The organism is Streptomyces sp. S.PB5, from assembly GCF_030403745.1.
GTDB lineage: Bacteria > Actinomycetota > Actinomycetes > Streptomycetales > Streptomycetaceae > Streptomyces.
In genome coordinates this window covers 1-115,343 of record NZ_JAQMWP010000023.1, presented here as the reverse complement: position 1 = coordinate 115,343, position 115,343 = coordinate 1, and the positions used below count along the sequence as shown (strand labels likewise).

The following is a 115,343-nucleotide window of genomic DNA, read 5'->3' as shown; positions in this document are numbered from 1 at the left end:
CTTCCCCGGGTTCTGACACACCTTGGCCAGTCGGGTGCCGAGGCCTCGGCACCCGACTGGCCTCGGCCGCCTCTGACTGTCCGGACCCTCGCCCGATTCCCTCCTGCCCCGCAGGAGTGAGGAAGGAATCTAGACCATGAACTCTCGTCGCGTGCTCATCACGGGAGCCTCGCGCGGCATCGGCCTGGCGGTGGCCGAACGCTTGGCCCGTCAGGGCCATCGGCCCATCGGTCTCGCACGGACCTCGATCGACGCCTTTCCCGGGGAGTTTCACGAGGTCGACCTGGCCGATCAGACAGCAACGGACACAGCCCTGCTGGCCGTCCTCGCCGATGGCCCCGTCGACGCCCTGGTCAACAACGTCGGTCTGGTCCGACCTGCATCCGTGCGTGAGGTCGAACTGGGTGATCTGCATGCGGTCTACGACCTGACCGTACGGGTCGCCGTCCAGGCCGTCCAAGCTGTGCTGCCCGCCATGACCGCACATACGTGGGGGCGCATCGTGAACATCACCAGCCTGGTGACCGTGGGCAAACCGGAGCGCACAGCCTATGGAGCGGCCAAAGCGGCACTGGACTTCTGCACCCGGGCCTGGGCAGGCGAACTGGCCACCACGGGAGTGACCGTGAACTCCGTTGCCCCAGGACCGACCGAGACGGAACTGTTCCGCGCCAACAACCCCGTCGGATCCCCCTCGGCACAGCGCTACCTCGCGGGCATACCGTCCGGGCGGCTGGGCCGGCCGGACGACATCGCCGCGGCCGTATGCTTCCTGCTCTCGCAGGACGCCGCACACATCACCGGCCAGATCCTGCGTGTCGACGGCGGCGCAAGCACCGGCTGACCCACCGACAGATGGGTCCCGCTGACGCCCGAACTCCAGGCCTGTCTACCCGGTCACGGCGTCACTTGCCTGGTCGCGCCTGCCCAGGCATCGCCCTTGCACATCCGTGCAACCCCGCAACACCGACGAGCACCTCAAAACGACATTCGATGACTTCCCTCTCCCTGGACGGCATCGTCATCTGTCGTCAAGACGTGTGCGGCAGCCGGCCAGGTGCCCACCATGCAGGGGCGCACGCTACAGCCGCATCGACCATTTCGTCCTTGGTGACTGCAGGGTCGCTGAGCCAGGCCCTGATGGCCCCGGCGAACCCGTGGGCCATGAACTGGGCGATCACCTGGCGGTTCGCGTCGGGGAGCTCCGTAGGACTGCGGTGCGCCATGAACGCCAGGGTGTAGTCGTGGAAGTGGCGCACCAGAGCTCCGAGGACACCGCTGTCGGCGGGGTCACCGAGAGAGAGTTCGTAGATCGACCGGAACCGCTCAACGTGGTCCGCGACCTCGGCCGTGGCCAGGCGAAGCAGCTCGACCGGCGAGTGGCCTTGCATCGCTCTCTGGTTCTCCAGGCGGTGACCGCGGTCGAGGTCGGCGTGGAGGACGTGGATCAGGAGTTCCAGCGGGGTGGTGTAGCGGTTGTAGAAGGTCGCCCGGGTGACCCCGGCGCGTTCGGCGAGTTGGGCAACGCTGATCTGGGAGACCGGTCGCGCCGAAGCGAGTTCGACGATGGCCTGCTCGAAGGCCCGGATCGTCCGGGTTATGCGGGGGTCGGTTTTGGCGTTCAGTGTTCTAGCCCTCCTGTCAGCGAGCGAACATCCCCCCGTTCCGGGCGCGCTCCGCCGGTCCTGCACTGCCTCCATGTTGCGCCACGACGCAATCGATGTTGTTATACAAGTGTCAAATATCTTAAGGGAAAGAGCATGCGAATGAGCTCCCACTCCGCAATCACGCTTCAGGAAGCCGCCGATCGGCTCGCCATCCGCGAGCTGGTCGACACCTATGCGCACTGCGCCGACCGGCGGGACGCGAAGGGGCAGATGGCCCTGTTCGCCGAGGATGCACGCTTCCTGGTGTTCATGGACGCCACCGCGGCAGAGCCCACCCAGGCACTGCAAGGGCGCAGTTCCCTCGCTCCTGTGTTCGACAACCTCAACAGCTATCAGACCACGACGCACTTCAACGGCCAGAGCACCATTTCCCTGGTGGGTGACCGGGCGAGCGGCGAGAGCTACTGCCTGGCCCACCACGTCTCGGTCACTGAGGAGGGGCAGCGCACACTCATGATCGCCTCCATCCGCTATCTCGACGAATTCGTCAAGGGCGCGGGCGGCGAGTGGCTGTTCGCCGAGCGCCGACTCATGGTCGACTGGACCGAGACGCGCCCCTCAACACCGTGACCTGATGCCGGTCAGCCTCACCCTGGACGGGCGGCGCCCTCTGAACGAGTGCCGCCACGCTCACTCTCCCGCCCTCACACGGCCCACCCCGGGACCTGTCGCCAGGGTGGACAGCGTCGGCCGCATTCGGCAGCGGGAGTGTGGGGCCCGAGATGCGGATGTGTTGACGGAGGAGCAGATGGGTCTCATGAGAGGAACCTCGACCATGTCCGCCCCCAGAAAAGTCCTCGCTGGACTCGCGTGAGCGAAGTGCCGAGGACCGCGGGCACGGGTCCGCCGTCCGCGCGGACCGCGCCAGCCGCGGGACGTTCGTGTCCGGCATGAAGAGGCCGAGCGGCATCAAGACCAGCACGTTCTGCGACGGCCAGACGCCGCCCCTGTTCGGCGGGGATGTGTGACGCTGCGGCGGGCCGCATTCAGCGTTGCCGGGTGGGCTCGTCGCAAGAACGCGGCCGGGCCGTCCTCGGAGTGTCGAACCGTGGGAAGTCGAAGTGTCACCGTGCCGAAGTCAGTCGGACGTCGGCGGCGCCTTCGGTGCGCGGAACAGACAGCCGATCGCTGCGGCCACGACGATGACGCTGACTGCGATCAGCGAGGCGGACAGGCCGTCCATGAAGGCGGACTTGACGCTCTCTGCCAGGGCCGTGCCCCGGGCGCCGAGTTGATCGGCGACATGGAGGCCCCCGGCGGCTGAGTCGCGTGCGGCTTCGGCGGCTTCGGAGGGAAGCTGGTCGAGGGAGCCCGGCAAGTTGGAGCGGTAGTGGCTGCCGTAGATCGAACCCATGAGGGCGATGCCGACGGCCGAGCCGACCTCGCGGGTGGTGTCGTTCATCGCGGAGGCGACGCCCTGCTGGCCGCGGCCGAGTGAGCCGGTGATGGCGGCGGTGCCCACGGATCCGGACAGGCCGATGCCGAGGCCCGCGAGGACGAGACCGCCGAGGAACGGCAGATAGCCGGAGTCGACATCGAGCAGGGAGATGACGAACAGGCCGGCGCTCAGCAGGAGCAGGCCGACGGTCATGGTGGCCTTCATGCCGACCCGGCGCACCAGATGAGGGGTGGTCTGGGACGTGGGCAGGACGACGACGGCGACGGGGACGAGGGCGGCGGCGGCTTTGAGCGGGCTGTAGCCGAGGATCAGCTGCAGGTACTGCAGGCCGACGAAGAAGAATCCGAAGACGGCCATGAACTGCACGAGGACGGTGATCGCGCCGGCCCGGAAGCCTCGGACCCCGAACAGCGCGGGGTCGAGCAGCGGGTGCTGATTGCGCAGGCCGAGCCAGGCGTACGCGGTGAAGGCCAGCACTGTGACGACTAGGGCGGCGATCACCGCGGGCTCCGTCCAGCCCTGCTCGTTGCCCTCGATGATGGCGAAGACGAGGGTGCCGATGCCGACGGCGGTGGACACGGCACCGGTCACGTCGGGTGGGGGCGGGCGCTCGTCCTTGGTGTCGGGCGCCAGGACGAGGGCGGCGACGGCGGCGAGGAGGGCGGCTGCGGCGCTGGTGACGAAGATAGCCCGCCATGAGTACCACTCCAGCAGAGCGCCCGCGGCGAGCATGCCGATGATGGCTCCGGCTGCGGCGAACCCGGACCAGGTGGCTACGCCCTTGGCGCGCTGCTCGGGAGGGAAGGCGGCGGTGATCGTGGACAGGGTGCCCGGCATGATCATCGCGGCTCCCAGGCCCATGACGACCCGCCAGGCGATGAGGGTGGTGGTGGAGTCCGCGAAGGAGGCGGCCAGGGAGGCGGCGCCGAAGACGACGGTGCCCGCGAGGAGGACGTTGCGGCGGCCGACGCGGTCACCGATGGCACCGAGGGGCAGGACGAGAGCGGCCAGGGCGACGGTGTAGCCGTCGGCGATCCAGGTAAGCGAGCTGTTGGTCGCCGACAGGTCGATGGCCAGGTCGGGCAGGGCGAGGTTGAGCGCGGAGACGGAGGCGACGACCAGAATCAGGGACAGGCACATGGCGAAGAGGACGCCGTGATGGCCGGCGCGGCCGGTCGCGACGGTCCCCTGTGTGACTTCGCTCTGATCGTCGGGCTTGCGGAGCGGGGTTGTGGACATGGGGACCTGTCTTTAGTCGGTGCCGGGCTGGAGGAGCTTGAAGACGAGGCGTGCGGCGGTGCGCTGGGCCGCCTGGCGCAGGCGCACCGGGGCCGGGAGGGCTGGCGACTGCGTTGGGGGAGTGGCGGGCAGACGGGGGAAGAGCGCTTCGGCGTTCGTGCGGTTGACAGCCATGAGCGTGCTCGGGTCGACGTTGCCGTCGAGGCCGTTGGCGAAGTACTGCGCGGCAGGGGTGGGGGCGAACGGCCAGTCGCTGCCGAAGAGGATGTGTCCGGGGCGGGCGAAGGCGAGCAGGGTCGGCAGGGCGGCGGGGCTGGAGGACAGGGCGGTGTCGAAGTAGAAGGAGCGGAAGTCGTCCAGTACGTCGAGCGGGCTGCGCGCGGTGTCGTTGGCGATGGTGACGGCCATGCGGTGCGAGGAGTAGGGGACAAAGCCGCCGGCGTGGCTGAGGATGAACCGGATGTCCGGGTACCGGCGTGGGATGCCGTTGCGGACCAGGAGGTAGGCCGCGCGGGTGGTGTCCAGCAGGAAGTCGGCGGCGAAGGCGGGAATGCCGTCGACCGGAGGAGCGGGGAGCTCCGCCGGGTGCACGAAGACCACCGCACCGCGGTCGTTCAGCGTGCGCCACAGCCTGTCCTGGCCGTCGGCGCCGAGGTAGCTGCCTTGGTTGTTGGCGAGCAGGGTGACGCCGTCGGCGTGCAGGTCGTCCAGTGTCCGCGCGGCCTCGGCGGCGGAGGCATCGGCGTCGGGCATGGGCAGCGTGGCGAAGAAGCCGAAGCGGCCGGGGTGGTCAGCGGTCAGGGCCGCAGAGTGGTCGTTGAGACGCCGGGCCAGGTCGGCGGCCTCCCCGGGGTCGGTGAGGAAGCCGGTGCCGGGCGTGGAAACGGAGACGATCGAGGTGCTGGTGCCGAGCAGGTCCATCAGTTCCAGTGCCGACTCGGGGCTCCATTCGGGCACGGCCCGGCCGCCGGCGTCGGCGATGCCGGCTTTGGCGAGCTCTGCCCGATAGAAGTCGGGCACCACATGCTGATGGACGTCGATGCGCTGTGTCGAAGGGGGCATGTGACGGGGCCTTTCATGCGGGTCTGCGCGCTACGGCGGGGAAGTCGTGTCGTTCCGGCCGCCGACCACGCACCTCCGACCGCGCGACGAGCAGGCTGTGGGCGTCGGCGCCCGGCGGCAGCCAAGGAGTGCGGCGTGGCGGTGACCGAGGGGCATGCGGGAAGCAGGGGGGTGAGGATCAGGGCCGGAAGTGGGGAGGCGGATCGGGAGCCTGGCCTTCGATGTCTAAGAGGGATGGCGGACGGTCGGTCAGACGAACGACACCGACACTGAGCCGAGGGCTGCGAAACGAGCCTCCGCCTTCTGTCCGGCGCCGACGAAGGGAGCGGTGGTCATGGCGCCGGGCAGGACCACGTGTCCGGGGTCCAGTCCGACATTGAAGGCGGCGAGAGTGTTGGCCAGCCAGGCGACTGCGCCGGCCGGGTGGCCCAGAACCTCCTTGCCGCTGCCGGAGGCCACGCGATCCCCATCCACGTGCAGGTCCACGGTGACCGCCGCGAGGTCGGGTGCGTACTCCATCGGTGTCCAGGAGCCGCAGACCAGCCCCGCGGAGCTGGCGTTGTCCGCCACTGTGTCGACCAGGGTGATCCGCCAGTCGCGGATGCGACTGTCGACGATCTCCAGTGCGGGAGCGACCGCCTCGGTGGCTGCCATTACGTCCTCGGTGGTCACACCGGGGCCGCGCAGCGGCCGGGCGAGGCGGAAGCAGATCTCGGGTTCGACGCGCGGGGCGCAGTATCGGGTGGTGCGTACGGTGCCACCGTCGCGGTGGACCATGTCGTCCAGCAGGTGCCCGAAATCCGGCTCGCGCACGCCGAGGAGCTGCTGCATCGCGGCGGAGGTCAGTCCGACCTTGTGGCCGATCACCGTCGCCCCGGCGGCTAGTCGGCGGGCGATGTTGTCCTGCTGGACCGCGTAGGCGTCGGCGAGATCGAGGCCGGGCAGCGTCGTGGAGAGCGGTTCGACCGGTGTCGTACGGCGTTCGGCCTCGCGCAGCAGCCGGGCTGCTTCTTCGCATCGAAGGCCTGGCGGGGTCATCCCTTGCTCCTTGCCGCCATGCGCGTCGCAGCCTCGTAGACCAGCTGGGCGTGCAGCTCGAACATCGCCACCAGGTCGACGGCGTCGCCGTTGATCTCCCGATGGACGAACAGTCCGTCAGCGCCCGCGACGGCGTAGGTCGCCAGTGTGTGGACCGCCTCTTCGTCGAGGCCGGGGAAAAGCGTTTCGGTCACCTCGGCGATCTTCGCCTGCGCGATGGCGCGGACCTGGAGGAACACTGTCCGGCCGCGGGGTTCGGCGGGGCGTCGTTCCAGCGCGAGCATCAGGCCCAGCCGGAGGAAGTCGGGGGCGTCGACCAGTGACTTCGCCACGTTGGCCGCCATGGCGGTGATCCGCTCCAGCGGGGTGCCCGTCTCCTCGCCCGGAAGCACGACCGCGGCCAGCCAGGTGTCGAAGCTGCGTTCGATGACCGCGGCGATCAGGTCGTCCTTGTCCTTGAAGTGCCAGTAGATCGAGCTGGCGGGCAGTCCGCACTTGGCGCTGACCGCCGCGATCGACGTGCCCTCGTACCCTCGCTCGCCCGCGATCTCCACGGCGGCGTCGAGGATGCGCTGCCGCGACTCCACCCCGTTCGCGCGCTTCTTGCGGGTCGTCTGCGGCCTCGTCATGGCAGGTGCTTCTCCTCTGTGCGGTTCACGCCGGCTCTTGACCGTCTCCGACGGCAAGCATACCGTAGCAGCCGTTCCAATTGTAGTAAGCGTTACAGCAAGAGCCGTGAACAAGAGCCGTGCAACATGAACGACAGTGAGGTGGCCTGGTGTGAGTGAGATCAGGGCCGGGACAGAGACCGGGCACAGTGGCTACGACGTGGCGGTGATCGGTTACGGCCCCACGGGCGTGACCGCCGCGAACCTGCTGGGCGCCATGGGCCTGCGCGTCGTCGTACTGGAACGCGATGCGGAGATCTTCAGCCGCGCCAGGGCCATCTCCACCGACGAGGAGGTCGTTCGCATCTGGCAGCGGGTCGGCCTGGCCGAGCGGCTCAAGCAGGACATGCTGACCGAACGGCCCGTCGACTTCGTCGACACGAACGGCCGAGCGTTCCTCAGCGCGCGCCCCGCCACGCGGGGCCACGGGCATCCGCCGCAGATGTTCATCTACCAGCCTGCGCTGGAACAGGTCCTGCGCGACGGCGTCGACCGATACCCCCAGGTGCGGGTGCTGCTGCGCCATGAGTGCCTGCGTCTGCGCCAGGATGCCGACGGGGTGGAACTGACCGTGGCCGGTACGGCCGACGACTCCGTCCACCGGCTGCGCGCTTCCTACGTGATCGCCGCCGACGGCGGCTCCAGCCTCACCCGTGCACAGCTGAACATCGGCTACGAGGGCAGGACGTACGAGGACCGCTGGGTGGTCATCGACACGAAGATGCTCAAGCCCTGGCCGGACCACGACAAGCTGCGCTTCCACTGCGACCCGGCCCGTCCCGCCGTGGACTGCCCGACCCCGCTCGGCCACCACCGGTGGGAGTTCCCGATCCTGCCCGGCGACGACGAGAAGCAGCTGACCACCGAGGAGGCCGTGTACCGGCTGGTCGCCCGGTACGGCATCTCCCGCGACAGCATCGAGGTCCTGCGCGCCACCGTCTACAGCCATCACGTCCGCTTCGCCAGCCGTTTCCGCATGGGCCGGGTCTTCCTCGCCGGCGACGCCGCCCACGCCATGCCTCCGTGGATCGGCCAGGGCATGGCCGCCGGCGTGCGCGACGTGGCCAACCTCTGCTGGAAACTCGACGCCGTCCTGCGCGGCGAACTGCCCGAGGCGGTGCTCGACAGCTACGAGGCCGAGCGCAAACCGCACGTCAAAGAAGTCACCAAGCGGGCGGTATTCGTCGGCCGCATTATCACCGAGCGCCGCCCGCCGGTCGCGCGCGTCCGCAACGGCGCCCTGCGCGTCCTGGACCGCATACCGGGCTTCGGCGACTGGCTGCAGGACTCCAACTGGATCCCCGTAGCCCGGTACGACACCGGCCTGCAGGCCCGCCCCCGCACCAGGGTGACCGGCCACCAGATCCCTCAGCCGTGGGTCACCGGCCCCGACGGCACCCGCGTCCGCCTCGACGACGCGCTCGGCGGCCGATGGCTCCTCCTGCACGCCGGCACGGCCACGCCCCAGCCGGCCTGGGACCTGCCGGGAGTCCCTTCCCTGACCGTCACACCCGTCGGCTCCCGGCCGGCCGAAGGCACCCTCGTCGACAGCGACGGCGTCCTGCTGCCCTGGATGGCCAGGCACGGCGCCGCCACGCTCGCCCTGCGCCCCGACGCCTACGTCTACGCAGCGGCTCCCGAGAACGCCCCGCTCCCGCCCCCACCCCGCGGCTTCGCCCCCTCCGCGACCTCCCGCCCGACCGCGTCCACCGCCCAGTGAGGACACCGGCATCATGACGACGACACCGACCGGCCTGCCGACGATGCAGGAGACGACGTACGACATCGGCGGACGGAAGATCTTCGCCGCCGAGACCGGTGACGGCCCACCGGTCCTGCTGCTGCACGGCGGCGGCCCCGGAGCCTCCGGCGTCTCCAACTACGCCCGCAACATCGCGGAGCTGGCCAAGGAGTACCGGGTCATCGTGCCCGACCTGCCCGGCTACGGACGCAGCACCAAGGGCGTCGACGGCGCCGACCCCTTCGGCTGCCTGGCTGACGGCATCCGAGGACTGCTCGACGGACTCGGCTTGGACAAAGCCCACTTGGTCGGCAACTCCTACGGCGGCGCCTGCGCCCTGCGCCTGGCCCTGGACACCCCCGACCGGGTCGAACGCATGGTCCTCATGGGCCCCGGCGGCATCGGCACCACCCGCGCCCTGCCCACCCCCGGCCTCAGCAACCTGCTGAACTACTACACCGGCGACGGGCCTTCGCGGGCGAAACTGGAGAAGTTCATCCGCAACTACCTCGTCTTCAACGCCACCGACGTCCCGGACGCCGCGATCGACGAGCGCTACCGGGCCAGCATCGATCCCGAGGTGATCGCCGCACCGCCGCTGCGACGGCCCTCGGGACCCAACGCCCTGCGGACCGTGTGGAAGATGGACTTCACCCGCGACCCCCGCCTGCCCCGGCTGCCCGTGCCCACGCTGGTGCTGTGGGGGGCGCAGGACAAGGTCAACAGGCCCTCCGGTGGCCGGATGCTCGCCGAGCGCATGCCCAACTGCGACCTGTACCTGGTCGCCAACACCGGGCACTGGGTGCAGTTCGAGCGCGCGCAGCTGTTCAACCGGCTGTGCGCCGACTTCCTGGCGGGCCGCCGATGAGCACCGCAGCGACCACCGCTCCCTCCGTCTTCGGCGCCGTCCACCTCGGCTACGTCGTCATCGAGACCAACCGCTTCGCCGACTGGCGGCGTTTTGGCGCCGACGCCATCGGTATGCATCACGACGTCCTCTCCCGCGACCTGATGCGCTTCCGCCTGGACGGCCAGGAGTGCCGGTTCCTGCTGCGGCGCGGCCCCGCCGAGGACGTCGTCGCCACCGGCTGGCACATCGACGACCACACCGCCTTCGAGCAGATCGAGTCCCGCATTCGCGCCCACGGCGTCCCCCTGACCGTCGGTACGGACGAAGAGGCCGCGCTGCGCGGCGTGGAACGCCTGCTGCGCTTCCCCGGCCCCAAGGGCATCACCCAGGAGATCTACACCACCCCGGTGACCTCGGCCGAGCCGCTGCGCATGCTCGCCTCCGGGTTCGTCACCGGTGACTTGGGCATGGGACACATCGCGCTGACCTCCACCAGGCCGACGCAGATCCGCGGCTACTTCAACACGGTCTTCGACGCCCGACTGACCGACTACATCGACGAGACCATCAGCGGTGTCAAGCTCAAGATCCGCTTCCTGCGCGTCAACGAACGCCATCACTCCGTCGCCGTCGTCGGTACCCGCGGCCTGTCCCTCGACCCGGTCCGCACTCGCGTCCAGCACCTCAACATCCAGGCCGCGAACCTCGACGACGTCGCTCAGAGCTACCAGCGCGTGCATGAACTCGGATTCGGCATGGCCCTGTCCGTCGGCCAGCACACCAACGACAAAGAGCTCTCCTACTACGCCCGGACCCCCTCGGGCTTCGAGTGGGAAGTGGGCTGGAACCCGATCGTCATCGACGAGACCACCTGGGAACCCACCACCCACCAGGGCATCAGCATCTGGGGGCACCTCCCCGTCGGCCAGACCATCGTCAACAAACTCAACCAGTTCCGCCTCGGCGCCCGCTCCCTGGCCCGCCCCGAGGACACCGTGCCCGCTCTCAGCGGCGCGGGCATCGCGGACGACTGACCCGGAAACGGTCACTTCGCCACCACTGGGGTGACCGTACCCGCCCATCTCCACGGCGGGGTGGTGGAACCGCACCGTCCGCCTCTCCCGCCCGGTCGAGCATTTGTCGCACCGCGGCTTCAGCGGCGCTCAGCCCTGCAGCCCGATCACGGGCAGGCCCTCGTGGCCGGTCTCGGGCGCCTTCGATCGTGAGTGCCCGCGCCTTCTCACGGTGCGCCGTTCGTCCCCCGGCACGCCCTCGGTCCTCCTGCCCCAAGGCACCAAGAAACGGTGATGCCGGAGACCACAGTGAGCGTCACCCATTTCGCGAGAGGACCAACTCATGTCCGTCCCTCCCCGTCGGTCCGGCAACGAGCCGACCGACGATCACCCCCTGGACGCCGACGCCGGGCCCCTGCACGTGCTCCACCGCACGCACACGGGTGCGCGTCGGCGGTTCCTGGCGCTCAACGGCGCAGTCGTCCTGGTCACCGCGTTGCTTTCCGGCACGGCGGGCGAGCTGTTCGCCGACGGTCCGGCGAACGGAATGCCCCTGGGCGCCGCGCTGGGCGCTCTGCAGCTGACCGTGCTGCTGCTGACCTCCTGGTGGTACGACCGCGCACTCCGGCGCGACGCCGATCCCCTCGCCGACCGGATACGACGCCGTGCCGAGCACGTTCCGCACTCCTCACAGCTGTACCCGGGCCTGGCAACAGGGAGACAGAGATGACCGAGCTGTCGCTTGCCACGCAGTTCACATCGGTCTCGGGCGGTTCCGGCGATCGGGCGGTGGTGTTGACCGCCTTCATGGTGTTCGTCGTCCTGGCCCTGCTGTTGTGCGTTCTGGCCGGCCCCGAGGGTGACACCACGGGCGACTTCTACACCGGCAGCCGGTCACTGACGCCGATGCAGAACGCGTTGGCGCTCACCGGGACTACATATCGGCCGCCACACTCCTGGGCGTCTCCGGCCTGGTGGCCGTGGCCGGATACGACGGCGTCTCCCTGGCGGTCAGCAGCTGTCTGGCCGTCGGCGTGTTCCTGGTGCTCGCCGGTCCGCTGCGCAACGCCGGCCGCTACACCCTGGGCGACGCCTTCGCGCTGCGCTCGCCGGGTTCCTCGTCCCGTATCGCCGCGGCCACGGCCACCCTGGCCGTCTGCCTGCCCTTCCTCGTCCTCCAACTGGCCGGAGCCGGCAGCGCCACGGCACTGCTGCTCGGCGTCACCAGCCAGGGGGCCCAGCAGGTCTGCACCGTCTTCGTGGGATCGGTGATGATCTGCTTCACGGTGCTCGGCGGCATGAGAGGGACGAGCCTGGTCCAGATCGTCAAGGTGGCCGTGGTCTTCACCACCCTGCTGCTGCTCGCCTTCCTGGTCCTGCGGCGCTACGACTTCGACCTGGACGCTCTGCTGACCGCGGCCGAGCAGGGGAGCGGGCTTCGCGACCGCTACTTCGAGCCCGGTCACGTCCTGGGTGACAGCGGCGCCGGACGCCTCGACTTCCTGAGTCTGCAACTGTCCGTCGTCCTGGGCGGCGCGTGCATGCCGCACGTCCTGATGAGGATCAACTCGGCCGCCGACGGGGCCGCCGCCCGGCGGGCCACCCGCTACGCCGTCGCCCTCATGGCCGTCTTCTGCCTCTGCGTCGTCATCGCGGGACTCGGTGCCGCCGGTGTCGTGGGAGCCCAGAAGATCCTTGCCGTGGACAGCAGCGGCCAGACGGCCCTTGTCCTCCTGGCCGGGGACCTGGAGGGTGGCACCTCGGGATTTCTGGGCAGCGCGCTGTACACCGCCGTCGCGTGCGCGGTTTTCGTCACCGTACTGGCGGTGGTCGCCGGCATCGTGCTGAGCGCCGCGGCCACGCTGGCCCACGACCTGCACGCGCACGTGGTGCGCCGGGGCCGTATGTCCGGGCACCGGGAAGTCCGTTCGGCCCGATGGGCGGTGGGTGGCGTGGGCGGACTCGGCATCCTCCTGGCGGCGGTGGCCCAGGGGCGCAACCTTGAGTCCCTGACCCATCTGGCGCTCACGCTCGCCGCCTCCACGGTCCTTCCTGCCTGTCTGTACGGATTGTTCTGGAGCCGGTACAACCGGACCGGTCTGCTGTGGACCGTGCACGGCGGCGTCCTTTGCACCACCGCTCTGTACGTATGCTCCCTCTCCGTCTCCGGCGCACCTGCCTCACTCCTGCCGGAACACGACTTCCATGTCATCGAGCTGCAGTCCACCGCCGTGCTGGCGATCCCGTTGGGATTCCTTCTCGGTTGGGCGGGCAGCGTTGCCGGACGGCGTGCACAGGGCGCCGAGGAAGGCGATGGGGATGCTCGTTGGCGTGAGCAGGTCCTCGCGGGAGCGGGACAGCAATGACGTGCGCCGCGGCCCGGCGGTTCGACCGGGCCGCGGCGCAGGCAGCGACTCACTCACAGCGGCAGATGGACAGGGGGCGGCCGTCTTCGCGCCGGACTCAGGCCGGACCGGCTCCGATCCTCGCGGCCAGCGCGGGGAACTGAGCCAGGGCGTTGGACCGCTCGACAGCCAGTCGTTCAGCAGGTGCGAACGTCTGGTCCAGCTGCGGTGCGGGGTCACCGGCCGCCGGGAACAAGGCGTTGGTGAAGGGCCAGTCGGTGGCGAAGAGGATGTGCTGGGTACCGGCCAGTTCCCGCACCGACTTCATGGCCTGGGGGGCCGGTGACAGGGCGGTGTCGTAGAAGAGTTTGCGGAAGTGCGGGCTGCTGGAGTCTGCACCGGCGGCCCCCACCTGCTGGGCGATCGCCGGGGTGAGCGTCAGCAGGCTGGTGCGGTAGGAGATGTAGGGCAGGGTGCCGCCTGCGTGGGCGGCGAGCCAGCGGATGCGCGGGTAGCGCTGGTACACGCCCTTGTAGAGCATGTTGACCAGCGCGCGGGTGGTGTCGAACGTGAACTCGTACAGGAACGGCGGCAGTCCGAGGTCCGGGTAGCTCTGCGGGGTCACCGGGTGGATGAACACCATGGCACCCAGATCGTCGAGCGCCTTCATCAGCGGCTCGAACACCGGGTCGCCCAGGTACGTTCCGCCATAGCTGCTGAAGATGCCGACACCGTCCAGCTTGAGGTCTCCTACGGCCCGCTCGGCCTCCGTGACAGCGCGGGCGACATCGCCCTCGTCGGCTATGTCGCCCAGAGGCAGGACGGCGAAGCCGCCAAAACGTCCCTTCAGGGGCGCGGACTTCGTGTGCACCAGATCCCGGCTCGTGTAGGTGTTCAGACGCCGTGCCATCGCCACCCGGTCCTCCTTGGAGGACAGATAGGTGACGCCCGGCTCGGAGACGGACACCACCTGGGTCTGGATGCCGTAGCGGTTCATGAAGTCGACCGCGAGTGCCGGGCTCCACGCCGGGACCGGCACACCCCCGATCGTGGTCACGCCGTGCGCCGCCAGGGACCGGCGGTAGAAGTCCGGGATCAGATGGCAGTGCACATCGATACGGTCCCGGCCGCGGGGTGCCGGAGCGTCCGCGGACGCGGCGCCGACCGCGCTCGCCGGCACTGCGCCGAGGGCTGTCGCGGCGACCCCCAGCGGCAACGCCGCCTTGAGCACGCCGCGTCGTCTCATGCCGCGCGGGTCGATCTGTCCGGTAACAGCCATGGAGCACCTCACCGAGGGAGCGAAGGGGGACCTGAAGCCGCTGGAAGAGCAAGACGTATGTCGGGCAGCTGCAGCATCCGGCAGCGGTGTGCGCGCCGACAGGCGGCCTTCCTGTAGTGTTCACTACAGCGGCTGGAGTGATCGCTACGGTAAGAGTGGCGGGAGCGGGCGTCAAGGAGCGCGGCAGGGGAGATTCATGGGTCGCCTGCCATGCGTGTACCTGTCTGTTCCGGTTCTTCCGTCGGGCACGGGCAGATCGTCCGTCGGAGGCTCAGGAAGCGCCGCCGCGTGCCGTGCCCCCGCTGCCCGTACGGGATCCCAGTAGTTCTCGCGGAGAAAACAACGCTAAGGGGCTGCGGCCCAGCTCAGGGGGCCTGCGTCACTGGCCGAGAGTGCTGACGCGGTTCGCGTACTCGCGGCGGGCCTTGCGCTGTGCCGGGACGCTCTGGGCGCCGTGGAGGGGCTGGCAGCGAGCAAGGAGTTGTTGGTGGACCGCCGGGGTGGTGCTGACGCGCAGTGTGTAGCCCTGGCCGCGTCGTACGGTCACGCCCTGGTCGAGCGCGGCCCGCTCGCCGGGGTCCAGCGCGGCCGCACGGAGGAAGTCGGCGACCTTGCCCGGCATGTCGAGGGCGACCGGCAGTTCCGGGGCCGGAGCGCCCTCGCGGTCGTCGATGGCGTGCTCGGGCAGTAGGTCGGCGACAGCGGTGCGGATGGCGCCGCGGCTGACGTCGTGCTCGCGGGCGAGGCTGGCGATGGACTGGCCGTTCAGGTACGCGGTGCGCACGGTGTCGGTCTTGTCTGTCGGGACGGCGGGGCGGCGGCCGCCCTTGTTGCCCTTGGCCTCGGCGGCCCGTAGTCCGTCGTAGGTGAGTTCGCGTTGGAGGTCGCGTTGGAGTTCGCCGGCGGCGGCGAGGGTCTGCACCATGAACTTCACGGTGGACAGCAGTTCTCCGGTGCGGGGGTGGCGGGCGGTGAGGTCCATCGCGGAGAACGCGCCGTCGTGGATGCGCAGGGCGAGGTGGTCGCGGTGCAGGATGTCGAGCACGTCGAGGATGTGCTGCGTACGAGGCGGAACATCTCGGAGATGTGCACGACATCGCCCGGCCGCGCGTAGGTGAGTAGTTCACTGAACTTCGGGCGCTCAAGTGGGTGGAGGCGGCTGGAGGTGCCCGGCTCCTCCTCGAAGACGACCGGGTCCTCGATCTGGGCCTCGTCCAGGACGAGGTTCTGGCGGTCGGTCATTGCTGGTCGGTCGAGACCCGCTTGTAGACGAGATTGGCCACGCTCTTCCTCGCTTCCGTCGCCGCATCGGACCTCGGCTGTCATCTAACCCTGTCGTCAGCCGCCATCGGATCTCATTGGATCAGAGTCGCTGCGAGGCCCCGAAATCTCTGGGTTCATTGGACGCCCGCCGGGCCTGTCGTCATTCGATCGAATGACGACAGTGGCGGGAGTGCCGGGCACCGCCTGCGTCCTGGGGGATTTCACCCAGACAGGCTGGGGGCCTGCCGGATTCCAGGAGGCCAACTCCGGGTGTGACGCTGCGTGTTATGACGCAGACGACCAGACACCGCATTCCCGACCTCGACGTCGTACGCGGCTTCGCGCTCGCCGGCCTCCCTCTGGTGAACCTCGCGCTCACCTTCGGCGAGGACCACTACCCGCGCCCCGACGCCATTTCGTCGTTCCTTCACGACAATCTCGTGCTCCACCGCTTCGTCCTCATCTTCACGCTCCTGTTCGGCGTGAGCTTCGCGCTGATCCTGCAATCGGCGTCCGAGAGGGCATCGCGGCCGCGGGGGGTCCTGGCGCGCCGCCTTGCGGCACTGTTCGCGATCGGCACGGTGCAGCTGTTCGCCCTCGACGAGAACCTCCAGCTCGTGGTGTATGCCGTGCTGGGCCTCGTGGTGCTGCTGCCGCTGTCCTACCTGCCGCGCCGCGCGGAACTCCTGGTGGGTCTGGGGGTGTTGGCCGGGTCGGTCGCGATCATTGAGCAGGACCCGCAGGCCGTCGGATACGGCCTGAAGATCGTCCTCACCTCGGTCGGCCTGCTCGCCCTCGGCTCCGCCGCTGTCCGGTACGGCATCCACACCGACCTGGCCAACCGCGCCAGGCAGCTGCACATCGCCTTCCTCGTCGCGGCGGCGCTCGCAGTCACCACCCTCGTGCTGCGACCTAACACGGCGAGCGTGCCCGGTTCCGTGCTCGCCGACATACGGCTGTTCTCCACCTCCGCGGTGTACGTGACCGGGCTGCTGCTCGCGCTGCGCACCGGCATCGGCGCACGGCTGACCACCGTGCTCGCCCCGCTCGGCCGAATGGCGCTGACCTGTTTCCTCACCCAGGCGGCCGCGGCGGTGGTGTTCGCCGCCCTGGTCGACGTACGCGGATGGAACTACGCCGCCCTGACGTTCGCAGGCACCGCGGTCCTGGTCGCCGCGCAGGCCACCGCGTGCGCACGGTGGCTGCGCCGCTTCCGGTACGGCCCGGCCGAATGGCTGTGGCGCTGCGCGACCTGGCTGAGGCTCGTCCCGATACGCCGGACTTCCGTCGCGGCCTGACGTGTCCTGATGCCATCGGCGCCTGCGCCCGACGGGCCATGGCCTGGGGGTTTTCCCCCAGAGGTCTCGGAGGACAGCCCCGTACCGGCGCCCGCCCCCGGTCCATAGCGTGGAACGTGTCACGCAAAACAGCCGCATTTCCGGCGCACGAACAGGAACCCCATGAACACCGTCCTTGAACTGGACCAGGTCAGCCGCAGCTACGGCCGCGGGCCAGACACCGTCCACGCTCTGCGTGATCTCGACGCCCGCCTGTACGCCGGCACGCTCACCGCGGTCGTGGGGCCCTCCGGCTCCGGCAAGTCGACCTTCCTGCAGTGCGCGGCCGGTCTGGACCGGCCCACTTCGGGCACGGTGCGCCTGGCCGGCCAGGAGATCAGCGCGATGCGGGAGCGCGAGTTGACCCGGCTGCGGCGCGGGCGCATCGGCTTCGTGTTCCAGTCCTTCAACCTGCTGCCCGCCCTGACTGTGCAGGAGAACGTGCTGCTTCCGCTGCGCCTCGACGGCAAGCCGCGCGATCCCGAGCGGGCGCGTCGCATGCTGGCCCGCGTCGGCCTCGACGGGCGCGAGGACCGGCGGCCCGGCGAGCTGTCCGGCGGACAGCAGCAGCGCGTGGCGATCGCCCGTGCGCTCATCACGGATCCGGCCATCGTCTTCGCGGACGAGCCCACGGGCGCGCTCGACCAGGAGACCGCGGCCGGGGTCCTCGGCCTGCTGCGGGAGTCGGTCAGTGAGCACGGAGCCACGGTCGTCGTCGTCACGCACGATCCGGCGGTTGCCGCCCAGGCGGATCGTGTGCTGCGGCTCTCGCAGGGCAGCCTGGTCCAGGACACCGCCCCGGCCCGGCCCGCCGCAGGGGTGCGCGCATGAGCCTGTTCAGGTCGACCGGTCTGGCCACCGCCTCGGTCAAGGCCCGTCCCTCCGCCTTCGCCGGGACGTTCGCCGCCCTAGTCTTCTCCGCTACGGTCACCACCGCGTGCGTGGCCTTGGCTGTGTCCGCCTCGCGCGTGCCCGTCTCCCCGAAGCAGGCCGAGCTCTACGACGTGGGCATCGCCTTCAGCATCCTCACCATCTACATGGCCGTCTTCGTCATCGGCCAGGTGATGTCCCTGGCCGTCGCCCAGCGCGGCCGCGAGAGCGCGCTGCTGCGGGCGATCGGCGCCGAGCCCAAGCAGATCCGCCGCATGGTGGCGACCGAGGCGCTGTGGACCTCGCTGCTCGCGCTGCCCGTCGGTTACGGGCTCGGCGCGCTGCTCGCCCACGTCTGGTTCGACGGCATGGCCGCGGGCGGCATGGTCCCGGACGGCATGACGATGAGCGTCGGCCTGATCCCCCTGTTCACCACGGCGAGTGTCCTGGTGGTCTGCTCCCAGCTGGGCGGGAAGATCGCCGCCTGGCGCGCGTCGCGGACCCGCCCGTCGGCGGCCCTGGCCGAATCGGCCGTACAGGGCAGCGGGCGGCCCGGCCGGGTCCGCGCCACCGCGTCCCTGGTCGTCCTCGCCGCGGCGTGCGCGCTCACGGTGGTCGCGGGCGTGAGCTCGGCCAAGGACGCGGCGTCCGAGATCCCCATGGTGCTGCTCGCCTACCTCGTCGCGATCGGCCTGGGCGGCCCCTGGATCGGGCGGCTGGCGACGGCTGTCGCCACGCCGCTGCTCCGCCGTTACGGAGGTGTTGCCGGTGAGCTGGCCGTCGCGGGGGCCCGTGCGCGCTCGCGCCGCCTCGCGGCGGCGATCACCCCGATCGCCATGATGACGGCCTTCGCGGTGGCCCAGTTCGTGACGCTGACCGGGGCCGCGGAGATGGACTGGATGGCGGTCTTCGGGACCCTCCTCTACGCGGGCTTCACCGGGGTCGTCGCCGCGAACACTCTGGTGATGCTGACCCTGGAGAGGCTGCGCGAGTTCTCCCTGCTGCGGACGGTGGGGGCCGAGAAGCGGCAGGTCAAGGCCATCGTGGTGGCCGAGAGCGCGATCACTGCTCTCGCGGGCCTGGGCGCCGGGACGCTGGCCGCACTCGCGGTGCTCGTCCCGCTGGGGCAGAAGGTCGGCACGCCGGTGTCGGAGCTGCCGGTGTGGGTCTGGTTGGCGATGCTGATCAGCGGGGCCGGTCTCGTCCTGGCCGCGTACTGCGCGCCACTGGCGCGGATGCTGCGCGTACGGCCCATCGAAGGCGTTACGCGGCGCAGCGCATGAGGAGTCGTGATGATCGAGGCCATGGGCCCGCGGTGTCGAGGACGGCGCGAGAGGATGGCGCGATGAGTGAACCGCGCGCCGCCCGCACCGTACCGGCCCTCCGGGCCGTACTGACGGCGCCGTTCTCCCGGCGGGCGTGGCAGGAGACGGCGTACTGCCTGCTGTCCTTCGTCCCCAACCTGGTGGGATTCACCCTCGTCGCCGTGACCGTCGTGGCGCTCGGCTGCGCGCTCACTCTCACTGTGTTCGGCGCAGTGCCCGGCCTGCTCTTCCTGGTGGCGGGGCTCGCGCTCGCCCGGGGCCTGGGCGCGCTGCAGCGCCGGCTCGCTCGGCGGCTGCTCGGCGAGCACGTCGCCGAGCCGCCCCGGCCTCGCGCCGGCCGCGGGCGCGTCGAGGGCGTCAAGGCGCGTCTTCAGGACGTCACCGCGTGGCGGGCGGTGGCCTACGTGCTGGTGAAGCTGCCGGTGTCGGCCCTCGGCCTGTGGGCGGTGGCGTGGTGGGTGATCGGCGCGCTGCATGTCATCGCGCCGCTGCGCTGGGCGGCCGGGCAACACGACTTCAGCCTCCTCTCGCCCATTCCTGGTCTCGGACTGAGCCCGCACTCGCTCGGCGCCGCCTTCGCGGCGGCTGCGTTCGGCTGCGCGATCCTGCTGGCCGCCCCGTGGGTCACGCGCGCCTTCGTCGCCCTGGACCGCCAGCTGCTGCGCGCGCTGCTCGCCCCCGGCGCGGTGGCCGACCGGGTGCGGGAGCTGGAGGAGACCCGCGCCCTGGCCGTCGACGACGCGGCCGAGCGGCTGCGCCGTCTCGAACGCGATCTGCACGACGGCGCGCAGGTCCGCCTCGCCGCCCTGGCGATGAGCCTGGACATGGTGCGCGAGCAGCTCGACGACCGCGACCGGCCCGAGCTGCACCGCCTGGTCGAGACCGCCCGCGACAACGCCGCCGAGACCCTGACCGAGCTGCGCGACCTCTCCCGCGGCCTGCACCCGCCGGCCCTCGACGCCGGCCTGCCGGACGCCCTGACCACCCTCGCCGCACGCACCGCACTGCCGGTCGACGTATCGGTGGACGTGCCGGAGCGGGCGACCCCGGCCATCGAGAGCCTGGCCTACTACTGCGCCTCCGAACTGCTCGCCAACGTCATCAAGCACAGCGGGGCGCGCGGCTGCCGCATCGAGGCGTCCACCGGCGACGGCACGCTGTGGCTGCGCGTCATCGACGACGGCCGCGGCGGTGCGCACATCGCCGAGGGCGGCGGCCTGGCCGGACTCGTCCAGCGGGCCCGCACGGTCGACGGCGAGCTGACGGTCCACAGCCCCGACGGGGGCCCCACGACGGTGCGGGTGAGGTTGCCCCTCCATGCCTGACTCCGCTGACGCGATGTGTGCGAGGCTGCATCCATGCACGTAGTGATCGCCGAGGACGCCGCCGTACTGCGCGAGCTGCTCGCCCAGATGCTGACCATGCGCGGCCACGAGGTCGCCGCGTCGGTCGCGGACGCCGACGCCCTGCGCGCGGCCGTCGCCGAGCACCGGCCCGACATCGCGGTCGTGGACATCCGGATGCCACCGACCCACACTGACGACGGGCTGCGCGCGGCGATCGACATCCGCGAGCGGCACCCCGCAACCGGTGTCCTGCTCTTCTCCCAGTACGTCGAGACCAAGTACGCGACCCGGCTGCTCGCGCAGGGTTCCGCGGGCGTGGGCTACCTGCTCAAGGAACGGGTAGCGAACGTCGCCGAGTTCACCGACGCGCTGGAACGCGTCGCGGCCGGCGGCACCGCCCTCGACCCGGAGGTCGTCACCCAGCTGGCCAGTGCGAACCGCCGCACCGAGAAGCTGGAGGCGCTCACCGACCGGGAGCGGGACGTGATGGCCCTGATGGCCGAGGGCCGCTCGAACACGGCCATCGCCCAGCAGCTGCACGTGTCGGCGGGCACCGTCGAGAAGCACGTGGCGGCGATCTTCGGAAAGCTGGACCTGCCGGTGTCGGAAGACCACAACCGCCGGGTCCTCGCCGTCATCCGCATGCTCCGCCAGGACCCGAGGGACTGAGCCGCAGCCCCCTCCGGCGACGGCACAGCGCTTGGTGCCTGCCTGTCTACTGTCCGGCTGCCGGGTCGTCGGGGATCACGGGACGCAGCGGTCGGTGGCCCTGATCGTCGAGCTGGGCGAGTTCGCGGTCGTAGTCGACAGTGATCGAGCCGTAGTAGTTCACCGCCGAGCTGCGGGCCGGGGAGATGTGAGAGAGGACCTCGGGATCCACCTCACGACCGGCACCGCGCAGTTCGTCGACAGCCAGGCCCATGTACTCGGTGTGCCAGCAGACCACGGCGTTCGTCACCACCGTCAGGCACCACGCCTGCTCGTTTTGCTGCTCGGGCTGGCGCCGAGTGACCTTGCCCTCCCGCGCGTAGTGCAGCTGACGGCGCAGGGAGTGCAGGGACTCGCCCTTGTTCAGCTGCCTGGCGATCTTGCGGCGGTAGGCCGGATCGGACAAGTACTTCGCCGCGTAGATCGTCCTGCGAATAGCGCCGTACTCCTTCAGCGCGGCGGCCAGGGCGTTCTGCCGGGAGGACGCGGAGAGCTTTCCGACGATCAGGGAAGCGGTGGCGTGCCCGTACTTCAACGACCCGGCCAGCCTCAGCAGGTCGTCCCAGTGCGCGGCGACCAAGTCGAGGTTGGCCTTCTTCGTCAGCAGCGGCCCGGCGGTGGGGAACTTCTCCTCGTAGTTGGCCTTCCCGCCCATCCGGTACAGAGTGATCTTGCCCAAGTCACGGATGCGCGGCGAGAGCTGCTTGCCCACGAGATCGAAGAGCCCGAAGTTGACCAGAGTCACCCCGTGCGTATCCGTGGCGTGCTCGGTGATCGGCAGGTCGGTGGCGTTGCCCAGGATCTCGTCCAGGACATAGTGGGCCTCGCGGTGGGTGGCCACGATGACCTTCGTGCCGAAGGTGGAGTGCTGGTCGGAGACATGGGTGTAGGTGGAGATGCCTTCGTTGACGAAGTACTTGTTCAGATGCCGGGCGGTGATCGACTTGCCGCGGGTGGGGAACCGCTGCCCGTCCGAGGACGACAGGGTCCCGGAGCCGAACATCGCGGTCATCGGCAGCTGGTGGTGGTAGTTGACCAAGCAGATGTTCGCCTCGCGCAGAGTTTCCTCGCGGATGTACCACTCCGCCGTCCACGCCAGCACGTCATACGGGATACCGCACGAGGAGGCCATCCCGTGCAGCCCCATGTTCGTGGACAGCCCGATCAGACAGGCGATCAGATTCCTCTTCAGCTGCGGCGAGCGTGCCTGCTTGCCGCCGGCATGCGTGAAGCAGTCCAGGAAGCCGGTGTGGCGGTCCATCTCCACCAGCAGCGAAGCGATCGGCACGTTCGGCAGCATCCGCTCCAGCTCACCGTGCAGCTCCTCGGCCTCGGACGGAATGTCCTCCGCCGTCAGCGGGGAGATCACGAGCTCGCCCGCGTCATTGAGGCGGACCGGCCCGTCCCCGCTCTTGAGGGTGTCCTCCAGATCGGTCAGGGCCTCATCCAGCTCATCCATCACCAGCGGCAACGCCTCGGAGGCGTCCGGGCTCTTGCCGACCAGGCGGCAGAACTCGACCCGGTGCGTGGCCCACTGGGCGGGCTTGAAGAGGTACGTCTCAGGGTTGTCGTAGCGGCGCGAGCCCGGCACGTACACATCCCCCGAGCGCAGACCGTCGCGCAGCGCGAGCAGCGTGCACAGCTCCCAGTAGTGCCGGTAGGCGGTCGCATCCCCCTTGGCCGCGGCCTCATCGAGGTAGCCCTGCCAGCGGGCGGGCACGAAGGAGGTCGGCGCCTTGTCGGGGACGTTGCGGGCGCCGGTGGCGTTCAGCTCCCGCAGGATCTCCAACGCCTCGATCAGCGGCTGTGCCTCCGTGCCGCCCTTGAACCGCACGGTCCTGAGCACCTTCGGGGCGAACTGCCGGATATAGGTGTAGGAGCCCTCCAGCAGCCGCAGATGCCCGTGATCTTTCGGGAGCCGCACCGTGGCCCCGGCGTGGGCGGCGATCAGACGGGACATGCCGATCTTGCCGCGCAGTAGCGTGCCCACCGCCTCGTCCGGGATACCGGCATCGGCCAGCACCGGCAGGATCTCGTCCAGCAGGCTCAGCCGGTCCTCCGACAGCTTCGCCCGCTCGGCGAGCTCGTCGCGCAGCTTGATCCGCGCCCTCGACTCCGAGCCCGACAGCGTCTGGTCGAAGAGCTGGACGACCGAGTCGAGGACGTCGACGGCGGACTGCGCCAGCAGCGTGAGCAGGATCGGGTGGCGTCGGTTCGCCTCCCGGCGTTCCAGGGCCTGCGCGGTCAGACGCCTGCCGATCTGGGCGAGGTGGCGGCGTCGTTCGGCGGGCAGCGCGGACAAGTCGAGGGCGTGCGCGTCCAGGCCGCGCAGGAACACCAGCTTCTCCACCTCTCCGCCCACGCTAGTGGGCGACGCCTGCACCGGCCCGGTCCCCAGCCAGTGCAGCCGCGTGGACCGCAACGCCGGATCGACGACCAGCAGGTTGTCCAGGCCACGGGCGCGCTCGCCGGTCAGCAGGTGGGCCACCGGCCGTGGGTCTCCTGCTCGGCAGCGGTACGGGCACTGGCGACCTTCTCCAGCAGCAGCACTACCCCGGGCCGGATCACCTTCGCCGAGCGCAGGTACTCGCAGCCCAGGCGGAACAGCAGCGACGGGGAGTCGTGCTCCATGGCACGGGCCAACAGGAACTCATCCAGCTCCTTGTGCTCGATGGCCTTCGGCTGCTTCCACCCCAGATACTCAGCGACCTGGCGCAGATGGTCGGTGCGGGTCTGCTCCCGCTCGCCGTAGCCCGCCAGATCACCGGCGGCGAGCCCCAGCTGGCGGGCCAGGCGGCCGACCGCAGCCGCCGGCGCGGCGGGCACATCGTCGGGGACGAAGCCCAGCCAGGGCAGGGCGGAGAGCTGCACCGCCGCGCCGAGTACGTTCTGGGACCGGCGGAACTTCGCCAGGAACGCCCGGTCGGCCGGGGTGAGGGTGAAGTAGCGGATCAGCTCGTCCTTACCGACCGCCGGGAACGACCGCAGGGCCTCCAGTTCCTCATCGGAGAACACCCGCGTCGCCATCTACCCCGCCCCTCCCGTCGACACCATCACCCGTTCAGCCCAACGAGCCTGCACCGGACCGGCAACGGGATAAGTGATCTGCAGAACATCAGCGCAGGTCAGACGCTCGGAAGCGGCTTAGCGGTGTTTTCTCCGCGAGAACTACTGGGACCCCCGTACGCAGCACACGGGACAGTCCCAGAGCGGCTGTCCGCACGGCGGGCGCCAGCTGGGCAGGGTGGAACCGGGCGCGCGGCACGGCGACCGACAGAGCGCCCACCGCCGTCGGTCCGTCGAAGACGGGCGAGGCGATGCAGCTGACACCCAGGGCTGCTTCCTGCTCCTCGTAGGCAAGGCCGGACACCTGGATCTGCTCGATGGCGGTGCGCAGCCGCGCCGCGTCGGTGACCGAGTGGGGGGTGAGGCGGGGCAGGGGCGCGGCCAGTACCTCGTCCACCAACTCGGGACCGGAGAAGGCCAGGAGTGCCTTGCCGACACCGGTGCAGGTCAGGGGGAGCCGCCCGCCGATGCGGGAGGGCAGCGCCAGGGCCTGGTGGCCGTGGATCCGCTCGACGTAGACCACCTCGTGTCCTTCCCGTACGCCGAGGTGCACGGTCTCGTGGGTGGCTTCGAAAAGGTCCTGGAGGAACGGCAGTGCCGCCTCCCGCAGATCGAGTCGGCGCGGCACCAGAGAGCCCAGCTCGAAGAGCTTGCCGCCGAGCCGGTAGGTCTCTCCCTCGCGTTCGAGCAGGCCGAGGCGTACCAGGTCGGCGCAGAGGCGGAATGCGGTCGTCTTGGCCAGCCCGGTACGGGTCGCGATTTCTGTGAGACGGAACGCACCGCCGTCCGGGCGGTAGCAGTCGAGGACGGCAGCTGCCTTGGCGAGCATGTTCCCCTGCGCACTGTTCCGTGTCATGGAACGTATTTTGCCGCTGCTCGCACCGCACGCCTATACCTGTCGTGGATCGACGGCCGGCCATTGCCGCCTCTCCGACAGCCCCACGTCTCCCCGCCCCGGAGGTAACCCGCATGTTCGCTCCGCACCGCAGAACCAGTCCGCACCGGGGGCGATCATGAGCGGCCGCGAGGCCGCCGATGCCGTGACCAAGGCGGCGGCCGTCCTGGAGGAGGCCGCCCGCACCGGCGTCGCGTGCGCCCCGGTGCGCTCGCTCCTGCCGGAGGCGGACGTCGAGGCCGCGTACGCCGTGCAGCGCCTGCAGGTGGAGCGCGGTGTCACCGCCGGTCGCCGGCTCGTGGGCCGCAAGATCGGCCTGACCTCGCCCGCCGTGCAGCGGCAACTCGGCGTCGGCCAGCCGGACTTCGGCGCCCTGTTCGCCGACATGGCGGTGCCCGAGGGACAGCCGATCGCCCCCGGACGGCTGCTCCAGCCGAAAGTCGAGGCCGAGGTCGCCCTGGTGCTGGGCGCGGACCTGTCGCACCGCGCCCCGACCGTCGCCGACCTCCTGCGTGCCACCGCGTTCGCGCTGCCCGCGCTGGAGATCGTGGACAGCCGGATCGAGGACTGGGACATCACCATCGTCGACACCGTCGCCGACAACGCCTCCTGCGGCCTGTACGTCCTCGGCGGCACGCCCGTGCCCCTGGACCGGGTCGACCTGCGCGCTGTGACGATGACCCTGACGAAGAACGGCGAGACCGTCTCGCAGGGCACCGGCGCCGACTGCCTGGGCGGCCCACTCACCGCCGCCCTCTGGCTCGCCGCCACCCTCGCCGGCCTGGGCGACCCGCTGCAGGCCGGCGACATCGTCCTGACCGGCGCGCTCGGCCCGATGGCCGTCGCCGCCGAGGGCGACGAATTCACCGCGCACACCGAAGGGCTCGGCACGGTCACGACCGCGTTCGCGTCCGCCCTCACGGAAGGAGCCGGAGCATGACCGCGAAGGTCGCCGTCATCGGGTCGGGCAACATCGGCACCGATCTGATGATCAAGATTCTCCGGCTCTCCGAGTCCTTGGAGGTCGCCGCGATGGTCGGGATCGACCCGGACTCGGACGGCCTGGCGCGTGCCCGCCGCCTGAAGGTCGCCACCACCCACGAGGGGCTGGACGGTCTGGTGAAGCTGGACGCGTTCGCGGACGTGGAGATCGTCTTCGACGCCACCTCCGCCGGTGCGCACCGCCGCCACGACGAGGTGCTGCGCCCGCTGGGGCGCAGGGTGGTGGATCTGACGCCCGCCGCGCTGGGCCCGTACGTCGTCCCGCCCGTCAATGGCGACGCCCACCTCGACGCGCCGAACGTCAACATGGTCACCTGCGGCGGCCAGGCCACCATCCCGATCGTGGCCGCCGTCGCCGCCGTGACCCCGGTGCACTACGGCGAGATCGTCGCCTCGATCTCCTCGCGTTCGGCCGGACCCGGTACCCGGGCCAACATCGACGAGTTCACCGAAACCACCGCTGCGGCCATCGAAAAGGTCGGCGGTGCGGCCCGGGGCAAGGCGATCATCATCCTGAACCCGGCCGAACCCCCGCTGATCATGCGGGACACCGTGCACTGCCTGGTCGACGAGTGCGACGAGGCCGCGGTGACCGCCTCGGTGGAGGAGATGGCCGCCCGCGTCCAGACGTACGTGCCCGGCTACCGCCTCAAGCAGAAGGTGCAGTTCGACCGCGTCGCCGGCGACGATCCCCTGCGCTCGCTGCTGCCCGCCGACGTGCGGTCCGCAGACGCCGCGAAGGTCTCGGTCTTCCTGGAGGTCGAGGGCGCCGCCCACTACCTCCCGGCCTACGCCGGCAACCTCGACATCATGACCTCGGCCGCCCTGCGCACCGCCGAACGCATGGCCGCACACCACTCCACGAAGGTGGTCGCCCGATGACCGCGCACCAGCCGCCCGCCCTGTACGTGCAGGACGTGACCCTGCGGGACGGCATGCACGCCGTACGCCACCGCTACACGGTCGAGCAGGCCCGTACCATCGCCACCGCCCTGGACACAGCCGGGGTCGCCGCGATCGAGATCGCCCACGGCGATGGTCTGGCGGGCTCCAGCATCACCTACGGCGTCGGCGCCCACACCGACTGGGAGTGGATCGAGGCCGTCTGCGACAGCGTCCGGCACGCGGTGCCCACCACTCTTCTGCTGCCCGGCATCGGCACCCTGCACGACCTGCGGCGGGCCCACGCGCTCGGCATCCGTTCGGTCCGCGTCGCCACCCACTGCACCGAGGCCGACATCTCCGCCCAGCACGTCGCGGCTGCCCGCGACCTGGGCATGGACGTCGCGGGCTTCCTGATGATGTCCCACATGGCCGACCCCGCCGAACTGGCCCGCCAGGCCAAGCTGATGGAGTCCTACGGCGCCCACTGCGTGTACGTCACCGACTCCGGCGGCCGGCTCACCATGGACGGCGTCCGCGACCGTGTCCGCGCCTACCGCGATGTCCTCGACTCCGCAACGGAGTTGGGCATCCACGCCCACCACAACCTCGGACTCGGCGTCGCCAACACCGTCGTCGCCGTCGAGAACGGCGTCACGCGCGTCGACGCCTCGCTGGCCGGCCAGGGCGCCGGGGCGGGCAACTGCCCGTTGGAGGCGCTCGTCGCGGTCGCCGACCTGATGGGCTGGCAGCACGGTTGCGACCTGTTCCCCCTGATGGACGCCGCTGACGACGTCGTACGCCCCCTACAGGACCGCGAGGTGCGAGTTGACCGCGAGACGCTCACCCTCGGCTACGCGGGCGTGTACTCCAGCTTCCTCCGACACGCCGAGGCCGCCGCGGGCCGTCATGGCCTCGACACCCGGGCGATCCTCGTCGAAGTCGGCCGGCGCAAGATGGTCGGCGGCCAGGAGGACATGATCACGGACATCGCGCTCGACCTCGCAGCAGCCGGTCCCGCCGGCTGACCGGGAGGATCGGTGCGGCACCTGGGGCCGCTCGGTGGAGCCGGTGTCACCGCTGCCGGGGGGCGGACGGAACCTGCGCAGCGAGTCGGCTTCGTCGCGAGTCATCGGCTCTCCGCGCTCCTTCCGTTCGCGGTGGTGCGGTGCTTGCCCGGCCGCCGACGCGGGCATGGCTCGGGCGCCGGGAACAGCGAGGGTGCTGAGACCTCGGCGACCGCGTTGCCCGAGGCGGGGGCAGGACACAGGCATGGCGGCGGATGTGTCCGCGCCCTCCTCCGCCGGGCCCGGCATGGCCATATGGCGCAACGTCCGGCTCGACGTCACCAAAGGCGGGTTCGGGTTCGGTACGGCTGTGCGTTCGTCCGCCACGGCGGGCTGCGCGGCGGTGGGGCCGATCCCGATGGCGCCGCCGCATACGTGCACCGGTTGTCGCGTCCCGAGCAGGTGGGTGCGCGCAGGTGCACCGGTGCACCCGGCCGACCGCCCCGGCGGCCTTTCGGTAACACTCCCTGAAGGATGGTCATGACCCCGTACCACCACGGCGACGGCCATGGGCGTCGGCCCGGCTCCGGCGTCGACACCGTGTCAGTCGACGCGTCGCCCCGAGTGCTGCGCAGAGCCGTCACAGCCCTCGCATCCCTGGCCATGGTGGGGGCGACATTCGTCATCGTCGACCGCGTCGCCACAGGCCAAACGGAGAGTCGCACGGCCGAAGCCTTCCAGCAAGGAATGGGCACGCCGCAACGCCCGTCGGTCGACGTCCGCGGGTTCCCCGTCCTGACGCAACTGGCCTCCGGCACCTTGCGGCACGTGGACATCACTGCCGAAGACATACCCGCCCACGGCACCAGTGTTCCGGATCACCCAGGACACCGAGCCGGGGCGGGTCAAGGCGCGCGTCGCCCTCCCCGTCAGCGGTGAGGTGACAGTGAGCACGGCTGTCTCGGTCCGCTCCGACAACCGCATCGCATTCACCGATGTCCGCGTCGTCCAGGGACACCTGCCCACTCCCGCACGAGCTTTGCTCGACAAGGTGCTGGAAGAGCCGGTTCGTTTGCAGCGTCCCTGAAGGGCTTCACCTGCGCTCGGTCGCCGCCACCACGACCGGACTCAACGCGCGCTTCACCGGTGACGAGGTCACCTTCCGGCCGGACACTTCTTCTGCGTGACCTCGTTACGCAACTTGCGTAACGAGGTCACGCAGAAGAACGACGCATGCGACGCACATCCGGATGCAGGCGTCCGAGTTATTCGCCCTCGGGCACGACAATGCCGCCGTCGCTGGGCAGTTACGTGTCAGCGTGCGATCGGTACAGCGGTGGCGCCAGGCGTGGGAGCACGGCGGAACACCGGCTCTGGAGTCGAAGGGGCCGGCGTCCAACGCTGTCGGCCATCGCGCAGATGCTGCACCGGCACGGCTTCAGCCACCAGGTCCCGGCCCGGCGTGCGACCGAGCGCGACGAGGCGGCCGTCACCGGCTGGGTGAAGGAGACCTGGCCCCAGGTGGGAACGCCGTGGCGGCGCTCGGGGCCTGGCTCTGCTTCGAAGACGAAGCCGGTTTCTCGATGACGCCGCCCACCGTCCGCACGTGGGCCCGACGTGGGCACACGCCCGTCATCCGGGTGCGGGGACGCTCCCAGCGCCGCATCTCTGTTGCAGCTTTGGCCTGCTACAAGGAGGGCGAACGCTCACGTCTGATCTATCGGCCCAAGCGGCACGTCGACCACAAACGGGGCGGCAGACGCAGTTTCACCTGGACCGATTACCGCGACCTGCTGACGGCCGCCCATCAGCAGCTCGGCACACCGATTGTGCTCATCTGGGACAACTTGAACGTGCACAAAGACCGTCGGCTGCGGGAGTTCATCGACACCCATGACTGGATCACCTGTTACTTCCTGCCGGCCTACGCACCCGACCTCAACCCCGTCGAGGGCATCTGGTCACTACTTCGACGCAGCAGCCAGGCCAACACCGCTTTCACCGACCCCGACCACCTCATGAGCACGCTTCGGCACGGTCTCCGCCAGATCCAGTACCGCAGCAACCTCATCGACGGATGCCTCGCCGAAACCGGCCTCACCTTGACGACATCACGCCAACAAGGTCAGTAACGGGCGATCTGCCATGTCTCCCACGGGAAAGACCGGCCCCCGGCTCCCGAAACGGTGACGGCCCCGGCCGTGTTCCCCCGGCCGGGGCCGTGCGATGGTGCTCAGGGGGTGCGGGAGTCAGGGGCTCAGGGTCCTGCCGAGCCATCCGGCGCTACGGGAGACGATCTCGGGAAAGTGGTTCGAGAGGATCTCGTAGTGCTGGCCCTCGTACTCGATGAGTTCCTTGGGCTCGGGAATCCTTTCGAACATCTCGCGGGCCTCCTCGGCCGGCGCCACGGTGTCCTTCGAAGCGAGGATCATCAGCAGCGGAGCGGTGATGCGCTCGGCGTAGGCGCGCACCTCCATCTCGAACAGGTAGTCCAGGGTGGAGACGGTGATCTCGTTGCTGAAGCTGGGCAGGCCGTGAATCATGTTCTCCACGAACTCCAGGCCTTCCTCGTCGCTGAACATCACCGGCTTGCCCGGCTCGGGCTTGCCGTGCAGGCGGATGGTGGCTGCGGGTTCACCACGCAGTTGTGCCTGGCGGTCGTCCGGGATGAGGGCGTCCAGTTCGGCCATTGTGTCGGCGGGCTGGAGCTTGCGGGCGCTCCAGCCGCTGACCGGCGGGATGAGGCTGACCACGGCTGCGACCCGGCGGTCCATGGCGGCGGTGAACAGGGAGTTTGCGCCGCCGATGCTGATGCCCCACAGGCCGATGCGCTCGGCGTCGATGTCGTCGCGCAGCGTCAGGTGGGTGATGACATGGCGCAGGTCGCGGCACTGCTGCCAGGGGTCGAAGAGCTGACGGGGTTCACCGTCGCTGTACCCGGTGCAGCGGTGGTCGTAGATCAGACAGGCCAGTCCGGCATCGGTGAAGCCCGCGGCCATGGGGAACACGGACTCGGCGGGACCGCCGAGACCGCCCTGCAGGACGACGACCGGGAGGGAGGTGCCGGCGCTGCCTTCGGGTCGGAAGAGCTTGCCCCTCAGGGTCGCTCCGGGCACGGTGAACTCGACGTCTTCCTCGGCGGACATGATGAATCTCCTCGGAGTGGGGATGTGCGCTGGAGCCGCGGTCAGTCGCGGCTGGGGACGGCGAGTTCGTCCGGCAGGAAGTCGCTGTCGAAGGCGCGGGGGTCGGCAGAAGCGCGCAGGATGGGAAACACCTCGGCCCGCATCTCCGCCTCGTACTCCGCGATCGCCTTGAGCAGGGAGATCTCGCCGTGCACCGCCGCCGCGAGTGCCCGGGTCAGGGCGGCGGCGTCCCGCAATGCATTGTTGGCGCCGGCGCCGAAGGTGGGCGGCATGGCGTGGATGGCGTCGCCGAGGAGCGTGACCCTGCCGGTGGTCCAGGGGTCCGCCGGCTTCAGGTGCCGTACGGCCACCGGGAAGAGAGTCGAGGCGTCGACGCGTGCGACGGCCTCGGCCAGTGCCGGATCCCAGCCCCGGACAGCCCGGCGCATCACCTCGTGACGCTCTTCGGCGGACGCCTTCCACAGGTCCGGGACCTCGCGGCTGAACGGACTTCCGGGCATGACGCCGAGGTTGACCATGATGTATGGGTCGACCGGGTCGATGCGGGCGCTCGGCGCCAGTTCGGCGGCCGCCTCGGCGACGGGGCGGCGGGGTTGGTAGACGCCGTAGACGATCAGCGCTCCGTCCGGGCCGGAGGCGGCGGCGAAGCCGTCGAAGAGGGCTTCCGGCAGGGTGGCGGCCAGGTCGTCGGTGAGCGGTGCGGTCGCGTACATGCCCAGAATGTGGGTGTCCACGACGGGAACCTCGGGCAGGAGCTGCCGCCGGATCACCGAGTTGATGCCGTCGGCGGCCACGAGGATGTCGCCGGTGGCCGAGGAGCCGTCGTCCAGGTGGACCCGCACCTGGTCGCCGTCGTGCTCGAAGTCGGTGACGGTACGGCCGAAGTGGATCACGTCCTCCAGGCCGACGGCCATGATCTGCCGCAGGGTGCGCCGGTTCACCGCGGTGTGGGGCCGTACCGGGTCGTTGGGCGGGCCGATGTGCTGGCGAGCGCCCAACTCATTGCCCTGGTGGTCGAGTTGAACGAAGACTTCCCGGCGTGGCGTGACGCGGGAGGTCTGCATGTACAGCTCGTAGAGGTTCTCGGGCAGGCACTCCTTCAGTGCCCGCCCGCCCGCGCCGTTCATGTGCAGCCGGTAGCCGGAGGGCACGATGTCCTCGGCCGCCTCAAACAGGGCGCAGTCGATGCCGACCTTGCGCAGGCCTTGCGCCAGACACAGCCCGCCGATGCCTCCTCCGGCGATCAGTACGCGAAACGACGGCATGGAAGATCCTTTGGGTGGACGGGGGAACCTGCACGTCCTTCAGGTCCTCGATGAGCCCGTACCGTCACTCTCGTCCGCCTCGCAGGTATCGGGGAAGCCGAAGTTGCCTATGCTGAGCATTGGAATAACCGATACCGTGCGGAGGTTGGCCGATGAGCCTGGACCTGAACCTCCTCGTGTCACTCGACGCCCTGCTACAGGAACGCAGCGTGACGCGAGCGGCCCAGCGGCTCGGCCTGAGCCAGCCCACTCTGAGTACGGCTCTGGCCCGACTGCGGCGCCATTTCGGCGACGAGCTCCTGACCCGGGTGGGCAACGCCTACGAGCTGACACCCCTGGCCGAGCGCCTCTGCGAGAACACGACGGAGGCCCTCAACTGGACGGACCGGGTCTTCCAGACGCGGGCGGACTTCGATCCCGCCACCGCTGAGCACGAATTCACCCTGGTGCTGACCGACTGTCAACTGCCCACCTTCGGGAGGACCCTGGCGGACCTCGTGAGTGAGGCGGCGCCCGGGGTGCGCTTGCGGTTCCGGCACAGCACCGAAGCCTTCGTCCAGCGCGCCCACGACAATCTGCGCACGGTCGACGCCATCGTGCTCCCGCAGGGTCTCCTGGCACAGCTGCCGTCGCTTGACTTGTTCCAGGACCGCTGGGTCTGCGTCGCCTCGGCCGACACCTCATCCGGTGGCGTCACGAGCATGACGGAACTCGCCGATCGACCCTGGGTATTGCCGTTCTACCACCCCACGGTGATCTTCCCCTCGCTGCGCCGCCTGCGAGATCACGGCATCGAGCCGCGAGTGGAGATCACCACCGAGGGTTTCCTCGCTGTACCCCATCTCATCGCAGGCACCGACCGGTTGAGCCTGGTGCCCGAACGGATCACCCACCAGTTCGACGAAACAAGGGGCATGGTCGTATTGGATCTCGCCATCGAACTGGGCGTATTGGTCGAGACCCTGTGGTGGCATCCCCTGCACGAACGGGACCCCGCCCACATCTGGCTGCGCCAGATCGCGGCGCTGGCAGGCCGGCTGCTCGCCACCGACGTCGCGAGGACGCGCCGCCCGCGCTGAGCATGTCCCGGGGGCGCTCTGCCCATTGCTTTCACCAGGGCTACCTCGGCGTCCATCCCGACGGAGAAGGCTCCCACGCAATGCACGGCCAGGAAGATCAGTACGGCGTCTCCTGGCGCTCATCGTGGATCCCCAGCCCGGCGCGTTGGACTCGCGCAGGCGATACGCCCCGAAAGACTCGGATGTGGGGGCAGGTGCCCTCAGGCCGAAGCGCGCAGGGTGATCGCGGCCTTCCGGGGCATGCCGTCGCCCAGTGTTCCATGTCGCGGAACGGAAGTTGCCGCTCGGTGAGGGCCCTGCCTATATCGAAGCCAACCCGCCGCTTCACCCGCCCCGGAGGTAATCCGTGCCGACCGCACCCGACAGTGTCCACTCGGACGCCGGACCACCGGCCGTGGTCAAGGCCGCCGACCCGCAGTCCGTCACGACGGGGTGTTGGCTGTTGCGCCTCCGCTCGGACATACCTCGCAGTGCGGCGAGCCGCTACTGGGCCTTGGAGCATGGCGACATCGCATCCCGGATCCCGCACGTCCTGGAAACGGTCGAACGTCACTTCTCTCGCTCAGTGCGAGGCTTCTGGCCGAGAAGCCCCCTGTGCGCGACGGGCATACCCGAGGAGTGGAGCTTCGACGGTATGCCGGAACTTCGCCTGACGCTCGGCGGCGCCTTGCGGGCCTTGCGTTCCCCCGCTGCCCGTCAGATCCACTACGACGAACAGAACGTCTTCTCCACCAGCCTCGGGCACCTCGGTTTGCCCGGGTCATCGCGTTGGTGGACAGGCGGTTTCGGCGACCAGACACTCGACACCGCTGTCGTCCTGATCCGGCGTCGCGCCGGTATGACTCGCGTCGGCTTCGCCTCCTTCGTGCATGACGTTCTGGCTCGTGCGTTGTTCGAGGCGGGTGCGGCCGAACTACGCTCACACGTCTTCGCCCCGTGGTTCCCGGCTCTGCACAACACACCGGGCGTCTCCCACGACAATCCTCCCCACCTGCGTTATCACGGAGCACTGGTCATCGGCGCGAAACCCACGGAGGGAATGTCGTCGCTGCTTGAGTCGATGCCCGTGACCCAGGCAGTCCTGAGTCAAGATCGTTACTGTACCGCCCTGCACGCGTACAAAGTTGAGCAGTCGGTTCCGATCGTGATCGACGGTCGGCCCGTGGCAGCGAAGGACCGAGGCTTTCGGGATCTCGCCTCGGACGGTGACAGCGGGGCGCGCCAGGGAGCGCGGGGCGCCGGTCGCCGGTGACGAGCGAGTGATTGGCCTCCTGCGCGGTCAGGCGGAGCCGCTGCCCACCACGGCCGCCCGACAGCCGACCGCAGGATCAACCCGAGATCAGTGTCCGCGCAGCGGCGACTCGGCGAACACCGGACTTCGGGGCGTTGCTTGGCCGCATCGCGGCGGTTCACCTGGGTGACAGCGAGTCGCCCCTGCGGGTGCTGCTGCCTTCTCGGTGCTGGCGGCGACGGTGTCGGTGATGAACGAGGGGCCGGCGTCCTGGTCGGCGGGGCAGGGGACCTGTCCAGCGGTCCAGGGGCTCGTAGTCGAGCCAGCCGAAGCGGACGGTGCCCGCCGCGGCGTACATGCCGATGACGCGGCTGGCGAAGCCGTCGGCAACTTCGCTCGACAGGCAGCGGCCGTCGAGCTCCGCGAGCACGGTGAAGGTGCCGTCGGGGTCCTCGATGCCGAGGGAGACCACGTCGGGTCCGGTGCACGGTCTCTGTGCTGGGGTGCGGCTGGCTCGTCGTGACGCAGAGGACCACCGGCCTGTCGGACGCGGGCCGCGTCGCGACGATGGTGCGCAGGGAGCCGACGCGCGCGATCACCCGCGGTTGGGACGCCGATGCGTTGATCTCATAATGGCGTCGTTCGTCCAGCCGTACGGCGAGGCCGCCGCGTCCGCCGGCGGGGTCGACCATGGTGCACGCCCGGCGCGACAGATGCTGCTGGCGTCGGCTGGTGAACACGACGTCGGGCTCGCCCAGGGAGTCGCCCCGCGCGCGAAGCGTCAGCCGGCCCAGGCGCTCCTTGGTCGTGCAGTGCAGTACAGAGATCCAGGACGGCCGCAGTTCGCTCGACTCGAAGTCGTCGCGCCGTTCCTCGGCAGGGCCGGGGACGAGCGGCCACGGCAGTGCGGGCGGTTCCAGGGCGACCTCACCGACGACCGGCCAGCCGTCCACCCAGGTCACCGGAGTCAGAAAGGTCTCCCGGCGCAGACCGTAACCACCTGAACCGCCAGTCGGCGGTTCACCCGTCGAACAGACACCGGCTTCCACGCCGTCCTCCGGCGGGATCTACGCCCCCACCCTGCGCCACCACGACGGCCCCTTCCGACTGATCGTCACCCAAGTTACGGTCTGCGCAGTACCGCGCCGCCGCCGGGCGGCACCTCGTGTGCGAGCGTGCCGGTCAGCAGGTCGTGGGCGGGGTCCGGCAGGGGCACAGCGGCGGCGCGGTGGTTGATCAGGACGTGCCAGCGCCGGCCGTCGGGTGCGTGCCGGGTGACGGTTTCGACGCCGGCCGGCAGACCGGGCAGGTCCGGCTGGACGCCGGCTTCCTTCAGCAGGCGGCCGACCAGCGCGCCGTAGTCGGCGTCGTCCAGGCGGGTGGACAGGTACCAGCCCTGCCCGTTGCCGTGGCGGTGGCGGGTGAGTGCCGGGCTGTCCGTGAGCATGCCGTGGGTGTAGGCGGCGAGCGTCTGCGCGCCTTCCGACCTCAGGGACTCGCTCCAGACGGTTCCGTGCGAGCCGTCCGACAGGGGGATCCGCTCGTTCTGCCGCAGCGGCCGGTACTCCTCGACCCGGATGCCCAGCGCCTCGCGCAGCGGTGAGGCGGGATAGCCGCCCAGCCGGGCGTGCATGCGTTCGTCGACGTATCCGCTTGCGTGCTGGACGAGGAGGGTCCCGCCGTCGGCGACATAGCGGTGCAGGCTTTCCGCGCCCGCGTCGGTGAGAAGGAAGAGGGCCGGGGCGATGACAAGCCGGTAGCGGCTCAACTCGTGCTGGGGGTGGGCGAAGTCGACGGTGACGCCCGTCTCCCACAGCGCCCGGTGAGCCTGCAGGAGTGCCCCGTGGTAGTCGAGGCCGGCGGAGGGCAGACCGTCCACGCCGAGTGCCCACCAGGCATCGGGGTCGTGCAGCACGGCCACCGGCGCGATGACCGTTGACCCCGCCAGTTCGGCGAGGCGAGCGACTGCCTCACCGGTCTGCGTGACCTCGCGGAAGATCCTGCTGTCGGGCCCGGCGTGCGGGACCATCGCCGAGTGCCAGGTTTCCGCGCCGGCCCGGGACTGCCGCCACTGGAAGAACAGGGCGCCCTCCGAACCGCGCGCGATGTGCCCGAGGGTGTGCCGCAGGATCTCCCCGGGCTCCTTGCCGAGCACGCGGTCGCCGTCGTAGACGGTGTTGGTGCCCTGTTCCATCAGCAGCCAGGGGCGGCCGTCGGCCAGGGAGCGGGCGCGGTCGGCGTGGAAGGCGGCGTCGGCCGCGGCGTCCAGGCCGGGTGCGCTCGGATATTGGTCGGAGGTGACGACGTCGAGCTCGCGGGCGAAGGCCCACAGGTCCACGTTCTGGTAAGCGGGCAGCATCAGGTTGGTGGTCACCGGCCGGTCGCTGTGCCTGCGGATCGCGTCGCGCTGCTCGCGGAAGGCGGAGATGATCTCGTCGGACCAGAACCGTCGGAAGTCCAGGGCCTGGCCCGGATTCCTGTGCCATTGCGTCGCGCGGGGCGGCAGTACTTGCTCCCAGGAGGTGTAGCGCTGGCTCCAGAAGGCCGTGCCCCACGCCTGGTTGAGGGCTTCTAGAGAGCCGTGCCGGGCGCGCAGCCACACCCGGAAGGCCGCGGCCGTGTGGTCGCACCAGCACAGCGTGCCGTACTCGTTGTGCACGTGCCACAGGGCCAGGGCGGCGTGGTCGCCGTACCGCTCGGCCAGGGCGGCGGCCATCCGGCGGGCCGCGCTGCGGTAGGCGGGCGCGGTGAGGCAGTAGGTGTCGCGGCTGCCATGGGTGAGGCGGGTGCCGTCAGGCCTGACGGCCAGTGCATCGGGGTGGGCCAAGGTGAACCAGGGGGGTGGTGAGGCGGTGGGGGTGGCGAGGTCGACGGCGACGCCGCCTGCGTGCAGGCGGTCGATGTGTGCGTCGAGCCAGGCGAAGTCGTAGCGCCCTTCCTCGGGTTCGAGCAGGGCCCAGGAGAAGACGCCCACGGTGGCCAGGTTGACCCTGGCCTGGCGCATGAGCGTGTCGTCCTCCTCCCAGACCGTCTCGTCCCACTGCTCGGGGTTGTAGTCCCCGCCGAAGGCGAGACCGCCCAGGCGGTTGGTGATGCTGCGCGTTGTCATGAGGGTCCCTCAAACAGGGGGAGTCGGATGCTTCGGGCAGGACCTGACGCACCGTCAAGGTTGGAACTGGAAGGGTCAGCTCGTCAGCGTGGGAGCGTGCTGTTCGGCGACCGGATCGGAGCACAGGGCCACCACCGACGCGTCCTCGGGTACGGGGGGCATCGAAGCGCTTCACTAAGCTGGCGAAGATAATGATGTGTTTCGCGTAAAGCAAGGGTCTGAACATAGAGATTTCCTGCTCCGGCGACTGTCGGCAGTCCGCCGGAGCAGTGTGGCAGCGTCGAAGCGCTTCAACAACGAGGTTTGAGGCGAGAACAACACTCCATGACGTCCGTGTCAGCTGCCGAGGGCCGGCAAGGTCGCCGCTGCTCGGGCCGGCATCGCGGTCGTCGTCCTCGGCGACAACCGCTCGTCAACGGCCGCGGATTGACCTGGTGATCGTGAGCAGCTACGCCCACGCGGTCTTCGCGGCCGATCCCGCCCATTCCGGCCATCTCGCCCTTCCGTTCCGCGGCCCTGTCCGGCGCCAATCGCTTGCAGGTCGAGGTGGCGTGCGCGCGCCGGGCCGGGTCGGGTGCGTACCTGGGAGGGTGCAGGCCGGTCCCGGCGTTGCGCCGAGCGCGCCACGGGTGCACGGTCTCCTGCTGGTAGGCGACCGCGACCGCTCGCCGGGTCTGCAGACGCGTCCTGCTGCGGCGGTCGCTGACCGAGGGCAGGAAATCCCGCATGACCGTGGCCGCCCCCGGGCCGGCCACCTTCCGCCGTGCACCAGCAGGTGCCGGTGTCGCACCCGGCGACGCCGGGCGCCGATCCGAAGCCCTCACGCCGACCATTGTTCCGTCATCGGCGGCGGCTGCCTCGGCCGGGGGCCACTCGGCGTTCTCCGGCACTTTTTCGATCGCGGGCCGGAGCCGGTACCGCCCGTACCGATCCTCGTGGCTGTGACGTGCCGCTCGGAGCACGCGGGCCGTATGGACCAACAGTTCGGCAGAAGGATAGGGTCTCTGTTTGTAAACCGAGGTGACAAACATCGCGCCGACGAACGGGACGACTCGAATGACCGATGACATCCTGCCCTCTCCTCATAGCGCCGACGCCGCCGACGGGATCCGGGTGCTGACCACGGTGAGGCCCAGCGCACGACAGGTGGCGTGGCAGTCGCTGGAGTTCTACGCCTTCATCCACTTCGGCATGAACACGATGACGGATCGCGAGTGGGGTCTGGGCGGCGAGGACCCGGCCTTGTTCGACCCGTCCGACCTCGACGTCGATCAGTGGATGTCGGTGATCGCCGCGGCCGGGATGACAGGTGCCATTCTCACGGCCAAGCACCACGACGGCTTCTGTCTCTGGCCCTCCCAGGTGACCACGCACTCGGTCGCCGCTGCCAGATGGCGGGCGGGAAAGGGCGATCTCGTGCGGCTCGCAGCCGACTCGGCACGGCGCCACGGTCTGAAGTTCGGGATCTACCTGTCGCCGTGGGACCGCACGGAGGCGTCGTACGGCTCGGGGAAGGCGTACGACGACTTCTTCGTGCGTCAGCTGGAGGAACTGCTGTCCGGGTACGGCGAGGTCTTCTCGGTCTGGTTCGACGGCGCCAACGGCGAGGGTCCCGACGGTGCATACCAGGAGTACGACTGGGAGCGCTACTACGCGGTCGTACGGCGTCTGCAACCCGGTGCCGTGATCTCGGTCTGCGGCCCGGACGTTCGGTGGTGCGGAAACGAGGCCGGGCACACCCGGCCTGACGAATGGAGCGTCGTGCCCGCCGCGCTGCGCGACGTCGAACGGGTCGCCGATCGCTCGCAGCATGCCGACGACGGGGTGTTTTCACGGCTCGTCCGAAGCGACGAAGAGGATCTGGGCAGCCGCGAGGCTCTCGCGGGCCGCCTCGACGACCTCGTGTGGTACCCGGCCGAGGTGAACACGTCCATCCGGCCGGGGTGGTTCCATCACCGGAACGAGGACAACTCCGTTCGTTCCGCCGACGAACTCTTCGACCTGTGGTGCGACGCGGTCGGCGGCAACGCGTGCCTGCTGCTCAACGTGCCGCCCGATGCCCGCGGGCGTGTGGCCGCTCCTGACGTCGCCGCCCTGACGGGGCTGGGCGAACGCATCCGGGCGTGGCGAAAGGGAGTGCTGGACGCGGACATCGAGCTGTCGTCCGGGGCGCCGCGCACGCCGGCGGGTGAGCCCGTGGCTGACCGGTCGGTCCTCACGCGCCTGGCGGCAGATGCGGCAGCGCCGTGTGTGTGGCGCCCGGAGGCGTTCGATGCCGTGCCGACCGCCTCGCTCGTCCTCGGCCGTCCCACCGAGGTGGGCGCCGTGGTCATCCGCGAGGACATCACCCAGGGCCAGCGCCTCGAGCGTGTGGTGGTGATCGGGGTGTCCGACGGGAGCGCTCGGGTGTTGGCCGAGGCGAATTCGGTCGGCTACCAGCGGATTCTGCGCTTTCCCCCGTGCGTCGTCGACAAGGTCGAGGTCAGAATCGAGGCGTCCCGCGGCCGCCCGGCGGTCCGTACGCTCGCGGTGATCGATGCCGACGGTGCTTGGCCTCGAAGGTGAGTCCTGTGTCGCGTGACCGTGCCATGGCGCGCGGATGCCGAGAGTGTGTTGGATGGATTCATGACAAGCGCACCTGACGACCCCACTCCGCCTTCCGGGGCCGACCCCGGATGGCCACGGCTGCATCCGACGACGCAGTCGGCGTACAACCGCATCCTGTGGAACGGTGGGCTCTCCAAGAGCGAGGTGGCGAAAGAGCTCGGCCTGTCCCGCACCCGGATGACGGGGATCGCACGCGATCTCGAGGCCGCGGGTCTCATCGTCGAAGGCGGCAGGGAACAGAGGGCCAGCACGGGACGGCCCGCCGACATGCTCTTCGCCAAGACCGACCTCTTCCACTTCCTCGGCGTACATGTCCGTGCGGGCGAACTGGTCGCCGCGGTGATCGATCTGACCAACAAGGTGGTCTGGGAACGGCGCCAGCACGTCGCCGAACTGGACCCGTCCGTCGTCGGCGCGCAATGCCGCACCTGGCTGGCCGAAGCGAAGGCCGAGGGCCTGCGCGTGGCCGCGCTCGCCGTGTGCGGATCAGTGGAGCGGATCGACGGAGCCGCGGAAGGGATCGGCCTCCAGGCCGTGGCGCCCGAGGCGACCCGGTCGGATTGGGAGAAGGAGTTCGGTATACCGGTATGGGCCGAGGACGACATCATCGCGCTCACGGCGTTCGAGCAATGGCCGCGCCTGGCCGAGGGACAGGACAGCATGGCCCTCATCTCCCTCGGGCGGGACATCGGATTCGGACTGGTCGCCGACCGCAAGATCATCCTGGGCGCGCACGGCAGGGCGGGCAGGTTCTCCCACGTCCAGGTCGCGACTGATGGCGCGCGGTGCCCCCTGGGACATCGCGGCTGCCTGTGGGCGGAAAGCTCCACGACGTCGATCGTGAACGATGTCGTCGGCGCGCAGACGCTCGGCGACGTCATCGATCGAGCCGCGGAGGGGGAGCGGGCGGCGTGCGAGCGGCTGGCGCGCGCTGCACGTGGGATCGGCGTGGCGGCCGGACACATCCTGAATCTGCTTGATCCCGACAAAGTGATCCTCACGGGGGACAGCCCGTCGCTCCTCGATTCCCGTACCGAGGACTTCGACGAGGGGATGCGCTCCGTGTACACCGTGCCTGACTCGCCGGTCATCGAGGTCACGGTGTTCGACTTCCTTGAATGGGCGCGCGCGGCCGCCGGGCTGGCGCTGTACCGCCGGCTCGCCGAGTACGACCACTGAGTGGACCCCATTCGCCTCGGCCGGGCGAGGGGTTGGTGCTGAAGTGCGGGTGAAGCCTCCGGCAGAGGGTTGTCGACCACGCAAACGGCCCACGCCGGTGGCTTCGCACGCTGGCCTGGCCGTCGGGCATCGATGCGCGCATCCAGTGTTCGACGCCGCCTGCCCGTTCCGTCCCCGGGGAAAGTCGCTCCGGTCTCTGCGCCCGGTGCGGCCTTACCGGCGCCGACTGTCATGCTCTGCTGGCACCGGCTGCCTGTGCGCCGCCGGACTGGCCGGCGTCCCGGCTCACCGCACAGGCCGCGCCAGGCGTCACCGCGACCCGCAGGCGGCCGCCCGCTGAGCCGACCGGGGCCGCTCGGACGCCGCTTGTTACGGCGGCCACTGCCGTGCGTGGTGGCGCAGACGGCTACTTCGCAGCAGTGCCGGCCTTCCCTTGCGCACAGGCGCACTTTGGACCGGCCGCCATCAGCCCGTCGCCGGTCCCGGTGCCGGGCGATTCCTGCGCCGACCGCGGTGTCCCACCACCGCTGAGCACCGGTCGCTCCGGCGTCGTCTGTACCCCGAAGTCCGCGTCGCGCTGGCTGAAAACCTTTGCCGTGCGGACGAGCGCACTGGGTTTGTCACCTCCATTGACAAACTCTGGTGACGCGAGTGATGCTCATCGCCGCGAGAGACCGAGTCCGCTCCGAGTCAAGGGAGACTCATGCGTACCAGCAACTTCCGCAAGAGCGTGGCTGCTGTGGCCGCTGCAGCCGCTACCGCACTCCTCGCCTCCGCCTGTTCCGGTGCGGGCACCTCCACCTCCTCTGACGGGAAGGTCACCTTGCAGTACTGGGCGTGGGCGCCCGGAAGTGCACAGGAAGTCAAGGAGTTCAACCGCACGCATCCGGACATCAAGGTGGTCCACACCGACGCCGGCGGTGGCGAGCAGTCGTCCGCCAAGCTGCTCGCCGCGATCCGCGCGGGCAACGCACCCGATCTCTCGCTCGTGGAGAACACAGCGCTGCCTCGCATGATCGTCGCCGGCGCCCCGCTGGACATCACCGACTACGTCTCCGACGTCCGGAAGAACTACTCGAGCGGCTCGTGGGCGCAGACGACCTTCAGCGGCCGGACGTACGGACTGCCGCAGGACGTCGGCCCCATGGCGCTGCTCTACCGCAAGGACGTCTTCGACGAGTACGGCATCAAGACGCCTGTGACGTGGGAGGACTACCGCAAGGCGGCCGCCAGGATCAAGGCCCGGAACCCCAAGCTAACGATGGCTTCCCTGAGCACCGACGGATGGGGCTGGTACGCCGCCGTGGCGGCGCAGGCCGGCGACGACTGGTGGTCGGTCCACGGGGACAAGTGGACCGTCAACATCGACGGCGCGAACTCCCGCAAGGTGATGGATTTCTTCCAGGGAATGTTCAAGGACGGCCTGATCACGGCCGATCCGATCCTCACACCGACGTACAACCAGGAACTGAACAACGGCACGATGCTGTCCTGGCCCTCGGCCGCCTGGGCACCCGGTGTCATCTACGGCGTGGCGCCGAAGACCGCCGGCAAGTGGGCCCTCGCACCCTTGCCGCGGTGGAACGCGAACGACCCGACCGTCTCGTTCCAGGGCGGCTCCTCGGTCATCGTCACCTCCAAGTCCAAGCACCCCAAGGAAGCCGCCGAGTTCGCGAAGTGGCTCAACGCCAGTGACAAGGGCGCGGAGATGATCCTCAACGTGCAGAACGGCTATCCCGCCGCACTGTCGGGACAGAAGGCCGCAACTGCGCAGAAGCCCCCGGCCCTCATGCCACAGCAGACCGACTACTACAAAGTCGTCGCCGAGATCGCCAAGCACACCCGCCCGGTGACCTGGGGCCCGAACACGGATGTCGCAGCGACCGCATTCACGGACGCGATGAACGCGGCCGTGCACAACGGCACTTCATGGGCGGACGTTCTGACCGTCACGCAGAAAGCCGTCGTGAAGGACCTGAAGAAGCAGGGGTTCAAGGTGAGCGAGGGATAGGGCGGTGGACTGAAGGAAAGCGCAGAGCGTCAGAGAGGGCATCCGCATGACCAACACAGCCGTTGCCGACAAGGACACCAGGTCAGTGACGGCGGCCGCTCCGCCGCCGACTCGTCGCCGTCGTCGGCGCAGCATCGCGCCGTACCTGTTCAGCGCACCCGCCATGGTGCTGTACACCGTGTTCACGGTGATCCCCGTGGTGTACGCGCTCGGCTCCAGCTTCTACGCCCAGCGGCGGACCGGCGGTGGCGCCCTTGGCACCCGCTCCACGGTGTTCGTCTGGTTCGACAACTACGTCTCGGTCTTCCACGACTCCCAACTGATCGCCGGGCTCCGACATCTGGCGATCTACGGGGTCATCGCCGTGCCGTTGACCCTGGGCCTTGCGCTGCTGTTCGCTCTGCTGCTGGACGCGCCAGGGGTGAAACTGCGGCGTTTCGGGCGCACGGCGATCTTCATTCCCTATGCCGTGCCCGGCGTCGTGGCCGCGCTGATGTGGGGGTTCATGTACCTGGCGGGGACGAGCCCGTTCTCGTACGTCACTCGGTCCCTCGGCTGGGGGGACATTCCCTTCCTCGGAGCGAGCGGAATCTACGGCTCGCTCGCCAACATCTCCGTCTGGGGCGGGACGGGATTCAACATGCTCGTGATCTACACGGCGTTGCGCAGTATCCCCCACGAGCTGATCGAGGCGGCGCGCCTGGACGGGGCCAACGAGATCCAGATCGCGCTCCGCGTCAAGGTGCCGCTGGTCGGACCCGCGCTGCTGCTGACCGCGATCTTCGCACTGCTGGGCACCCTCCAGCTCTACGGCGAGCCACTGATGCTCAAACCCCTGACGAACACCATCTCCAACACGTGGGTGCCGCTCATGTCCATCTACCAGGACGCCTTCGCGCTCGACGACCTCCATGACGCGGCGGCGGCGTCGATCGTCCTTGCTCTCGGTACCGCACTGGTATCGATCGCAGTCCTGGCGTTGGTCCGTATCTCGACGAGGCGGGGTATGCGATGAGCGCGATCAACGAGAGGGGGCGCGAACGAACCAAAATCGTTCCCACGCTCATCATGGTGGCGGGTGCGCTCTACTGCCTCCTCCCCGTGGCCTGGGTGTTCGTCGCCGCCAGCAAAGCCCCCGGCGAGCTGTTCGACTCCTTCACCTTCGCCCCCGGAACCGGTCTGCTCGACAATCTCGGCGACCTTTTCTCCTACGACGGCGGCGCCTACGGACTGTGGGCGCTCAACTCGCTCCTGTACGCGGGCGTGGGCGGCGTCCTGTCGACGCTCGTGTCGGCTTCCGCGGGCTATGCCCTGGCGAAGTTCGACTTCAGAGGTGGCCGGATCTTCTTCGCCGCCATCCTCGCGGGGCTGCTCATCCCCGGCATCACCCTCGCCGTGCCGCAGTACCTCTTGCTGTCCGACCTGCGCCTGGCCGGGACCCAGTGGTCGGTGCTCCTCCCGAGCATCCTCAGCCCCTTCGGCATCTATCTGTGCCGGGTGTACGCCGCGAGCGCCATCCCGGCGCAGATGCTCGAAGCCGCCCGGATCGACGGCGCCGGCGAGTGGCGGATCTTCCGCAGCGTCGTGCTCCCCCTCATGGCGCCGGGAATGGTGACGGTGTTCCTGCTGCAGTTCGTCGGCATCTGGAACAACTTCCTGCTGCCGTACATCATGCTCTCCGACACCCGGACCTTCCCCCTCACGGTCGGGTTGAACTCCCTGCTCGAGCGCGGCTCCGGCTCGCCGTCGCTGTACACGCTCGCCATCATCGGGGCCGCGCTCGCGATCGTCCCCCTCATTGCCCTGGTGCTGTTCCTGCAACGGTTCTGGCGCCTCGACCTCATCGCTGGAGGAGTCAAAGGATGACCTGGTCCCACGCCGACAACGTCTGGCCCACACGCGGGCTGAGCTATGGAGCCGACTACAACCCCGAACAGTGGGACAGGGACGTATGGAAGGAAGACGTCCGCCTGATGACCCAGGCGGGGGTCAACATCGTCTCGCTCGGCATCTTCTCCTGGGGCCTCATCGAAGTCGCGGACGGAGAGTACGACTGGGAGTGGATGGACGAGATCGTCGGCCTTCTGGCGAGCAACGGCATCGCCATCGACCTCGCCACACCGACGGCCGCGCCCCCGGGCTGGCTGCTGGCGGCACACCCCGAGATCCGCCCCGTCGATCACGACATGCAGCCGCACTGGCCCGGCGCCCGGCTCGGCTGGTGCCCGAGCAGTCCTGTCTTCCGCACCTACGCACTCCGCATGGTCCGAGCGCTCGCGGACCGCTACGGCCACCGCGACCACGTCGTCATGTGGCACGTCAGCAACGAACTGGGCGGAGGCAACGGCCGCTGCTACTGCGACACGTCGGCGGCGGCGTTCCGCGACTGGCTTCGAGACAAGTACGGAACCCTCGACGCGCTGAACAAGGCATGGGGAACCGCCTTCTGGGGCCACACCTACCGCGACTTCGCGCACATCCTGCCGCCCCGCGGCAATGACGCGAAAAATCCGTCCCTCGTCCTGGACTTCGACCGCTTCTCCTCGGACGAGCTCCTGGCGCACTACCTCGCAGAGCGCGACGTGCTCAAGAGCGTCACCCCCGACCTGCCCGTCACGACGAACTTCATGGCGGGCGCAGAGCCCGACGTCGTCGACTACCCCCGGTGGGCACGCCACATGGACATCGTCGCCAACGACCACTACACGCGCTCACCCGACCCGCTGCCCGAACAGGACGTCGCCTTCTCCGGCGACCGCATGCGGGCGATGACGACACAGCGCCGTCCATGGATGCTGATGGAGCACTCGACCAGCGCCGTCAGCTGGCAGCCGCGCAACCGCGCCAAGGCGCCGGGGGAGATGATCCGCAACAGTCTGAGCCATGTGGGTCACGGTTCCGACGGCATCCTGTTCTTCCAGTGGCGTGCCTCCCGGGCCGGCGCGGAGCAGTTCCACTCGGCGATGGTTCCCCACGCCGGCGAGGACACCGATCTCTACCGCGACGTGTGCAAGCTGGGGGAGTACCTGCGGCGTCTCGCCCCGGTCATGGGCTCACGCACGCCGCAGGCCCGCGTCGGCATCCTCTTCGACGACGAGGCGGGCTGGGCGATGACGAAGGGAGTCAAGCCGAACAACCACCTCGCCTACGGACGCATCGTCCGGGACTGGCACCACGCGTTCTGGCGGCTGAACGAGCGCATCGAAGTCCTCTCGCCATGGTCCGACTTCACCGGGTACGAGGTGCTCGTGGTGCCCGGACTCTTCCTCACCGACGACGACACCGCGGCGCGCGTGAGTGTTTTCGCCGAGGCCGGCGGCACGGTCGTGATCGGCTTCCTCTCGGGGATCGTGGACGAGCACGACCAGGTGAGGCTGGGCGGATATCCCGGCGCGTTCCGTGAACTCCTGGGCGCCTGGTGCGAGGAGTTCCGGCCCCTGCAAGAGGGCGAGACGTTCACCCTCGACAACGGTTGGTCCGGCACCGAGTGGACCGAACTCGTCCGCGTACGCGACGCCGACGTGATCGCCCGCTACAGCGGAGGCCAGCTCAGCGGCCATCCAGCGATCACGTCGCGTGCGCTCGGGACCGGCGGCCGCGCGGTCTACGTCTCGGCCGGACTCGACAGCGATGCGCTGCTCGACGTGGCCCGTTCTTTGATACGCCCCACCGACCTGGCGGACATGCCGAAAGGGCTCGAAGTGCTTGTGCGCCGCAACGACGAAGAAGCCTTCACCTTCTTCGTCAATCACGCGGACAACGAGGCGGTCATTACGGCGCGGGGCCGGGAGATGCTCACAGACGAGTCCGTCGGTGGAGAATTGCGCATACCGGCCGGAGAGGTGCGGGTCGTGAGGTCGGGCACCCCGGACTAAGCCGGGCAATCGAACGCCCCCTGGTCAGCTCCCGCGCAGGCCTTCTTTCCCCAGACGTCGGTGAACCCCGGAAACCGTGCCTCGGCCGCTTTCGCGGTCGGGACGGTGCAGGCGGGTCTGAGGGCCTTCGCGAGTTTGTCCCAGTCATGGCGGGCCGTGTAACGAAACAAGATGCGCAGAAAATTGACGACTCCTGGTAGCAGCCCTCCAAGTCACCGCGGATCTTCACCTTGGTCTTGTCGATCCGCTCGCCGCGTGTGGCGTGTGCCGCGAAGAACACCCGAGCAGGTGATCGAGGGCTGCCGGCACTTCGGGTATCGACCGGCGGAAGGCGGGACCGACGCCGACATGGCAAAGGCCAATCCGGACCCGATGTTCGCCAACTCGCCGGGCCTCCTGCAGAGCTCGACCCTCAAGGACGACGAGTGCGGCGAACCACTGCACATCCAGCAGCGCAGCAGATCGAGGCCGACTGTGAGGCGTGGCGCGCCGCGGGCCATGAACGCGAGCCCCGAGTGTCTGCCACCGCAGCATCTTCGCGCTCGTCTGCGACCAGGACCGCGCCTACTTCGGCCGGGAACGCGATTCCCAGGACCACGTGGGGTACATCGACGCCGACACCCGCGCGGTCTTCGATGCCGCGTCCGCGGTCACCGCGTTCCACCCGCCCCCGTCAGGCGTCGTGTCAACTCCAGCCACATCTGCGGGTCATGGCCTGGAATCAGCTCGTATCCCTTGTCGGCTGCGATGCCTTTGAGGCGCCGGATGGGTTCGACCGTCGCCTCGGGCGGCACTCCGATCGACGTGCCGACCGGGCGCTCTTCGGCGATGTTCTGCGTGAGGTCGGCCGCGTCACAGGCGAACACGTAGCCGCCTCCCTCGGCGAGGTCCACGACGAAGCTCTGGTGGCCCGGCGTGTGCCCGGCGGTCAGGACGGCCGTGACGCCCGGCGCGATCTCCTGGTCGCCGTCCGCGAGGCGCCAGTCGATGCGAGGATCGTCGAAGTCCACCCGGAAGACGGTGTTGCGTTCCACTTCCGGCCGCCCTGACATCCCGAACTCCAGCTCCGCTCGCTGGATGTGCACGGGCACCCGCCCGGCGAAGTGCTTCAGACCTCCGGCATGATCGGCGTGCAGGTGGCTGATGGCGACCGCCGAGATGTCGTCCAGGCCGACGCCGACCTCGGCGAGCGCCTCCTCCAACGGCTCCCCGGGGCCGGGTAGCTGCGGCTGGTAGGAGGGGGATGGATAGAAGCGCCGCCGCAGGGCGGCATCGCGCAGCAGGGCGGCGTTGAACCCGGTGTCCAGCAACAGCCACCCGTCCTGGCACTCCAGCAGGACGCCCGGCACGGGTTCCCGCACGCGTTCGGCACGGGAGGCGCCGTGCACCGACACGGCCCGGGGCAGTTCCTCCCAGCCCAGCAGGAGCGGCAGCACGCGTCGAACGCCGTGTCGGGTCATGTCGCTCCTCTGCGGGCGATGGTGGGCCGAACCTGGGGTCACAGGTCCAGTTCGAGGACGGGTGAGGCCGCGCGGCTCACGCAGATCATCATGGTGGTGGCGGTCGCGCGCTCTTCCGGGCCGATCACCGTGTCGCGGTGGTCGGGCGTCCCGGCCACCACCGGCGTCTCGCAACTGCCGCAGTAGCCCTCCTCGCACGAGGAGGGCACCTCGGGCACGTGTGCGCGTACGACCTCCAGCAGGGACTGGTCGGCCGGCACCGCCAGCCGCAGTCCCGACCTGCGCAGGACGACGTCGAACTGCCCCTGGTGGACCGGTGTTCCGGGGCCGGCCGGTCCGAAGCGTTCGAGGCGCAGCGGGCGGGACGGCACGGCCGAACGGCACAGCTCGCTCACCGCGTCCAGCATCGCCGCCGGGCCGCAGGCGTACACGGCGTGGTCGGCCGGTGTGGCGGCGAGCTCGGCGGCCAGGTCGGGCAGGCCCGCCTCGTCCTGTGGTACCAGGCAGACCCGGTCGCCGCCTAGGGCGGTGAGCTCTTCGGCGTAGGCCATCCGCGAACGGTCCCGGGCGCCCAGGACGAGCCGCCACGGCAGGCCCCGGGCCGCCGCGGCCCGGGCCATCGGCAGCAGCGGGGTGACGCCGATGCCGCCGGCCAGCATCAGGTAGCCGGGGGCAGGTTCCAGCGGGAAGCGGTTGACCGGCCCGTCCACCGTCAACTCCCGCCCGACGAGCGCGGTTTGGTGCACCTCGCGGGATCCGCCCCGGCTGTCCGGCGCGCGGTGCACGGCGACCGTCCAGGCCCCGCGGTCGTGCGGATCGCCGCACAGCGAGTACGGCCGCCGCAGCCCCGACGGCAGGGTCAGTTCCACGTGGGCACCGGGCTGCCAGTCCGGCAGCGCAGCACCGTCTCGGCGGGCGAGCTGCAGTTCCAGGACGTCCTCGGCGATCCAGCGTGCCTGCCGGACCAGCAGCCGCAGGGAGGGCGAGGGGCTTGCTTCAGAAGACACGGAAGTACTCCCGTTGTTCCCAGTCGGTGACCGATTGGTCGAAGCGGGCGATCTCGGCGCGTTTGATGCCGGCGTAATAGGCCACGAAGTCCTTGCCCAGACGGTCCGTGAGTGCCTGGTCGGCCTCCAGCGCGTCGAGCGCCTCGCCCAGGGAGCGCGGCAGCGGCTCCGCCCGGGCCGCGTACGGTTCGTCGGCGGCCGGACCGGGGTCGAGGTCGTGTGCCACACCGTCCAGGCCGGCCGCGAGCTGGGAGGCCAGGTAGAGGTAGGGGTTGGCGGCCGGCTCGCCGATGCGGTTCTCCAGCCGGGTGGAGGAGGGTTCGTCGCCCAGGACGCGGACCATCGCGCCGCGGTTGTCGCGTCCCCACACCGCGCGGTCGGGTGCCAGGGACAGGGAGCGGAAGCGCTTGAAACCGTTGAGCGTAGGAGTGGAGAACGCGCTGGTGGCCCGGGCGTGGCGGAGCAGTCCGCCGAGGAACGCGCTGCCGTAGGGCGACAGTCCCGGCCCGTCGGCGCACGGGGCGCCCGGCCGCGGGGCGAAGACCGCCTCGCCGCCGCGCAGCATGCTCTGGTGCAGGTGCCAGCCGCTGGAGAAGACACCGGGCAGATGGGGGCGGCACATGAACGTCGCGTGGTGGCCGTGCCGGGCGGCGACCTGCTTGACCGCGCTGCGTAGCAGCACCATCGCGTCGGCCGTGCCCAGCCCGTCCGCGGGACGCAGCGTGATCTCGACCTGGCTCGGCCCGAACTCGACCTCCAGGCTGCGCAGTGGCAGGCCGAGGGCCTCGATGTGGGCGCGGAGCACGTCGAGCAGCGGGTCGAGTTCGTCGTAGCGCAGTTCGCTCAGGTACTGGTAGCCGTGGTTGAGCATGCCGACCTCGGGCGCGGCCCCGGGCTGGCCGAGGTCGGCCGGGCCCAGGCGTGCGTCGTCGAGCCGAAACAGGTGGAACTCCACCTCCAGTCCGGTGCGATAGGCCAAGCCGCCGGTCTGGCCGAGGACCGAGCGCAGCAGGCCGCGTGTGCACAGGGGGACCGGTGCGCCGGAGGTGAAGCGCAAGTCGCACAGCAGCCAGCCGGTGCCCGGTGACCACGGCAGCATCCGGAAGGTGAGCGGGTCGGGGACCATCACCATGTCGGCGGCGCCGCGCAGTTCCGGAAGCCCGAGCGGGGTCTCCTTGGTGAACAGCGGGAAGACGGTCCGGCCGGAGGTGTCCTTGGCGAGCAGGGAGGAGGCGATGCCGGTACCGTCGCGCAGCACGGTGGGCACCTCGGAGGCGGTCACGGTCTTGCCGCGCAGCAGTCCGTGCTGGTCGGCGAAGACCAGCCGCACGACGTTCAGTCCGTCACCCTCGGCGCGGTCCCGGATCTCCTGGGCGGCGGCCGTCTGTTCGGCCGTCCACCCGGCGTGGCGTTCCACGAATCCCATGCCGCTCAGCCGTCCGTCGCCGCGGGTTGCGCCCAACTGCTGTCGGCGCGCTGCTTCGCGGTCACGGCCGCCCAGTACTGCGCCGAGCCCTTGGTGGGGCCGATGCCGTCGAGGGTGACGGGGCCGCGTATCCCGGCCGCACGTTCGGCGGGCAGGACCAACGGCGGGTCCTCGCCGCGCTGGACGGCGGACATGGCCTCGCCCAGCATGCGCCGGTACATGACGATGGCCTTGTCGGAGCGGCCCAGGTGTTCGCGGGTACGGTCCTGGACGGCGCCCTGGCCCTCCACCGCCCACTGGTCGTGCACGTTGATGTCGGTGCCCAGGCCGGTGTAGGTGGTGGTGAGCTGCTCGACCGGGTCGTAGCCGTAGCCGTTGGCGCGGTTGAAGCGGGGCCGGTAGTCGGGCAGGGTGACCGCGTCCACCCGCTGGCGGCGCATCGCCTCCTGGTCGACCGGCCGGCCGACGCTGGTGAACTGGGCGTACCAGTAGCAGGAGGTGTCGTCGATCGGTACGTGCCACTGGGTGATGGCGGTCTCCGCGTCGAGCGGGATGTGGAAGCCGTGCGGGAAGACCTGGTGGGTGACGCGGACGTGGGTGCGGCTGCCGTCCATGGCGCGGCCCTCGGTGTCGGTGCCGTCCAGGGTGCGCAGGGCCGTGATGCGCAGGCCGTACGGGGTGCGGGCGGCATCGATGTCGGGGCGGCCGTACTCGCGGAGGATCTTCGTCATGGGCAGGGCGGTGCCTTGGGAGGTGGCGCGGAACTGCTTGCCGTAGCTGTCGGAGGGGTCCTCGTCCTCGAAGAAGCGGTGCAGGTAGGAGGCGTGGGCGGGGTCGATGCCGACCTCCAGGGCCTGCAGCCAGTTGCACTCCAGCAGGCCCTTCCAGGCGAAGGCGTGGTCGGCCGGGGCCTCGAAGCAGTCCAGAGCCGGCAGCGCGGGTGGCTCGCCGGGTCCGAGGTAGCCCCAGATCACCCCGTTGATCTCGCGGACGGGGTAGCTGCCCAGGCGGACCCGCGTGGCCAGGGCGCTGTCGGCCGGCTCGGCCGGGGTGTCGAGGCAGGCGCCGTCGCGGGCGAACAGCCAGCCGTGGAAGCAGCAGCGCAGCCCGCCGTCCTCCAGCCGGCCCAACGCCAGGTCGGCGCCCCGGTGCGGGCAGCCCCGGTCGACCAGGCCGAGTTCACCGTGCTCGTCGCGGAACAGGACCAGGTCCTGCCCGAGCACCTTGGGAGCCACCAGGGGTCGTACGCCGTCGAGTTCCTCACTGAGGGCGACGGGCTGCCAGTACCGGCGCATCAGGTCGCCGCCGGGTGTGCCCGGTCCGGTCCTGGTGAGCCGTTCGTTCTCTTCCTCGCGCATCTGACGCCTTTCTGTCCCGGTCACGGTGACGGTAGCGAAGGGAGGATCCAGTCATCCATGGATTGGATCCAATATTTACGTCGGTGTAACAGCCCTTTCTGACGGGCCCGTTGAACAGGCGCGCGACCATGGCCGCGTCCACGACAGCCATCAGCAGGCCCGCCGCCCCTCGACCGCTGCTCACCATCAGGGCAGCCAGCGGCAGCGCGGCGAGATGCGCCCCCAGGAAGGGCCCGTGGCGGGCGGCCAGGGGAAGACACAGCAGCAAGCCGGCCGTCACCCAGGTGAACGACCGCGCGAGCTCTGCTCCCGGACCCGCCAGGGTGTGCAGTGGCGGCAGGTGCCAGGCGTACGCCGACACGGTCCACACCACCGCCCCGAGGCCGGCTCCGCGGTCCTCCGGCCGGGCCGGGGCGGCCGTCGCGCGGATGGCGGATGCGAGCGCCAAGGGGCCGAGGACCGCGAGGAGTTCGAAGCGGGCCATCGCCCACACATGGCCGTCCACGGCGGCTGGCGCCCGCGTCAGGGCGAGTGGCGCACCGAGCGTGCAGGCGGCGGCCGCCGCGGCGAGCACCGCGCGGCCGGTCAGCCTGCGCCGCTCCGGCGCCCAGGCGACGCCCAGCGCCGGCCAGGCGAACGCCAGCGTGCAGGCGATCACCGCGGACGCGACGCCGACGGCGGCCGGAGTCTGCGCCGTGTGCTCGCCGTGTCCAGCGCCGCCGCCCGTGCGTGCGGCGGCGGCCGTCACGACCAGGGCGGCGAGCCCGGCCAGCAGCCGCCCCGTCGGCGGCGAGCCGCGCAGGCCCGTCATCGGGGTTCTCCTTCGTGGATACCCCAGCCTTCAGGCCGGGGAGGAAACGAGGTTCCTGCGGAGCAGGGCAGGGGAGGGCGGTTCGCCGCCAGGGCGGACCGGCGTGTGCCGTCCACCTGCCGACACCCGCCGCTCTGAGGGAAGTTGATAACGCGTGAGGCGTGACACGGCAGGTCAAACGGACGTTCAAGTACCGCTTCTACCCCATGGACGAGCAGGCGGCTGAGCTGTCGCGCACGTTCGGCTGTGTCCGCCTCGTCTACAACAAGGCGCTGGAGGAGCGCACGCGGGCCTGGTACGGCGAGCAGCGCCGCATCTCCTACGTGCAGTCCTCCGCCGCGCTCACGGAGTGGAAGAAGACCGAGGAACTGGCCTTCCTGACGCAGGTGTCCTCGGTCCTGCTCCAGCAGGCGCTGCGCCATCTGCAGACGGCGTTCGCCAACTTCTTCGCCAAGCGGGCGAAGTACCCGCGGTTCAAGTCGCGGAAGAAGCCCCGCGCGTCGGCCGAGTACACCCGCAGCGCCTTCACCTGGCGTGAGGGGAAGCTGACGCTGGCGAAGATGGCGCAGCCTTTGGACATCCGCTGGTCGCGTCCGCTGCCTGAGGGCACGGAGCCGAGCACGGCGACCGTGTCCCGGGACGCGGCGGGCCGCTGGTTCGTGTCCCTGCTGTGCCCGGACACCCCCGCCCCCGCGCCCGCCACGAACGCGGCGGTTGGCCTGGACGCCGGGATCACCTCCCTGGTGACCCTGTCCACCGGGGAGAAGGTCGCCAACCCCCGGCACGAGCGCCAAGACCGCGCCCGCCTTGCCCGCGCGCAGCGGGAGCTGTCGCGGAAGGCGAAGGGCTCGGCGAACCGGGCCAAGGCCCGCCGTCGCGTCGCCAAGGTCCACGCGCGGATCGCCGACCGGCGCCGGGACGTCCTGCACAAGCTGTCGACTCGTCTCGTCCGTGAGAACCAAACGGTCGTGATCGAGGATCTGACCGTCCGCAACCTGCTGAAGAACGGCAAGCTGGCGCGCGCCATTTCGGATGCGGCCTGGACGCACCTGCGGTCCATGCTGGAGTACAAGTGCGCCTGGTACGGGCGTGAACTCGTCGTGATCGACCGCTGGTTCCCGTCCAGCAAGCTGTGCGGGAACTGCGGCACGGTCGCATCGAAACTGCCGCTGAACGTCCGCGTGTGGACGTGCGCCTGCGGCACCATGCATGACCGCGACATCAACGCGGCACGCAACATCCTGACCGCCGGGCTGGCGGCGACAGCCTGTGGAGACGGTGTAAGACCTCAACGGGAGTCCTCCCGGACGGGGCGGTCGTCGGTGAAACAGGAACCCCAGCGGGCGACCGCTGGAATCCCCCGCCTTTAAGCGGGAGAGGAAGTCAACCGCAGCAGTGCCCGGCGTCGTCGCCGTCCGCGTCGGCGGCCGGCGCGTGGCAGGAGACGGGGGCGGCCACGTCCAGCGCGGGATTGCGGTCGAAGAAGCCGTCCGGCTCCAGCCGCAGCCGGGCCCGGGCCACCGGCATCACCGGCCACTCCTCGGGACGAGGGAAGTGGTGCGAGCCGACCGTCGCCCACAGCACCAGTTCCGTGCCGTCCAGTGAGCGGTCCTCCTGCTGCCAGCGGTGCACTCCGTCCGCGCCCGGCTCGGCCTGGTTGGGGTACTCGCCGGCGACGAAGCGCCGGGCCGGGTCGTACTCGGTGGCCCACAGTTGCCGGGCGACGAAGGGCGCCCGCCGCGCGCACACGCTGTCGGCGCGCACCGGCAGCACCGCCGTGTTGTCCACGTGCACCCGGTACGCGGTCGGCTCGCCCATCCGGTTGCGGGCCTCGGTGTTCTCCACCCGCCAATGCAGGGCCCGGGAGGCGTCCACGCTGCGCCCGCCCTCCCGCTCGCTGAGGATCGGCCGCAGTACGGTCCGTGCCGCGTTGCCGTACGGGTCGAGCGCGGGGTCGGGTTCGTGCTCGGCGGTGACCTCGACCAGGCGGTTGGAGGTTCCGTCCACGGCCATGTCCAGCCGTACGGCGAAGAAGTGCTGGTGGTTGGTGACCGCCACGTTCGGGGCGACCCGCCGGGCGTACGGGGTCTCCTCGTCCTGTGCGACGCCGGTGGCGGACAGGATGCCGGTCATCTTGATCTCCAGCATGACCGAGCCGTCCTGGTACAGGGACCAGTAGAAGCCGTAGTCGTAGTTGGCGACCGTGGCGAACGCCGAGATGATCAGCCGGCGGGAGCGGCGCACCTCGGTGCGGCCGGTGCGGCCGTCGTGGTGCTTCCACAGGATGCCGTCGTCCTCCTCGTGCATGCAGATGGCGTTAGGGATGACCCGTGGCACGCCGTCGCCGCCGAGGACGGCCGCGTCGAAGTAGTGGATGACGCCCAGGCAGTCACAGCCCAGGGCGAGGGAGTTGGTCAGCGGACCGGCGCCGTACTCGCCCCAGTCGAAGAAGTTCTTGCGGTACTGGGTGGAGGCGGTGTCGAAGTAGGGCACGTACATCTCGTTGACCGAGGCCCGGCGCAGCACCTGGCGCGGGCCCTTGCCGCCCGCGTCGAAGGTCAGGTCGTGCAGGACCAGGCCCTCGCGGTGGGTGAAGCCCACCCGCACCGACCAGCCCTGCCAGTCGACGCGCTGCCCGGTCACCGTGAAACTCGGTCCCTCGGGCTGGATCACCTCAAGGGGGCGCAGCCCGGCCCGCTCGGGCACGGTGCCCGCGGCGAACACGCCCGGCTCTGCGGACAGCGGCACCACGCCGTGGTCCTCGACGTGGAGCACCTCCATCGACTCCATGTCGATGATCGGCACCACGCCCTGTACGGGCCGGGCGTAGCCGTTGTCGTCCTCGGACGTACGGTGCCACACGCTGCCCCAGGTCAGCCGGCGCCCCGCGTACTGCGGGGGTTCGAAGCCGCCGATCGACTCGGGGTCGACCATCACCAGCGACACGTCGTGGATGCCGCGCAGGGCCAGCGCCTCGCGGAAGCGCGCATCGGCCCGGCACGCGGCGGCGGCCTGCCGGGCCTCCTCCGAGGAGCAGCCGGGGCTGCGCACGTCCAGCTCCCGCCAGGCCGTGGTCTGCGGCTTCTCGCCCAGTTCCAGGTTGACCTCGTAGGCGAGTCGGACCGAGGGGCAGATCACCACGGCGCGGGCCCGCCGGGCCTGGCCCGGGGTCGCGGTGCGCGCGTGGTGCTCGTCGAGGGCGACTCCCCAGAAGCGGGCGTCCTCGGTGATCCGGGGGTCGGACCTGAGCACCTTGACGGCGGCGGCCAGTTCGGCCGCGGTCAGCGGATCCAGCGGGTGGGGTCGCGCGGCCGACGTGGGCGCGGGGGCGAGGGTGCTCATACGGTGGTTCCTTCCACGGTGGTGCGGGGGGTGGCCGGGGCGCGGTGCAGTACGCCGCCGTCGGCTCGGGGGTCGGAGGCAGCGTCCAGGCGGCCGTCGCGGGCCAGCCTGACCACCTGCAGATGGCCGGCCAGGTCGGTGGGTGCCTCGGCGACCACCACCGGCACGCCGGGCGAGACGGACGGTGTCGAGGCCGGCACCGAGACCGGCTCGGCGAGCAGGGTCTGCTCCTCGAAGCCGATGTCGCGGGCGCCGAGCACCCAGCGCGGGCGCCCGAGCACGTCGACCGGGTCGGCGTCGGGCGCGGCAAGGGCGGGCAGGGTCTGGGCGAGGATCTGCGGCTGGGCCCGGCCGCCCTGGCAGCCGGCCGCCAGGAGCAGGACGTCGGAGCGGCCGATCACCGGGCACAGCGTGTGCGGCGGTCGTACGCCCGGCCGCAGTTCGCCTGGATGGCCCGCGACGAGACTGAACGCCGAGCCGCGGTTGTGCAGGACGATCCCGGTGTCCGGCTCGCACAGTCCCGAGCCGAAGGTCTGGTAGACGCTCTGGATGAGTGACACCGCCAGCCCCGAGGGGTCCACCGCGGTCACCGCGACGGTGTCGCCGGAGGGCCGGAACGACGGCTTGGGGGGCAGGGCTCCGGCCAGGGGCGCCGGATCGAGCAGCCCCTGCATGTCCAGCAGTTGTCCGCACGGGTCGCCGAGCAGCCGGTCGCGGGCCGCCGAGGCGTCCTGGCAGCGGGCGGTGAGCAGCCGGGTGCGTTCGGGCTCGGTCAGGTCCGCTGCGGCCGCCGCCGTCAGCAGCGCGGGCAGGACGGTGCCCTGGCTGGGCGGGGGAGCGGCCCACCAGCGCATCCCTGCCGCTTCGACGGTCAACGGCTCGGCCCAGCGGGCGCGATGGGCGGCCAGGTCGGCGGCGGTGAGCGGGCTGCCGAGGCGGCGCAGGCCGACGGCGAGCGTCCCGGCGACGGCCCCCTGGTAGAACGACGCGGGGTCGTCGGCCAGTTCGTCGAGGACCGTCGCCAGCCGGGGCTGGAGAAGCGCGTCCCCCTCCTCCACCGCACGGCCGTCGGAACCGCTCAGCAGCGCTGACAGTCCCGGATCGGCGGCGATCCGCCGCGCGTTGGCCCGCACGGCGCGCGCCAGCCCGGCGGAGACCGTCGCCCCCTGGCGGGCGAGATCGGCGGCGTCGCGCAGCGCGGCGGGCAGCGCGCCCGGGGTGCCGAACGCCGCGGCGAGCGCCGCCCAGCCGGCCACCACGCCGGGCACGGTCACGGTCTGCGGGCCCTGCGCGGGCATCCGCGTGTCCGCGGCGCGCAGGGCCGGGACGTCGACGTGCTGTGCCGCCGCCCCGACCGACAGCATGGCGCGCACCGTGCCGTCGGGCGTGTGCACCAGGGCGATCAGGTCGCCGCCCAGGGAGCACTGGTGGGGGTAGACGACGGTCAGCGCGGCGGCGGCGGCCAGTGCGGCGTCCACGGCGTTGCCGCCGCGCCCGGCCGCCCGGGCCGCGGCGTCGAGGGCGGACGGGTGGGGTGCGGCCAGCACCGGTTCGTGGCCGGGGCTCACGTTCGGTCCCGGGGCAGCAGCAGGGTGCGCGAGGGCGCGGCCTCGGCGCCCTGCAGGGGCACGGGCAGCGACAGCATGTCGTAGACACCGGCCGGGGTGTGCAGCAGATCGACCACTTCAAGGATCAACACATCCGCCGCGCACAGCAGTTGGTGCGTCTCCCAGTGGGTGGTGTAGGCGACGGCCTCGATGCTGAGGTAGTCGATGCCGGCCGTGCGCACGCCCGCCTCGATCAGCCGCTCGGCGCCGTCCGGGGCCAGCCCCACCCAGTGCCGGGCCTTCCACGGGCTGCGCAGCACACCGTCGGAGTTGCTGGTGCGCAGCAGCACCCGCTCCTCGGTGCCCAGGCCCGCGGCATCCAGGTCGGCGGCGGTGATCTGCTCCTTGACATGGGTGAGGTCGAGGACGCGGGCGGTGCCGTTGAGCGCCGTCAGGTCCAGCCGGTCGACGGTCTTGCCGCCGTCGACGAAATGGGCCGGGGCGTCGATGTGCGTCCCCGTGTGGGCGCCGATGCGCCAGCGGCTGACGTTGGACGGGTCGCCCGCGGTGCGCGACTCGACGACCTCCACTTCCGGGCGGCGGCCCCAGTGCAGCATTCCGGGGTGGATGGGCACGGAGACGTCTATTGCCTTGGTCACGTCAAGTTGCATGACACACTCCTATTGGATGCGGATACTGTGTGAGTGGATCCAAAACCGGTGGACGATGAGCCGCTGCGGCGTGGCAGACTGCTCCACCACCGCGCGGCCCCGTCAGCCCCCGAGAAGGGTGAGACCCACTCCGATGACGTCCCAGACCGACGAAGGCGCCCTCGTCGACGACATCGCTGCCCGTATCCGCACGCGGATCATGAACGGGGAGCTCCCGATCGGCAAACCGCTGCGCCAGGCCGCGCTGGCCGCCGAGTTCGGGGTGAGCCGCACTCCGGTGCGCGAGGCGCTGCGCCAGTTGCAGAACGGCGGGCTGATCGAGATGCAGCCGCACCGCGGTGCGGTGGTGCGGGTGCCGGCGCCGTGGGAGGTGCGCCAGGCGTACGAGGTCCGCGCGGAGCTGGAGGCCCTGGCCGCGCGGCGCGCCGCCGACCGGATCACCGACAGCCAGCTCGCCGAACTGCGCCGCCACAACGACGTGCTGCGCGCGGCGGTGGAGGGCCTGGGTGGCGGTGCGGCCGACACGACGCGGGCCAACGACTGCTTCCACACCGTGGTCTGCCAGGCGGCCGACAACCCCTGGCTCAGCCGCATGATCGACCGGATCAACGAGAGCTTCCCGCGCAACGTGTCCTCGCTGGCGCTGGCCGGGGACGAACGCCACCGGCAGCTGAACGTTCGTCAGCACGACGAGTTGATGGCCGCCTTGGCGGACCGGGACGCGGACCGGGCGCAGGAGGCGATGCGTGAGCACGTCATCAGCGCCGGCGAGCACCTGACGGCCTGGTACGAGAGGCGCTCGCAGACCGTCTTCCACGGCTGAGCGGCGTCCCGGCTCCCCGGCGGTCCTCATCGGGCACCGCCGGGGATCAGCCGGGCGGGCGAGAGGAAATCCAGGTCCGGGCGCGGACGTTCGCACACCAGGTCGGCCAGGGCCGCGCCGATCGCCGGACCGAACTTGAAACCGTGCCCGGAACACGCCGAGGCCATCAGCACCCCCGGTGCGCCGGGCACCTCGCCGACGAGGAAGCGCCGGTCCGCGGTCATCGTGTACAGGCACGTCAGGCTCTCGGTCACCGCACCCGCGCCGGGCAGGACCCGTGCCACCGCCCGGGTGAGCAGGGTGAGTTCGTCGGCGGTGGCGGCGGGCCGGGCGGCCTCGGGGTCCCATGGCGGGCCCGCGTCGAGCCCTGCCTTCAGCCCCCGGCCATCGTCGGCCGGGAAGCCGTACAGCAGTCCTTCCGGCAGGTCGACCGAGAAACTGCCCAGCCCGGAGGGGCCCAGTGGGCCGCGCGGATCGGCGGCGAAGTAGGCGTTCACGATCCGGGTGACCGTCAGATGGCCCGCCAGCGAGGGCACCAGAGACGGCGTCCAGGGCCCGGCGCACAGCACCAGCCGTCGGGCGCGTACCGGCCCCGAGGCCGTGCGGACGAGGACGTGGTCGCCGTCGGGCTGCCAGTCGGTGACCGGTGTGCGGTCGGCGATCCGGGCGCCCGCCCGTTCGGCGAGGGTGAGCTGGACGCGCAGGGCCTGGCAGGCGTTGATGATCCCCGCGGCCGGGTCGTGGACCGCGGTGAACCCCTCGGGCAGCCGCAGGCCGGGGAAGATGCGGGCCGCCTCGTCGGCGTCGACCGAGCGGCAGCCCGGACCGCGCAACGCGTCGGGCCGGCCGGCGGGCGCGGCGTACAGACCGCCGGTGACGTCGACCAGTCGGCTCTTGGCGGCTTCCTCCAGCTCCGCCCAGGCCCGGTAGGCGGTGTCGACCAGGCCGTCCCAGTCGGGGTGGGGGTAGGCGCGGCGGATCATCCGGGTGGCACCGTGCGAGGAACCGAGGTCGTGGCCCAGTGCGAACCGCTCCAGACCCAGCACGTCGAGGCCGCGCTCGGCCAACTGCCGCAGCGCCGCGCTGCCGTGCACACCGAGGCCGACGACCACCGCATCGTACAGGTGCCCGGTCGCTTGCCATGCGGGACGGGCGCCGGGCAGGGCGGCGGGGAAGGGGCCGGACGCCGAAGCCGAAGGGGTGTCTGTCGCGGGAACTGGCGTCGATGCCGAAGGGGAGTCCGGAGGAGGAACTGATGTCGGTGCCGAAGCCGAAGGGGAGGCCGTTGCCCGTACGGCAGCCGGGGCCGGAGCCGTTGTCGCCTCGGAGGCAGTGGCCGTGACGTCTGACGGCGTGCGGGCCGTGCGGCGCGCGGCGGCCGCGATCTGCGCGACGGCCTCGACCAGGGCGTCCAGATCGTCGTCGTCGGTGTAGACGTGCACCGAGGCCCGTACCACCTTTGCCAGTCCCCGCGGGTCCATGTCCCAGCGGCCGTGGGCGGCCGGTACGGCGACCAAGTAGACGCGCCGAAGGGCGAGTTGACGCTGCACCTCGCCGGCGTCGAGTCCGTCGACCACGAAGGTGACGATCGCGCCCCCCGCCGCGGAAGGATCGGCCAGCCGCACCCCGGGCACGGCGCCGAGCCGCTCGCGCAGCCTCGCCGCGAGGGCGGTCAGGTGAGCGAAGACGGCCCGGGGGCCGAGCCTGTGCAGGTCGGCCAGCGCCGAGCCCAGACCCAGGCGCAGGGCGTGGGCGGCCTCCCACAGCTCGAACCGCCGTGCGTCCGGCGCCAGTTCCCAGCTGCGTTCACCCGTCCAGAGCGCCCCGCGCACATCCGGCGCCTGCGGGGCGAGCCGCTCCAGCAGGGGCCGGCGCACGGCGAGCAGACCGGTACCGCGCGGGGCGCGCAGGAACTTGCGGCCGGTGCCGATCAGCAGGTCGCAGCCGAGGGCCTCCATGTCGGTGGGCAACTGGCCCAGCGACTGGGTGGCGTCGAGCAGGAACGGCACCCCGTGCGCCGCCGCCGAGGCGCCTATCGCGGCGGCCGGTTCGACCAGCCCGGACGAGGTCGGCACATGCGCCGCGGTCACCAGCGCGGCCGGTCCCGCGCGCAGGGCACGCTCCAGCATCTCCAAGTCAGTGGCTCCGTCAGGCCCGTTGGGCAGCACCTCCACCCGGATGCCGGCGTCCCGCTCGGCGGCCAGCAGATGCAAGGCGCTGCTGACATAGCTGGAGCGGGCGGCGAGCACGCGGTCTCCGGGCCGCAGCCGCAGCGAGGAGACGATCCGCTGCCAGCCCGCGGTGGCGCTCTCGACCAGAGCGACCTCGTCCGCGTGGACGCCGAGCAGGGCGGCGGTGCGGTCGTAGACAGCGGCCAGCTCGTCGGCGGCGAGCTTGGCCGCCTCATAACCGCCGTGCAGGCTCTCTGCGCGCAGGTGGTCGATGACCGCCTCGACGGTGGAGGAGGCGAGAAGGGCCGCGCCGGCCGAGTTGAAGTGGTGGCCGGTGGAGCATCCCGGCGTGCGCATTCGTTCGGCGGCGACGTCCAGGGTCGTGGGGGTCGGCGACGTGGCCGTCACGGGGGCGCTCACAGCGCGATCGTGATGCTCTTGAGCTCGGTGAACCCGTTGACGGCCGCGTCGCCGAGGTCCCTGCCCAGACCGGACTGCTTGGTACCGCCGAAGGCCACGGCGGGGTCGAACTCGTTGTAGGTGTTCACCCAGACGGTGCCCGTCTGGAGTGCCGACGCCGCGCGGTGGGCGCGGCCGAGGTCGGTGGTCCACACGCCGGCCGCGAGACCGTAGTCGCTGTCGTTGGCCAGCGCGATCGCCTCGTCCTCTGTGTCGAAGGGCAGCACGGTGGCGACCGGCCCGAAGATCTCCTCGCGGGCGATCCGCATGTCCGGGGTGACCTCCGTGAACACCGTGGGCCGCACGAACCAGCCGGGTCCCGGCAGCGGCTCTCCGCCGGTGACGGGCCGGGCGCCCTCGGCGCGGCCGAGGTCGAGGTAGCCGGTGACCCGGTCGAACTGCTCCTGGGAGACCAGCGGACCGATGTTGATCCCGCCGGACAGACCGGGGCCGATGCGCAGGGCGTCCACCGCCGGCAGCATCCGGTCGAGGAACTCCTTGAGCACCGAGCGCTGCACCAGCAGTCTGCTGCCGGCCGTGCACATCTGACCGGAGTGCCCGAACACCGCGCGGACTGCGGCCGGGGCGGCGGCGTCCAGGTCGGCGTCGGCGAAGACGATGTTGGCGGACTTGCCGCCCAGCTCGAGGGTGAGCCGTTTGACCGACGGCGCCACCGCGGCCATGATCAGCCGTCCTACGTCGGTGGACCCGGTGAAGGAGACCTTGGCGACATCGGGATGGGCGACCAACTCGGCCCCGGTGCGGCCGTCTCCGGTCACCACGTTGACGACGCCTTCCGGAATGCCCGCCTCCAGGCACAGGGCGGCCAGCCGCAGCGCGGTCAGTGGGGTCTGCTCGGCGGGCTTGACCACCACCGTGCAGCCGGCCGCCAGGGCGGGGGCGACCTTCCAGGCGGCGATCATGAAGGGGAAGTTCCAGGGGAGCACGGCTGCCACGACACCGACCGGCTCGCGCACGCTGTACACGTGACGGCCGGGCGGGGAGGCGTGCACCGTGCCGGTCAGCCGGGTCGGCGTGCCCGCGAAGTGCCGGATGGCCTGCAGGCCGAGTTCCACGTCGCCGCGAGCCCGTTCGATCGCCTTGCCGTTGTCCAGGGTGTCCAGGACCGCCAGCGCCTCGGCGTCCCGCTCCACCAGGTCCGCGAGCCGCAGCAGCACGTCCTGGCGGCGGCGGGGAGGCAGAGTGCGCCAGCGTCCATCGCGGTGCGCTGCCGCGGCGGCGGCCACCGCCCGTTCCACATCGCTGCCGTCGGCCTGCGCGACGGTGGTCAGGCGCTCACCGGTGGCGGGGTCGAGGACCGGGATCCACCGGGTCGCGGTTCCCGTGGTCCAGTCGCCGCCGATGAGCATCGGCTCGCGCTCCGGCAACCGCGGGAGGGTGATGCTGGGGTCCAAGGTGTTCTCCTTGTGGTTCGAGGCCGCGGGCCGCATTGGCCGACGTGGCGGATGCCGGGTTCGCGGCGGGGCGGCGGGCCCATTGCGCGACGGGGCGGACGGAAGTCCGGGCGCCGCAGCGGTCGTTCGCTCCCGTGGGCTCGGGCGGGCGGGCTTCAGGCGGGCCGGTGCGTGGCGCTGGGCCAGGGCTCGCGCACGGCGGCCGAGACGGCGCGGGCGGTGGTGAGCACGCAGCGGTCGAACTCCGCCTGTCCGTGGGCGGCGTTCGCCTCGGTCACGTCCCTGCCCCACACGCCGGTCTCGCTGACCTGGTCCATGCGGTAGTCCCAGAAGGAGTCGACGTCGACGTGCGAGGTGGCCCGCTCCATCCGCACCAGTTCGGGTGCCAGGTGCAGCATCACGGAGGTCTCGAAATAGTTGGCGTGCATCAGGGCACGGCCGTAGGTGACATGGCCATCGACCTCCGGCCCCGGGTACATCGTCACGTACCCCAACGCCCGCACGCGTGCGTCCCGGTGACGCACCCTCAGCTTCTCGGCGGAGACGTCGAGGGCGCCGTTGTTCCAGATGTGGCCGTTGAGCAGGACGAACTGCCGGACTCCGCAGGCGTACAGGGAGTCGATCATGTCCTCGACGACGGCGATCAGCGTCTCGGGGCGCAGCGCCACCGTGCCGGCGAAGCCGCCGTGCGAGGCGGACACGCCGAAGCTCAGCGGCGGCAGCACCGGCACCCCCGTCAGCGCAGAGACGCCCAGGGCGACCGCTTCGCAGATCCGCGTGTCCACGGCCAGGGGCAGATGCGGACCGTGCTGTTCGGTGGCGCCCACCGGGATGATCACGGCGTCGTGGCCGGCGACCGTGGTCTCGGCCTCCTGCCAGGTCAGCTCCTCCCAGTGCAGCGGCGTACCGGTACCGCCGAGCTGTTCGGCGAGTGCGGGGACGTCCAGTGCGGTGGGCACGCGCAGCGCGCTCGGACCGGTGATGACGGACGGCATGGCTCTCCTTTCCTCAAGGGCTTGGTGCGGGCGGGCCGGGCTCACCAGCGGCGCCGGCTCTTCTGCGGCAGCAGGTCCAGGGCGCGGAACGCGGCGGGCCGGTCGTCGTCGACGGTGGTGATCCACACGGTGGCGTCCGGGCAGTAGTCGCTGATGAGTTCCCGGCACACTCCGCACGGCGCGATGATCCGGAACTGCCCGGCGGGCTTGATCTGCACCGACACCACCGACGTCACCGCCAGGGGCGCGCCGGGCGCGAGGGCACCGCGCGCGGTGCCCAGGGCGACGCCCTCGGCGCAGATCGAACTGCGCCGGCAGGAACCCTCGACGTGGACGCCGGTGTGGATGCGGCCGTCGGCGGTGCGCAGCGCGGTGGCGACCTCGTGGCGGTCTTGCTGCCACACCCGGGCCAGCAACTCCTGCGCGATGTTCAGGAGTTCGGCGTCCAGGTCGCTCATCTGAGCCGGGACGGCGACCGGTGCGGCGCTCATGCGTCCAGTCCCAGCAGGCGGGCCATGTTGCCGCCCTCGATCAGCGCCCGGTCCTTCTCGTCCTCGACGGCCTTGGCGATCTTCATGCGTTCGAGGTCGAAGTCGGAGCCCGGCCACTCGCTGCCCATCAGGATCTGCCGCGGCCCGAGCCGCGCGTAGGCCCGCTTGACGTCACTCATCAGCGTCGCGGACGTCTCCAGGTAGACGTGCGGCTGCCGTTCGGCGACGATGATCGCCTCAGGCACGTTCCACACGGCCCCCATGTGCGCGATGATCGTCGGCACCTCCGGGTGGTCGCGCGCGATCTCCTCGATGGCCAGCGGCGCGCAGAACGCGTCGTCGAGGGCGTTGATCAGTACCAGGAGCCCGCGCCGGGCACAGGCTTCGAACACCGGGTCCAGCAGCCCGTGGTCGGCCACGTGGTAGCCGTGCAGGCTGGGATGGAGTTTCAGTCCGACCAGGCCCGCGTCGGCGATCCGGTCGATCTCCTCGATGGCGTCGTCGGCCTGCGGCAGCACCTGCCCGAAGCCGAAGAACCGGTCGGGGTGGGCGGACACCAGCGAGGCGATGAAGTCGTTCTCGATCCGCTGGGCGAGCGAGCACACCATCGCCATGTCCACCCCGGCGGCGTCCATCCGGTCGAGGATGCGCCGCGGCTCGAACGGCGTGTACGGCGGCGGGGCCTGGCCCTTGCGCGCCCCGGTGAGGTAGTCGGAGCGGCCGCGGACGTCCTGCGTGGTGTTGTAGGCATCGATGATCAATGCGGGTCCTCATTCGCGGTGTCGAGGGGCAGGTGGCAGCGGACGCTGCGTCCGGGGGCGATCTCGCGCAGGTCCGGGTGCCGGGTGCGGCAGACGTCGGTCACCAGCGGGCAGCGGGTCTGGAACAGGCAACCCCGGGGCAGGTTGGCCGGGTCGGGCAACTCGCCCTCCAGCGGCTGCCGTTCGGTGGGCGGGCCGGGCCGCAGCACGGGCACGCTGGCCAGCAGGGCGCTGCTGTAGGGGTGGGCCGGGCCGGTGAAGAAGGCGTCGCGGGAGGCGGTCTCGATGATCTCCCCGAGATACATCACGGCGACCCGGTCGGCGATGTGCCGTACGACACCGAGGTCGTGGGAGATGAACAGCATCGTCAGGCCGCGGTCGCGCACCAGGTCCGACAGCAGGTTCAGCACCTGCGCCTGGATCGACACGTCCAGCGCCGACACGGCCTCGTCGGCCACCACGAACCGCGGTGCGGACGCCAGCGCCCGGGCGATGCCGATGCGCTGGCGCTGCCCGCCGGAGAACTCGTGCGGTTTGCGCCCGCCGGCGTCCGCCCCGAGGCCGACCAGGTCCAGCAGGTCGGCCACGGCGCGCCGGGCCTCGGACCGCTCGGCGCCGCGGGCGCGCAGCAGTGGTTCGGCAACGGTGTCGGCGACCGTGCGGCGCGGGTTGAGCGAGCCGAAGGGGTCCTGGAAGACCATCTGCAGCTCGGCCCGGATCTTCTTCAGGCGCCTGCCGCGCAGCCGGGCCAGGTCGGCGCCGAGGAAGTCGATCCGGCCGGCCGAGGGAGCCACGATGCGCAGCAGCGCGCGGCCGAGCGTCGACTTGCCGCACCCCGACTCGCCGACCAGGCCCAGTGTCTCGCCCTGGGCGATGTCGAGGTCGACATCCCGCAGCGCCAGGACCCGGCCGCCGGCCCGGCCGGGGTACTCCACCCGCAGCCCACGGGCGCTCATCAGCACCTCGCTCATACGGCGGCCCCCGTCGCGCGGGCCCGTGCCCGGGCCTTTCCGGGCAGCACACAGGCGTCCAGATGTCCCGTGCCGCCGTGCCGGCGCCGCAGCTCCGGCCGGGTGCCGCAGCCGTCGTCGGCGAAGGGGCAGCGGGGCGCGAAGCCACAGCCGGCGGGCCGCTCGACCCCGGCGGGTGGGTTTCCCGGAATCGCTGGCAGCCGCGCGGGCACCGGGCCCGCCAGCGGGGGCACCGAGCCCAGCAGGCCCATGGTGTAAGGGTGCTGCGGGTCGAAGAGGACCTCGTCGCGCGTGCCCTGTTCCACGATCCGTCCCGCGTACATCACCGCCACCCGGTCGGCGACCTCGGCGACCACCCCGAGATCGTGGGTGATCAGCAGGACGGAGGTGCCGTGCTCGCGCTGCACCCGCTTCAGCAGCGTCAGCACCTGCGCCTGGATGGTGACGTCCAGCGCGGTGGTCGGCTCGTCGGCGATCAGCACGGCCGGGTCGTTGGCCAGCCCCATGGCGATCATCACGCGCTGCCGCATGCCGCCGGAGAGCTGGTGCGGATAGGCACGCGCGGCGCGGGCGGGGCCAGCGATGCCGACCTCGCCGAGCAGGTGGACGGCGCGGGCGGCGGCGGTGGCGCGCGGTACGTCGGCGTGGGCGCGGATGGTCTCCGCGATCTGCGCGCCCGCCCGGTGCAGCGGGTTGAGCGCGGCCAGCGCGTCCTGGAAGACGACCGTCACGTCCTTGCCGCGTACCCGGCGCAGCTCCCGGTCGGACGCCCCCACCAGTTCCCGGCCGCGGAAGGAGACCGACCCGCTGATGTGGGTGCGCGGGCCGCGGTTGAGGCCGACCAGGCTCATCGACAGCGCCGACTTGCCCGACCCCGACTCGCCGACCAGCGCCAGGATCTCGCCCCTGCGCAGAGTGAGGTCGACGCCGTCCACGGCGGGCAGCCGGCCCGCGGGCACGTCGAACTGCACACGCAGATCCCGCACCCGCAGCACTGCCTCCGGCGCGGTCATACGACCCCGCCCACGGCCAGCGCGGCCCGGTGGACGAGGTCGGCGACCCGTTCGGGCCACACCAGGGTGGTGTAGTGGCTGCCCGGCACATGCTCGACCGTGGCCTGCATCCGCTCGGCCATGAAGTTCTGTATCTCCGGGCGCAGGGTGCGGTCGTCGTCGGCGACGAGGTACCAGCTGGGCAGAGACCGCCAGGCCGGCTCTCCGGTGGCCTGGGTGAAGACGAGGTTGTCGGCCTTGCGTGCCTCGGCCTCCACGACGGCTCGCTGCTCGGCCGACAGGTCCGGGCCGATCTCTGCCCAGAACTCGGGGCCGGGCTCGGACTTCCACTCGCCGTTGGGGCCGCGCCGCATGTACTTGGAGATCTCGGCGGGCTCGTAGCGCTCGACGATCTCGTTGACGGTTTCGCCCTCGTCGGGTGCGAACGCGGCGATGTAGACCAGCCCCTTGATGCGCGGGTCGCGTCCGACGTTGGTGATGACGGCGCCGCCGTAGGAGTGCCCGGCCAGCAGCACGGGGCCGCTCGTCGCTTCCAGCGCGGCCGTGGTCTGGGCGATGTCGTCCGCCAGGGAGGTCATGGGGTTGGTGACCGTGAACAGGCGGTGTCCGCGGGCGGTGAGCAGCGGCTGCACCGCCGACCAGGTGGTGGGCCGGCCGCCGGCACCGTGGACCAGCACGATGTCCATCAGGATCATCCTTTGCGTAGGCGTGGGTCGAGGACCGTGTACAGCAGGTCGACCGCGTGGTTGACGAGGGTGAACAGCAGGGCGATGGCGAGGGCGGCGCCTTGTACGACCGGGTAGTCGCGTTGCAGCACGCCCTGGACGAGGAGGTGACCGACGCCTGGGTAGGAGAAGACGGTCTCGGTGATGACGGAGCCGCCCAGCAGGGAGCCGAATTGCAGGCCCAGGACGATGACGATGGGCAGCCAGGCGTTGCGCAGGACGTGGCGGCGTACCACCGCGTGTTCGCTGAGGCCCTTCATGCGGGCGGTGCGCACGAAGTCGTCGCCGAGCACGTCCAGGACGGAGGCGCGCACGATCCGGGTGATGAACCCGGCCATCGACAGCGCGAGGGTCACCGCGGGCAGGATGAGGTGCTGCAGCCACGGCCAGACGAGTTCGGGCCGGTTCTGCAGGATCGCGTCCAGCAGCACGAAGCCCGTCGTCGGCTGGTAGTCCAGGGTGCTGGGGAGTCGCCCCAGCACAGGCAGCCAGCGCAGCCATACGCCGAACACGACGATGGACAGCACGCCGAGGGCGAACCAGGGCAGGGAGAAGCTGACGGTGGCCACGGCCCGGGTGGAGGTGTCGAGCCAGCTGCCCCGGCGCAGGGCCGCGACGACGCCGGTGACGACGCCGAGCAGTACGGCGACGGCCATGGCGGCGAGGGTGAGTTCCACGGTCGCGGGCAGGGCGTCGCCGAGCAGGCCGAGGACGCTGTTGGAGCCGTAGAAGGAGGTGCCAAGCCGCAGGTGGAGGAGGTCGTCGAGGAAGTGTCCGTACTGCGCCAGCAGCGGCTGGTCGAGGCCGAGTGCCTTGGTCACGCGTTCTTCGTTGGCGTTGAACTGTTCGGCGGAGGCGGTGTTCCCGCCTGCGGCGAGGGAGGTCGCAGGGGAGCCCGGCAGCAGCCGTATCGCCACGAACACCAGGGACGACAGGGCGAACAGCACGAGGGGGATGACGGCCAGCCGGCGCAGGAACGTGCCCGTGGCGCCGGACAGCCAGGAGGGCCGTGGCAGTCGGGGCGGACGCGGCCGGGCCAGGGTGCCGGCGCTCATGCCGTCCCCCTGGGGTCGAGGGCGTCGCGCAGGTCGTCGCCGACGAAGTTGCAGGCCACGACGTACAGCAGGGTGAGCGTGGCGGGCAGCACCACCAGCCGCGGGGTGGTGTAGAGGAACTCCTGTCCGGCCTGGACCATGTACCCCCAGTCCGGCTGCGGCGGCTGGATGCCCAGCCCCAGGTAGGACAGTCCGGCTGCGAACCCGGCCGCGACGGACAGCGTCATGACGATCTGCGCGAGCAGCGGTCCGCCGATGTTGGGCAGTACCTCGCGCAGCAGGATGCGCGGCACGCTCGTGCCGCCGATCCGGCAGGCGACGACGTAGTCCTTAGCGGCCTCGCGGGCGGTGAGGGTGCGTGCCAGGCGGGCGAGGCCGGGGGCCAGGGAGGCGCCGATGCCGAGGATCAGACTGACCGTGCCGGGTCCGGCGGCCGCCACCAGCAGGATGACCAGCAGGATGGAGGGGAAGGCCAGAGCGAGGTCGACCAGCCGCATCAGCACCTGTTCCAGGACGCCGCCCGCGTATCCGGCGACGAGCCCGACCAGGGTGCCGACGACGGCCGCCAGGGCGGTCGCCGTGAAGGACACCAGCAGCAGCGGCCGGGCGCCGTGCACGAGTCGGGCCAGTTCGTCACGGCCCAGGTCGTCGGTGCCCAGGGGGTGCCCCGGGGAGCCGGGGGCCAGCAGTGCCGAGGAGGTCTGCCGCAGCGGGTCGCCCTGCACCAGCAGCGGTCCGAGCAGGGCGGTGAGCACCACCGCGGCCAGCAGCAGCCAGGCGAGCAGGGCGGGCCAGGAGCGGGCCACCGGGCGGTGGCGTAGCGCTTCGAGAAGTCGGCGGTGGAGCGGGCGAGTGGGGGGCGGGGGCGGGGAGGCCGGGGGAGTGGGTGCCGCGGCCCGCGCCGGTACGGCGTCGACCGCGGCGCCGGTCTCAGACACCGGCCTTCTCCATGTAGCAGCGGTGGTTGGCCAGCGCGTCGGTGTTCATGCCCTTCACGTTCGAGCCGCTGACGACCAGGTTGCTGAAGCAGGCCAGCATCGACAGGACCATGAACTCCTCCGCCCAGCGGCGCTGGATCCTGGTGTAGGCGGCGGTGCGCTTCTTGGTGTCGGTGAGGTTCTTGGCCGTGTACAGGTCGGCGGCGAGGGAGGAGGCGCCCTTGAGAGTGTCCATGCCGGAGAGCTTGGAGCCGTAGAGGCTGGTGGGGCTGGCCAGCGAGCCGACCATGTCGTCGGGGTCGGGTACGTAGGTGTTGCGCTCCCAGATCATCAGGTCGTGGTAGTCGTCGTCGGCGTCGAGGAGCCGGCTGAAGTAGGTCGCTGGGTCCACCGAGGTGGTGGCGACCTTGAAGCCGACGTCGGTGAGGTTCTGGGCGATGATCTGGGCCGCCTTCGGGTGCCAGGAGTCGCTGGCCGCCATCAGGCGCAGGGTGCGCCCCTTCGCGCCGGCCTCCTCGACCAGCCGCTTCGCCTGTGCGGTGTCCTGGGTGCTGATGTCGGCCAGGGCGGTGTCGTAGCCGGTCTGGGCGGGCGGGATGGCGTAGCCCCTGGGTTCGGCACCGATGCCGTAGAACGCCTGCTGGAGGATCGCCTTGCGGTTGATGGCGAGGTTGATGGCCTTGCGGACCTTCAGCTCCGGGACCCGGCGGGCGTCGATCATCATGATCGCGTTGGCGTTGTGCGGGGTGTCGTACACCTTCACCGCGCTGTCCTTGCGCAGTTGCGAGACGGACGAGTAGGGGGCGAACTGCGTGGCGGAGACGTCGCCGCTGAGCAGGGAGCTGACGATGGTGGAGGGGTCCTGGACCTGGCGCAGCACCAGCCGGTCGATAGGGGGCTTGCCGAGTCGGAAGCCGTCGAACGCCTTGAGCGTGATGGACTGCCCCGAGGTGGCGGCGGAGAAGGCGAAGGGGCCGGTGCCCACGAGGTGCTTGCCGATGTCGGCGCCGTACTTGTCCAGCGCGGCCTTGGAGATGATGCGGCCGCCGATGTCGGAGAGCTTGCCGAGCACGGTGCGGTCGGGCCTTTTCAGCACCATCTTGACGGTCATGTCGTCGGGTGCGGTGAGCGAGGCGACGTTGGTGCCCATGCTGGCGAGCGGCCGGGTGGCGCCCTTGGGCAGGGTCTTGTCGTCGGGGTCGAACTGCCGGCCGAGGCTGGCGAGGACGTCGGCCGATGTCAGGGTGGTTCCGTCGTGGAACTTGACGCCTTCGCGCAGGGTGAAGGTGTACGTCAGTTTGTCATCGGATATGGTCCACTTCTTCGCCAGATCCGGTGTGGGCTCGTTCGTCTCGAAGGAGATGAATGTCAGGCCGCGGCAGATGCAGTCGACGGCCATCCAGTCGCCCAGGGACGTGTAGAAGGCGGGGTCGTTGACGGCGCTGGTGGCGTCGATGGCCAGGGTGAGGGTGCCGCCCTTGCCGCCCGCGCTCGCGTCGTCGGCCGCGGCGCCGCAGGCGCTGAGCAGGGCGGGCAGCCCGAACCCCACGCCCACCCCGAGCAGGCCGGCGCCCCGGAGCATCGTCCGGCGCGAGACTTCGTGCGGGGCGCTTGCCGATACCGGCGACGAGGCGGCAGAGGTCGAGGGCGATCCAGGTGTGTGGTCCGGCATGGGGCCTCCTAGGGCACCGATCCTGAGATGGATGAAATCTGCGTCGGATTGGATCCAAAAACATGCTCAGTGGCTCCCGATTCCCCCTCGTGTCCCGCGAGTTAAAGGCGTGTGAAGGGATGCCTGTGCGGTCACCGTGTCCGGAACGGGTCCGTGGCCACCACCTCGCCCGTCACCGCGTCGGTGCAGCAGATCCTCGACTCCGCAGTCCGGCGAACCATCGCTTCGCGGAACTGCTGTCGTGCTGGCCGTACCGATACGACGAACTCGAAGTCGAGTCGAAGCGGGGCGGACTCCGGACGGAAATGAGCACGTTCAACCCCTGAGAGGCCGAGAACTACATGGTGGTGGCGAGCAAGGTAGACAACGGGCGCGCAGTCCCTGGCTGGACCGCACGGTTGCTCGCAGGAGGCTTGCGTCTCATCGCCAGATCCGGTGAACGGCTCGCAGCCGTGGACGACGACTCGGTGCACCCCCGGTCAGGCTGTCGGCCCGCGAGCAGGATGAGCTCGGTGAAGTACTGCTGTGGCGGCTGTTTCGGACCGCCCGCCCGGAGTAGTCGACGGATCTTGTGCTGGAGCGCGAGCAGGGCGGGGCCGGGCTGGTGATGGTGCAGTGGGTCGTGCGCGAGCGGTGCCCCGCAAGGGGCGCCGGGCCAGCTGGTCGGGATGTCCTGAACCGTGGAAGAACGGCAGTGGGCAGGGTGGACTCCGGACGCGGCGGGACGGGGAAACAGCTGGGCTCTGCTGCTTCAGTTAACCGGTTTGTGGCAGTGAGGGCAGAGGCGTTCTAGGAACACCTCGTGGAGCAGGCAGGCGAAGCCGACCGTTAAACAGGCGGTCCTCGACCAGGCCAGCGTTGTGCTGGAAGCGGCGGGTAGCCCGGTTCTGCACCCAGTACCCCTCCAGCGTGCGCACCATAAGCGTCCCAGCCCTCCCCGCGCAGCCCGCCATCAGACACCGCGTGAGCGGAGGGCCCAGGGGATTGCCGCAGCCGTCGCACATCCGCACCGCCGCCGTGCCCGGTGCAGGCTGGAACCGGTACGCCGTGCGCACCAGCTCCTTGACATACGGCTCACTCTTCGGCGTCGCCGCAGGCATCGCCCGTACCCGCTTGAGCACGTCCAGATTGCTCAGGACCGGGTGGTGGACCAGCAGCCGCAGGTCCACATACGCGGCCTGGATTTCCTCCTGAGTGCGGCCGTTGGCCTGCGCGGTGGCCATCAGCAGGGAGCCCCCAGTCCTCATCGACCAATTCATCCAGCAGGTGCGGGGACGTGCCGGCGACTTCTTCGAGTGCGGCGCGGACCGCCTCGGTGATCAACTCCAGACGGGTCAGGTCACGCACCGCGGCCAGGATATGGGTGGAGTCGGTGCGCTGCGTGGTGCGCTCGCGCACCAGTCCAGCCTCCTTGAGCCGGGCCAGTGCGAGGTCCAGGAGGCGGTCGGCACGGCCGTCTTCGGCGAGACGGATGCGGAAGTCTGCCAGCACACTGTGGTGGAAGCCGGGATCGTCCAGCTCCATGGCCATCGCGTACTTGAAGTCGATGCGGCAGCGGACCGCTTCAGCGGCCTGCCGGTCGGACAGGCCGAGCAGGAATTGCAGTACGCAGATGGTGGCCAGCTGAGCGGGCGAAAGCCCCGGACGTCCGTCCCTGGGGTACCAGTCGGCGAAGTCCTCGTCGCACCACAGCCCGTCCAGCCGGTCACGTACCCATATCGCCGTCGTACCAGCAGGGTTGCTCGCCCGCGCGACCCGCGCAGTCAGAGGCGGAACATGCGCACCGGAACGGGGACGCAGGGACAACGGGCACCTCGATAACTGCATCGATCGGCGGAACCACCCGAGCATGCCCGTCGATCCTGCTGCCGCACCGGGAAACTCCAAGATCCCAGACAGAGTCAAGCTGAGAGTCCTCCGGGCTACCCGGGAAACTGCTTCGGTCGGTTGCGCGGATGTATGGCGGCCTCTGGCTGCCCGCGCACGCCACGCCGCCAGGGGCCGTCATGGCTGGTTGTTCAGTAGCCGACGGTGAAGCGTCGGTTGAGGTGGCGGGGGTTCTCGATCTCGTCGACGAGTGCGGCGGCGTAGTCTTCGTAGGAGATGCGGGCCTGGCCGTCGTCGCCGACGACAGGGTGGTCGAGGCCGGTGCGGTAGTGGCCGGTGCGCGTGCCGGGGGCGAAGTGGACCGGGGGCGGGGACAGGTAGGTCCAGGTCACGTCGTCGCCGAGGGTGAGGTAGGCGTCGAGTGCGCGGATCTGGCCGATGGCGTAGGGCTTGAACTCCTCCGGGAAGCCGGGGGTGTCGAAGAAGCGCACGCCCTCGCTGTTGAGAAGGCTCGCGCCGCCGCCCATGTGGATGATGCGCGGGCCAGCCGGGCCCAGGTCGCGGACGGCCGATGCGGCGGCGGAGACGGCGTTCGTGTAGAGGGCGGCGTCCGGGCCGCCGACGGTCAGCACGATCGCATCGGCGTCCTTGGCGTGGGCGGCGACGGACTCGAGGTCGGTGACGTCGCCCGCGGCGGCCTGCACGCCATCGGGGAGGACCGACAGTGCGTCGAGATCGCGGACGACGGCGGTGACCTGGTGGCCGCGGGCGGCGGCCTCGGCGACGACGCGGGAGCCGGCCTTCCCGGCGGCGCCGAACACGATGATCCTGCTCATGAGGTGATCCCTTTCGCTGGAGGGCTGAAGAAAAGTCAGGCGTTATCGGTGCCGAAGAGGTACTGGTTGCCGATGTCGATCAGGAACGCGCCGCCGAAGCCGGGATGGCGCGCCGTGATGGCCCGCTTGTACGCCTCGCCGTCGTCGCCGAGCAGCTCTGCCGCGTCGGTGAGGTAGCGGCGCAGCTGGTCGAAGACCTCGGGGCCGGCGGGCAGGCCGTGGCCGGGCAGGACGGTGTCGTAGGCGGGGTCGGCGGCGAGCTGTTCGACGGCCTTGGTCCACCCGGGAATGTCGTTGTTGCCGAGGAAGAGATGGGTGGCGTGGTAGACGAGGTCCTGGGCTACCAGGACGCCCTGCTCGGGAAGTTTGATCGCCAGCTGGTCCGGGGCCTCGCCGCCGTAGTGGGCCTCGAAGACGAATAGGATGCCGTCGATGACCTCAGTGCCCGGTGCCACGTCTATGGCCGGCGTCATGTCGGCGACCGGGATCACGGCACCGGTGGGGTCCTGGCCGTCGCCCTGGGCGGCGATCTGCTCGCGTACCGCGGCCAGCGCGTGCACGGGGGCGCCGAAGCAGGCGGCGCCGTGGAAGTGGTCCGGGTGGGCGTGGGTGATGATCACCCGGTCCAGTGGCTTGCCGAGGCCGCGCGCGTAGGCGACGACCTCGTCGGCGTAGGCCAGGGCGTACTGGGCGTCCACGGCGATCAGTCGCGCCGGGGTCTCGATCAGCTGAGTGGTGACGTTCAGGCTGTCATCGGGGGCCATGTAGCTGTGGATGCGCACCGCGCCCCTGTCGATGACCGTCATGGTGCCGTTCATGGTCTGCGTCCTTCTGGTGGGTCGAGGTCCTTGCCCGCGCTCGCCTCCCACTGTCCGGGAAAAGCCACAGGCCAGCGAGGTACCGTGGAGACATGTCATGGTCAGAATCGGACTGGCCCGGCAGTAATCGAAGCCACGTCCGCGAGCCTGCAGGCGGGGAGGAGATCCCCGGGTTCAGCTTCAACCCGCCCAGCGCCCCGGTTCCCGGAATCGAGATCACTGACCTGTCCGCGCTGCACCGCAGGGTCGCCGGCGGCAGCCTGCAACGGGTCCACCGCGCCGACTTCCACTCCCTCACCCTGATCACCCAGGGCAGTGCCGAGCACACCGTCGACTTCGTCGCCTACTCGTGCCGGCCCGGCACCCTGCTGTGGGTCCGCCCCGGCCAGGTGCAGCGCTTTGCCGAGCCCGGCCGGATGAACGGCACGCACCTGCTGTTCAACCCCGGCTTCCTCGAGGCGACGGCGGCTGCCAGCCGCCTCGCCGACGCCTGGTCCGCTCCCAGTTGCTGGCAACTGGGCACCAGCAGCGACTACGCCACCATCTCCGCCCTGCTCGCCCGACTCCACGCCGAATACCGTCGCCCTGCCGGCGCGTCCCGCGAGATCCTGCGCCTGCTGCTGGCCGCGCTGCTACTGCACATCGACCGCCTTCCCCGCCACGGCGCGCCTGCCGACCCGCACGCCGGCGGCGAGGTTTACGCCCGCTTCCACGCCGAACTGGAACGCTCCTACGCCACCACCCGGCGCGCCGAGGACTACGCCGACCGCCTCGGCTACACCGTCAAGACCCTCACCCGCGCCTGCCAGGCAGCCACCGGACGATCCGTCAAGCACGTCATCGACACCCGCGTCACGCTCCAGGCGCAGCGGCTTCTCGCGCACACCGACGAACCCGTCGCCACCATCGCACGCCGCCTCGGTTTCTCCGAAGCCACCAACTTCGGCAAGTTCTTCACCCGCCACACCGGCGCCAGCCCTGGCGATTTCCGCCGCGCCCAGCAAGCCATCGCCGCACCTCCGGGCGAACCTCCGGGCGAAGACAACTGACCCGCTGCGCACGATCTATCCGGACCGTGACCAAGCCCCGTCCCCGCCGCAGCACTGAGGGGTTCTCCGGCCATCGACTGCCTGTTGTCGAACAATCCTTTGACAACAGGAGGGTGACGCGGCCAATGAGCCCGTGCAGTCCGGGGGTTCGTGGCGACCTGAATCCGTCCGCATCCGATGGTGATCGCAGGCAGGGCTTGCCGACAGCCAGGGCCCGATCCTCCCTACGGAAGAGCCCCTTGGTGGCGAACTTGGTCTACAAGTGAGTCTCGGCCAACCAGCAGTCCACTGCGCGGCTCAACCTTGTCCTGGACGAGGCCGGAATCGAGAACTGAACTGCACCCCGTTTCGTGGAGTCCCTGATGCCAGGGTTACGAACCTGGCGAAGGAGATCCACCAGCACCATGGCAGCACCGCGTAAATACCCCGACGAGCTCCGCGAGCGCGCAATCCGTGAGGTCCGGGCCACCGGCCGGCCCGTCGCGCATGTCGCGCGAGATCTCGGCATCCATCCCGAAGCCCTGCGCGGCTGGGTCCGCCAGGCCGAGGCCGACAGCGGCGAGCGGGACGACCAGCAGTAGCGCCTGTGGATGGAGGTGTATGAAGCTGTGCCAGGAACCTTGATCGGGCCGGTGGCGGCGCGGTGGGCGGGCACCGTTGTGTCCCGCCCTTCGGGCGCGCTTCAAGTCCCAGCGGTCTGTGCGGAGTTGCTTGCGCTCTTCTACGGTGTTCCCGGCGGCCCGTGCGCTGCCGGGACCTGCTGGGGGAATCGGGGGGACTGTGGTGAAGGACTTCGTCGCGGGCAGTGTCGCTCAGCTCGTGCAGCACATGCGGGACGATTCGTCCTGGCCGTCCCTCCGTGACGCCCTCGTCGCGTTTCTCGTGGACCACGAAAGCGGTAGCCGGGCTCGCCCGAACCAGGTCAAGCGAGAAGTGGACCGGGCGCGCAGTGACCTCCTGTCTGCCCACGCGCGAGCGGAGGACGATACCGCGGCTGACGTGGAAGCCGAACTGCGCATGCGTCTGCGCCGCGTCCTTAGCGGCAGCCCGGATGCCAGCGGCGCGCTGCGCCGTCTCCTGAGTGCCTTCCCGCCGGGCACCACCGATTCGGGGCCGCAGAGGACGCCCCGCCGCCCGGCCACAGCCCCTGTGCATGCGTCTCAGCAGGCGGCTGCATCGATCGCTCAGCATGCCGGTGCCCGGAAGCGTTCCGGGCGACGCCGTAAAGAGATCGTCGCGGTGCTGCTGTTCAGCGGCGGCCCCATCTTCGAGAGTTCCATACCGCTGTCGGTGTTCGGGATTGACCGTCAGGACGCCGGCGTGCCGCGCTACCGTGCGCTGGCAGTGGCCGGCGAGGAAGGACCGCTGCGCACAACGGCGGGCCTGGAACTCGTTGCGCCGCATGGCCTGGAGGCGCTCTCGCGGGCGGGCACGGTCGTCGTGCCAGCCTGGCGGTCGATCACCTCGCCACCGCCGGAGGAGGCCCTCGGGGCTTTGCGCCAGGCGCACGAAGAGGGCGCCCGTATCGTTGGATTGAGCACGGGCGCCTTCGTGCTGGCGGCGGCGGGTCTGCTGGACGGCCGTCCTGCGACCACGCACTGGATGTACGCGCCGACGCTGGCCAAGCGTTATCCCTCGGTGCGCGTGGATCCGCGGGAACTGTTTGTCGATGACGGCGACGTGCTGACCTCAGCGGGTACGGCGGCCGGGATCGATCTCTGCCTCCACATCGTGCGGACGGACCACGGCAACGAGGCGGCCGGGGCACTGGCCCGCCGTCTCGTCGTCCCGCCGCGCCGGTCGGGCGGCCAGGAGCGCTACCTCGATCGGTCTTTACCGGAGGAGATTGGCGCCGACCCGCTCGCCGAGGTCGTCGCCTGGGCGCTGGAGCACCTCCACGAACAGTTCGATGTGGAGACGCTGGCGGCGCGAGCCCACATGGGCCGTCGTACGTTCGACCGCCGCTTCCGCTCGCTGACGGGTTCGGCACCGCTGCAGTGGCTGATCACCCAGCGGGTGCTCCAGGCGCAGCGGCTGCTGGAGACATCGGACTACTCGCTCGATGAGGTCGCGGGCCGCTGCGGCTTCCGCAGCGCCGCAGCTCTTGGTGGTCACTTCCGTCGTCAACTGGGCTCCTCGCCGGCTGACTATCGCGCCGCCTACCGTGCCGGGCGCCCCGGCGGCACGATGCACACCTCGCCCGGGCCCTCGCCTGCCCCAGACGATGATGAATGGCCCGCCCCGCCTATTCAGCCCATTCCGCAGACGGTTCGCCAAGCTGGCGCCCGGGCGTACCCGCAGAGCGGGACCTTCGCCGCCGAGCAGCGCGCAGAGACATCCGCTGAGCGGAGCACGGGCACCTGATGGGAGATATCGCCAAGGGGGCGCTGGGAGGCGCCTGGAGTCTGCTGGTCGGGTGGGTGCTGCCGACCGCGATCAACCTCGCCGTGCTCGCCACGACGCTGCTGCCGGGCCTGCGCAGAGTTCCGCCGTTCGCGCACGTAGTCGGCCTGGCCGATGGACGGGGCGCGCTGACCTTCCTGACCGCGTCGCTGATGCTGGGCCTGGTCCTCAACGCCCTGCAAAATCCCCTCTACCGCATCCTTGAGGGCTACTTGCTATGGCCCTCCCGCGCGTACGAATACGGCTGCCGCCGGCATCAGGCCATCAGGCGTTGCCTGACCGACCGGCTCTTGCTCATGCGCCTGGAACGCCGTGCCGCCGCCACCAACTTGTCCGCCGTCGACGTCGCAGACCTCACGCTGCTTCGCCACAGCGCTCACCTGGCCCGCTACCGGAGCCTGGACCAGCGCAGCACCGTTACCCGCCGGGCTCTCCTCCAAGAACGCCTTGCGCGCTACCCGGTCGGCGACGGCCACCTTGCGCCGACCCGACTCGGCAATGCCATCCGCCGTTTCGAGGTCTACGCCTACGACCGGTATCAGCTGGACTCACAGCTGCTGTGGAACGAGCTGAGCGCAACGGCTCCAGAACAGGCCCGTCGCCAGGTCGACACCGCGCGCACCAGCGTCGACTTCTTCGTCTGCCTGCTCTACGGCCACGTCGCCGTGCTGCTCGCCGCGGTAGCGATCCTCACGTCGAGTGCCACCGGAGCGCCAGCTGCAGTGTCTACCGCTGTCGTCCTCGCCGCTCTCATTCCCGTGTGGTACCGCTGCGCCGTCAGCGCCACCGATGAATGGGCGGCCGCCGTACGGGCCCTGGTCAACGTCGGACGTCACCCTCTGGCCGCATCGCTTGGTTTGGACATTCCCAAGGAACTCGCCGCCGAGCGCACGATGTGGTCTCTGGTCTCTCGGATTCCACGCATTCCCTACCACGAGCACGCGGCAGCCCTGGACCAATATCGCCGCTCGCCCACTCCCACAGCCGATGACACGGCCTGAACGCCTTTCATCCCTTCCACTGTCGGATCTGCTCGCCCTCTGGGAGCTCGTGGGGAGCATGCGCTGTCACCGCCCGTCTCACCGGCTTCTGGGCCAGTACGGTGCGAGGCAGGACCAAAGGGGGATGAGCTGGTGCGCCCAGTGCTGTTGGTGGATGTGGACGGACCGCTGAACCCGTATGCCGCGAAGCCGTACCGTCGGCCCGAGGGCTATCAGACGCACCGCCTGCTGACGCCTCGGTGGGAGGCCGCCGAGCGGCGCTGGCTGACTGAGTGGGGCTGGCGAACAAGCCGGTGAAGCCGCTGCGGGTGCGGCTGAACCCGGATCACGGCCCGGCGCTGGAGGCGCTTCCCTTCGATCTGGTGTGGGCGACTACGTGAGAGGAAGAAGCCAACGCTTTCGTCGCGCCAGTCCTGGGATTGCCCGAGCTGCCCTTCATCCCCTGGACCTCGCTGCGGCCCGAACCCAGGAGCGGTGTGTTCTGGAAGACGCCTGAGATCGTCGCCTGGGCGAAAGGCCGTGCGTTCGCCTGGGCCGACGACGAAATCACAGAGGCGGATCGGACCTGGGTGAAGGACCATCACGACGGTCCCGCCCTACTGCACCGGATCGACCCGCGACGCGGCCTCGCCCTCGACGACTTCGCTGCGCTGACCGCATGGGCGACCGGCCTTGACTGACTCCGCAGCCGGCTGGCAAAGGGTCTGTACGGTCTTCGGGTCTTCCAAGATTTCCGTAGGCGTTGATCGGTGCTGCTGACGGTCAGTTGAGCAGGATGAGCTGGCGCAGGAGCGGGTGGCCGGCCCGGCCGTACCGTTGGCGCTTGAGCAGTTTGATCTTGCAGTTGGTGCCCTCGGTGCGGCCGTTGTGGTGGGGCAGGGTGACGGCGGCATCGATGGCGGCGCGGTCGCGTTCCAGGCCGGTGGCGAAGGAGTGCAGGAAGGGCAGGTCGGCAGCGCGGGTGGTAGCGATCCAGGCGGTCAGCCGCTCGGCGTTGCCCACGGAGGGCACGAGGAGCGCGGCGAAGGCACGGATCTGATCGGCGAGCACCGTCATTTCGGGGCAGGCGCCGGCGAGCTGATCACGCAGCGCGCTGTGCTTGTCGTTGAGGCGGTCGGGGTGGCGGGTGAGCAGGCCGGTGACCTTGCGGGGGGACAGGGCCGCGTGGTCGGCCTCGACGCGGCCCTGGTTGATGTAGCGGACCAGGAGGTTGGCGCTGCCGGTGTAGCCCTGCTCGCGGATCTCCGCGAGCAGGTGGGTGACCGGGACGGCCGGGTCCTCGGCGCGCCGCCGGCGCAGATGGCCGCGGTAGGGATCGACGAGGCAGGCGCGGTAGATGGGGGCGCGGACCATGCGGTCCGGCTCGCAGGCGCGGGCGTAGCGCTTGACGGTATTGAGCGAGACGCCCAGGCGGCGGGCGCAGGCGAGCAGGCCGACGCCCTGGTCGAGGAGGTCGTGGACCTGTCGCCAGCGTTCCCGGGTGGTGGCGGCGCGCTTGCCCTCCGGCAGGGGCGGGCCGAACTTTCCCCAGCACGAGGCGTGCGCTCCGACCTCCTTCAGGACCGTCCCGGCTAGGCCGTGCCACAGATGCCAGCGGTCGCTGACCTGGAGAATTGCGGGGTCGGCGTCCGTGGCGGCCTGGGCGAAGCCACCGGAGCCGTCCCGACACAGCACCTCAATGCCGGGGTGCTCGCGCAACCAGGCCGTGACCGTAGTCATGCTGCGGTCGGGCAGTACCTCGATGCGCTGTCCACTGTCGGCATCGATGATGATCGTTGCGTAGTGGTGCCCCTTGAGCAGGGCGAACTCGTCGATTCCGGCCACCCGAGGGGTCGGCCGCCGCGGCGGCGAGATCCGCATCAGACAGGTGAGCACCGTCGCGGAGGACAGCGTCTGATGCAGCAGCGTCGTCAGCAGCCGGGCCACGGCCGAGCCCGCCAAGACCACCGCAAGCGCCTCGATGAGCCGTCGCAGCGCCGGGGTTCTGCGCTGGTAGCGCTCGGTCAGTCCGGCAACCTGCTCGACGAAGGTGGTCTTCGCGCAGCCGGATTTCTCGCAGTACAGGCGCCGCACCGAGACGTCGATCACCACGGGCCTCCCGCCGATCGCCTCGTCGGCCACGTGCCGGACGTATCGGCTGTGGACCCAGCTCGAGGGCTGCCCGCAGCCGGGGCAGTCCACTGGCCTTGCGTCCGGGGTCCGCACCGTGATCCTGACCAAGGAGCGGCCCAACTCCACCGTCTCCACCAGCACCGACGACAAGTGCGGCAGCAGGTCCGTCAGTTCGACATCACACGTCACAAGCCTGCCGGACCACAACACGCGACCGGGCCGAAACCGAACAGTCGATCAACGCCTACGAAAATCTTGGAAGACCCGTTGGCCTGGACAGACCCGATCGCGCGGTGGTTGTGGTGTGTTCGAGACCGGCGGCGGTGCGGTCTGCCGCCGCCACCTCCTCGGGTGGGTCTCCGCCTTGCTTGCCGGGCTCCGGGCCGTCGGCAGCCGGACGATTGTGGTGCCCACCGTGAACGGTCACGGGTCGGCTGGGATCCGGGCCCTCGCCCGCAGGTCCGCATCGCTATGAACGCGGCTCGGGTCCTTGGGTCTTGGCTGTTGGGGCAGGTAGGGCTTGGTGTCGCCGTGGTGGGCCGTGTCGTGGTCGGTGACCGGATGGCGGCCTGTCAGGAGGTGGCGGGACGGCGGTGCGCGGACATTCCCGATCGGCGGGGGCTGGGCTGCGGTGGACGAGGCGTGATCCGCGCGTGCGTGGCGGGGGACGGAGTCAGGGCTGGAGGGCCATCGACCGGCAGTTGGAGGTGGCGGCCTTGCCGGAGAGGCGGTCGGTTAGCCAGGAGATGGCGTCGCCCTGGTCGGTGATGAGAGGCGCGAGGTGGTTGGTGAGGATCTTGTTGCCGAGGTTGGGCAGCACGATGGCGTGATAGGTGAGGTTGGCGCCCTTGCCGCACCAGTCGACGGCGAGGTTCCGGGCCTGGGCGTGGGGGACGATGTCGTCGCGGACGCCGGTGGCCAGGCGTACTGGTCCTGCCGGCTTGAGCGTGCCGATGCGCTGCTTGTCCAGGACGGCCTTCGCGCGGGGTTCGACGGCGATGATGTCGCCGAAGGACTTGCCGCTGGAGGTCCATTTGCCGCTCTTGGTGAAGCCGAGGCCAAGGAGTGCGTCGCCGACGCACATGGTCGAGGCGTCCGCGAGAGCCGCCCTCCCGGCGGCGTTGATGTTCGCGTCGACGGCTGCGCGCATGTCGGGGTCGGCCTGGGCGAAACCGCTGACCGACCAGGCCAGCGCACCGGCGAGCGCGCTGCCGTCGATGCCCTTCATGACTGCGGCGAGATCCGCCGGGGGTGCACCGGCGTAGGTTCCGGCGAGCGGGACATCGGGTGCGTAGGAGGGCTGGAGTTCGGCGGCCGCGGCGCTGGCGCCGCCGCCCTGGCTGTAGCCGTACAGGCCGGTGCGGGAAGCGGCAGTGACCGACGCTCCGGGAACGGCGCGGGCGGCGCGGGCCGCGTCCAGCAGGGCGTGCCCCTGGTCGAGACGGTTGGCGTAGGTGTGCAGGCGGTCGGTGGCGCCGAGGCCGACGTAGTCGGTGACGACGACCGCCGCTCCGGTGGCCAGGATCCGGTAGATCGCCAGGGCCTCGTAGCCCACGGACAGGGTCTCGCCGTTGAGGGTGAGCGGGTTTTGCAGGGCGAAGGACGGTGCGCACTGGTCGCCCTGGCCCATGGTGCCCGACGCCACCGCGACCAGGGGGCGCGGTCCGGTGCCCTTCCAGGCGGCCGAGGGTTCGATGTAGGCGCCGGTCACGGCGACGGGCAGACCGGCCGAGTCCGTCGACTTGTACATCAGGCGGGTCGCGGTGCCAGGCATCGGACGGCCGTCGAGGCCGGGGATGCTCAGCCCGAGCGGCAGGGCCTCGGTGCGGACCAATGCGCCGTTGGCGGAGGGCAGTCGGGTGGGCGGCGTATAGAACGCCGGGATGGTGACTCCGCGGGAGGCTACGGGTTCCCCGGAGGCGGTGGAGGCCGGTAACACCGACGGGGAGGCGTAGACGGCGCCTGCTGCGACGACGCCCGCCACGACGGTGCCCGCCAGCAGGAGCGGTCCGGCCTTGCTGCGACGGCCGGTCGCCAACGCGGGGGTTGGGGCGGAACGGGAACGGCTTCGCTTGCGGCTCATTGTGTCTCCTCGTCCATGTCGTTCATGGCTCAGATGATCGTGTCGATGTCGTGGGCGGTGATGGCGTCCATCGCCCGTTCGGCCACGGCGGCGATGGTCATCGACGGGTTGCAGGCGCCGGTCGTGCCGGGGATCAGCGCACCGTCGAGGACGTACAGGCCGCGTTGGCCCTCGACGCGGCCCTCCAGGTCGCACACCGTTCCCATCGGCGCACCGCCCAGTGGATGCCAGGTGCTGTTGACCAGGGAGTTCGTGTCTGTCAGGACGCCGAGCCCCGCGGAGACCCTCGCGATGCGGCGCTGGATGCCGCCGTGGCAGGCGGCGTCGCCGCCCTGAGGCCAGCGCAGCGATACGGAGTCGTTGGCAGCGTCGTAGCGGAACCGGCCGCGGTCGGCGCTCACCCCGAAGCCGACCAGCATGGTCGTCCGTGTGTTGGTGCCCAGCGGCGGGAGCGACGCCTGGATGATCGTGTTCGCGGACTGCGGGTCGTCCCACTCCTTGCTGCCGTAGACGACCGGGCCGCCCTGCTCGGCCCCGAAGTCCTCCTGGAGGTTGGTCCAGGTGTAGATGCGGTCGCCGTTGGTCCCCCAGCCCTCGCCGAGACCGTCGGGCAGATCGGGGACGGCTCCGGTGGCTCCCGCGCGGACGAGGAGCTTGCTGGTGTTCATGCTGCCGGCCGCCATGACGAGGGCACGGGCGGAGAGGATCTTCTGCTCCACGACGAGGCCCGTGTCGTCGGTGCGGTCGGCATGCACTTCCCAGCGGCCGTCCGCGGCTCGCGCAACGGACGTGACGTTGTGGTGAGTTGCGACGTCGACCTTCCCGGTCGCCTCCGCCTGCCGGATGTAGGTCACGTCGACGGAGTGCTTGCCGCCGTTGTTGACGCCGAGCGCGCAGTCGCCGTTGGTGTAGGACGGCTTCATCTCGCCGCGCAGCTCGGCCAGGGCATAGCGCCAGTCGACCGGCATCGGAATCTTCTCCAGACCGTACCCGGCCCTGCGGATCCGCTCGGCGAAGACCCGTGCCGCGTAGTAGGTGGACGAGCCGACCAGTTCGTCCGGCGCCGTCGCCACCCGGAGCGTGTTCGCGACGCGCGGGTAGTGGATCTCGTTCATGCGCCGGTAGTCGAGTCCCTGCGGCAGCCAGGTGTCGAAGACCGCCTCGGAGGGCTGAAGGGTCATGCCCTGGTAGACGAGAGAGCCGCCGCCGACCCCGGCTGCGCAGACGCCCAGGATGTTCTGTCCGAGAACCGGCTCCAGGAGCCCCACATAGGGCGCGAAGTTCAGCGGAGTGCCGATCAGCTGGGCGAGCGGCCGGACGGCCGCGGGGAGAGTGCCGTACCAGAGCGCTCTTTTGTCGAGACCGGACACGTGGGGGAAGGTCTCCGCGTTCGGGCCCGTCGGCCAGCGCCGGCCACGCTCCAGAACGGTCACCGGCACACCGGCCTGCGCGAGCCGCAGCGCGGCCACGCCGCCGCCGAAGCCTGAGCCGATGATGACGACCCGGTGCTCCTCCCGGGTCAGTCTCACCCGGGCGGGCGCGGCCGCCGCCCCTGCCACGGGCACGGGAAGAACGCTCGCGGCGGTGAGTCCGGCAGCGCCGGTGAGCACGGCGCGCCTGCTGGGAGTGGGCATAGCGGCTCCTTGGGCGGAGTGGGACACCGTCCGATCGGTGTGGCCGTCCGAACTGCTCAGGCGGGGTGATCACTCGGGGCCACGCCGGTATCGCCTGACCTCGGTGGGCGGGTCCGCACGCCAAATGCCGTGCGACACAACGTAGTTACTCGCCGGTCAGTTACGGCAGAGTAGGCCAGTGTGTCACTGAGCGACAAGATGTCTGCGTGTGACATTTCTTAAGGGCTCGTTATGCTGCGACAACACGGAGAAACAGCGGGGGGCGAGTGTGCGCGAAGCGCCAACAGCAGGTCGAGGCAGAACAGTTCGGACGGATGCCGGGCTGTCGCTCGCCGAGCGGCGCAAGGCGGAACTCCGCTTCGCGATCGCCGGCGAGGCGGTCCGCCTGTTCGCCTCGCAGGGCGTCACCGCCACGACGGGCGAGCAGATCGCCCAGGCCGTGGGCGTGTCCTCCCGCACCCTGTGGCGTCATTTCCCCAGCAAGGAGAGCTGTGTGCTGCCGCTGCTCTCCGTCGGGCTCGAGTTCACCGTGGACCGACTGCGCCAATGGCCGACGGACGTCAGCCTGCTGGACTTCGTCACGAGATCCCTGCGGGTCGGCGAACTGCCCGCCGAGACACCCGTCATCCTCGACCTGATCCGTATGACCTCCACCGACCCCGCGCTGCACGCCGTCTGGCTCCAGGCCCACGACGACGCCCTGCCGGTGCTTGGACAACTTCTCGCCCAGCGGTCCGGCGGCAGCCCCGACGACCTCCGTATCAAGGTGCACGCGGCCACCCTCAATGGGGCACTGCGCGCGGCGTCGGAAGACTTCGCCCGCCGGTACGCGGACGATCCCGAGGCATCGGGAAGCGAAATCCTCGCATGCCTCCTCGCCGCCCTGCGGGCAGCCTGTGAGGGCCTGCCCTACTAGTGTCCTGCGCCGGTAGTGAGCCCTTTCCAACCTGACGCTGCAGGTCACGGGCGCCGATTGCGAGTGTGGACGTGCTGATCTACCAGCGCGCGAGGATCGCTTCCGGCACGCTGAAGTGTTCGCCGCAGTGGACGCAGTCGGCGTACCCGAACACGTAGGGGAGTTTGCCTGCGACCTCTGGCTGGCCATCGGTGAGTGCGCGGGCATGAAGCCTGGGAAGCAACCCCGTGGCGGTGGCTGGATCCTGGGGCTGGAGCGGGATCGCGTCGGTCGGAGGCCGTTTGAAGTACATGTCGTCTGCGGTGGAAAAGTGTCCGAGTTCTCCGAAAACGACGAAGTTCTCCGAGGAGCAGGCCGGACAGGACACCTCGTACTCGTCCCCGCTCACCTCGTCGAGGTGCACGCCCCAGCCGTCGACTCCCTCGAAGCTGAGCAGGGTAGACAGGAGCTGAACGTAGTTCAGGGAGTCACCGGCGAGAGCGGGGTCACCGAATGCCTCCTCTGTCAGAGCCAGGAGTTCTGTGATCTCGGCAGCGTGGGTGGTGAACGGATCCGTAACATCGTCTCGAATATCGCGACTGGCCACGATCTGACTGGCCAGGTAGAGCGGCATGCGTCGGTCGGCGAGCGACCACTGGCGGGCCTTCTCCGTCAGTCTTGTTAGGGCTGCATAGCTGGCCGAGTACACGCCGCCCTGGTGGTACAGGCGGGAGGCCAGGGCGTCCCAGCCCGGATCACGCGGGTTCGGGCCGACCGCTTCGAGCAAGCCCGGAATATCTTCCGCGGTTCCGCAGGCGTGGTGGAGCTGAGACCAGTCCGTCATACAGAGATCCAATCAGACAGATCCGCAGGCAGAACAGGCAGAGTCCGACCAAGCCAGCGGACCTCGGGGAGCTGAGGGTTGGCCCACTTCAGTTCGGGCAGTTCAAGTGCAGTGTGAGGATGGCCTGGACGAGGCTGGTGATGCGGGTGGTGGAGCACCGGAGCTTGCGTAGCAGCCGCCAGGACTTGAGGGTGGCCATGGCCTGTTCGACGAGGGCGCGGATCTTCGCGTGTGAGCGGTTGGCAGCCCGCTGGCCTGCGGAAAGGGTCTCCCAGCGACCCCAGTACGGCACCCGGACCGAGCCGCCGGCGCCCCGATAGCCCTTATCCGCCCAGCACTCCACGCCGGCCTCGGTCAGGGCATCGAGGATGCCGTGGGTGCGGGCGGCCTTGATGTCGTGGATCGCTCCGGGCAGGCGGGCGATGCCCACAGTAGTCGGCCCGCGGGGTCGGTCAGGACCTGCACATTCATGCCGTGCCTCTTGTGTTTCCCGGAGTAGAAGGGCCGGTCGGCGGCGATCCGGTCGATCGGCAGCAGGGTGCCGTCAAGGATCACGAAAGCCTTGGTGGCGGCGGTCCTCATCGCCTCGGCCAAGGTCGGGGCGAGGTCGGCGAGCACGTCGACGGCCTCGGTGATGTAGCGGTAGGCGGTGGTGGTGCCGATGCCGAACCCGGCGGCCAGCTGTGCGTAGGTGTGGCCGCAGCGCAGATGGGCCAGCGCCAGCAGGGCCTGGCGGCCGGCGGTCAGCCGTCGCCAGCGGGTGCCGCGTTGTCGGCGATGGGCCCGCAGCCGGGCGGACAACAAACGCAGGGCGGAGCTGGACACGTCGATCCCGGACGGGTAGACAAGCATGCGAAGTCTCTGGTGGAGACGGATTCTTGGTCGAAAACCCATCTACCAGGGGCTTCACCACGCTGTCAGCCCAAGGCCCCATCACCTGAACGATGTTGGAAAAGGCTCAGTGTGGGCGACGGCCGCAATTTCCTCGGCGGACCATCGTGAGAGATCGGTGCCCTTCGGAAAGTACTGGCGAAGGAGCCCGTTGACGCTTCTATGTCAAGCGGCGAGCTGGTGTTGGGTGATGTGGTGCTGCCAGGTAGCTCGGTCTTGGGTCATGGCGCGGTGGATGACGTCGATCAGGTGACGTTTGAGGATGCGCCGGGCTCCGCCAGGTGACGTTTGAGGATGCGCCGGGCTCCGCGGGCTCCTTTGGTCGGCTCGTGGCGGGCCAGGAGTGCTCGTGCGCCCGGGTGGAATCGCTGCTGGACGATGGACGTCGTGTAGAGCACGCTGTTCAGCCGCCGGTTGCCGCCTCGGTGCAGCCGGTAGCGTTCCTTGTCGGAGGAGTAGACCGGGATCGGTGCGGTCCCGGTGTAGCGGGCGAGCTTCGCTGAGCTGGTGAAACGGGTGATGTCACCGATTTCGGCGAGGAGGACTGCTGCGGAGACGGGGCTGATCCCTGTGATCTCCAGGAGCGCGGGTGCCAGTGGGGTGACCAGTTCCCGGATCGTGGTTTGGAGTCCGCGGACACGTTTGTTCAGCCCGTCTATCTCCGTGATCATCTCGATCAGCACCCGGCGGACGTGATCGCTCATGTCCGCGGTGTCCACCAGCGCCGTCAGCGAGGTCATGCCGGGCCGGCGGGTGAGGTCGTCCGGAGTGTGGTCGAGCCAGAGGTGCGTGTATGCCTTGATCTGGTTGATCACCATGGTGCGGCGCCGGACGAGGTCGGCCCGTGAGTCGACCAGAACGCGCAGCTCGCGCACACGGTCATCGATGCGGTGACGGTCCAGTCCGGGGGTGGCGATCGCGGCGTGTGCGACCGCGGCCGCGTCGACGGGGTCAGACTTCGAACCGGTGGCGGCGTGCAGTTTGCGGTGAGCGGACATCAGCCGGGTGGGGACCCAGACCACCTCGTGGCCGGTCAGCAGCAGGCCGTCGGCCAGGCGGCGGGCGAAGCCGCGGCCGTCCTCGATGGCCCAGGTGACCGGGGTGCCGTCGGCGATCGTGCGGATCCACTTGAGCAGGACGCCGATCAAGTTCGCGTCGTTCTTGACGGCCAACGGCCTGGTCAGCCGCCTGCCGTCGGCATCGACGGCCACTGCGACGTGGACGTGCTTGTGCGGGTCGATCCCCACTGTCACCATCGAGTTGTCCTCTTGTCTGCTGTCGCGGATGACGGGACAGACGCGAGGGCCCTGGTCAGGGGACAGACCTATTGCGAGTTGACGGCTCAGCAGGCTTCTATCAAGTCACTCCCGGGCCAGGGCCCTCGCCCTGTGGACCGCCGTGGACATCTCAACGGAAAGCCTTTCGGCACGTGTTCTCCGAGTCACCCGACGATCCCGCCGAACCTCTCCCGTCGAAGAAGTCCGGCCCGCCAAGGCTGCACCAATAGGTGTTCTCGTTCGTGCCACGCTGCCATGGACTGTGAGGATCGGCGAAGAATACGGGAATACCGGTCTCGACTTTGAATTGCGCGTGCGCCGACATCTCCTTGCCTCGATCCCATGTCAGCGACCGTGCCAGCTGCTCGGGCAGCGTCGACATCGTATTGGCGAGTGCGTTCTTCATCGTGATCGCCCCGTAACCAGCCAGTGCAGGACCGTTCTTGACCGTGTGTTTGTGCCGGTAGCCTTCCTCACGCGGCAGGTGAACCAGCATCGTGAATCGAGTTGACCGCTCGACGACCGTGCCGATCGCGGAACGCTCCAGCCCGATGATCAAGTCCCCTTCCCAGTGGCCGGGAACGGCACGGTCCTCGACCTCGGCGGGCCGCTCGCTGAGCAACGCTTCGGGCGTCACGTGCGCCCAGGCCTTTCGACGCGAACGAGCACGCGGGGCGCGCAGCGCGCGGCCCGTGCGAAGGCACAGGATCAGTTCCCGCTTGAGCGCCCCGCGACCCTGGATGTAGAGCGCCTGGTAGATCGCCTCGTGGCTGATGCGCATGGACTCATCATCCGGGAAATCAAGCTTGATCCGGTTCGCGATCTGCTCCGGGCCCCAGGCCTGCACCCATGCGCGGTCCTTGCGGTGCGGCTTGTTCCGCCCCGTCCACTCACCCGTCGCCGGCCCTGCGATCGCCGTGCCATCGGGCGCGCTGATCTGTCCCGACAGCCGCTCCTGAACGTATGCGTGCAGCCCCGGATTGGCGACCAGCTTTGCTGTTTTCGGGCGGCGTGCGGCCATGTCCGATTTCCACTGGGCGACCGATGCCCGGTAATCGAGCTTCCCGCCTCTGGTAGCCGCGTTGCGCCGCAGCTCACGGGAAATCGTCCCCGGATCACGGCCGACGCAGCGAGCGATTTCGCGTACGCCCTTGCCCTGGGCTTTCAGGAGGGCGATCTCCTCCCGCTCGGAGAACGACAGGTACCTGCCCGAATGAGGCTTCGGATCGAACGGTCGCATGCCGCCACACTGTCGATACCAGCGCGTGGCCACCGCCGACGCCACGCCGATAACCCCGGCCGCTTCCTCGGGGAGAAGACCCTTGGCGATTTCGCCCCAGAACGCCGCTTCGACGTGACGCTGATACTTCGGATGCCCCGGGGACCTCAACTTCGGGCGCACCGCTCGATCGGCTGCCTGCTGACGACGAACCATCCAACACCTCGCTGGTCACGAGGTGTTGCGACGACCAGTTGAATCCGCCCTGCGACCCGGCATCGGAGTGGTGTATCAACTCGCTTTTCTCGTAAGGGTGTTGGGCTCGGTCGCGCTGCCACAAGGCCATCTCGAGTGGGTCCAGGACGAGCCGGGTCTCCTTCGATGTGGCTGCCGACCAGCCGACGATGCGGCGGGAGAAGGTGTCCACGACGAAGGCTATGTAGACGACGCCGGTGAACGTGGAGGCGTGGGTGAAGTCGACGACCCAGCATCGGTTCGGGGCGGGGCGACGAAGTCGCGGTCCACAAGGTCGGGGGCCCGTTCCGCGCTCGCGTCGGGGACGGTGGTGATCATCTTCTTGCCGCGGACCGCTCCGGTGATGCCCAGTTCACGCATGAGGCGTTCGACGGTGCAGCGGGCCACCGCAACCTCCCGGCGGTTGAGGTGGCGCCAGATCTTCCGGGCTCCGTAGACACGGTAGTTGGCCTCGTACGCCTCGGTGATGAGGGTCTTGAGTTCGGCGTCACGGACGGTGCGGGCCGCGGGTGCGGCCTGGCGTTTGCGGTGGGCGTCATAGGTGGACGGTGCGATCTTGCAGTCGTGGTCGGTGAGGACCCGGCAGATCGGCTCGACGCCGCCGAAGCGGTCCTTGTGCTCGTCGATGAACGCTACGAGCGTGTGTGTGGCCGGTCGAGCTCGGCCGCGAAGAAAGACGCCGCGGCCTTGAGGATGTCGTTGGCCCGTTTCAGCTCGGCGTTCTCCTTCTTCAGCCGCTTCAGCTCGGCCGACTCCTCGCTCGTCGTGCCAGGACGGGTCCCGGCGTCGATCTGGTCCTGCCGCACCCACTTGCACAGCGTCTCGGTCGTGCCGATGCCCAGCTTCTGGGCGACCGCTTTCATCGCGGCCCACTCGGTGTCGTACTCCGGCCGCACCTCGGCGACCATGCGCACCGCACGACGGCGCAGCTCAAGCGGGTACTGGGAAGGACGTGCCATAACTCGACCCTCTCAAACGATCGAGTCCCTACCGAACCCGGAACGATTCATCGTGACGCTTGAACGACGGGTCGTTGAGTGGAGCCGGATATGTCAGGGCCAACTGGCAGGATCCGCCATATGACTGCCTCGATACCTGAGTCTTGGGCCCGCATCGAGACGTGGCTCGCGGACAACGCACCACGCACGTTCGCCGAGCTGGCGCCTCCCGCCGAGCGCGCGGCGATCGCGATGGCAGAAGAGGCCATCGGCCTCGCCTTTCCTCGCCCGCTGACAGAGTCGCTCCTTCGGCATGACGGCACAGCGGACAGTGTCCTGTTACCACCGTTTTGGATGATGCTGAGCACCCAGCACATCGTCGATACCTGGAAGAGTCTGACCAGCATCCATGGTCCGGAACGGCCGGACGCCGAGATGGGCGATCCCGAGCGCGAGTACGGACCGTGGTGGCACCGGCAATGGATCCCCTTCGCTGCAGACGGCGCCGGCGACCATCTGGTGATCGATCTACGCGCGACGCGACGGCACGGACGGATCGGAACTGCTGACCACGAAGTCGGCTGCCACTTCAGAACGCACCCGATGTGGACCTCTCTGCCAGAGCTGCTCGACATGACGGCCACGGCAATCGAGACAGGTGGTCTCCTGGACTGTTACGAACGAGCCGTCGTCAATGAGCGAGAGCTGATTTGGGAATTTTGACCGGACGCTAAGCAAGGTCAAGGACGTTCACTTCGAAACAGGCTCTGCCGGCATGAAGCGCCGCGCTGACGTGGGTGGTTGACGACCGCGTGACCGCGCTGGATTCTGCGCGTTGGGCAAGGTGACACGCGTGCAGTCGATCTTGTTTGCCGTGTTCAGCTGGGCAAGCAGGATCCGATGCAGATCGTCGAAACACCCCGGCGTTGATCCACCGCTTGATCCGCCGCCGGCACGTCATGCCTGATCTGAAGCCGCGTTCCTGCGGAAGGTCTTCCCAGCCGATCCCGGTATGCAGCACGTACAAGATGCCCTGCAGGCACTGCCGATCCGGCACCGGCCGCGGGCCGGGCGTCTTCATCGGGCCACGGCGGAAGCAACGGCTTGAGAAGCTCCCACAAATGATCATTTGGCAGAGCGCGTGAGCAGCTCTTTAACGTTCGTCTCAGGTTTGCTCGGTAGGAAGTAGGCATGCGGATAAGCGATGCAATCCGTGTGCAGGGGCTAGTGAGGGCAGTCGACGCAGCACCATCAGGGAAAGCGCAGCCCGGCCGGTTGCGCTTCGAGGCGGCCACCAGGGCGCTGGCGGCATACGTTCGCTGTCGCCGCATGCGGGGTCTCACACGCCGACAACGGTGTGGGGCCGCCGCGGCTGGCCCGCACAGCGCGCACGCGGGCGGTCGTCAGCTCCACCACAACCACTGCGCACCGGCGAGCGGTTCCTCGACCGGAGCGCTGCCGTGGTGCGCGAGCAGGATGCGAAGACCCCCGGAAGCATCTCGCAGACGAATGCCGTACGGATACCTCACCGCACAAACGCCTGAAGAGAGGGACTGACATGAAGCCCATGGGACGCCGCGGCTTTCTCACCGCCAGCGCGGCACTTGGCATTGGTGCCGGCTTGTCCACGCACGCCATTGTCTCGGAAGTGAGCGAGAACGAGACGTCGGACAAGACTTCGGATATTTCACGGCGGGACCAGGACCTGCCCTTCATCGGCACGGAGGAGACCTATTCGAATCCCACGTTGTTGAAGCTGAACTCCATCAATCAGGATCATATAGCGTTCCTTGAGGAAATTGGTCTTTCGGATCTAGGTCAACGCCGCATCGGCGATATGGATGCGGGGGGACTCAACGTTCAGATCCTCTCTGCTCATACGCCCTCCGTGCAAAATGTCCCTGGGCAAGGGGGAATCGACCTTGCCTATCGTCTTAACCGGGAACTTGTAGACGGGCCAATCGCCAAATATCCGGGCCGCTTCAAGGCTTTCGCCACCTTGCCCTTGCAGAGCCCGGAGGCGGCAGCGGATGAACTGGAACGCTCGGTTCGGGAAGATGGCTTCTTGGGCGCACTGACCAACGGGCACATCGCGAAGAAGTATCTCGATCACCCCGATTTCGAGCCTGTGCTGGCACGTGCCGTTGCTCTCGATGTGCCGATCTACCTGCATCCCGGCTATCCAGCTGACGAGGTCTTCAAGATCTACTACAGCACCACACGGTCTAAATACACGGAAGAGTACCAAGACTACATTTTCAGTGGGTCTGGATATGGTTGGCACCAGGAGGTGCTGACCCAATGTATTCGGATGATCGCGTACGGGGTTTTCGACAGATTCCCCAAACTGAAAATCGTCATCGGCCACATGGGTGAAGGTCTTCCCTTCTACTACGAGCGGATCGTCAATGACATGGGCGAGCCGACTAAAGACTCGCTCGAGAAGCCCATCGGGCAATACTTTCAGGACAACTTCTGGGTCACAACCAGCGCATTCCCTCAGACCGAACTGCTCGATCTCCTGCTGAAGTACATAAGCGTGGATCGAGTGATGTTCGCAACCGACTACCCGTTCGCGGACATAAAGGAGCAGACCGACTGGTTCCGCGGAGTCGATTTGCCACGCGAAGACAAGGAAAAGATTGCGTTCCGAAATGCGGAGAAACTGTTCAGAATGGAAGTGTCGGTGAAGTGATACGCCGGCGGCACCCCATACCCCACAGCAAGAGCGACGGCTCTGCCCCGGTCACGGACGTTTACCTGCTCTTCGCGCACGAGCCGTACTACCCGCACGCCGACACCCAGGAGATCAACACCACCGTGGTCTGCGCCGACTCCCTGCTCCACCCCCGGGTGCTGCAGCCCGACGGCGCCCGCATCCATGACCGCCGCACCCGGGCACTCAGCCTCGGCCTGCCCTAGCTCGGGTGCGCCCTGGTCTGTGCCGGACCGGACACCCAGGTGCGCGCTTTCGACTCCGTCGCCGGCCAGGACATCACCTACGGGCCGCACGAGCGCGCCGCTGTCCTGGCCGAGATCGGCATCTTCCTCACCGGTCTCGTCGCCAAACAGAAATTCTGGCCGGCTGACTGTTCCCGCCGTTCTGCCGCCAGGCGTAAGCCCCTCACCACCGGCTTGGCGCGGGGACGGCCGGCGGCTGCGCGGCCCGTTGTGGGCAACAGCCAAAGGCACACCGCGCGGAGGTACCCATGGCTGGCCGACGGCGGGCGGGCCACCCGGTCCCGGGCCCGGGACATGGGCCGTGAGGAGACGCAGGTCGCCGGCCCCGCCTTCGCACTCCTACCAAGTGCCGTCCCACACCGTCGTGAGGACATGACGAAGGTTCCGGCAGCCGGGCATGACAGTAATGAGCCGGTCCGAGGGAGCTGTCAGCTCTTCGACCAGGGAGAAGACATGCACACTATCCGCCGGATCCTCGGCGTGGGAACGGCCGCGTTCGTACCGGGGGCAGGGCTCTTGGCCGGTTCTTCCGGTGCGGCTCAGGCGGCGGCCTCTGACTGCACGGGAGGCGCCAACGGTTTCACCGACATCTCCGACAGTCTCAGCGGCCAGGGTGTGGCGGGGGCGGGAGCGCTGTTGATCAGCCCCACGCCGTCGCCTCGTGGGCGATGCAGGCCGGCAACGTCGGCGGCAGACAGATGGGGTGGGGCGTCTTGAGTACCGGAGGAGCCGGCCACTGGGGACCCGGTGTCAGGGCCGCCGTCTGGATGTATGTCACCAATGACAACAAAGTGACGTCGATCACGTGCGGCCGGTTCGAGGTGAAGTCGGCCGGCACCAGAATCACGACCCCGGCCTACCCGAGCAGCAGCTCGGCGAGCCGGGCCTTCCAGGTCTGCGCGATGCTGTACACGAACGAAGACAACATCGACACCAGCTGCTCCCCCTGGTGGTAGGCCGTCGCCAGGAAACCCCATGTCTGTCAGCGCTCGTCAGCAATGCGGTTACCGCTGGGGGTGGATGCGGCAGCGGGGGCATGCGAGGTAGCCGCGGCGGCCGTAGCGGTGGATCGGGGCTGCGCACAGCTGACGGGGGCCCACTTCCCAGGGAAGGCAACCCAGCTCCCGGGCAATCGCTGCGCGTTGCTGGTCGCTGAGTCGTAGCTGGATGGGGCGGGCCGGGTTGCGGTGGGGGACTGGGGGTGCGGTGCCGAGGGTGTGGTGCCGGTGGCTGCGCTGAGATCGCGGCGGGGGCGCCGGGGGCTGGTATGGGGCTGGAGGTCGCCGTAGCGGCAGGTGGGATCGAGAGCGTCCTCGGTGAACGTCAGTGGCTCATCCCCGAGGCAGTCGTCGGGGTCGTGCGGTGCAGGGGGACCTGTGAATTCCTCCCACAGGTCGATGTCGCGTGTCAGGGCCCACAGGTGAGATGCGCGACGCGGACGGTCGGGGTCGGGCACGTGGCGCACCCAACGCGTCCCGTCCACGGCGTCACGTCAGCACAAGCACCGATAGGACAGCTGAACCGCTCCGGGATCACTGGAGGCTCCGGTCTGCCCCGAGTTGGATAGAGGCGGCGGACTGCCCCGAGTTGGGTGGAGTCGAGGTGCTCGGTTTCACGCTACCGGTGGGGTGCGGAGTTCGTACTCCACCGGGCTGAGCATGCCCAGCGCGGAGTGCCTGCGCTGGCTGGAGCCGGACCTGTTCGGCGGGCGTCATCCCCTCGGGCGCCACATCGACCGTCCCGCGGTGCGGCTGGAGTCCTTCGGCGGCGGCCAGCAGGCTGTAGCGGCCGGGCGGGAGTACGGCGGAGGAAGTAGCCGTAGGGGTCGGCCGTCCCCCGTGCCGCGACGCGATAGGTGTCCAGAGCGGTGACAGTGACGTCCGCGCCCGCCATGGGCGAGCCCATCGGGTCGACGATCTCACGCGCCACGGCGCCCGCGCCGGAGAGGAGGGGGACGGAGAGGCCCGCCGCCTCGGCAAAGGGCAGCCTTGGACCGCCTGCGCCGGAGGAGTGCGAGGGCCACGATGATCACCCTTCTTCAGGGGATTGCTGGTGAGGGACTCACGGTTGCCGTCCCTCAAGGCGGCCCGCAGGAGATCCTGCACGCCATCCGCCGTCACCGGACGCGGGTTGGCGTACGGCTGCCCCGCCACCTGTGCGACCGCCCGGGAGACCACGGTCGACGAGGCGATGGCGGAGATCGAGAAGTATCGAGGCTTCGTCAGAGCCTGATTCTGAACCTCGGTCTGTGGTCACGAGGTGAAAGGTGGTCACCCCCGGTACCAGCAGTGCGTGTTCCTGCCCGCCTAAGAACTACTGGCCGTCAGGGCGCGATCCTATTGTTGCCGTCGAGTAGACGCCCTTGGCGTTAGGCCCGTCTTCCTGGAGCATCGCGCGGATGCACTCATTCAGCGGTTCGCACATCGCGGCAGGGTTGCCGCCTGTGACCACAGCTACCCACTGGCCGGACAGTGGGCGCTGGTGCACCGTCCAGGTGACCTTCCATCGGTTGTCTTGAAGAACTTCGGCCGGTGGCGAGACGAGCCACTGTTCCCCTGCTGCTCCAGCGCTGGTCGAAGTTGCTGAGGTCGGCGACTTGATAACGACGTGGATCTCAGCAATATCGGGCAGGTTGGTCACGGTGCCGGTGAAGACGTATGTCGTGGCTGAGCGCGCCGACGACGTCTCTGTCCAGGAAGCGATGCTGATCTTTGGATCTGCCGGGGTGTGCGTGGCGGTTTCCGGAAAGGTTCCCGGAGAGGATGCGCCGGCGTCTGGGGTGATCAGGGCGGGGATGACGGAAGCTACCAGCGCCACCAGGGCCGCGAGGAGGGTCTGCCAGTTCACTAACGCCTTGAGGCGCCTCATGGCCCTGGATTGGGACTGGGGCTCCGGCGGTGACGGTTCGGCATCCGGTGCCGGGTCTGCCACAGTCAGCCTCCCTCCTGATCTTTCTCTGCCTGCGGTGCGCTCATCATGGCGGAACCCGCGTGCCCGGGGTGAGGCGATCTCGTAGAAAGGGGCGGCCACACCCGGGAAGCAACGAGGTCCTGGACAAGAATCAGGGGCCGCTGACCGTGCTGTTGCCCCGGCTGAAGTGAACGATCCGCAGGGTGATGACGCCTGGGATGACGAGTAGGAGCGGGCCGTTCAAGCTGCTTTCTGGGCGCTGCCCGGGCGTGGACGGGCGGCGGCAGGGTAGATGGTCTGGCGGGTGAGGCGGCGGGTCATCAGCCGGATCGCCGCGAGGTTGATCATTGCTTCGGAGCTTTCGGGCAGCCGTTCGTGGTCGCGGACCGGGCGCCGGGCGTGCATCACCCACGCCCAAGATCGTTCCACCACCCAGCGACGAGGCAGAACAACGAAGCCGCTGGCGTCTTGGGCCTGTTCACGGTTTTGATCGTGAGTTTCAGCTCGGACTTGGCCCACTCTGCGAACGGGCCGCGGTAGGCGGAGTCGGCCCAGACGATGGCGAGTTCGGGATGCCGGCGGCGGGCGCGGATGAGCAGGTCCTTGGCCGGCTTGCTGTCGTGCAGACCGGCCGAGGTCACCATGACGTCCAGCGGGAGGCCGTGCGTCTCTGTCAGGAGGTGTCTTTTCCTTCCATTTACGAGTTTTCCGCCGTCCCACCCGCGACTGTCCTTGCCGACCGTCTCGGACGCCTTGACCGACTGAGCGTCGAGCACGGTGGCCACCGCGTGCGGGGAGATGCCCATCTTGCAGCGGACTTCGCGCCGGAGACGGTCACGGACCGTGCTCCAGACCCCGGACCTGGTCCAGCGGCGGAAGAAACCGTAGACCGTCTGGTGCGGAGGGAAATCCGCGGGCAGAGCACGCCAGCGGCAGCCCTCGGAGCAGACATACCGAATGCCGTCCACGATCTCCCGGCGCGGGTGCTTCTCGGGTCGGCCGCCGCGCCGCGTCGTCCATGCGGGCGGCAGCAGAGGCTCGAGCACCGCCCATTCGGCGTCGGTGATATCCGAAGGGTAACGTCGCTGCCGCATCGCTACCGCCTCCTCACGCGATCAGGTCGAGCGTCGACTCGTCCGAGTTCAGCTGGGTGATCATGTGCCGGACCCGCTTGTCGTCCGGGGCCAGCCGGGCGTGCGGGCCGACCGTCGCGATGATCAGCCGCCGCACCTCGGTCAGCTTCTCGTGGATCTTCGCGACCTCGTACTGCTCCAGCTCATCGGGGTCGGCGGTGAACATGTAGCCGTCCGCCCGACTGTGCACCAAGGGCGGCCAGCCCATCTCGTCGATGATGTCCCGCAGCAACGCCAGCCCGGAACGGGTCTGGGCAGGGGTGAGTTCACACGCGATCCGCAGCTGCGGGAAGTGCAGCCCGGCAGGGCGGGCCTCCATCAGAATGCGGCAGATGCACCGGGTGTGCTCCCGGGCCGCATCGCCCTTGCGGTGTGAGCGGGGCACCGCCACTCGCCCCGCAGCAGCTTCGCCAGCTCCTCGTCCATGTCGGTCTCACCCGTCGACACCGCGTGTTCCACCCAGTCACACGCGGCACGCACCCGGGCGAGGTTCTGCCCGATGATCTCCTGGGCGTCCGAGGCCAGCGTCCGGTCCCGCATCAGCGGCACCAGCCGGTTGGTGGAGGCCACGAACTTGTGGCAGGCACCCACCAGGTCCAAGAACTCCAGCGTCCGGTCGATCGCCCTGATCGCCGGGGCCACCGGGCTCTCCTCCTGCGGGGCGAGCGGTTCCGCGGCGGCCTCCTCGGCCTGCCGCCACCGGTCGGACTGCGCCTTGTTGAACAGGTGCCGGGCCGTCCTGTCGCCGGCCGCGCGGAAGGCGACCCCGGGACGGCGCAGGAAGTCGGTCGCCACCCGCGCGGCCACCTGCTCGTCCGCCGCCAGGTCGTGGATCGCCTCCACCTTCTCCTGCACCGACACCGGCGTGTCCACCTGACAGCCCACCTGCCGCTTCGCGGCATCCCCCGTCCACTGGAGCCTCCCATTGCGGGGTGCTTCGGCGGGCTGGCGATCCGCTCGAAGCGTTCCTCCAGCTTCTCCAGGATGCGATGGATCTCGAACGGGACGCCCTCCGCCCGGTGTTCACGCGGCCACCGGCCAGCCGTGTACCGGTAGGTCCGCACCTGGTTGTAAGAGACGCCGATGTCGTCAGCGAACATCTCCAGCGTCTCCCGCACCCCGAACAGGTCCTCGTTCGCCGCGGGCTGCGAACCGCCCCAGTCGCGTAACGGGCAGATCTGCAAGGCGTCGTCCCCGATTTTGAACTGGATCTTCGACTCGTCCAGTACGAGCTGCCGGTCCTCACTCACGAGCTCGTCGTACCTCGCGCGAGAGACACTCCCGACCTTCGCACTCACGGGCATCAGACTCACCCCCTGTGGCCCGGGACGTCGGCTCTCCCCATCGCCGGCGACATGTCCCGGCCCCACTCCACGAGCGTCAACCCGCAGCCAGATCCATAGCAACCACTGGCCAGGGCTTACGTGCAGAGGCCTTCCAAATCAGGTTCTCACCACGGTCGGGGGAGGGGTCACCATCACCCGGCGGCGAGGCGCTGCTCCAGCCCGCCTTCACAGCCGCCGTACTGCGCCGCTACAAGGAGGTCGGTCTGCACACCGCTCTGGACACCTCCGGCTCCCTGGGCGCTCACGCCACCGACGAACCCCCTCGCCGACACCGACCTGGTACGGCTGGATATCAAGTCCTTCGACGTCCGCACATATCGGGAGCTGACCGGCGGCGAACATGCTCCCACTCGCAACTTCGCCATCCGCCTGCACCGGCTCAGCAACCGGATGTGGATCCGGTACATAGTGGTGCCCGGCTGGACCGACTCGCCGGACGCCGTATACGGACTCGCCGGCTTCCTCTCCGGCTTCGCCAACGTCGACCGCGTCGACATCCTGCCCTTCCACAAACTCGGCGCCGCGAAGTACGACGCCTTCGGGCTGCCCTTCCGCCTGAGAAACACACCTACCCCGGAGCCAGACCTGGTGGAGCGGGTCCGGGAACAATTCCGCGAGCTGGGCCTGAACACGTTCTCAATGGGAGGCACGGCGTCCTCCCCCTGGCTGTGGCCAGTCTCATTGCCGGGCGGGAGTGAAACTTCCGGCGGCAGGCCGGAAAAGGAACGGCTCGGTGCTGCCGCTCGCCGCGACGGGTTCGAAGACGCCCAGTACCCGGCGCGAGACTTCCACCTCGGAGGCGAACGTGGTGCGGAACTCACCCACATCCTTGGGGAGTTGTACCACGGCAAAGGTGGCACGGGCGCAGGCGACGAGTTCGGCGTTCTGCTGGGCTGCAAAGGTCCAGGAGAATGCGCGCTTGCCGCCGCCGAAGGAGGTGATGACCGGATGCAGTTGAGTGAAACGGAAACGTCGCCCGAAAGACGCCTCGCCCAGAGAGAGCTCGCCCAGTCCCGCGAAGGCGAGGGTAGGGCCGAGGGTGAACGTCCGTGATCTCTCCACGTCGACGGCCGTGGTGATCAGCTCCGGATAGAGAGCGAGAGCGACGCTCTGGGGGTGATCGAAGGCGACTTTGAACTGGGCGCTGACGTAACGCCGACCCCGGGGCAGCGCCTCGAGGTCGAATCTGAAGTGCACCAGTACGTAGTTCCATTGGTCCACGTCGGGTCGGCGCTCCATGCCGGGGAAGTCCTGAGGCCGGATGGTGTAGACAGTGGGCACGCCGAACGTCACTCCGCCTTCCCGCACACCGTGGCCACCTGTGCCTGGCGACAGTGCCTGATCGCTGCTGAACAGGTCTATTCCGGCGAGGACTTGGTCAGGAGCGAGAGGACAGTCGTCCACCGCGATCACATCGTCCTTCATCCGAGACCCTCCGTTGGTATGTCAAGGCCGAACAGAACGAATGGCGCCCACAGATGGGGTTGGTCGGGGAAAGTCTCCAGGAGCTCCAGCTGAGCGTGTCTGAGGGCAGCGGCGGCGCCCAGTCCAACCCCTCTCCAATGGTGGTGAAAGCGGTGGACGAGGTCCAACGCGAGCTGTTCCCTCACCTCATAGAGCGTCATCAGCAGTGTGGTCGGCCCACGGGCGAGGAACGCCCTGCTCAGACCGATGACACCATCACCGGTCACCAACCCGGCGCCGGTCTCACAGGCGCTGAGGATCACGAAGTCGGCGCCGATGTCCAGGTCGAACACCTCACGAGCACGGAGCATGCCGTCGTGGCCAGGTGACGGCGCGAGGGCGATGTACGAATCCATCGGGTTCGTGCCAGGTGTGTCCAGGGCCTTCGCGTGAGTGGCCAGGATGAGTACGTCCGCCTCTGGCGCGTGGGCTCGCAGTGCCGCGAGAGAGGCGCCGCGACCGACGCATACGACACGGTCGGCGCCCTTGTAGAACGTGGTGACCGCGCCGAATCGCAGCTGGGTCCACTCCAAGGCCGGCAGGGATGCCAGAGGCATCGGGGAAGGATTGACCAGAGCCAGGAGTCGGCCATCGGCAACGGTCCGGGCGCGGGCGGCGCGGCGACGAGCAAGCTGGGGAATCATCGCGATGGCAGGGGAAAGCACGAGAGAGTGACGCTCGGCAAGATGGCGGCGGCTCCGGTCCCTCAACGCCGCGAAAGGTACCCTGAACAGGGGACCGTGCGGGATCACGACGACTGGTTCGTCAGGGTCCGGGGGCAAGGCCTCATCCGGGAGGCAGTTCCACAAAATTTCGCCGAGCCAGGCGAGGACGTCCGCCATTCTGCTTCTTTCGGATCGGCCGGGACGTCCGAGGGCGGCGAGCGTGTGGAATTCGGACACGGCCTCGGCGATCTTCTCGCGCCGGACGCCGACTTCAAGGGCCGTCACCTGACCAGTCGGTGGGATGACCCAGGCGACCACTCCTTCTCCGTGGACGAAGTATTCGACGACGGTACGCCTCGTCGCGGTGCAGGCTGCGATCAGCTCGTCAGTGGTCAGGCCAGATTGTGCGGCAGAACGTTCAGCAGAAGCCGACTGGTCGTTGAGCAGGTCAGCGAAAGCGCGGGCGCGGGCGAGTTCGGACCCTTGGAGCGCGTCAGCCGGCGCGTCCACGTCCAGCATCAGCCGCACCAAGTCCTCATAGAAGGGCTGCGCCCGCTCCACCGACTGGATGCGATCCCCGTCCTCCCGTAGCAGACTGCGCCAGTTCTCGATGTAACCGCTGAGTTGTGCGGCACCTTCACGGCTGGAGGAGGTGCGCATCTCGACAGCTTCGGAAAGGCGTCGTCGCTCTACGGTGTCAGCGATCGTCTCGAGCGACAGAGCAGTGGACCGCAGCGTGCAGGAGGCGATGTAGCACTCATAGGCGGCCAACCGGCGTTCCTGGCTGAGTCCCGCGCGCTGTCGCAGGGCGGAGACGAAATCCGCCTCCTGCTTCTCCAGCGCGGTCAGAAGGTGGGCGTTCTCGGGGCCGTAGAGCCTCACTCGGTGAACCAGCGCCGCGCGCTGCTCGGCGAGGTCTGGGGGTAGCCCAATGTCGGCGGTGAGCTCCTGCTCGCTCAGCCGGTGCCCGGCGTCGGCTGCCGCCCTGAGTGCCAGCGTCAGAGCGGAGTCGAGTTCTGCCGTATGCGCAGGCTCGGTGGGCTCGATGAGCTTGGGGACCAGAGTCTGCGCCACATCGTCCAGATGCTGCAGCATGGTGCGGATACGCAGGGACTCCGCCGCCATCAGCTCCAGCATGGACCGCATCCGGGCCACGTCGGGGCCAAGCAGGTGCACCATGGTTCCCCACGGTGTGTCCTCCCGCAGCAACCGCTGTCTGAGCCGGACCGCGGAGCGTAGGTGGCGCAGCATTCCGTCGTAGTCGCGCAGTTCGAATGCCGCCCTCAACTGGTAGTTCAGCAGCAGCACCTGTGACATCCGCGTCTGCTCGGTGTCCTCACCGAGCAGGTCGGAGGCGTGGTCCAGCAGCGGCCGAGCGGTCGCGGTAAGACCGTCGGCAAGGGCCTCCTGTGCCAGATGGCGGAGGGCTTCCGCGTCGGCGACTCCGAGTTCGGACAGATCGACTGGTACGTCTTCCCGGGCAAGAACGACGAGTTCCATGTCGCCCGGAACTCCTGCGAGGCCCACGGCTGTGTCCTCCGCTCTGGAATGTCGTAGGAAGCCGTACGGCTCCTGGTCGTCGGCGAGAACCAGCTCGCCGTCTTCGCGGACGAGGAGTTCGGTGCTTCCGGAGGTGTAGGCGGGGCCCGGAACCGTGGCTGCGGTCACCGGCCCGAGGGCACCTCGCCAGGAGCCGGACAACCCCAGGCGGCCCAGCGGGGCACGCAGTGACTCCACACCGGGGTTCTGCAGCCCTCCGGCCACCTCGGCCACGCGCAGCGCTCCGTCGCGTCCTGTCGCGGTGACAGTGCCGTGCAGCGTGAAGTCTTCGGCCCGATAGCGAAGATCTGCTTCCACGTCCCGTAGGGCCAAAGGGATGGGTGTGTCGTCCTGCGCGTACCAGTGCGGCAAGGCGGACACGGAGCGCACCAGGATGCGGCCCGACTGCTCGCAACGTGCCCGCTCCAGCCCGGTGACGCACCAGTGGATGTACCCCGCGCCGATGGGCCCGGTGCAGGCCAGGGTCAGATCGAAAGTCCGCCCTTCCGTGGACTTGGCGAACAGGATCGTTCCCGCACGGGGTGCGACCTCCGTGAATCCGGAAGTGGGCGTGATCCAGACGTCCAGCACCGGCCAGACGGTGTCGATCGGCGACACGGCTCGGACCAGAGCCGACGGTTGCTCGGCCGGGACATCGGTACCGTCGCCGACCGGCCGCGGAATCGGGCCGGAGGCTGCGAGGGACTGGCGGATTCTGCCGCAGACCCGCGTGAAACCGCCCCCACCCGACAGAATTGCGTCGACGTTCCATATGTCGTCGGCGCTCTCCGCGCGATCGAGGAGTCCGTCCAGCGTGATGTCGTATCCACCAGGCGTACGACGCTGGAGCGCCGTGAGGCGCACCCTGTTGCCATGACGTGTCCAAACGCCGTCGAGCCCCACGCTGCCGACGGGATCAGTTCGGCAGCCCCAGCGGAACGAACCGTCCGGACGCAAGCTCAGCTGCGCACCTCTAAAAGCGTCGGCCACCCACGCGTTAGCGCCGCGAGGCTGAAGAAGCTGGTAGGTGTGGCCCCCGTGCGGCAGCGCCAGCGGCTCGATGAGGTCGATTCTCGCGGCGGGACCCGACAGCACACATACCTGCTTGCCTTGAGATCTCACTACGTTGCCCCCGTGGTGAGTGCTTTGCCGGAATTTCTCACGGACTGTCAGACGGCCCCATTGTCCATGCCACGCAAAGAAAGCAGGACGGGGAGCATGAAGGCGTATTGCGACAACTTTGCGTTCGGGGGATACCCAAGGCCACGCTGTTGGGACCGTGCCTCTTGTGAGCGTCCCTCCAGAGGGGCTTCGTCGCTACTTGGGATGACGTCCGGGACATCGGACCCTTGCGCGGAAATCGGCAGGAAGTAGACGTCTTCCGAGCGGAAGACCGACTGGAGCCGCTCGATGAGACGTGCCCGCACCAGGTCCGAAAGCGAGCGCACATCGGCTTCGGACGCGCCGTCTCCGCGGGCTTCGCCCTCGGCTTCGGACGCGGCGGGTCCGAGGGCTTCGCCGATGGTTTCCAGGGCCTCCCGCGCTTGGTCGGACACATTGCGGACCAGCTCGAGCTGCCGATGGATCGTTTGCCTGGCCATGGGGCCGCCCACCTCGCCCTGGCCGCTGCTGCCGAGCCACCCGTAGACGGCGGCCGACCGATACCACTCGATGGCCCCGCTCGGCGATCGGGAGCTCTCGAGATCGGGTCCGTTCGCGGTAGGCGACAGGATCCGCTGGTCGATCAACCAGTCGTAGAACTTGGTGAGGAACTTGATGCGGCTCTCGCGCGGATCCCTGTCGTCAGCGACCGAAGCGACGTAGAGGTCGGTCTTGGGAACGATGCAGATGAAGTTCGGGCCTCCGGTGCGCAGATCGTGGCCGCGAATCTCGCGCAGATCGGAGATCATGCGTTCCAGGAGGTCCAGCTGGCTGACACGTGCGCGACTGCGCAGGGCGGCGCTCGGTGCCGTGTCGCTCCGGCCGGGGGCGGCACCACTGTCCTGGCTCGGCAGCCGCTCCTTCATGACCTTGTCCGCGTTGCGCTGGAGCGCCGCCCAGCTCTCCTGGGCGGGGGAGTTCGCGAGCTGACGTTGCACGGCCTGCTCGATGGACAGATCGAAGAGGAACACCACGGTCTCGGCGTGTTTGAGGACACCCAGAACGATAGGATCCGCTCCCTCACCCCTGACGCTCCGCGAAGTCACCTCTCCAGGTACGTCGGTGAAGACGAAGTTCGCACCTCGCGTGGGGTCAGTGGTTGATTCCACCCGCAGTTGAATGCTGTTGCGTGAACCCGCGGGGGTGGGATCGGGCAGCGCACCCTCCCAGTAGCGGTCGACGTAGTTGTCGTACTCACGCAAGTCCTTGTCCGACTGGAAACCGACAGTGGCTCCCAAGGCCTGGGCGTTGTTGTAGAACTGCAGGAGCCCGGTCAGCATGAGCGTGGACTTGCTCGTTCCGGGGCTGCCGATGAACACGACCGGGTGTGTCTCGTCGGGCTTGGGATACCAGCCGCAGTAGTCCGGCTCATCGGGAGCATAGCTGCGTGGCGGTGCCGCAAAGGCCTGCTCGCGTGCCCGTTCCGCCGACCTTCCGGAAGGGCCCCGGCAAACAAACGTGAACACCTTATGGGTGTCGTCTCCTAGCTGGACCACGAATTCTGCGATGAGACGGGCTTTCTGGTCCTGGGTCAGTGGGGCGGGGTCGGCACTCAGCCCATCGCCCAGCAGGAGGCTCACGTACTCGTCGGAGAGCCGGAGTCCGGAGAGATCGGTGATTGCCGCGGACTCAAGGAGATCGGCCAGCAGCTTCGGCGCCACCACGACCCGCCGGGGCAGAGTGAAAGGCACGTACTGCTCGACGAGACCCGGGAACTCTTTGGGGACCAGATCCGACGCATGGCCGAGAAGCAGCACCAGAACCAGTCGGGCCCGTCGGATCCGGTCGAGGAGCTTGCGACGCCGATCGACGTACTGAGGCCCCAATAGGACAGTGAGAAGGCTCGTGTCTTCCACAACCTCTTCCAGCAGACCGAGGTAACCGGCGAGCGTGGGCGCCACCTCCGGCTGTGCGCTCAGAGACGCAAGCGTGGCTGAGCCACCGGCCTCCCGCCGTGTCGGGCCGAATGCCGATCCGAGGTCGGCGGTGTCGCTGAGCCAACGCCGGACGTGTGGCTGGTCGAAGACCAGCGACATGATGTGGCCTGGCATCCGCAGCGGCTCGAAGCCGCCGAGCACAACACGTGCGGCAGCCTCGAAGGGCTTCTCCGCCGCAGTGTTCTGGGGTGCGGCCGTCGTCCTCGTCCGCTCCCCGGGAACCGCCCGAGAACCCGTCTGCCGGGCGGATGTTGCATCGGCCTGCGCCGATTCTTCCGATGCGCGGGCCTCGGCAAGAACCGCTTCCAGGTCCGCAAGAGGCAGGAGGTCTTCGTGGACCAGACGGTAGAACTCGTAGTGGTCGAAGCGGTTCCACCAGTGTTCACGGACCTCGTCAGCACCCTTGGTGCTGTAGAGACCTCGTGTGAACTGAGACGGATCAAGGCCATCGCGCTCGGTATGTGCGTAGGTAACCGCATCGTTCCTGGTCGAGCTGGAGATGTTCCGTGCCGCGGCTTCGGTTTCGAAGTAGGAGAGGAAAGCACCGTAGTGCCGGATGGTCTCATTGAACTCCTTGCGAGCGTTGACCGTCAGGTTGAGCTCGAAGGATCCGGGATTCCGCAGACTCATCGGCACTCCGCATGCCGGGCAGACGAACTCCCGTGCGTCTCCAGGCACAATGGTGCGCAGAAAATCAGCTGTGGTATTTTTCGGCACGCTTATACCCCCAATGGCAGCCTGTAGCACCGCATGTGAAACAGAGCGCCTTGATGCGGCTTTTCATCGATGCCGAGTATGGCAGTCATGGAATGAGCGCTGACCGTGTGTGCCTCTGTTCGGGGCGCATCGATCCCTGCCGCTCATGCGTGTGTCGTAGGGGTTCCACGCATCGAGACGATCAGCCGGGTGTCACCGTTTGAGCTCACTGCCGGAAGCTATCGACCCCGATATACCCATGAATTGGGAGGAGACAGTTCCGAATTGCCGACGGCTCAGAACCCAATTCCTTGTTAGCGGATCCAGCACCACCGAGTGATCTGCTGGTTCGTCCGAGTACCGGATCATGATGCCTGCTGCCACTCGGGCTCAGCGAAGCCTCCGGATAGACGGGTAGATGGTGCCGGTACTCGCCGTGAGCAGCACCGGCACCCGACGGACATCTATTCAGAACCTGGCGTTCGACGTCTCTAAGATGGACCGGTGACGTTCGGTGTCGGTGCAGGCCACGGGTGGTTGGAAGCCTGTCTGCTTCGCTAGGGTCTGTTGCGAGAGTGGATCTTGTTCGTTGATGATCATGTCCTGTGGGACGTGGGGATCTGACGAACGGCCAGTGGGCCCGGCTGGAGCCGTTGTTGCCGCGGGGCATCAAGCCGGGCCGGCCGCAGGTGTGAACGCGGCGGCAGCTGGTGGACGGTATACGGTGGCGGACCCGGACCGGTGCTCCGTGGCGGGACGTGCCCGAACGGTACGGGCCGTGGGAGCGGGTCGATGACCTGTTCCGGCGCCGGCAGCGGGACGGCACCTGGGCAAGGATCCTCACCCGGCTCCAGGCCGAGGCGGACGCGAAGGGCCTGATCACCTGGGACGTCAACGTCGACTCCACCGTCTGCCGGGCCCACCAGCACGCCGCCGGGACAGCGAAAAAGGGGACCTCCAAAAAGTACCGCCCGGCGGGATCTTCGTCGAGCCGGCCGACCACGGCCTTGGACGTTCCCGTGGCGGACTGACCAGCAAAATCCACCTCGCGGTCGAGCAAGGGCAAAAGCCCTTGTCGGTCCTGATCACGGCCGGGCAGCGGGGCGAACTCCCCGCAGTTCGAGCCGGTCTTGGAGGCCATCCGGGTTCCGCGGCTGGGCCGCGGCAGGCCGCGCAAGCGCCCCGACCGGGTGCGGGCCGACAAGGCCTACGACTCCCGCGGCAACCGCTCCTGCCTGCGCAGACGCGGGATCAAGGCCACCATCCCGGTTCCCGCGGACCGGGTCCGCAACCGCCTGGGGCGCGGATCGCATGGCGGGCGGCCACCGAAGTTCGACGACGACTACAGGCAGCGGCACGCGGTCGAGTGCGGGATCAACCAGCTCAAGCGCCACCGGGCCGTCGGTGAGGTCGACTCGGGGCGCCCTGCCGATGTCTCCATCGGTGGGTTTCCCCGAGCCGCCTCCCGAACCCGGCGTGCCCGTCTCCGGGCACCGGGCTCTCCACAAATCCCGTTATGGACCCTTCAGTTCCTCATCCCGTAATGGGCCACGGGCTCGGGATAACGGTTCCCCGGTATCGGTATCTCGTCGTGCTTACCTTGGCCGGGTTGAACAGCTCCACTTCCTCCGTGACAGGCCACCAGCCACCGCCGTAATAGCGTCGACGGAGCTGCTTCCACGTGATCCCGGGATGTTTGCGTCGGATCCACCGAGTCACCCTCATCCACGCGAAGTGGCTGAGATAGCAGAAAGCGACGTTCGACACTCCGGGGCGGAAGTACGCGCACCACCCCCGCAGCAGTGAGTTCAACCGGTGCAGCAGGGAAGTGAGCGGCAGGCCAACATTCTGTTGCCGGGTCAGTTCCTTCACCTTGGCCGTTGCGGAACGTACTGACTTCCGTGCCGGATAGGTGTAGATGTACTGCCGGTCAGCGCCCCGCTTCTGGTGTCGCTGGATGCGCCACCCAAGGAAGTCGAGGCCCTCGTCAATGTGAGTGATCCTTGTTTTCTCCACCGCCAGGCGCAGGCCCATCGGTTTCAGTGCCCCAGCGACATCGTCTCGCAGTTCTTCGGCATCCTCACGGCTGCCGGAGACGAGCACGAGGAAGTCATCCGCATACCGGACCAGCCGGTAGTTGGGTAACCCTCGACGTCGCCGGTTGCGCCGCTCGTTGGAGGTACTGCTTGGTCCCCCAAGCGCCGGGGCGATGTGCTCGTCCAGGACCGAGAGCGCGATGTTGGCCAGCAGAGGCGAAAGAATCCCACCCTGCGGGGTTCCAGTGTGAGTGTCGGTGAAGATCCCGTCCCGGGACAGAATCCCGGACTTGAGGAACGCCTTCACCAAAGACAGCACCCGCCTGTCCCCGATCCGACCCCGCACCCGGTCCATGAGGGCCGCATGCGAGATCTCGTCGAAGCACGCCGTGATATCGCCTTCCACCACCCACTCATACGCATGGCTGGCCAGATAGCGTGTCTCGGCGATCGCGTCATGTGCCCGGCGATTCGGGCGGAATCCATACGAACACGGAAGGAAATCCGCTTCGAACACCGGCTCCAACACCAGCTTCAAGGATGCCTGGACCACCCGGTCCGCCACGGTCGGGATCCCCAGACGACGGAGCTTGCCGTTCGCCTTGGGAATCATCCGCTCGCGCACCGGAACCGGCCGGAAACTACGGTCTTTCAGCTGAGTCCGCAGCCTGCCGAGGAATACCTCGACTCCTTGCCCGGCCTCGATGGAACGAGCGGTCTTGCCGTCCACCCCGCCCGTGCGGGCACCCTTGTTTCCCCGGACTCGATCCCACGCCACCAACAGAAAAGCGGGATCGGCCACGAGGTTGAACAGATCGTCGAACCTGCGATGAGGATCATCGTTTGCCCAACGGTGCAGCTTGGTCTGAATCCCCAGTACCCGGCGCTCGGCCTTCATCAAGGCCCACTCCAGCTCGTCGGTATTCACCGGCGACAGCCTCCTGGCATTCCAGCCTCCATACTGCCGATTTGCTGGCCCCCTTCCCCGTGTGGCCGGCTCTCCCGGCCTCTGAGTACTACGGAGCCTCCGCCCTGCCCCACGGCCATCAGCCGGCGATGGGCCTGCCCCCGCCGGACTGGAGGCCCGGTCCAAGGGCGACCGCAGACAGTTCCCACGTTCACCACGGAATCGATCGACGGGTGAGGCGCCCAGCTCTACCCCGGCAGCATCGCCGCACCTACGCCGCAGATCTTCGGCGCGGCCTCCCCGCCGATAAGTGGAGTCGGCTTCGGAGTCGACCACCAAGGATCGGCGGTCGTGCACTGCGTCCGGCCCGTAGCCGCCAGGTTGGAGCCGGTGTCGTAATTACGGGGCGTCAGGCACTGGTTCCTCGCGTACACCTTCCCGTCTCGCTTGCCGGACCCGGACCGTCTGACAGTGCCAGCCCGTCCCGACGTTGTCGGGGCTGCTTACCGCCCGCCTCGGCATCCCCCGAAGCGAACTGCCCCCTGTTTCAACCGGATTGCTGCGACAACCCAGCGGTGAAGGTCTCTCACCTCACTCGACTCCATGGCGCCTCGTGGCGCACCCACTCGCTACGACAAGCTCGCCGTCCGCCACGAAGCGACAGTGCTGATCGCAGCCATCAACGAGCCTCAATGACGAAGTCAAGCCGCTTGCGTGACCACCGCTGCCCAGTGGTGGCCCTTGCCAGCGTCGATGCCAGCCCAGACCTGGGCCTGTCGCTTGTTCACTCGCCCCTCCTCGTTCCGCGCGACGTGCCGTCGGCCCGAGGAACACCCCGTCGTCAAATCCGTAAACAGCGACCGAAGCGCGCACCTCAATCAGCGACCAGGGCGCCCCGGAGAGCCGGGCGGCCGCTCGTTGAAAGCCACTGAAGACAAGTGACTGAGCCGTTTCCAACCTGGGTGATCGGCAGGCGACTTGGCGTGGGAACGGTGTTGGGGAAGAGATGAAGCTCTTGGTAGATGGGTTGTCGACTAAGATCAACCTGTTCGCCTGGAGCTTCACGTGCTTGTCTATCCATCGGGAATCGATCTGTCCAGCGCGACCCTGCGTTACCTGACCGGCCTACTCGCCGCTCGGCGTCGGGAGCGCGGGACACGGTGGCGCAGGCTGACCTGCGGCCGACAGGCCCTGCTTGTTCTGGCCCACCTGCGGTGCGGTCACACCTACACCCAGCTCGCGGCTGGGTTCGGCGTCGGCGTCGCCACCGTCTATCGGTACGTCGCAGAGGCGGTTGAGATCCTGACCGCCCACGCCTGCGACCTCGCAACTGCCGTCCGCTCTGCGATCCGCACGGCGTTCGTGATCCTGGACGGCACCCTGCTGCCGATCGATCGGATCGCTGCCGACCGCCCCTTCTACTCTGGCAAGCACAAGAAGCACAGTATGAATGTGCAGGTCATCGCCGATCCCCTCGGTCGGCTACTGTGGGCCTCGCCCGCGTTGCCCGGCGCAGTCCACGACGTCAAAGCCGCCCGCACGCACGGCATCGTCGACGCCCTGACCGACGCCGGTGTGCGCTGCTGGGCCGACAAGGGCTACCAGGGAGCCGGCGGTACCGTCTGCGTCCCCTACCACGGCCGCTGGGACAAGCTCTCCGCAGGCCAGCGGGCCGTGAACGCCTCCCACGCCAAGATCCGCGCCCTCGGCGAGCAGGCCATCGCAGCCCTGAAGACCTGGCGGCTGCTGCGCAAGCTCCGCTGCAGCACCACGCGCATCACCGACCTGGTCAAAGCGATCCTCGCCCTCCATCGGGTGACATCACGCTGAGTCGAAAAGTGGCCCACGGCCATCCAGGGCATCATCACCCGGCGCCCGCACGGCGGCGCACCCTGATGTCGAGACAGCGGTCGCAGGGCACCACGCACGTGCCCGGCGCGACGATCACCATCGTCGCCGCCGGGCGTCAGCCACGATCTGAGCGGGTCCCATTGCGTTGACTGGGCCGCGAACACCGTCCCGGCCCGGCTCAGGGCGCCAGCACAACCCTGCCGAACACCTTCCCCGCGTCCATCTCGCGGTGGGCCAGCACCGCCTGGTCCAGCGGCAACACTGCATGCACGACTGTGCGCAGGCCTCCGTGCGCAGCATCGGCGAAGTGGGACGACCGCACGGCCTGCCGGTCGGGGCCGGGCACGGTGTCAGAGCTGAAAGTGGCGAACGACAACGACCTGCGGAAGGCGTCCATCAGCCGCATGCCGAAGTCCGCCGGCGGCTGCCCGCCGACTACGCCGACAGCCACGTACCGCCCGTTGGAGTTCATTTTGTCCAGGAAAAGGGGAAGCTGGGGACCCCCCACGACATCGATCACCACGTCGAAGCCCGCCGGCGCGTCCGAGCCGCCCTCACCGGAGCGGTCAATGACATGAGTCGCGCCCAAGTCCCGCAGGCGGGCGCCACGCTCCACCGACGAGGTGGTGACCGCCACCGCGTTCGCACCGCCCCTGGCTGCGAGCTGGACCGCCGTAATCCCGATGCTGCCCGCAGCACCGCGCACGAGCACCGTCTCGCCGGACGTGAAACGGGCCCGGTCCAGGGCGAAGTGGGCGACCACGCCGGAGCCGCCGAGGGTCACCGCGTCAGCGCCGGTCAGGCCGTCGGGCAGCGGAAGGACGTCCTCGATCAAGGCGACGGCCTGCTCGGCGTACCCACCGGACAGGCCGGTGAACGCCCACACCCGCCGCCCGATCCACGAGGCGTCCACCCCATCTCCCACCGCGGTGACCTTTCCCGCGACCTCGCTGCCGAGGATATGGCCCTCCCGGAAGCCGTAGGCGGCAAGCGTTCCCCGGCGGATCACGGCGTCCACGCCGCCTACCCCGATCGCCTCCGTGGCGATCCGCACCTGCCCCGGGGCAGGAACGGGCACGGGCACATCGACGATCTCCAGGCCATCGGGGTCTCCGAACGTCCTGATCACGACGGCTTTCATCTCGGCTCCTCGGGTCGGTGGAAGGACGGATCGCAGCTGCTGCGGCCGCCGGCGTCGAGCCGGCCCCCACGGCCGGGGCACCACCGGCGAAGTGCCGGGACCGGGCGGCAGCACCGCCATCGGACCGTAACGGACGCCCCCGTCCGTTTGGCTAAAGTGAGAAACGATGACCAGTCGTTTGCCTCAGACCGTGCGCTCCGACGCCCGTGACAACCGGGCCCGCATCCTGGACGCCGCCCGCGCGGTGTTCGGCGAAGAGGGCCTGAGTGCGCCCATGCGCGAGGTCGCCCGGCACGCCGGCGTCGGCCCCGCCACGCTGTACCGGCACTTCCCGGCCAAACAGGCACTGATCGCGGAGACCTTCGCCGAGCAGCGGCGAGCCTGCCACGCCGCCGTCCGCGACGCCCTTTCGGACCCGGACCCGTGGCACGGATTCCGGAGCCTGATCGAGCGGATCTGCGAACTCCACGCGCACAGCCGGGGATTCGCCGACGCCTTCATGACGGCCTTCCCCGAGGCCACGGACTTCGCCGCCGACCAAGAGCAGACTCTGCGCGCGGTCGGAGAACTGGCCCGCCGCGCCCAGGAGACCGGCCAGCTGCGCCCCGGCTTCGTTGTCGACGACCTGATCCTCATGCTCATGGCCCACCGGGGCCTCCAAGGCACGCCGCGTGCCGCCCGGGCCACGGCCTCCCGCCGCTTCGCCGCCTACGTGATCGAGGCGTTCCGCGCCGCACCAGAGACGGGAGCGCCTACGCCGCTGCCGCCACCACCACGCCTGCAGCTCACAGACTCGCCCAGCACGCCTTGACGTGCTCCCTGGCCTAAAGTCCAGGGATTCCAGCCTGGGTCGTCTGACCCTTCCGGAGGCTTCCTGCTTCCACGCGCTGTGCGGGCAC

94 protein-coding genes and 12 pseudogenes (1 of these 106 running past the window's edge) are annotated in these 115,343 nt (G+C 69.4%); 47 read left to right on the top strand and 59 right to left on the bottom strand.

Annotated features, from left to right (window positions below; translation table 11 throughout):
* Together PH203_RS41885 and PH203_RS41880 are read left to right on the top strand one after the other, a co-directional pair.
* Positions 1–16: the 3' portion of a maleylpyruvate isomerase N-terminal domain-containing protein gene (locus PH203_RS41885; RefSeq protein WP_289927339.1), read on the top strand. Its footprint begins 797 nt before the window's first position; only the last 16 of its 813 coding nucleotides appear in the window; the start codon falls outside the window, past its left edge; it ends in the stop codon at positions 14–16.
* A 120-nt stretch (positions 17–136) separates the two neighbouring features.
* Complete coding sequence (locus tag PH203_RS41880; RefSeq protein WP_289927338.1) at positions 137–844, top strand: SDR family oxidoreductase; 708 nt, start codon at positions 137–139, stop codon at positions 842–844.
* A gap of 187 nt (positions 845–1,031) precedes the next feature.
* Here PH203_RS41880 and PH203_RS41875 read toward each other — a convergent pair whose 3' ends face one another.
* Positions 1,032–1,691 carry a TetR/AcrR family transcriptional regulator gene (locus PH203_RS41875; RefSeq protein ID WP_289927337.1) on the bottom strand — a complete coding sequence of 220 codons (660 nt, stop codon included), beginning with the start codon at positions 1,689–1,691 and terminating at the stop codon, positions 1,032–1,034.
* 75 nt (positions 1,692–1,766) lie between these two features.
* Here PH203_RS41875 and PH203_RS41870 point away from each other — a divergent pair, with 75 nt between their 5' ends.
* The gene (locus PH203_RS41870; RefSeq protein ID WP_289927336.1) at positions 1,767–2,237 is read left to right on the top strand and encodes a nuclear transport factor 2 family protein; all 471 of its coding nucleotides are present in this window, start codon (positions 1,767–1,769) and stop codon (positions 2,235–2,237) included.
* A 508-nt stretch (positions 2,238–2,745) separates the two neighbouring features.
* Here the strand turns inward: PH203_RS41870 and PH203_RS41865 are convergent.
* From PH203_RS41865 to PH203_RS41850, 4 genes are all read right to left on the bottom strand, one after another.
* The gene (locus PH203_RS41865) at positions 2,746–4,305 is read right to left on the bottom strand and encodes an MFS transporter (RefSeq protein WP_289927334.1); all 1,560 of its coding nucleotides are present in this window, start codon (positions 4,303–4,305) and stop codon (positions 2,746–2,748) included.
* A 12-nt stretch (positions 4,306–4,317) separates the two neighbouring features.
* Positions 4,318–5,367, bottom strand: coding sequence for an amidohydrolase family protein (locus PH203_RS41860; protein ID WP_289927333.1), 1,050 nt, complete (start codon positions 5,365–5,367; stop codon positions 4,318–4,320).
* A gap of 249 nt (positions 5,368–5,616) precedes the next feature.
* Complete coding sequence (locus PH203_RS41855) at positions 5,617–6,405, bottom strand: fumarylacetoacetate hydrolase family protein (protein ID WP_289927332.1); 789 nt, start codon at positions 6,403–6,405, stop codon at positions 5,617–5,619.
* Positions 6,402–7,034: a TetR/AcrR family transcriptional regulator gene (locus PH203_RS41850; protein WP_289927331.1), complete on the bottom strand. Its 633-nt coding sequence runs from the start codon at positions 7,032–7,034 to the stop codon at positions 6,402–6,404. The genes PH203_RS41855 and PH203_RS41850 overlap by 4 nt, the downstream gene beginning before the upstream one ends.
* 151 nt (positions 7,035–7,185) lie before the next feature.
* On the opposite strand from PH203_RS41850, the gene PH203_RS41845 reads away from it, so the two are divergent.
* The 5 genes from PH203_RS41845 to PH203_RS41825 all read left to right on the top strand — a co-directional run bounded on the left by PH203_RS41845 (position 7,186) and on the right by PH203_RS41825 (position 13,043).
* Entirely contained in the window at positions 7,186–8,793 is a 1,608-nt protein-coding gene (locus PH203_RS41845) for a bifunctional 3-(3-hydroxy-phenyl)propionate/3-hydroxycinnamic acid hydroxylase (protein WP_289927330.1), read from the top strand.
* 13 nt (positions 8,794–8,806) lie between these two features.
* Positions 8,807–9,682, top strand: a complete 876-nt coding sequence (locus tag PH203_RS41840; RefSeq protein ID WP_289927329.1) for an alpha/beta hydrolase — start codon at positions 8,807–8,809, stop codon at positions 9,680–9,682.
* A complete protein-coding gene (locus PH203_RS41835) occupies positions 9,679–10,698 on the top strand; it encodes a VOC family protein (protein WP_289927328.1) in 1,020 nt (339 codons plus the stop codon). The genes PH203_RS41840 and PH203_RS41835 overlap by 4 nt, the downstream gene beginning before the upstream one ends.
* A gap of 322 nt (positions 10,699–11,020) precedes the next feature.
* A complete protein-coding gene (locus PH203_RS41830; RefSeq protein ID WP_289927327.1) occupies positions 11,021–11,407 on the top strand; it encodes a hypothetical protein in 387 nt (128 codons plus the stop codon).
* Positions 11,408–11,615: 208 nt separating this feature from the next.
* Positions 11,616–13,043, top strand: coding sequence for a cation acetate symporter (locus tag PH203_RS41825; protein ID WP_289927364.1), 1,428 nt, complete (start codon positions 11,616–11,618; stop codon positions 13,041–13,043).
* Between the two features lie 97 nt (positions 13,044–13,140).
* Here the strand turns inward: PH203_RS41825 and PH203_RS41820 are convergent, their stop codons facing one another.
* The 3 genes from PH203_RS41820 to PH203_RS41810 all read right to left on the bottom strand — a co-directional run bounded on the left by PH203_RS41820 (position 13,141) and on the right by PH203_RS41810 (position 15,543).
* Positions 13,141–14,301, bottom strand: coding sequence for an amidohydrolase family protein (locus PH203_RS41820; protein ID WP_289927326.1), 1,161 nt, complete (start codon positions 14,299–14,301; stop codon positions 13,141–13,143).
* Positions 14,302–14,680: 379 nt separating this feature from the next.
* Entirely contained in the window at positions 14,681–15,346 is a 666-nt protein-coding gene (locus PH203_RS41815) for a hypothetical protein (protein WP_289927325.1), read from the bottom strand.
* Entirely contained in the window at positions 15,232–15,543 is a 312-nt protein-coding gene (locus PH203_RS41810; RefSeq protein WP_289927324.1) for a recombinase family protein, read from the bottom strand. The genes PH203_RS41815 and PH203_RS41810 overlap by 115 nt, the downstream gene beginning before the upstream one ends.
* Before the next feature lie 308 nt (positions 15,544–15,851).
* Between PH203_RS41810 and PH203_RS41805 the strand changes: the two genes are divergently transcribed.
* The 5 genes from PH203_RS41805 to PH203_RS41785 all read left to right on the top strand — a co-directional run bounded on the left by PH203_RS41805 (position 15,852) and on the right by PH203_RS41785 (position 21,111).
* A complete protein-coding gene (locus tag PH203_RS41805) occupies positions 15,852–16,862 on the top strand; it encodes a DUF418 domain-containing protein (RefSeq protein WP_289927321.1) in 1,011 nt (336 codons plus the stop codon).
* Positions 16,863–17,024: 162 nt separating this feature from the next.
* Positions 17,025–17,732 (top strand): ABC transporter ATP-binding protein, encoded by a 708-nt coding sequence (locus tag PH203_RS41800; RefSeq protein ID WP_289927320.1) that lies wholly within the window; start codon positions 17,025–17,027, stop codon positions 17,730–17,732.
* On the top strand, positions 17,729–19,054 hold the full coding sequence (locus tag PH203_RS41795; RefSeq protein WP_289927318.1) for an ABC transporter permease: 1,326 nt from the start codon (positions 17,729–17,731) through the stop codon (positions 19,052–19,054). Before PH203_RS41800 ends, PH203_RS41795 begins: the two co-directional genes overlap by 4 nt.
* A 62-nt stretch (positions 19,055–19,116) precedes the next feature.
* Entirely contained in the window at positions 19,117–20,421 is a 1,305-nt protein-coding gene (locus tag PH203_RS41790; protein WP_289927317.1) for a sensor histidine kinase, read from the top strand.
* Between the two features lie 33 nt (positions 20,422–20,454).
* Entirely contained in the window at positions 20,455–21,111 is a 657-nt protein-coding gene (locus tag PH203_RS41785) for a response regulator transcription factor (protein WP_289927315.1), read from the top strand.
* Positions 21,112–21,157: 46 nt separating this feature from the next.
* On the opposite strand, the gene PH203_RS41780 is transcribed toward PH203_RS41785, so the two are convergent.
* From PH203_RS41780 to PH203_RS41770, 3 genes are all read right to left on the bottom strand, one after another.
* A complete protein-coding gene (locus PH203_RS41780) occupies positions 21,158–23,638 on the bottom strand; it encodes a Tn3 family transposase (RefSeq protein ID WP_289927313.1) in 2,481 nt (826 codons plus the stop codon).
* A complete protein-coding gene (locus PH203_RS41775; protein WP_289927311.1) occupies positions 23,623–24,177 on the bottom strand; it encodes a DUF4158 domain-containing protein in 555 nt (184 codons plus the stop codon). Before PH203_RS41775 ends, PH203_RS41780 begins: the two co-directional genes overlap by 16 nt.
* 88 nt (positions 24,178–24,265) lie before the next feature.
* Positions 24,266–25,045: an IclR family transcriptional regulator gene (locus PH203_RS41770; RefSeq protein WP_289927362.1), complete on the bottom strand. Its 780-nt coding sequence runs from the start codon at positions 25,043–25,045 to the stop codon at positions 24,266–24,268.
* Between the two features lie 184 nt (positions 25,046–25,229).
* On the opposite strand from PH203_RS41770, the gene PH203_RS41765 reads away from it, so the two are divergent.
* The 7 genes and pseudogenes from PH203_RS41765 (at position 25,230) to PH203_RS41735 (ending at position 30,134) form a co-directional block, all read left to right on the top strand.
* Positions 25,230–26,051: a fumarylacetoacetate hydrolase family protein gene (locus PH203_RS41765; RefSeq protein WP_289927309.1), complete on the top strand. Its 822-nt coding sequence runs from the start codon at positions 25,230–25,232 to the stop codon at positions 26,049–26,051.
* A complete protein-coding gene (locus tag PH203_RS41760) occupies positions 26,048–26,995 on the top strand; it encodes an acetaldehyde dehydrogenase (acetylating) (protein WP_289927308.1) in 948 nt (315 codons plus the stop codon). The genes PH203_RS41765 and PH203_RS41760 overlap by 4 nt, the downstream gene beginning before the upstream one ends.
* Positions 26,992–28,023, top strand: coding sequence for a 4-hydroxy-2-oxovalerate aldolase (gene dmpG / locus PH203_RS41755; protein WP_289927306.1), 1,032 nt, complete (start codon positions 26,992–26,994; stop codon positions 28,021–28,023). The genes PH203_RS41760 and dmpG overlap by 4 nt, the downstream gene beginning before the upstream one ends.
* Positions 28,024–28,536: 513 nt before the next feature.
* On the top strand, positions 28,537–28,941 hold the full coding sequence (locus PH203_RS49835) for an LmeA family phospholipid-binding protein (RefSeq protein ID WP_354671308.1): 405 nt from the start codon (positions 28,537–28,539) through the stop codon (positions 28,939–28,941).
* Positions 28,871–29,089: a hypothetical protein gene (locus PH203_RS41745; RefSeq protein WP_289927369.1), complete on the top strand. Its 219-nt coding sequence runs from the start codon at positions 28,871–28,873 to the stop codon at positions 29,087–29,089. The genes PH203_RS49835 and PH203_RS41745 overlap by 71 nt, the downstream gene beginning before the upstream one ends.
* Positions 29,090–29,252: 163 nt before the next feature.
* Positions 29,253–29,589, top strand: a pseudogene (locus tag PH203_RS41740) (winged helix-turn-helix domain-containing protein).
* Positions 29,586–30,134: a transposase gene (locus PH203_RS41735; protein WP_289927360.1), complete on the top strand. Its 549-nt coding sequence runs from the start codon at positions 29,586–29,588 to the stop codon at positions 30,132–30,134. The pseudogene PH203_RS41740 and the gene PH203_RS41735 overlap by 4 nt, the downstream one beginning before the upstream one ends.
* 117 nt (positions 30,135–30,251) lie before the next feature.
* On the opposite strand, the gene PH203_RS41730 is transcribed toward PH203_RS41735, so the two are convergent.
* Positions 30,252–31,148 (bottom strand): alpha/beta fold hydrolase, encoded by an 897-nt coding sequence (locus PH203_RS41730; RefSeq protein ID WP_289927304.1) that lies wholly within the window; start codon positions 31,146–31,148, stop codon positions 30,252–30,254.
* Between the two features lie 41 nt (positions 31,149–31,189).
* A complete protein-coding gene (locus PH203_RS41725; RefSeq protein WP_289927303.1) occupies positions 31,190–32,413 on the bottom strand; it encodes an FAD-dependent monooxygenase in 1,224 nt (407 codons plus the stop codon).
* Positions 32,414–32,565: 152 nt separating this feature from the next.
* On the opposite strand from PH203_RS41725, the gene PH203_RS41720 reads away from it, so the two are divergent.
* On the top strand, positions 32,566–33,492 hold the full coding sequence (locus tag PH203_RS41720; protein ID WP_289927302.1) for a LysR family transcriptional regulator: 927 nt from the start codon (positions 32,566–32,568) through the stop codon (positions 33,490–33,492).
* Positions 33,493–34,126: 634 nt separating this feature from the next.
* A complete protein-coding gene (locus tag PH203_RS41715; protein ID WP_289927368.1) occupies positions 34,127–34,744 on the top strand; it encodes a hypothetical protein in 618 nt (205 codons plus the stop codon).
* A gap of 157 nt (positions 34,745–34,901) precedes the next feature.
* Here PH203_RS41715 and PH203_RS41710 read toward each other — a convergent pair whose 3' ends face one another.
* The 3 genes and pseudogenes from PH203_RS41710 to PH203_RS41700 form a co-directional block, all read right to left on the bottom strand.
* Positions 34,902–35,195, bottom strand: coding sequence for a hypothetical protein (locus PH203_RS41710; RefSeq protein ID WP_289927367.1), 294 nt, complete (start codon positions 35,193–35,195; stop codon positions 34,902–34,904).
* Between the two features lie 184 nt (positions 35,196–35,379).
* A pseudogene (locus PH203_RS41705) lies at positions 35,380–35,676 on the bottom strand (glycoside hydrolase family 43 protein); the annotation flags it as partial.
* 170 nt (positions 35,677–35,846) lie between these two features.
* Positions 35,847–37,832, bottom strand: a complete 1,986-nt coding sequence (locus PH203_RS41700; RefSeq protein WP_289927300.1) for a beta-galactosidase — start codon at positions 37,830–37,832, stop codon at positions 35,847–35,849.
* 1,056 nt (positions 37,833–38,888) lie between these two features.
* Here PH203_RS41700 and PH203_RS41695 point away from each other — a divergent pair.
* From PH203_RS41695 to PH203_RS49830, 7 genes and pseudogenes are all read left to right on the top strand, one after another.
* Entirely contained in the window at positions 38,889–40,397 is a 1,509-nt protein-coding gene (locus tag PH203_RS41695) for an alpha-L-fucosidase (RefSeq protein ID WP_289927299.1), read from the top strand.
* 60 nt (positions 40,398–40,457) lie between these two features.
* Positions 40,458–41,618 carry an ROK family transcriptional regulator gene (locus tag PH203_RS41690; protein ID WP_289927298.1) on the top strand — a complete coding sequence of 387 codons (1,161 nt, stop codon included), beginning with the start codon at positions 40,458–40,460 and terminating at the stop codon, positions 41,616–41,618.
* 703 nt (positions 41,619–42,321) lie between these two features.
* Positions 42,322–43,629, top strand: coding sequence for a sugar ABC transporter substrate-binding protein (locus tag PH203_RS41685; protein WP_289927297.1), 1,308 nt, complete (start codon positions 42,322–42,324; stop codon positions 43,627–43,629).
* A 46-nt stretch (positions 43,630–43,675) separates the two neighbouring features.
* Complete coding sequence (locus PH203_RS41680; RefSeq protein ID WP_289927296.1) at positions 43,676–44,644, top strand: sugar ABC transporter permease; 969 nt, start codon at positions 43,676–43,678, stop codon at positions 44,642–44,644.
* A complete protein-coding gene (locus tag PH203_RS41675; protein WP_289927293.1) occupies positions 44,641–45,495 on the top strand; it encodes a carbohydrate ABC transporter permease in 855 nt (284 codons plus the stop codon). The genes PH203_RS41680 and PH203_RS41675 overlap by 4 nt, the downstream gene beginning before the upstream one ends.
* Positions 45,492–47,504: a beta-galactosidase gene (locus PH203_RS41670; protein WP_289927292.1), complete on the top strand. Its 2,013-nt coding sequence runs from the start codon at positions 45,492–45,494 to the stop codon at positions 47,502–47,504. The genes PH203_RS41675 and PH203_RS41670 overlap by 4 nt, the downstream gene beginning before the upstream one ends.
* Positions 47,505–47,768: 264 nt before the next feature.
* A pseudogene (locus tag PH203_RS49830) lies at positions 47,769–48,138 on the top strand (LLM class flavin-dependent oxidoreductase); the annotation flags it as partial.
* Positions 48,139–48,154: 16 nt separating this feature from the next.
* On the opposite strand, the gene PH203_RS41665 reads toward PH203_RS49830, so the two are convergent.
* Genes PH203_RS41665 through PH203_RS41645 form a run of 5 tightly spaced genes read right to left on the bottom strand, consistent with a single transcriptional unit; the run spans position 48,155 to position 53,566 of the window.
* Positions 48,155–48,964, bottom strand: coding sequence for an N-acyl homoserine lactonase family protein (locus PH203_RS41665; RefSeq protein ID WP_289927290.1), 810 nt, complete (start codon positions 48,962–48,964; stop codon positions 48,155–48,157).
* A 38-nt stretch (positions 48,965–49,002) separates the two neighbouring features.
* Complete coding sequence (locus PH203_RS41660; RefSeq protein ID WP_289927288.1) at positions 49,003–49,971, bottom strand: PDR/VanB family oxidoreductase; 969 nt, start codon at positions 49,969–49,971, stop codon at positions 49,003–49,005.
* A complete protein-coding gene (locus PH203_RS41655; protein WP_289927287.1) occupies positions 49,961–51,397 on the bottom strand; it encodes a glutamine synthetase family protein in 1,437 nt (478 codons plus the stop codon). Before PH203_RS41655 ends, PH203_RS41660 begins: the two co-directional genes overlap by 11 nt.
* 5 nt (positions 51,398–51,402) lie before the next feature.
* A complete protein-coding gene (locus PH203_RS41650) occupies positions 51,403–52,755 on the bottom strand; it encodes an aromatic ring-hydroxylating dioxygenase subunit alpha (protein ID WP_289927286.1) in 1,353 nt (450 codons plus the stop codon).
* Positions 52,658–53,566 carry a hypothetical protein gene (locus PH203_RS41645; protein ID WP_289927285.1) on the bottom strand — a complete coding sequence of 303 codons (909 nt, stop codon included), beginning with the start codon at positions 53,564–53,566 and terminating at the stop codon, positions 52,658–52,660. Before PH203_RS41645 ends, PH203_RS41650 begins: the two co-directional genes overlap by 98 nt.
* Before the next feature lie 161 nt (positions 53,567–53,727).
* Here PH203_RS41645 and PH203_RS41640 point away from each other — a divergent pair, with 161 nt between their 5' ends.
* Positions 53,728–54,936: an RNA-guided endonuclease TnpB family protein gene (locus PH203_RS41640; protein ID WP_289927283.1), complete on the top strand. Its 1,209-nt coding sequence runs from the start codon at positions 53,728–53,730 to the stop codon at positions 54,934–54,936.
* A 13-nt stretch (positions 54,937–54,949) separates the two neighbouring features.
* Here the strand turns inward: PH203_RS41640 and PH203_RS41635 are convergent, their stop codons facing one another.
* From PH203_RS41635 to PH203_RS41625, 3 genes are read right to left on the bottom strand one after another with little or no spacing between them, the layout of a single operon-like run.
* Positions 54,950–56,908: a primary-amine oxidase gene (locus PH203_RS41635; RefSeq protein WP_289927281.1), complete on the bottom strand. Its 1,959-nt coding sequence runs from the start codon at positions 56,906–56,908 to the stop codon at positions 54,950–54,952.
* Positions 56,905–58,476, bottom strand: coding sequence for a gamma-glutamyltransferase (locus PH203_RS41630; RefSeq protein WP_289927280.1), 1,572 nt, complete (start codon positions 58,474–58,476; stop codon positions 56,905–56,907). Before PH203_RS41630 ends, PH203_RS41635 begins: the two co-directional genes overlap by 4 nt.
* On the bottom strand, positions 58,473–59,126 hold the full coding sequence (locus PH203_RS41625; RefSeq protein WP_289927279.1) for a cyclase family protein: 654 nt from the start codon (positions 59,124–59,126) through the stop codon (positions 58,473–58,475). Before PH203_RS41625 ends, PH203_RS41630 begins: the two co-directional genes overlap by 4 nt.
* 133 nt (positions 59,127–59,259) lie before the next feature.
* Between PH203_RS41625 and PH203_RS41620 the strand changes: the two genes are divergently transcribed.
* On the top strand, positions 59,260–59,949 hold the full coding sequence (locus PH203_RS41620; protein ID WP_289927278.1) for a GntR family transcriptional regulator: 690 nt from the start codon (positions 59,260–59,262) through the stop codon (positions 59,947–59,949).
* A gap of 26 nt (positions 59,950–59,975) precedes the next feature.
* Here the strand turns inward: PH203_RS41620 and solA are convergent, their stop codons facing one another.
* The 14 genes from solA to PH203_RS41550 form a co-directional block, all read right to left on the bottom strand.
* A complete protein-coding gene (solA, locus tag PH203_RS41615) occupies positions 59,976–62,540 on the bottom strand; it encodes an N-methyl-L-tryptophan oxidase (protein ID WP_289927277.1) in 2,565 nt (854 codons plus the stop codon).
* On the bottom strand, positions 62,537–63,994 hold the full coding sequence (locus PH203_RS41610) for an aldehyde dehydrogenase family protein (protein ID WP_289927276.1): 1,458 nt from the start codon (positions 63,992–63,994) through the stop codon (positions 62,537–62,539). The genes solA and PH203_RS41610 overlap by 4 nt, the downstream gene beginning before the upstream one ends.
* A 155-nt stretch (positions 63,995–64,149) precedes the next feature.
* A complete protein-coding gene (locus tag PH203_RS41605; RefSeq protein ID WP_289927275.1) occupies positions 64,150–64,989 on the bottom strand; it encodes a creatininase family protein in 840 nt (279 codons plus the stop codon).
* A 41-nt stretch (positions 64,990–65,030) separates the two neighbouring features.
* Positions 65,031–65,480, bottom strand: a complete 450-nt coding sequence (locus PH203_RS41600) for a cytidine deaminase (protein ID WP_289927274.1) — start codon at positions 65,478–65,480, stop codon at positions 65,031–65,033.
* Positions 65,477–66,241 (bottom strand): amidohydrolase family protein, encoded by a 765-nt coding sequence (locus PH203_RS41595; RefSeq protein WP_289927272.1) that lies wholly within the window; start codon positions 66,239–66,241, stop codon positions 65,477–65,479. Before PH203_RS41595 ends, PH203_RS41600 begins: the two co-directional genes overlap by 4 nt.
* Complete coding sequence (locus PH203_RS41590) at positions 66,238–67,212, bottom strand: oligopeptide/dipeptide ABC transporter ATP-binding protein (RefSeq protein WP_289927270.1); 975 nt, start codon at positions 67,210–67,212, stop codon at positions 66,238–66,240. The genes PH203_RS41595 and PH203_RS41590 overlap by 4 nt, the downstream gene beginning before the upstream one ends.
* On the bottom strand, positions 67,209–68,225 hold the full coding sequence (locus PH203_RS41585; protein WP_289927268.1) for an ABC transporter ATP-binding protein: 1,017 nt from the start codon (positions 68,223–68,225) through the stop codon (positions 67,209–67,211). The genes PH203_RS41590 and PH203_RS41585 overlap by 4 nt, the downstream gene beginning before the upstream one ends.
* On the bottom strand, positions 68,222–68,911 hold the full coding sequence (locus PH203_RS41580; RefSeq protein WP_289927266.1) for an alpha/beta hydrolase: 690 nt from the start codon (positions 68,909–68,911) through the stop codon (positions 68,222–68,224). The genes PH203_RS41585 and PH203_RS41580 overlap by 4 nt, the downstream gene beginning before the upstream one ends.
* A gap of 5 nt (positions 68,912–68,916) precedes the next feature.
* Positions 68,917–70,005, bottom strand: a complete 1,089-nt coding sequence (locus PH203_RS41575; RefSeq protein WP_289927264.1) for an ABC transporter permease — start codon at positions 70,003–70,005, stop codon at positions 68,917–68,919.
* Positions 70,002–70,943: an ABC transporter permease gene (locus tag PH203_RS41570; protein ID WP_289927263.1), complete on the bottom strand. Its 942-nt coding sequence runs from the start codon at positions 70,941–70,943 to the stop codon at positions 70,002–70,004. Before PH203_RS41570 ends, PH203_RS41575 begins: the two co-directional genes overlap by 4 nt.
* Complete coding sequence (locus PH203_RS41565; protein ID WP_289927262.1) at positions 70,936–72,525, bottom strand: ABC transporter substrate-binding protein; 1,590 nt, start codon at positions 72,523–72,525, stop codon at positions 70,936–70,938. Before PH203_RS41565 ends, PH203_RS41570 begins: the two co-directional genes overlap by 8 nt.
* A 1,164-nt stretch (positions 72,526–73,689) precedes the next feature.
* A complete protein-coding gene (locus PH203_RS41560) occupies positions 73,690–74,421 on the bottom strand; it encodes a transposase (RefSeq protein WP_289927261.1) in 732 nt (243 codons plus the stop codon).
* A gap of 212 nt (positions 74,422–74,633) precedes the next feature.
* Positions 74,634–75,278 (bottom strand): NAD(P)H-binding protein, encoded by a 645-nt coding sequence (locus PH203_RS41555; RefSeq protein ID WP_289927260.1) that lies wholly within the window; start codon positions 75,276–75,278, stop codon positions 74,634–74,636.
* 35 nt (positions 75,279–75,313) lie between these two features.
* Positions 75,314–76,096 carry an MBL fold metallo-hydrolase gene (locus PH203_RS41550; protein ID WP_289927259.1) on the bottom strand — a complete coding sequence of 261 codons (783 nt, stop codon included), beginning with the start codon at positions 76,094–76,096 and terminating at the stop codon, positions 75,314–75,316.
* Between the two features lie 92 nt (positions 76,097–76,188).
* On the opposite strand from PH203_RS41550, the gene PH203_RS41545 reads away from it, so the two are divergent.
* From PH203_RS41545 to PH203_RS41525, 5 genes and pseudogenes are all read left to right on the top strand, one after another.
* Positions 76,189–77,145 (top strand): helix-turn-helix transcriptional regulator, encoded by a 957-nt coding sequence (locus tag PH203_RS41545; RefSeq protein ID WP_289927258.1) that lies wholly within the window; start codon positions 76,189–76,191, stop codon positions 77,143–77,145.
* A gap of 404 nt (positions 77,146–77,549) precedes the next feature.
* A complete protein-coding gene (locus PH203_RS41540) occupies positions 77,550–77,726 on the top strand; it encodes a transposase (protein WP_289927257.1) in 177 nt (58 codons plus the stop codon).
* A gap of 598 nt (positions 77,727–78,324) precedes the next feature.
* Positions 78,325–79,323 (top strand): annotated as a pseudogene (locus tag PH203_RS41535) (helix-turn-helix domain-containing protein); the annotation flags it as partial.
* 185 nt (positions 79,324–79,508) lie between these two features.
* Positions 79,509–80,549: a hypothetical protein gene (locus PH203_RS41530; RefSeq protein ID WP_289927256.1), complete on the top strand. Its 1,041-nt coding sequence runs from the start codon at positions 79,509–79,511 to the stop codon at positions 80,547–80,549.
* Positions 80,550–80,678: 129 nt separating this feature from the next.
* Positions 80,679–81,229, top strand: a pseudogene (locus tag PH203_RS41525) (hypothetical protein).
* A gap of 82 nt (positions 81,230–81,311) precedes the next feature.
* Here PH203_RS41525 and PH203_RS41520 read toward each other — a convergent pair.
* The 3 genes from PH203_RS41520 to PH203_RS41510 all read right to left on the bottom strand — a co-directional run bounded on the left by PH203_RS41520 (position 81,312) and on the right by PH203_RS41510 (position 86,378).
* Entirely contained in the window at positions 81,312–82,823 is a 1,512-nt protein-coding gene (locus tag PH203_RS41520; protein ID WP_289927358.1) for an ISL3 family transposase, read from the bottom strand.
* Positions 82,824–83,334: 511 nt separating this feature from the next.
* A complete protein-coding gene (locus tag PH203_RS41515; protein ID WP_289927255.1) occupies positions 83,335–84,744 on the bottom strand; it encodes a lipase family protein in 1,410 nt (469 codons plus the stop codon).
* 29 nt (positions 84,745–84,773) lie between these two features.
* A complete protein-coding gene (locus PH203_RS41510) occupies positions 84,774–86,378 on the bottom strand; it encodes a GMC oxidoreductase (RefSeq protein WP_289927254.1) in 1,605 nt (534 codons plus the stop codon).
* Positions 86,379–86,646: 268 nt separating this feature from the next.
* On the opposite strand from PH203_RS41510, the gene PH203_RS41505 reads away from it, so the two are divergent.
* Positions 86,647–87,294, top strand: a complete 648-nt coding sequence (locus PH203_RS41505; protein WP_289927253.1) for a helix-turn-helix domain-containing protein — start codon at positions 86,647–86,649, stop codon at positions 87,292–87,294.
* Positions 87,295–87,373: 79 nt separating this feature from the next.
* Here PH203_RS41505 and PH203_RS41500 read toward each other — a convergent pair whose 3' ends face one another.
* From PH203_RS41500 to PH203_RS41480, 7 genes and pseudogenes are all read right to left on the bottom strand, one after another.
* Positions 87,374–88,117, bottom strand: coding sequence for a hypothetical protein (locus PH203_RS41500; protein WP_289927252.1), 744 nt, complete (start codon positions 88,115–88,117; stop codon positions 87,374–87,376).
* 88 nt (positions 88,118–88,205) lie between these two features.
* A pseudogene (locus tag PH203_RS41495) lies at positions 88,206–88,969 on the bottom strand (transposase family protein).
* Between the two features lie 284 nt (positions 88,970–89,253).
* Entirely contained in the window at positions 89,254–90,264 is a 1,011-nt protein-coding gene (locus PH203_RS41490) for an IS110 family transposase (protein WP_289927251.1), read from the bottom strand.
* 250 nt (positions 90,265–90,514) lie between these two features.
* Positions 90,515–91,720: pseudogene (locus tag PH203_RS41485) on the bottom strand (IS30 family transposase); the annotation flags it as partial.
* 61 nt (positions 91,721–91,781) lie between these two features.
* Positions 91,782–91,997 (bottom strand): annotated as a pseudogene (locus PH203_RS49825) (DDE-type integrase/transposase/recombinase); the annotation flags it as partial.
* Positions 91,940–92,314, bottom strand: coding sequence for an IS3 family transposase (locus PH203_RS49820; protein ID WP_354671311.1), 375 nt, complete (start codon positions 92,312–92,314; stop codon positions 91,940–91,942). The pseudogene PH203_RS49825 and the gene PH203_RS49820, both read right to left, overlap by 58 nt.
* Before the next feature lie 77 nt (positions 92,315–92,391).
* Positions 92,392–92,718, bottom strand: a complete 327-nt coding sequence (locus tag PH203_RS41480; protein WP_289927249.1) for a transposase — start codon at positions 92,716–92,718, stop codon at positions 92,392–92,394.
* Between the two features lie 120 nt (positions 92,719–92,838).
* Here PH203_RS41480 and PH203_RS41475 point away from each other — a divergent pair, with 120 nt between their 5' ends.
* The gene (locus PH203_RS41475) at positions 92,839–93,420 is read left to right on the top strand and encodes an SMI1/KNR4 family protein (protein WP_289927248.1); all 582 of its coding nucleotides are present in this window, start codon (positions 92,839–92,841) and stop codon (positions 93,418–93,420) included.
* Positions 93,421–93,427: 7 nt separating this feature from the next.
* On the opposite strand, the gene PH203_RS49815 is transcribed toward PH203_RS41475, so the two are convergent.
* On the bottom strand, positions 93,428–93,778 hold the full coding sequence (locus PH203_RS49815; RefSeq protein ID WP_354671307.1) for a transposase: 351 nt from the start codon (positions 93,776–93,778) through the stop codon (positions 93,428–93,430).
* Positions 93,779–94,255: 477 nt separating this feature from the next.
* On the opposite strand from PH203_RS49815, the gene PH203_RS41470 reads away from it, so the two are divergent.
* The 3 genes from PH203_RS41470 (at position 94,256) to PH203_RS41460 (ending at position 96,614) form a co-directional block, all read left to right on the top strand.
* Positions 94,256–95,392: an amidohydrolase family protein gene (locus PH203_RS41470; RefSeq protein ID WP_289927247.1), complete on the top strand. Its 1,137-nt coding sequence runs from the start codon at positions 94,256–94,258 to the stop codon at positions 95,390–95,392.
* A complete protein-coding gene (locus tag PH203_RS41465; RefSeq protein ID WP_289927246.1) occupies positions 95,389–95,619 on the top strand; it encodes a hypothetical protein in 231 nt (76 codons plus the stop codon). The genes PH203_RS41470 and PH203_RS41465 overlap by 4 nt, the downstream gene beginning before the upstream one ends.
* Positions 95,620–96,449: 830 nt before the next feature.
* Positions 96,450–96,614, top strand: coding sequence for a hypothetical protein (locus tag PH203_RS41460; protein ID WP_289927245.1), 165 nt, complete (start codon positions 96,450–96,452; stop codon positions 96,612–96,614).
* Positions 96,615–97,325: 711 nt separating this feature from the next.
* Here the strand turns inward: PH203_RS41460 and PH203_RS41455 are convergent.
* Positions 97,326–97,681 (bottom strand): annotated as a pseudogene (locus PH203_RS41455) (carboxypeptidase-like regulatory domain-containing protein); the annotation flags it as partial.
* A 29-nt stretch (positions 97,682–97,710) separates the two neighbouring features.
* Here PH203_RS41455 and PH203_RS41450 point away from each other — a divergent pair.
* Positions 97,711–97,890, top strand: a complete 180-nt coding sequence (locus tag PH203_RS41450; protein ID WP_289927243.1) for a hypothetical protein — start codon at positions 97,711–97,713, stop codon at positions 97,888–97,890.
* 81 nt (positions 97,891–97,971) lie between these two features.
* Here PH203_RS41450 and PH203_RS41445 read toward each other — a convergent pair whose 3' ends face one another.
* The 4 genes and pseudogenes from PH203_RS41445 to PH203_RS49810 form a co-directional block, all read right to left on the bottom strand.
* Positions 97,972–98,526 carry a hypothetical protein gene (locus PH203_RS41445; protein ID WP_289927241.1) on the bottom strand — a complete coding sequence of 185 codons (555 nt, stop codon included), beginning with the start codon at positions 98,524–98,526 and terminating at the stop codon, positions 97,972–97,974.
* Positions 98,527–98,808: 282 nt separating this feature from the next.
* Positions 98,809–99,662 (bottom strand): annotated as a pseudogene (locus PH203_RS41440) (IS5 family transposase).
* A 13-nt stretch (positions 99,663–99,675) separates the two neighbouring features.
* A complete protein-coding gene (locus PH203_RS41435; protein ID WP_289927240.1) occupies positions 99,676–100,086 on the bottom strand; it encodes a RacP protein in 411 nt (136 codons plus the stop codon).
* On the bottom strand, positions 100,020–100,586 hold the full coding sequence (locus PH203_RS49810) for a DUF6192 family protein (RefSeq protein ID WP_354671306.1): 567 nt from the start codon (positions 100,584–100,586) through the stop codon (positions 100,020–100,022). The genes PH203_RS41435 and PH203_RS49810 overlap by 67 nt, the downstream gene beginning before the upstream one ends.
* Positions 100,587–101,150: 564 nt before the next feature.
* Between PH203_RS49810 and PH203_RS41425 the strand changes: the two are divergent.
* A pseudogene (locus tag PH203_RS41425) lies at positions 101,151–101,674 on the top strand (pyruvate formate-lyase 1-activating enzyme); the annotation flags it as partial.
* Between the two features lie 51 nt (positions 101,675–101,725).
* Here the strand turns inward: PH203_RS41425 and PH203_RS41420 are convergent.
* The 3 genes from PH203_RS41420 to PH203_RS41410 all read right to left on the bottom strand — a co-directional run bounded on the left by PH203_RS41420 (position 101,726) and on the right by PH203_RS41410 (position 108,443).
* Positions 101,726–102,472 carry a hypothetical protein gene (locus PH203_RS41420; RefSeq protein ID WP_289927366.1) on the bottom strand — a complete coding sequence of 249 codons (747 nt, stop codon included), beginning with the start codon at positions 102,470–102,472 and terminating at the stop codon, positions 101,726–101,728.
* Positions 102,469–105,810, bottom strand: coding sequence for a CHAT domain-containing protein (locus PH203_RS41415; RefSeq protein WP_289927239.1), 3,342 nt, complete (start codon positions 105,808–105,810; stop codon positions 102,469–102,471). The genes PH203_RS41420 and PH203_RS41415 overlap by 4 nt, the downstream gene beginning before the upstream one ends.
* A gap of 74 nt (positions 105,811–105,884) precedes the next feature.
* Positions 105,885–108,443, bottom strand: a complete 2,559-nt coding sequence (locus PH203_RS41410) for a hypothetical protein (protein WP_289927238.1) — start codon at positions 108,441–108,443, stop codon at positions 105,885–105,887.
* Between the two features lie 776 nt (positions 108,444–109,219).
* Between PH203_RS41410 and PH203_RS41405 the strand changes: the two genes are divergently transcribed.
* Positions 109,220–109,540: a transposase gene (locus PH203_RS41405; RefSeq protein WP_289927237.1), complete on the top strand. Its 321-nt coding sequence runs from the start codon at positions 109,220–109,222 to the stop codon at positions 109,538–109,540.
* A gap of 72 nt (positions 109,541–109,612) precedes the next feature.
* Positions 109,613–110,053: pseudogene (locus tag PH203_RS41400) on the top strand (transposase); the annotation flags it as partial.
* Here PH203_RS41400 and ltrA read toward each other — a convergent pair.
* A complete protein-coding gene (ltrA, locus tag PH203_RS41395) occupies positions 110,043–111,473 on the bottom strand; it encodes a group II intron reverse transcriptase/maturase (protein ID WP_289927236.1) in 1,431 nt (476 codons plus the stop codon). The pseudogene PH203_RS41400 and the gene ltrA overlap by 11 nt on opposite strands.
* A gap of 1,044 nt (positions 111,474–112,517) precedes the next feature.
* Between ltrA and PH203_RS41390 the strand changes: the two genes are divergently transcribed.
* Positions 112,518–113,282 (top strand): IS5 family transposase, encoded by a 765-nt coding sequence (locus tag PH203_RS41390; RefSeq protein ID WP_289927235.1) that lies wholly within the window; start codon positions 112,518–112,520, stop codon positions 113,280–113,282.
* A gap of 199 nt (positions 113,283–113,481) precedes the next feature.
* Here the strand turns inward: PH203_RS41390 and PH203_RS41385 are convergent, their stop codons facing one another.
* Positions 113,482–114,444: a zinc-binding dehydrogenase gene (locus PH203_RS41385; protein WP_289927233.1), complete on the bottom strand. Its 963-nt coding sequence runs from the start codon at positions 114,442–114,444 to the stop codon at positions 113,482–113,484.
* A 166-nt stretch (positions 114,445–114,610) separates the two neighbouring features.
* Here PH203_RS41385 and PH203_RS41380 point away from each other — a divergent pair, with 166 nt between their 5' ends.
* Complete coding sequence (locus PH203_RS41380; protein WP_289927232.1) at positions 114,611–115,255, top strand: helix-turn-helix domain-containing protein; 645 nt, start codon at positions 114,611–114,613, stop codon at positions 115,253–115,255.
* Positions 115,256–115,343: the final 88 nt, after the last annotated feature.

Coding starts and splice junctions, on each gene's coding strand:
- PH203_RS41880 (WP_289927338.1), top strand. CDS start 137: ATGAACTCTCGTCGCGTGCTCATCACGGGAGCCTCGCGCGGCATCGGC.
- PH203_RS41870 (WP_289927336.1), top strand. CDS start 1,767: ATGAGCTCCCACTCCGCAATCACGCTTCAGGAAGCCGCCGATCGGCTC.
- PH203_RS41865 (WP_289927334.1), bottom strand. CDS start 4,305: ATGTCCACAACCCCGCTCCGCAAGCCCGACGATCAGAGCGAAGTCACA.
- PH203_RS41860 (WP_289927333.1), bottom strand. CDS start 5,367: ATGCCCCCTTCGACACAGCGCATCGACGTCCATCAGCATGTGGTGCCC.
- PH203_RS41855 (WP_289927332.1), bottom strand. CDS start 6,405: ATGACCCCGCCAGGCCTTCGATGCGAAGAAGCAGCCCGGCTGCTGCGC.
- PH203_RS41850 (WP_289927331.1), bottom strand. CDS start 7,034: ATGACGAGGCCGCAGACGACCCGCAAGAAGCGCGCGAACGGGGTGGAG.
- PH203_RS41840 (WP_289927329.1), top strand. CDS start 8,807: ATGACGACGACACCGACCGGCCTGCCGACGATGCAGGAGACGACGTAC.
- PH203_RS41835 (WP_289927328.1), top strand. CDS start 9,679: ATGAGCACCGCAGCGACCACCGCTCCCTCCGTCTTCGGCGCCGTCCAC.
- PH203_RS41830 (WP_289927327.1), top strand. CDS start 11,021: ATGTCCGTCCCTCCCCGTCGGTCCGGCAACGAGCCGACCGACGATCAC.
- PH203_RS41820 (WP_289927326.1), bottom strand. CDS start 14,301: ATGGCTGTTACCGGACAGATCGACCCGCGCGGCATGAGACGACGCGGC.
- PH203_RS41810 (WP_289927324.1), bottom strand. CDS start 15,543: ATGACCGACCGCCAGAACCTCGTCCTGGACGAGGCCCAGATCGAGGAC.
- PH203_RS41805 (WP_289927321.1), top strand. CDS start 15,852: ATGACGCAGACGACCAGACACCGCATTCCCGACCTCGACGTCGTACGC.
- PH203_RS41800 (WP_289927320.1), top strand. CDS start 17,025: ATGAACACCGTCCTTGAACTGGACCAGGTCAGCCGCAGCTACGGCCGC.
- PH203_RS41795 (WP_289927318.1), top strand. CDS start 17,729: ATGAGCCTGTTCAGGTCGACCGGTCTGGCCACCGCCTCGGTCAAGGCC.
- PH203_RS41790 (WP_289927317.1), top strand. CDS start 19,117: ATGAGTGAACCGCGCGCCGCCCGCACCGTACCGGCCCTCCGGGCCGTA.
- PH203_RS41785 (WP_289927315.1), top strand. CDS start 20,455: ATGCACGTAGTGATCGCCGAGGACGCCGCCGTACTGCGCGAGCTGCTC.
- PH203_RS41775 (WP_289927311.1), bottom strand. CDS start 24,177: ATGGCGACGCGGGTGTTCTCCGATGAGGAACTGGAGGCCCTGCGGTCG.
- PH203_RS41770 (WP_289927362.1), bottom strand. CDS start 25,045: ATGCTCGCCAAGGCAGCTGCCGTCCTCGACTGCTACCGCCCGGACGGC.
- PH203_RS41765 (WP_289927309.1), top strand. CDS start 25,230: ATGAGCGGCCGCGAGGCCGCCGATGCCGTGACCAAGGCGGCGGCCGTC.
- PH203_RS41760 (WP_289927308.1), top strand. CDS start 26,048: ATGACCGCGAAGGTCGCCGTCATCGGGTCGGGCAACATCGGCACCGAT.
- dmpG (WP_289927306.1), top strand. CDS start 26,992: ATGACCGCGCACCAGCCGCCCGCCCTGTACGTGCAGGACGTGACCCTG.
- PH203_RS49835 (WP_354671308.1), top strand. CDS start 28,537: ATGGTCATGACCCCGTACCACCACGGCGACGGCCATGGGCGTCGGCCC.
- PH203_RS41735 (WP_289927360.1), top strand. CDS start 29,586: ATGACGCCGCCCACCGTCCGCACGTGGGCCCGACGTGGGCACACGCCC.
- PH203_RS41730 (WP_289927304.1), bottom strand. CDS start 31,148: ATGTCCGCCGAGGAAGACGTCGAGTTCACCGTGCCCGGAGCGACCCTG.
- PH203_RS41725 (WP_289927303.1), bottom strand. CDS start 32,413: ATGCCGTCGTTTCGCGTACTGATCGCCGGAGGAGGCATCGGCGGGCTG.
- PH203_RS41720 (WP_289927302.1), top strand. CDS start 32,566: ATGAGCCTGGACCTGAACCTCCTCGTGTCACTCGACGCCCTGCTACAG.
- PH203_RS41715 (WP_289927368.1), top strand. CDS start 34,127: ATGCCGGAACTTCGCCTGACGCTCGGCGGCGCCTTGCGGGCCTTGCGT.
- PH203_RS41700 (WP_289927300.1), bottom strand. CDS start 37,832: ATGACAACGCGCAGCATCACCAACCGCCTGGGCGGTCTCGCCTTCGGC.
- PH203_RS41695 (WP_289927299.1), top strand. CDS start 38,889: ATGACCGATGACATCCTGCCCTCTCCTCATAGCGCCGACGCCGCCGAC.
- PH203_RS41690 (WP_289927298.1), top strand. CDS start 40,458: ATGACAAGCGCACCTGACGACCCCACTCCGCCTTCCGGGGCCGACCCC.
- PH203_RS41685 (WP_289927297.1), top strand. CDS start 42,322: ATGCGTACCAGCAACTTCCGCAAGAGCGTGGCTGCTGTGGCCGCTGCA.
- PH203_RS41680 (WP_289927296.1), top strand. CDS start 43,676: ATGACCAACACAGCCGTTGCCGACAAGGACACCAGGTCAGTGACGGCG.
- PH203_RS41675 (WP_289927293.1), top strand. CDS start 44,641: ATGAGCGCGATCAACGAGAGGGGGCGCGAACGAACCAAAATCGTTCCC.
- PH203_RS41670 (WP_289927292.1), top strand. CDS start 45,492: ATGACCTGGTCCCACGCCGACAACGTCTGGCCCACACGCGGGCTGAGC.
- PH203_RS41665 (WP_289927290.1), bottom strand. CDS start 48,964: ATGACCCGACACGGCGTTCGACGCGTGCTGCCGCTCCTGCTGGGCTGG.
- PH203_RS41655 (WP_289927287.1), bottom strand. CDS start 51,397: ATGGGATTCGTGGAACGCCACGCCGGGTGGACGGCCGAACAGACGGCC.
- PH203_RS41650 (WP_289927286.1), bottom strand. CDS start 52,755: ATGCGCGAGGAAGAGAACGAACGGCTCACCAGGACCGGACCGGGCACA.
- PH203_RS41645 (WP_289927285.1), bottom strand. CDS start 53,566: ATGACGGGCCTGCGCGGCTCGCCGCCGACGGGGCGGCTGCTGGCCGGG.
- PH203_RS41635 (WP_289927281.1), bottom strand. CDS start 56,908: ATGAGCACCCTCGCCCCCGCGCCCACGTCGGCCGCGCGACCCCACCCG.
- PH203_RS41625 (WP_289927279.1), bottom strand. CDS start 59,126: ATGCAACTTGACGTGACCAAGGCAATAGACGTCTCCGTGCCCATCCAC.
- PH203_RS41620 (WP_289927278.1), top strand. CDS start 59,260: ATGACGTCCCAGACCGACGAAGGCGCCCTCGTCGACGACATCGCTGCC.
- PH203_RS41605 (WP_289927275.1), bottom strand. CDS start 64,989: ATGCCGTCCGTCATCACCGGTCCGAGCGCGCTGCGCGTGCCCACCGCA.
- PH203_RS41600 (WP_289927274.1), bottom strand. CDS start 65,480: ATGAGCGCCGCACCGGTCGCCGTCCCGGCTCAGATGAGCGACCTGGAC.
- PH203_RS41590 (WP_289927270.1), bottom strand. CDS start 67,212: ATGAGCGAGGTGCTGATGAGCGCCCGTGGGCTGCGGGTGGAGTACCCC.
- PH203_RS41585 (WP_289927268.1), bottom strand. CDS start 68,225: ATGACCGCGCCGGAGGCAGTGCTGCGGGTGCGGGATCTGCGTGTGCAG.
- PH203_RS41580 (WP_289927266.1), bottom strand. CDS start 68,911: ATGGACATCGTGCTGGTCCACGGTGCCGGCGGCCGGCCCACCACCTGG.
- PH203_RS41575 (WP_289927264.1), bottom strand. CDS start 70,005: ATGAGCGCCGGCACCCTGGCCCGGCCGCGTCCGCCCCGACTGCCACGG.
- PH203_RS41565 (WP_289927262.1), bottom strand. CDS start 72,525: ATGCTCCGGGGCGCCGGCCTGCTCGGGGTGGGCGTGGGGTTCGGGCTG.
- PH203_RS41555 (WP_289927260.1), bottom strand. CDS start 75,278: ATGAGCAGGATCATCGTGTTCGGCGCCGCCGGGAAGGCCGGCTCCCGC.
- PH203_RS41550 (WP_289927259.1), bottom strand. CDS start 76,096: ATGAACGGCACCATGACGGTCATCGACAGGGGCGCGGTGCGCATCCAC.
- PH203_RS41545 (WP_289927258.1), top strand. CDS start 76,189: ATGTCATGGTCAGAATCGGACTGGCCCGGCAGTAATCGAAGCCACGTC.
- PH203_RS41540 (WP_289927257.1), top strand. CDS start 77,550: ATGGCAGCACCGCGTAAATACCCCGACGAGCTCCGCGAGCGCGCAATC.
- PH203_RS41530 (WP_289927256.1), top strand. CDS start 79,509: ATGGGAGATATCGCCAAGGGGGCGCTGGGAGGCGCCTGGAGTCTGCTG.
- PH203_RS41515 (WP_289927255.1), bottom strand. CDS start 84,744: ATGAGCCGCAAGCGAAGCCGTTCCCGTTCCGCCCCAACCCCCGCGTTG.
- PH203_RS41510 (WP_289927254.1), bottom strand. CDS start 86,378: ATGCCCACTCCCAGCAGGCGCGCCGTGCTCACCGGCGCTGCCGGACTC.
- PH203_RS41500 (WP_289927252.1), bottom strand. CDS start 88,117: ATGACGGACTGGTCTCAGCTCCACCACGCCTGCGGAACCGCGGAAGAT.
- PH203_RS41490 (WP_289927251.1), bottom strand. CDS start 90,264: ATGGTGACAGTGGGGATCGACCCGCACAAGCACGTCCACGTCGCAGTG.
- PH203_RS41480 (WP_289927249.1), bottom strand. CDS start 92,718: ATGGCACGTCCTTCCCAGTACCCGCTTGAGCTGCGCCGTCGTGCGGTG.
- PH203_RS41475 (WP_289927248.1), top strand. CDS start 92,839: ATGACTGCCTCGATACCTGAGTCTTGGGCCCGCATCGAGACGTGGCTC.
- PH203_RS49815 (WP_354671307.1), bottom strand. CDS start 93,778: ATGAAGACGCCCGGCCCGCGGCCGGTGCCGGATCGGCAGTGCCTGCAG.
- PH203_RS41470 (WP_289927247.1), top strand. CDS start 94,256: ATGAAGCCCATGGGACGCCGCGGCTTTCTCACCGCCAGCGCGGCACTT.
- PH203_RS41445 (WP_289927241.1), bottom strand. CDS start 98,526: ATGAGGCGCCTCAAGGCGTTAGTGAACTGGCAGACCCTCCTCGCGGCC.
- PH203_RS41420 (WP_289927366.1), bottom strand. CDS start 102,472: ATGAAGGACGATGTGATCGCGGTGGACGACTGTCCTCTCGCTCCTGAC.
- PH203_RS41410 (WP_289927238.1), bottom strand. CDS start 108,443: ATGAGTCTGCGGAATCCCGGATCCTTCGAGCTCAACCTGACGGTCAAC.
- PH203_RS41385 (WP_289927233.1), bottom strand. CDS start 114,444: ATGAAAGCCGTCGTGATCAGGACGTTCGGAGACCCCGATGGCCTGGAG.
- PH203_RS41380 (WP_289927232.1), top strand. CDS start 114,611: ATGACCAGTCGTTTGCCTCAGACCGTGCGCTCCGACGCCCGTGACAAC.